The organism is Allokutzneria oryzae (assembly GCF_042429765.1).
Taxonomy (GTDB): Bacteria; Actinomycetota; Actinomycetes; order Mycobacteriales; family Pseudonocardiaceae; genus Allokutzneria; species Allokutzneria oryzae.
In genome coordinates this window covers 1-109,865 of record NZ_JBHLZU010000019.1, presented here as the reverse complement: position 1 = coordinate 109,865, position 109,865 = coordinate 1, and the positions used below count along the sequence as shown (strand labels likewise).

Annotated in this window: 109 protein-coding genes, 1 tRNA gene and 2 pseudogenes (1 of these 112 running past the window's edge); 53 read left to right on the top strand and 59 right to left on the bottom strand. The window is 70.6% G+C overall.

The features are described from left to right. Window positions 1–363 carry the 3' portion of a hypothetical protein gene (locus ACFFQA_RS23870; protein WP_377856299.1) on the top strand. The gene continues 213 nt to the left of window position 1, outside the view, so only the last 363 of its 576 coding nucleotides appear in the window; its start codon lies beyond the left edge, outside the window; it ends in the stop codon at window positions 361–363. Here ACFFQA_RS23870 and ACFFQA_RS23865 read toward each other — a convergent pair. Beyond that, entirely contained in the window at window positions 344–1,534 is a 1,191-nt protein-coding gene (locus tag ACFFQA_RS23865) for a site-specific integrase (RefSeq protein ID WP_377856296.1), read from the bottom strand. The genes ACFFQA_RS23870 and ACFFQA_RS23865 overlap by 20 nt on opposite strands. A 200-nt stretch (window positions 1,535–1,734) precedes the next feature. On the opposite strand from ACFFQA_RS23865, the gene ACFFQA_RS23860 reads away from it, so the two are divergent. After that, a complete protein-coding gene (locus tag ACFFQA_RS23860; protein ID WP_377856293.1) occupies window positions 1,735–1,902 on the top strand; it encodes a hypothetical protein in 168 nt (55 codons plus the stop codon). On the opposite strand, the gene ACFFQA_RS23855 is transcribed toward ACFFQA_RS23860, so the two are convergent. Next, window positions 1,854–2,921, bottom strand: a complete 1,068-nt coding sequence (locus ACFFQA_RS23855; RefSeq protein ID WP_377856290.1) for a DUF4037 domain-containing protein — start codon at window positions 2,919–2,921, stop codon at window positions 1,854–1,856. The two genes, ACFFQA_RS23860 and ACFFQA_RS23855, sit on opposite strands and share 49 nt — an antisense overlap. Before the next feature lie 42 nt (window positions 2,922–2,963). Here ACFFQA_RS23855 and ACFFQA_RS23850 point away from each other — a divergent pair, with 42 nt between their 5' ends. The 3 genes from ACFFQA_RS23850 to ACFFQA_RS23840 are packed head-to-tail and all read left to right on the top strand — an operon-like array spanning window position 2,964 to window position 5,751. Continuing rightward, window positions 2,964–4,415, top strand: a complete 1,452-nt coding sequence (locus ACFFQA_RS23850) for a carboxylesterase/lipase family protein (RefSeq protein ID WP_377856287.1) — start codon at window positions 2,964–2,966, stop codon at window positions 4,413–4,415. A gap of 50 nt (window positions 4,416–4,465) precedes the next feature. Next, a complete protein-coding gene (locus tag ACFFQA_RS23845) occupies window positions 4,466–4,900 on the top strand; it encodes a helix-turn-helix domain-containing protein (RefSeq protein WP_377856285.1) in 435 nt (144 codons plus the stop codon). Beyond that, window positions 4,900–5,751, top strand: coding sequence for an alpha/beta fold hydrolase (locus ACFFQA_RS23840; RefSeq protein WP_377856282.1), 852 nt, complete (start codon window positions 4,900–4,902; stop codon window positions 5,749–5,751). Before ACFFQA_RS23845 ends, ACFFQA_RS23840 begins: the two co-directional genes overlap by 1 nt. Here the strand turns inward: ACFFQA_RS23840 and ACFFQA_RS23835 are convergent. Continuing rightward, a complete protein-coding gene (locus tag ACFFQA_RS23835; RefSeq protein WP_377856279.1) occupies window positions 5,732–6,220 on the bottom strand; it encodes a GNAT family N-acetyltransferase in 489 nt (162 codons plus the stop codon). The genes ACFFQA_RS23840 and ACFFQA_RS23835 overlap by 20 nt on opposite strands. Window positions 6,221–6,334: 114 nt before the next feature. Between ACFFQA_RS23835 and ACFFQA_RS23830 the strand changes: the two genes are divergently transcribed. Together ACFFQA_RS23830 and ACFFQA_RS23825 are read left to right on the top strand one after the other, a co-directional pair. Further along, complete coding sequence (locus ACFFQA_RS23830) at window positions 6,335–7,171, top strand: class I SAM-dependent methyltransferase (RefSeq protein ID WP_377856276.1); 837 nt, start codon at window positions 6,335–6,337, stop codon at window positions 7,169–7,171. A gap of 1 nt (window position 7,172) precedes the next feature. Further along, on the top strand, window positions 7,173–7,760 hold the full coding sequence (locus tag ACFFQA_RS23825) for a TetR/AcrR family transcriptional regulator (protein WP_377856274.1): 588 nt from the start codon (window positions 7,173–7,175) through the stop codon (window positions 7,758–7,760). Here ACFFQA_RS23825 and ACFFQA_RS23820 read toward each other — a convergent pair. Beyond that, window positions 7,760–7,830: transfer RNA gene (locus ACFFQA_RS23820), tRNA-Cys, on the bottom strand. The genes ACFFQA_RS23825 and ACFFQA_RS23820 overlap by 1 nt on opposite strands. A 436-nt stretch (window positions 7,831–8,266) precedes the next feature. Here ACFFQA_RS23820 and ACFFQA_RS23815 point away from each other — a divergent pair. From ACFFQA_RS23815 to ACFFQA_RS23805, 3 genes are all read left to right on the top strand, one after another. Next, window positions 8,267–8,686 carry a MerR family transcriptional regulator gene (locus ACFFQA_RS23815; protein WP_377856271.1) on the top strand — a complete coding sequence of 140 codons (420 nt, stop codon included), beginning with the start codon at window positions 8,267–8,269 and terminating at the stop codon, window positions 8,684–8,686. Between the two features lie 112 nt (window positions 8,687–8,798). After that, window positions 8,799–9,509: a hypothetical protein gene (locus ACFFQA_RS23810; RefSeq protein WP_377856268.1), complete on the top strand. Its 711-nt coding sequence runs from the start codon at window positions 8,799–8,801 to the stop codon at window positions 9,507–9,509. Next, window positions 9,506–10,003, top strand: a complete 498-nt coding sequence (locus tag ACFFQA_RS23805; protein WP_377856265.1) for a peptidylprolyl isomerase — start codon at window positions 9,506–9,508, stop codon at window positions 10,001–10,003. The genes ACFFQA_RS23810 and ACFFQA_RS23805 overlap by 4 nt, the downstream gene beginning before the upstream one ends. Before the next feature lie 4 nt (window positions 10,004–10,007). Here ACFFQA_RS23805 and ACFFQA_RS23800 read toward each other — a convergent pair whose 3' ends face one another. After that, window positions 10,008–10,622, bottom strand: a complete 615-nt coding sequence (locus tag ACFFQA_RS23800; protein ID WP_377856262.1) for an NADPH-dependent F420 reductase — start codon at window positions 10,620–10,622, stop codon at window positions 10,008–10,010. A gap of 83 nt (window positions 10,623–10,705) precedes the next feature. Between ACFFQA_RS23800 and ACFFQA_RS23795 the strand changes: the two genes are divergently transcribed. Further along, window positions 10,706–11,065 carry a winged helix-turn-helix transcriptional regulator gene (locus ACFFQA_RS23795; protein WP_377856259.1) on the top strand — a complete coding sequence of 120 codons (360 nt, stop codon included), beginning with the start codon at window positions 10,706–10,708 and terminating at the stop codon, window positions 11,063–11,065. Here the strand turns inward: ACFFQA_RS23795 and ACFFQA_RS23790 are convergent. Continuing rightward, window positions 10,953–11,309 (bottom strand): hypothetical protein, encoded by a 357-nt coding sequence (locus ACFFQA_RS23790; RefSeq protein WP_377856598.1) that lies wholly within the window; start codon window positions 11,307–11,309, stop codon window positions 10,953–10,955. The two genes, ACFFQA_RS23795 and ACFFQA_RS23790, sit on opposite strands and share 113 nt — an antisense overlap. A 519-nt stretch (window positions 11,310–11,828) precedes the next feature. On the opposite strand from ACFFQA_RS23790, the gene ACFFQA_RS23785 reads away from it, so the two are divergent. Then, on the top strand, window positions 11,829–12,752 hold the full coding sequence (locus ACFFQA_RS23785) for a coiled-coil domain-containing protein (RefSeq protein ID WP_377856256.1): 924 nt from the start codon (window positions 11,829–11,831) through the stop codon (window positions 12,750–12,752). On the opposite strand, the gene ACFFQA_RS23780 is transcribed toward ACFFQA_RS23785, so the two are convergent. Then, complete coding sequence (locus ACFFQA_RS23780) at window positions 12,739–13,536, bottom strand: alpha/beta fold hydrolase (RefSeq protein ID WP_377856253.1); 798 nt, start codon at window positions 13,534–13,536, stop codon at window positions 12,739–12,741. The genes ACFFQA_RS23785 and ACFFQA_RS23780 overlap by 14 nt on opposite strands. 90 nt (window positions 13,537–13,626) lie before the next feature. On the opposite strand from ACFFQA_RS23780, the gene ACFFQA_RS23775 reads away from it, so the two are divergent. After that, window positions 13,627–14,718, top strand: a complete 1,092-nt coding sequence (locus ACFFQA_RS23775; RefSeq protein ID WP_377856595.1) for a winged helix DNA-binding domain-containing protein — start codon at window positions 13,627–13,629, stop codon at window positions 14,716–14,718. 208 nt (window positions 14,719–14,926) lie between these two features. Here the strand turns inward: ACFFQA_RS23775 and ACFFQA_RS23770 are convergent, their stop codons facing one another. Then, the gene (locus ACFFQA_RS23770) at window positions 14,927–15,718 is read right to left on the bottom strand and encodes an alpha/beta hydrolase family protein (protein ID WP_377856250.1); all 792 of its coding nucleotides are present in this window, start codon (window positions 15,716–15,718) and stop codon (window positions 14,927–14,929) included. Between the two features lie 92 nt (window positions 15,719–15,810). Here ACFFQA_RS23770 and ACFFQA_RS23765 point away from each other — a divergent pair, with 92 nt between their 5' ends. After that, the gene (locus ACFFQA_RS23765) at window positions 15,811–16,758 is read left to right on the top strand and encodes a phosphotransferase family protein (RefSeq protein WP_377856247.1); all 948 of its coding nucleotides are present in this window, start codon (window positions 15,811–15,813) and stop codon (window positions 16,756–16,758) included. Here the strand turns inward: ACFFQA_RS23765 and ACFFQA_RS23760 are convergent. Genes ACFFQA_RS23760 through ACFFQA_RS23750 form a run of 3 tightly spaced genes read right to left on the bottom strand, consistent with a single transcriptional unit; the run spans window position 16,704 to window position 18,381 of the window. Continuing rightward, the gene (locus ACFFQA_RS23760; RefSeq protein ID WP_377856245.1) at window positions 16,704–17,000 is read right to left on the bottom strand and encodes a hypothetical protein; all 297 of its coding nucleotides are present in this window, start codon (window positions 16,998–17,000) and stop codon (window positions 16,704–16,706) included. The genes ACFFQA_RS23765 and ACFFQA_RS23760 overlap by 55 nt on opposite strands. A gap of 53 nt (window positions 17,001–17,053) precedes the next feature. Then, window positions 17,054–17,482, bottom strand: coding sequence for an anthrone oxygenase family protein (locus tag ACFFQA_RS23755; protein WP_377856242.1), 429 nt, complete (start codon window positions 17,480–17,482; stop codon window positions 17,054–17,056). Then, window positions 17,479–18,381: an NmrA family NAD(P)-binding protein gene (locus tag ACFFQA_RS23750; protein WP_377856240.1), complete on the bottom strand. Its 903-nt coding sequence runs from the start codon at window positions 18,379–18,381 to the stop codon at window positions 17,479–17,481. The genes ACFFQA_RS23755 and ACFFQA_RS23750 overlap by 4 nt, the downstream gene beginning before the upstream one ends. Before the next feature lie 99 nt (window positions 18,382–18,480). Between ACFFQA_RS23750 and ACFFQA_RS23745 the strand changes: the two genes are divergently transcribed. Further along, entirely contained in the window at window positions 18,481–19,428 is a 948-nt protein-coding gene (locus ACFFQA_RS23745; RefSeq protein WP_377856237.1) for an AraC family transcriptional regulator, read from the top strand. On the opposite strand, the gene ACFFQA_RS23740 is transcribed toward ACFFQA_RS23745, so the two are convergent. Continuing rightward, the gene (locus ACFFQA_RS23740; protein WP_377856234.1) at window positions 19,403–20,041 is read right to left on the bottom strand and encodes a 4a-hydroxytetrahydrobiopterin dehydratase family protein; all 639 of its coding nucleotides are present in this window, start codon (window positions 20,039–20,041) and stop codon (window positions 19,403–19,405) included. The genes ACFFQA_RS23745 and ACFFQA_RS23740 overlap by 26 nt on opposite strands. Window positions 20,042–20,121: 80 nt before the next feature. Between ACFFQA_RS23740 and ACFFQA_RS23735 the strand changes: the two genes are divergently transcribed. Together ACFFQA_RS23735 and ACFFQA_RS23730 are read left to right on the top strand one after the other, a co-directional pair. After that, window positions 20,122–20,565 (top strand): GNAT family N-acetyltransferase, encoded by a 444-nt coding sequence (locus ACFFQA_RS23735; RefSeq protein WP_377856232.1) that lies wholly within the window; start codon window positions 20,122–20,124, stop codon window positions 20,563–20,565. A gap of 9 nt (window positions 20,566–20,574) precedes the next feature. Next, entirely contained in the window at window positions 20,575–21,222 is a 648-nt protein-coding gene (locus ACFFQA_RS23730) for a class I SAM-dependent DNA methyltransferase (RefSeq protein ID WP_377856229.1), read from the top strand. Here the strand turns inward: ACFFQA_RS23730 and ACFFQA_RS23725 are convergent. Beyond that, window positions 21,219–22,025, bottom strand: coding sequence for an alpha/beta fold hydrolase (locus tag ACFFQA_RS23725; protein WP_377856226.1), 807 nt, complete (start codon window positions 22,023–22,025; stop codon window positions 21,219–21,221). The two genes, ACFFQA_RS23730 and ACFFQA_RS23725, sit on opposite strands and share 4 nt — an antisense overlap. 151 nt (window positions 22,026–22,176) lie before the next feature. On the opposite strand from ACFFQA_RS23725, the gene ACFFQA_RS23720 reads away from it, so the two are divergent. After that, window positions 22,177–22,959 carry a hypothetical protein gene (locus tag ACFFQA_RS23720; RefSeq protein ID WP_377856223.1) on the top strand — a complete coding sequence of 261 codons (783 nt, stop codon included), beginning with the start codon at window positions 22,177–22,179 and terminating at the stop codon, window positions 22,957–22,959. Window positions 22,960–22,984: 25 nt separating this feature from the next. Here ACFFQA_RS23720 and ACFFQA_RS23715 read toward each other — a convergent pair whose 3' ends face one another. Further along, window positions 22,985–23,812 (bottom strand): M55 family metallopeptidase, encoded by an 828-nt coding sequence (locus ACFFQA_RS23715; RefSeq protein WP_377856220.1) that lies wholly within the window; start codon window positions 23,810–23,812, stop codon window positions 22,985–22,987. 171 nt (window positions 23,813–23,983) lie between these two features. Between ACFFQA_RS23715 and ACFFQA_RS23710 the strand changes: the two genes are divergently transcribed. From ACFFQA_RS23710 to ACFFQA_RS38050, 5 genes and pseudogenes are all read left to right on the top strand, one after another. Then, window positions 23,984–25,723 carry an ABC transporter substrate-binding protein gene (locus tag ACFFQA_RS23710; RefSeq protein WP_377856217.1) on the top strand — a complete coding sequence of 580 codons (1,740 nt, stop codon included), beginning with the start codon at window positions 23,984–23,986 and terminating at the stop codon, window positions 25,721–25,723. A gap of 3 nt (window positions 25,724–25,726) precedes the next feature. After that, the gene (locus tag ACFFQA_RS23705) at window positions 25,727–26,755 is read left to right on the top strand and encodes an ABC transporter permease (protein WP_377856214.1); all 1,029 of its coding nucleotides are present in this window, start codon (window positions 25,727–25,729) and stop codon (window positions 26,753–26,755) included. Continuing rightward, entirely contained in the window at window positions 26,752–27,669 is a 918-nt protein-coding gene (locus ACFFQA_RS23700; RefSeq protein WP_377856212.1) for an ABC transporter permease, read from the top strand. The genes ACFFQA_RS23705 and ACFFQA_RS23700 overlap by 4 nt, the downstream gene beginning before the upstream one ends. Further along, a complete protein-coding gene (locus ACFFQA_RS38055; protein WP_446681689.1) occupies window positions 27,669–28,661 on the top strand; it encodes an ABC transporter ATP-binding protein in 993 nt (330 codons plus the stop codon). Before ACFFQA_RS23700 ends, ACFFQA_RS38055 begins: the two co-directional genes overlap by 1 nt. A 5-nt stretch (window positions 28,662–28,666) precedes the next feature. Then, window positions 28,667–29,629, top strand: a pseudogene (locus ACFFQA_RS38050) (ABC transporter ATP-binding protein); the annotation flags it as partial. An 18-nt stretch (window positions 29,630–29,647) separates the two neighbouring features. On the opposite strand, the gene ACFFQA_RS23690 reads toward ACFFQA_RS38050, so the two are convergent. The 4 genes from ACFFQA_RS23690 to ACFFQA_RS23675 form a co-directional block, all read right to left on the bottom strand. After that, window positions 29,648–30,079: a hypothetical protein gene (locus ACFFQA_RS23690; RefSeq protein WP_377856210.1), complete on the bottom strand. Its 432-nt coding sequence runs from the start codon at window positions 30,077–30,079 to the stop codon at window positions 29,648–29,650. A gap of 63 nt (window positions 30,080–30,142) precedes the next feature. Further along, window positions 30,143–31,624, bottom strand: a complete 1,482-nt coding sequence (locus ACFFQA_RS23685) for a sensor histidine kinase (RefSeq protein ID WP_377856208.1) — start codon at window positions 31,622–31,624, stop codon at window positions 30,143–30,145. Beyond that, the gene (locus ACFFQA_RS23680; protein WP_377856205.1) at window positions 31,621–32,334 is read right to left on the bottom strand and encodes a response regulator transcription factor; all 714 of its coding nucleotides are present in this window, start codon (window positions 32,332–32,334) and stop codon (window positions 31,621–31,623) included. The genes ACFFQA_RS23685 and ACFFQA_RS23680 overlap by 4 nt, the downstream gene beginning before the upstream one ends. 73 nt (window positions 32,335–32,407) lie before the next feature. Beyond that, window positions 32,408–33,391 (bottom strand): TerC/Alx family metal homeostasis membrane protein, encoded by a 984-nt coding sequence (locus ACFFQA_RS23675; RefSeq protein WP_377856202.1) that lies wholly within the window; start codon window positions 33,389–33,391, stop codon window positions 32,408–32,410. Window positions 33,392–33,659: 268 nt separating this feature from the next. Between ACFFQA_RS23675 and ACFFQA_RS23670 the strand changes: the two genes are divergently transcribed. The 3 genes from ACFFQA_RS23670 to ACFFQA_RS23660 all read left to right on the top strand — a co-directional run bounded on the left by ACFFQA_RS23670 (window position 33,660) and on the right by ACFFQA_RS23660 (window position 37,800). Then, window positions 33,660–36,797, top strand: a complete 3,138-nt coding sequence (locus ACFFQA_RS23670) for an efflux RND transporter permease subunit (protein ID WP_377856199.1) — start codon at window positions 33,660–33,662, stop codon at window positions 36,795–36,797. Between the two features lie 152 nt (window positions 36,798–36,949). Continuing rightward, window positions 36,950–37,315, top strand: a complete 366-nt coding sequence (locus tag ACFFQA_RS23665; RefSeq protein WP_377856197.1) for an ArsR/SmtB family transcription factor — start codon at window positions 36,950–36,952, stop codon at window positions 37,313–37,315. Then, window positions 37,312–37,800, top strand: a complete 489-nt coding sequence (locus ACFFQA_RS23660) for an SRPBCC family protein (protein ID WP_377856194.1) — start codon at window positions 37,312–37,314, stop codon at window positions 37,798–37,800. The genes ACFFQA_RS23665 and ACFFQA_RS23660 overlap by 4 nt, the downstream gene beginning before the upstream one ends. 40 nt (window positions 37,801–37,840) lie before the next feature. On the opposite strand, the gene ACFFQA_RS23655 is transcribed toward ACFFQA_RS23660, so the two are convergent. Both ACFFQA_RS23655 and ACFFQA_RS23650 read right to left on the bottom strand, forming a co-directional pair. After that, window positions 37,841–39,487, bottom strand: a complete 1,647-nt coding sequence (locus ACFFQA_RS23655) for a class I adenylate-forming enzyme family protein (protein ID WP_377856192.1) — start codon at window positions 39,485–39,487, stop codon at window positions 37,841–37,843. A gap of 110 nt (window positions 39,488–39,597) precedes the next feature. Next, window positions 39,598–40,494, bottom strand: a complete 897-nt coding sequence (locus tag ACFFQA_RS23650) for a winged helix-turn-helix transcriptional regulator (RefSeq protein ID WP_377856189.1) — start codon at window positions 40,492–40,494, stop codon at window positions 39,598–39,600. Window positions 40,495–40,574: 80 nt separating this feature from the next. Between ACFFQA_RS23650 and ACFFQA_RS23645 the strand changes: the two genes are divergently transcribed. Both ACFFQA_RS23645 and ACFFQA_RS23640 read left to right on the top strand, forming a co-directional pair. Next, a complete protein-coding gene (locus ACFFQA_RS23645) occupies window positions 40,575–42,038 on the top strand; it encodes a carotenoid oxygenase family protein (protein WP_377856186.1) in 1,464 nt (487 codons plus the stop codon). Next, window positions 42,035–43,213 carry an acetyl-CoA C-acyltransferase gene (locus tag ACFFQA_RS23640; protein WP_377856184.1) on the top strand — a complete coding sequence of 393 codons (1,179 nt, stop codon included), beginning with the start codon at window positions 42,035–42,037 and terminating at the stop codon, window positions 43,211–43,213. The genes ACFFQA_RS23645 and ACFFQA_RS23640 overlap by 4 nt, the downstream gene beginning before the upstream one ends. A gap of 87 nt (window positions 43,214–43,300) precedes the next feature. On the opposite strand, the gene ACFFQA_RS23635 is transcribed toward ACFFQA_RS23640, so the two are convergent. Beyond that, on the bottom strand, window positions 43,301–43,693 hold the full coding sequence (locus ACFFQA_RS23635) for a RidA family protein (protein WP_377856181.1): 393 nt from the start codon (window positions 43,691–43,693) through the stop codon (window positions 43,301–43,303). A 31-nt stretch (window positions 43,694–43,724) separates the two neighbouring features. Further along, window positions 43,725–44,258, bottom strand: a complete 534-nt coding sequence (locus ACFFQA_RS23630) for a DinB family protein (RefSeq protein WP_377856178.1) — start codon at window positions 44,256–44,258, stop codon at window positions 43,725–43,727. A 34-nt stretch (window positions 44,259–44,292) separates the two neighbouring features. Between ACFFQA_RS23630 and ACFFQA_RS23625 the strand changes: the two genes are divergently transcribed. Further along, a complete protein-coding gene (locus ACFFQA_RS23625) occupies window positions 44,293–44,748 on the top strand; it encodes a nuclear transport factor 2 family protein (protein ID WP_377856175.1) in 456 nt (151 codons plus the stop codon). Here the strand turns inward: ACFFQA_RS23625 and ACFFQA_RS23620 are convergent. Further along, on the bottom strand, window positions 44,734–45,294 hold the full coding sequence (locus tag ACFFQA_RS23620; RefSeq protein ID WP_377856172.1) for a TetR/AcrR family transcriptional regulator: 561 nt from the start codon (window positions 45,292–45,294) through the stop codon (window positions 44,734–44,736). The genes ACFFQA_RS23625 and ACFFQA_RS23620 overlap by 15 nt on opposite strands. 83 nt (window positions 45,295–45,377) lie before the next feature. Between ACFFQA_RS23620 and ACFFQA_RS23615 the strand changes: the two genes are divergently transcribed. From ACFFQA_RS23615 to ACFFQA_RS23600, 4 genes are all read left to right on the top strand, one after another. Next, window positions 45,378–45,818: a nuclear transport factor 2 family protein gene (locus tag ACFFQA_RS23615; protein ID WP_377856169.1), complete on the top strand. Its 441-nt coding sequence runs from the start codon at window positions 45,378–45,380 to the stop codon at window positions 45,816–45,818. A gap of 99 nt (window positions 45,819–45,917) precedes the next feature. Beyond that, on the top strand, window positions 45,918–47,114 hold the full coding sequence (locus tag ACFFQA_RS23610) for an acetyl-CoA acetyltransferase (RefSeq protein ID WP_377856166.1): 1,197 nt from the start codon (window positions 45,918–45,920) through the stop codon (window positions 47,112–47,114). A 670-nt stretch (window positions 47,115–47,784) separates the two neighbouring features. Next, window positions 47,785–50,547, top strand: a complete 2,763-nt coding sequence (locus ACFFQA_RS23605) for an ABC transporter substrate-binding protein (RefSeq protein WP_377856163.1) — start codon at window positions 47,785–47,787, stop codon at window positions 50,545–50,547. 105 nt (window positions 50,548–50,652) lie between these two features. Continuing rightward, complete coding sequence (locus tag ACFFQA_RS23600; protein ID WP_377856160.1) at window positions 50,653–51,843, top strand: AAA family ATPase; 1,191 nt, start codon at window positions 50,653–50,655, stop codon at window positions 51,841–51,843. Here ACFFQA_RS23600 and ACFFQA_RS23595 read toward each other — a convergent pair. From ACFFQA_RS23595 to ACFFQA_RS23585, 3 genes are all read right to left on the bottom strand, one after another. Next, entirely contained in the window at window positions 51,840–52,754 is a 915-nt protein-coding gene (locus ACFFQA_RS23595) for an alpha/beta fold hydrolase (RefSeq protein ID WP_377856157.1), read from the bottom strand. The genes ACFFQA_RS23600 and ACFFQA_RS23595 overlap by 4 nt on opposite strands. Before the next feature lie 67 nt (window positions 52,755–52,821). Then, a complete protein-coding gene (locus ACFFQA_RS23590) occupies window positions 52,822–53,616 on the bottom strand; it encodes a putative protein N(5)-glutamine methyltransferase (protein WP_377856154.1) in 795 nt (264 codons plus the stop codon). 151 nt (window positions 53,617–53,767) lie between these two features. Next, the gene (locus tag ACFFQA_RS23585) at window positions 53,768–54,181 is read right to left on the bottom strand and encodes a VOC family protein (RefSeq protein WP_377856150.1); all 414 of its coding nucleotides are present in this window, start codon (window positions 54,179–54,181) and stop codon (window positions 53,768–53,770) included. 92 nt (window positions 54,182–54,273) lie between these two features. Here ACFFQA_RS23585 and ACFFQA_RS23580 point away from each other — a divergent pair, with 92 nt between their 5' ends. Continuing rightward, entirely contained in the window at window positions 54,274–55,221 is a 948-nt protein-coding gene (locus ACFFQA_RS23580; protein WP_377856147.1) for a helix-turn-helix transcriptional regulator, read from the top strand. Window positions 55,222–55,229: 8 nt separating this feature from the next. Here ACFFQA_RS23580 and ACFFQA_RS23575 read toward each other — a convergent pair whose 3' ends face one another. After that, the gene (locus tag ACFFQA_RS23575) at window positions 55,230–55,814 is read right to left on the bottom strand and encodes a TetR/AcrR family transcriptional regulator (protein ID WP_377856144.1); all 585 of its coding nucleotides are present in this window, start codon (window positions 55,812–55,814) and stop codon (window positions 55,230–55,232) included. Window positions 55,815–55,905: 91 nt separating this feature from the next. On the opposite strand from ACFFQA_RS23575, the gene ACFFQA_RS23570 reads away from it, so the two are divergent. The 4 genes from ACFFQA_RS23570 (at window position 55,906) to ACFFQA_RS23555 (ending at window position 60,584) form a co-directional block, all read left to right on the top strand. Next, window positions 55,906–56,325, top strand: a complete 420-nt coding sequence (locus ACFFQA_RS23570) for a VOC family protein (protein WP_377856141.1) — start codon at window positions 55,906–55,908, stop codon at window positions 56,323–56,325. A gap of 16 nt (window positions 56,326–56,341) precedes the next feature. Next, window positions 56,342–57,091, top strand: a complete 750-nt coding sequence (locus ACFFQA_RS23565) for a GNAT family N-acetyltransferase (RefSeq protein WP_377856138.1) — start codon at window positions 56,342–56,344, stop codon at window positions 57,089–57,091. Between the two features lie 13 nt (window positions 57,092–57,104). Continuing rightward, window positions 57,105–59,642: an aminopeptidase N gene (gene pepN, locus ACFFQA_RS23560; RefSeq protein WP_377856135.1), complete on the top strand. Its 2,538-nt coding sequence runs from the start codon at window positions 57,105–57,107 to the stop codon at window positions 59,640–59,642. 87 nt (window positions 59,643–59,729) lie between these two features. Further along, a complete protein-coding gene (locus ACFFQA_RS23555; protein ID WP_377856132.1) occupies window positions 59,730–60,584 on the top strand; it encodes an SDR family oxidoreductase in 855 nt (284 codons plus the stop codon). Window positions 60,585–60,716: 132 nt separating this feature from the next. Here ACFFQA_RS23555 and ACFFQA_RS23550 read toward each other — a convergent pair whose 3' ends face one another. The 3 genes from ACFFQA_RS23550 to ACFFQA_RS23540 are packed head-to-tail and all read right to left on the bottom strand — an operon-like array spanning window position 60,717 to window position 65,330. Further along, window positions 60,717–61,892 carry an SWIM zinc finger family protein gene (locus ACFFQA_RS23550; RefSeq protein WP_377856129.1) on the bottom strand — a complete coding sequence of 392 codons (1,176 nt, stop codon included), beginning with the start codon at window positions 61,890–61,892 and terminating at the stop codon, window positions 60,717–60,719. Further along, window positions 61,889–64,675: an SCO1167/SCO6262 family helicase gene (locus tag ACFFQA_RS23545; protein ID WP_377856126.1), complete on the bottom strand. Its 2,787-nt coding sequence runs from the start codon at window positions 64,673–64,675 to the stop codon at window positions 61,889–61,891. The genes ACFFQA_RS23550 and ACFFQA_RS23545 overlap by 4 nt, the downstream gene beginning before the upstream one ends. Window positions 64,676–64,712: 37 nt before the next feature. Further along, on the bottom strand, window positions 64,713–65,330 hold the full coding sequence (locus tag ACFFQA_RS23540; protein ID WP_377856123.1) for a TetR/AcrR family transcriptional regulator C-terminal domain-containing protein: 618 nt from the start codon (window positions 65,328–65,330) through the stop codon (window positions 64,713–64,715). 91 nt (window positions 65,331–65,421) lie between these two features. Between ACFFQA_RS23540 and ACFFQA_RS23535 the strand changes: the two genes are divergently transcribed. Next, entirely contained in the window at window positions 65,422–66,783 is a 1,362-nt protein-coding gene (locus ACFFQA_RS23535) for an FAD-dependent monooxygenase (protein ID WP_377856120.1), read from the top strand. Between the two features lie 96 nt (window positions 66,784–66,879). On the opposite strand, the gene ACFFQA_RS23530 is transcribed toward ACFFQA_RS23535, so the two are convergent. Genes ACFFQA_RS23530 through ACFFQA_RS23515 form a run of 4 tightly spaced genes read right to left on the bottom strand, consistent with a single transcriptional unit; the run spans window position 66,880 to window position 72,047 of the window. Then, window positions 66,880–68,013, bottom strand: a complete 1,134-nt coding sequence (locus tag ACFFQA_RS23530; RefSeq protein ID WP_377856117.1) for a Glu/Leu/Phe/Val family dehydrogenase — start codon at window positions 68,011–68,013, stop codon at window positions 66,880–66,882. 3 nt (window positions 68,014–68,016) lie between these two features. Next, window positions 68,017–69,348 (bottom strand): hypothetical protein, encoded by a 1,332-nt coding sequence (locus ACFFQA_RS23525; RefSeq protein ID WP_377856114.1) that lies wholly within the window; start codon window positions 69,346–69,348, stop codon window positions 68,017–68,019. Window positions 69,349–69,356: 8 nt separating this feature from the next. Beyond that, on the bottom strand, window positions 69,357–70,499 hold the full coding sequence (locus ACFFQA_RS23520) for an NAD(P)/FAD-dependent oxidoreductase (protein ID WP_377856111.1): 1,143 nt from the start codon (window positions 70,497–70,499) through the stop codon (window positions 69,357–69,359). Then, the gene (locus ACFFQA_RS23515; RefSeq protein ID WP_377856109.1) at window positions 70,500–72,047 is read right to left on the bottom strand and encodes an aldehyde dehydrogenase family protein; all 1,548 of its coding nucleotides are present in this window, start codon (window positions 72,045–72,047) and stop codon (window positions 70,500–70,502) included. It lies immediately after the preceding gene. A 105-nt stretch (window positions 72,048–72,152) separates the two neighbouring features. On the opposite strand from ACFFQA_RS23515, the gene ACFFQA_RS23510 reads away from it, so the two are divergent. After that, window positions 72,153–73,082 (top strand): LysR family transcriptional regulator, encoded by a 930-nt coding sequence (locus tag ACFFQA_RS23510; protein WP_377856106.1) that lies wholly within the window; start codon window positions 72,153–72,155, stop codon window positions 73,080–73,082. A 106-nt stretch (window positions 73,083–73,188) separates the two neighbouring features. Here the strand turns inward: ACFFQA_RS23510 and ACFFQA_RS23505 are convergent, their stop codons facing one another. From ACFFQA_RS23505 to ACFFQA_RS23495, 3 genes are all read right to left on the bottom strand, one after another. Then, on the bottom strand, window positions 73,189–73,320 hold the full coding sequence (locus ACFFQA_RS23505; protein ID WP_377856103.1) for a hypothetical protein: 132 nt from the start codon (window positions 73,318–73,320) through the stop codon (window positions 73,189–73,191). Between the two features lie 311 nt (window positions 73,321–73,631). Beyond that, window positions 73,632–74,090, bottom strand: a complete 459-nt coding sequence (locus tag ACFFQA_RS23500; protein WP_377856100.1) for a DUF5990 family protein — start codon at window positions 74,088–74,090, stop codon at window positions 73,632–73,634. Further along, window positions 74,072–74,554 carry an Lrp/AsnC family transcriptional regulator gene (locus ACFFQA_RS23495; RefSeq protein WP_377856097.1) on the bottom strand — a complete coding sequence of 161 codons (483 nt, stop codon included), beginning with the start codon at window positions 74,552–74,554 and terminating at the stop codon, window positions 74,072–74,074. The genes ACFFQA_RS23500 and ACFFQA_RS23495 overlap by 19 nt, the downstream gene beginning before the upstream one ends. A gap of 66 nt (window positions 74,555–74,620) precedes the next feature. On the opposite strand from ACFFQA_RS23495, the gene ACFFQA_RS23490 reads away from it, so the two are divergent. After that, on the top strand, window positions 74,621–74,764 hold the full coding sequence (locus ACFFQA_RS23490) for a hypothetical protein (protein ID WP_377856612.1): 144 nt from the start codon (window positions 74,621–74,623) through the stop codon (window positions 74,762–74,764). Beyond that, the gene (locus tag ACFFQA_RS23485; RefSeq protein WP_377856592.1) at window positions 74,739–75,365 is read left to right on the top strand and encodes a PLP-dependent lyase/thiolase; all 627 of its coding nucleotides are present in this window, start codon (window positions 74,739–74,741) and stop codon (window positions 75,363–75,365) included. Before ACFFQA_RS23490 ends, ACFFQA_RS23485 begins: the two co-directional genes overlap by 26 nt. Before the next feature lie 203 nt (window positions 75,366–75,568). Here the strand turns inward: ACFFQA_RS23485 and ACFFQA_RS23480 are convergent, their stop codons facing one another. Continuing rightward, window positions 75,569–78,682, bottom strand: a complete 3,114-nt coding sequence (locus ACFFQA_RS23480) for a UvrD-helicase domain-containing protein (RefSeq protein ID WP_377856094.1) — start codon at window positions 78,680–78,682, stop codon at window positions 75,569–75,571. A 200-nt stretch (window positions 78,683–78,882) separates the two neighbouring features. Between ACFFQA_RS23480 and ACFFQA_RS23475 the strand changes: the two genes are divergently transcribed. After that, the gene (locus tag ACFFQA_RS23475; protein WP_377856091.1) at window positions 78,883–79,602 is read left to right on the top strand and encodes a hypothetical protein; all 720 of its coding nucleotides are present in this window, start codon (window positions 78,883–78,885) and stop codon (window positions 79,600–79,602) included. A gap of 240 nt (window positions 79,603–79,842) precedes the next feature. Here the strand turns inward: ACFFQA_RS23475 and ACFFQA_RS23470 are convergent, their stop codons facing one another. After that, complete coding sequence (locus ACFFQA_RS23470; RefSeq protein WP_377856088.1) at window positions 79,843–82,353, bottom strand: PEP/pyruvate-binding domain-containing protein; 2,511 nt, start codon at window positions 82,351–82,353, stop codon at window positions 79,843–79,845. Between the two features lie 20 nt (window positions 82,354–82,373). On the opposite strand from ACFFQA_RS23470, the gene ACFFQA_RS23465 reads away from it, so the two are divergent. Then, window positions 82,374–82,736 carry a hypothetical protein gene (locus tag ACFFQA_RS23465; protein ID WP_377856085.1) on the top strand — a complete coding sequence of 121 codons (363 nt, stop codon included), beginning with the start codon at window positions 82,374–82,376 and terminating at the stop codon, window positions 82,734–82,736. Here ACFFQA_RS23465 and ACFFQA_RS23460 read toward each other — a convergent pair. The 5 genes from ACFFQA_RS23460 to ACFFQA_RS23440 form a co-directional block, all read right to left on the bottom strand. Continuing rightward, window positions 82,705–85,470, bottom strand: coding sequence for an ATP-binding protein (locus ACFFQA_RS23460; RefSeq protein ID WP_377856082.1), 2,766 nt, complete (start codon window positions 85,468–85,470; stop codon window positions 82,705–82,707). The two genes, ACFFQA_RS23465 and ACFFQA_RS23460, sit on opposite strands and share 32 nt — an antisense overlap. Then, window positions 85,467–88,055, bottom strand: a complete 2,589-nt coding sequence (locus ACFFQA_RS23455; protein ID WP_377856079.1) for a helix-turn-helix transcriptional regulator — start codon at window positions 88,053–88,055, stop codon at window positions 85,467–85,469. The genes ACFFQA_RS23460 and ACFFQA_RS23455 overlap by 4 nt, the downstream gene beginning before the upstream one ends. A gap of 64 nt (window positions 88,056–88,119) precedes the next feature. Further along, the gene (locus ACFFQA_RS23450) at window positions 88,120–88,467 is read right to left on the bottom strand and encodes a hypothetical protein (protein WP_377856076.1); all 348 of its coding nucleotides are present in this window, start codon (window positions 88,465–88,467) and stop codon (window positions 88,120–88,122) included. Between the two features lie 99 nt (window positions 88,468–88,566). Beyond that, window positions 88,567–89,079 (bottom strand): DinB family protein, encoded by a 513-nt coding sequence (locus tag ACFFQA_RS23445; protein WP_377856072.1) that lies wholly within the window; start codon window positions 89,077–89,079, stop codon window positions 88,567–88,569. Between the two features lie 161 nt (window positions 89,080–89,240). Next, on the bottom strand, window positions 89,241–89,414 hold the full coding sequence (locus ACFFQA_RS23440; protein WP_377856069.1) for a CsbD family protein: 174 nt from the start codon (window positions 89,412–89,414) through the stop codon (window positions 89,241–89,243). Between the two features lie 148 nt (window positions 89,415–89,562). Between ACFFQA_RS23440 and ACFFQA_RS23435 the strand changes: the two genes are divergently transcribed. After that, on the top strand, window positions 89,563–90,786 hold the full coding sequence (locus ACFFQA_RS23435; RefSeq protein WP_377856066.1) for an exonuclease domain-containing protein: 1,224 nt from the start codon (window positions 89,563–89,565) through the stop codon (window positions 90,784–90,786). Between the two features lie 3 nt (window positions 90,787–90,789). Then, window positions 90,790–91,362, top strand: coding sequence for a DUF6218 family protein (locus ACFFQA_RS23430; RefSeq protein ID WP_377856063.1), 573 nt, complete (start codon window positions 90,790–90,792; stop codon window positions 91,360–91,362). Here ACFFQA_RS23430 and ACFFQA_RS23425 read toward each other — a convergent pair. The 4 genes from ACFFQA_RS23425 to ACFFQA_RS23410 form a co-directional block, all read right to left on the bottom strand. Continuing rightward, on the bottom strand, window positions 91,353–92,744 hold the full coding sequence (locus ACFFQA_RS23425) for an ATP-binding protein (protein ID WP_377856061.1): 1,392 nt from the start codon (window positions 92,742–92,744) through the stop codon (window positions 91,353–91,355). The genes ACFFQA_RS23430 and ACFFQA_RS23425 overlap by 10 nt on opposite strands. A 40-nt stretch (window positions 92,745–92,784) precedes the next feature. Then, the gene (locus ACFFQA_RS23420; RefSeq protein ID WP_377856058.1) at window positions 92,785–93,855 is read right to left on the bottom strand and encodes a winged helix DNA-binding domain-containing protein; all 1,071 of its coding nucleotides are present in this window, start codon (window positions 93,853–93,855) and stop codon (window positions 92,785–92,787) included. Between the two features lie 73 nt (window positions 93,856–93,928). Next, window positions 93,929–94,063 (bottom strand): hypothetical protein, encoded by a 135-nt coding sequence (locus tag ACFFQA_RS23415; RefSeq protein ID WP_377856055.1) that lies wholly within the window; start codon window positions 94,061–94,063, stop codon window positions 93,929–93,931. 86 nt (window positions 94,064–94,149) lie between these two features. Then, complete coding sequence (locus tag ACFFQA_RS23410; RefSeq protein ID WP_377856052.1) at window positions 94,150–95,217, bottom strand: alkene reductase; 1,068 nt, start codon at window positions 95,215–95,217, stop codon at window positions 94,150–94,152. Between the two features lie 160 nt (window positions 95,218–95,377). Between ACFFQA_RS23410 and ACFFQA_RS23405 the strand changes: the two genes are divergently transcribed. From ACFFQA_RS23405 to ACFFQA_RS23395, 3 genes are read left to right on the top strand one after another with little or no spacing between them, the layout of a single operon-like run. Beyond that, window positions 95,378–95,827 carry a MarR family winged helix-turn-helix transcriptional regulator gene (locus ACFFQA_RS23405; protein ID WP_377856049.1) on the top strand — a complete coding sequence of 150 codons (450 nt, stop codon included), beginning with the start codon at window positions 95,378–95,380 and terminating at the stop codon, window positions 95,825–95,827. Between the two features lie 32 nt (window positions 95,828–95,859). Further along, window positions 95,860–96,438: a TetR/AcrR family transcriptional regulator gene (locus ACFFQA_RS23400; RefSeq protein WP_377856046.1), complete on the top strand. Its 579-nt coding sequence runs from the start codon at window positions 95,860–95,862 to the stop codon at window positions 96,436–96,438. Between the two features lie 52 nt (window positions 96,439–96,490). Next, window positions 96,491–97,657 (top strand): MFS transporter, encoded by a 1,167-nt coding sequence (locus ACFFQA_RS23395; protein WP_377856043.1) that lies wholly within the window; start codon window positions 96,491–96,493, stop codon window positions 97,655–97,657. Window positions 97,658–97,738: 81 nt separating this feature from the next. Here ACFFQA_RS23395 and ACFFQA_RS23390 read toward each other — a convergent pair whose 3' ends face one another. The 5 genes from ACFFQA_RS23390 to ACFFQA_RS23370 all read right to left on the bottom strand — a co-directional run bounded on the left by ACFFQA_RS23390 (window position 97,739) and on the right by ACFFQA_RS23370 (window position 102,759). Then, a complete protein-coding gene (locus ACFFQA_RS23390; RefSeq protein ID WP_377856040.1) occupies window positions 97,739–99,064 on the bottom strand; it encodes a carboxyl transferase domain-containing protein in 1,326 nt (441 codons plus the stop codon). 4 nt (window positions 99,065–99,068) lie between these two features. Then, window positions 99,069–100,508, bottom strand: coding sequence for an acyl-CoA synthetase (locus tag ACFFQA_RS23385; RefSeq protein WP_377856037.1), 1,440 nt, complete (start codon window positions 100,506–100,508; stop codon window positions 99,069–99,071). A 13-nt stretch (window positions 100,509–100,521) separates the two neighbouring features. After that, window positions 100,522–101,760 carry an SLC13 family permease gene (locus ACFFQA_RS23380; protein ID WP_377856034.1) on the bottom strand — a complete coding sequence of 413 codons (1,239 nt, stop codon included), beginning with the start codon at window positions 101,758–101,760 and terminating at the stop codon, window positions 100,522–100,524. Window positions 101,761–101,894: 134 nt separating this feature from the next. After that, on the bottom strand, window positions 101,895–102,239 hold the full coding sequence (locus tag ACFFQA_RS23375) for a hypothetical protein (RefSeq protein ID WP_377856030.1): 345 nt from the start codon (window positions 102,237–102,239) through the stop codon (window positions 101,895–101,897). A gap of 181 nt (window positions 102,240–102,420) precedes the next feature. Continuing rightward, entirely contained in the window at window positions 102,421–102,759 is a 339-nt protein-coding gene (locus tag ACFFQA_RS23370; RefSeq protein WP_377856027.1) for a hypothetical protein, read from the bottom strand. A 165-nt stretch (window positions 102,760–102,924) separates the two neighbouring features. On the opposite strand from ACFFQA_RS23370, the gene ACFFQA_RS23365 reads away from it, so the two are divergent. Continuing rightward, window positions 102,925–103,626, top strand: a complete 702-nt coding sequence (locus ACFFQA_RS23365; RefSeq protein ID WP_377856025.1) for a FadR/GntR family transcriptional regulator — start codon at window positions 102,925–102,927, stop codon at window positions 103,624–103,626. On the opposite strand, the gene ACFFQA_RS23360 is transcribed toward ACFFQA_RS23365, so the two are convergent. Then, on the bottom strand, window positions 103,577–104,200 hold the full coding sequence (locus ACFFQA_RS23360; RefSeq protein WP_377856023.1) for a TetR/AcrR family transcriptional regulator: 624 nt from the start codon (window positions 104,198–104,200) through the stop codon (window positions 103,577–103,579). The genes ACFFQA_RS23365 and ACFFQA_RS23360 overlap by 50 nt on opposite strands. Before the next feature lie 79 nt (window positions 104,201–104,279). Here ACFFQA_RS23360 and ACFFQA_RS23355 point away from each other — a divergent pair, with 79 nt between their 5' ends. Further along, complete coding sequence (locus tag ACFFQA_RS23355) at window positions 104,280–105,347, top strand: DUF418 domain-containing protein (RefSeq protein ID WP_377856020.1); 1,068 nt, start codon at window positions 104,280–104,282, stop codon at window positions 105,345–105,347. 178 nt (window positions 105,348–105,525) lie between these two features. Here ACFFQA_RS23355 and ACFFQA_RS23350 read toward each other — a convergent pair whose 3' ends face one another. The 5 genes and pseudogenes from ACFFQA_RS23350 to ACFFQA_RS23330 all read right to left on the bottom strand — a co-directional run bounded on the left by ACFFQA_RS23350 (window position 105,526) and on the right by ACFFQA_RS23330 (window position 108,067). Further along, window positions 105,526–105,816: a hypothetical protein gene (locus ACFFQA_RS23350; protein ID WP_377856017.1), complete on the bottom strand. Its 291-nt coding sequence runs from the start codon at window positions 105,814–105,816 to the stop codon at window positions 105,526–105,528. Between the two features lie 82 nt (window positions 105,817–105,898). After that, window positions 105,899–106,231 carry a hypothetical protein gene (locus ACFFQA_RS23345; RefSeq protein WP_377856014.1) on the bottom strand — a complete coding sequence of 111 codons (333 nt, stop codon included), beginning with the start codon at window positions 106,229–106,231 and terminating at the stop codon, window positions 105,899–105,901. Between the two features lie 250 nt (window positions 106,232–106,481). Then, complete coding sequence (locus tag ACFFQA_RS23340) at window positions 106,482–107,183, bottom strand: bleomycin resistance protein (RefSeq protein ID WP_377856011.1); 702 nt, start codon at window positions 107,181–107,183, stop codon at window positions 106,482–106,484. Window positions 107,184–107,233: 50 nt separating this feature from the next. After that, window positions 107,234–107,686 carry a TIGR03618 family F420-dependent PPOX class oxidoreductase gene (locus tag ACFFQA_RS23335; RefSeq protein WP_377856008.1) on the bottom strand — a complete coding sequence of 151 codons (453 nt, stop codon included), beginning with the start codon at window positions 107,684–107,686 and terminating at the stop codon, window positions 107,234–107,236. Between the two features lie 73 nt (window positions 107,687–107,759). Continuing rightward, window positions 107,760–108,067 (bottom strand): annotated as a pseudogene (locus ACFFQA_RS23330) (VOC family protein). 366 nt (window positions 108,068–108,433) lie between these two features. Between ACFFQA_RS23330 and ACFFQA_RS23325 the strand changes: the two are divergent. Next, window positions 108,434–108,631, top strand: coding sequence for a hypothetical protein (locus ACFFQA_RS23325; RefSeq protein WP_377856005.1), 198 nt, complete (start codon window positions 108,434–108,436; stop codon window positions 108,629–108,631). 675 nt (window positions 108,632–109,306) lie between these two features. Then, window positions 109,307–109,865, top strand: a 559-nt coding sequence (locus tag ACFFQA_RS23320) for a DUF222 domain-containing protein (protein ID WP_377856002.1), incomplete at its 3' end; no start/stop codon positions are given.

Here is a 109,865-nt window from a genome sequence, read left to right as displayed (position 1 = left end):
GCGGAGCTGATCCACCTGACCCTGCGCTACCTGGAATGGGAGGCGCTGCACCCGGCCGAGTGGCACCGCGACTGGGGCATGAAGCAGAAGCTGCTCAGACGGATCGTGCGCTGCCGCGCGGATCTGGACGCGTCGCACCGAGAGCGCCTTGCCGAGTTGGTGGTCATGGCCGTCCGGCGGGAACACCGCTGCAAGGACCAGGGCTACCTGCGGATCGTGCGGCTGCTGGGCGAGGACCTGCGCGAGCGGCTGGCCGCCGAGCCAGGGGATCGCGCCCGTTTCCTGCTGTACTACCTGGACCATCCGGAGCTGCCGGTGAAGACCAGGGCGTGGAACGAGTGGATCACAGGCCGAGCTTCGTGACCGCGTTGTCCTCCAAGGGGTTCGCCACTCGGATGTAGCGGTGCACTGTGCGCGGGTTGGTCCACCGGCCCTGTCGCATGATCTCCCGGTCACTGGCCCCGCCGAGTGCGGCCTGCGTGGCGAACCCGGCGCGCAGCGAGTGCCCGGAGAACAGGTCCGGGTCCAGCCCAGCCTTCGACGCGTACCGCTTGACCAGCTCCGCGACGGCCCGTCCGGACATCGCCGTCGCGGCGATCCGCCCGTGCTTGCTCACCGACGGGAACAGCGGCCGACCGGTGCCGTCGCTGAGCGCCGTGCCCTGGAAGCTGTGGCAGCGGTGGACCGTCGGCTGCTCCCGGTGCTCGCTCGCGTGCGTGCGCATCTCGTCGTGCGTGGCGAACTCCAGCAGCTCCGTCCACCCGACGTGCGCGCAGACCGGGCACGTGTCCGGGCGTTGTCCACGCGGCAGCACGACCTGCTGCTGGTGGGCACCGGTCGGGTCGGTCTTCGTCACGGGCAGCCGGATGACCAGCACGGGTTCGCCGGTGCCCGGATCGGTCTGCACGTCCACGTCGTCCAGCGAGATCGTGGCCAGCTCGCTGCGGCGCAGTGCCCCGGCGAAGCCGACGAGCAGCACCAGCGCGTCGCGCCTGCGGGCGGGCTCCGTCGGCCATCCCGGCTCGGGCAGCTGCGCCAACAGCTCCGTGAGCGTGTGCAACAGCACCGGGCGCTTCCGCTTCGGCTGTGCGCGGCGGCTGCGCCGGATACCGCGCAGTGTCAGGCGAACCACGTCCGCGCGGGTCGGGGACGACAGGCCGTTCGCGGCGTGCACCGCGGCGACGGCGGCGGCCTTGCGCTCCAATGTGGACGGTGCGAAGGCCCACCGGCCCCCGTCCTCGGTCCGCGCCTCGGCCGCGGCGGCGAGGAACACCGCGAGGTCGAGCGGGTCGGCCGGCAGGGCTTGGCGCCCCTCCCGCGCGCACCACGCCGCCCAGCCGATCCAGTCGGAGCGGTACGCCCGCAGCGTGTTGGGGGACTGGGACTCTTCGAGGTACTTGCCCAGCGCCTGGGCCTGCGTGTCGTCGAAGCGCTCGCGCACCCGGGCGAGCGCGGCCGTGTCGATCAGCACGCTACGCGGCCGTTCGCTGAGCGCGACGCGGACCGCCTCCGGCAACGGGACCAGCTCGCTCATGATCAGATCGTACGAGAGGTGTCGCGGTCGTAGCGGGACCTCGCCGCCGCGATCTCGTCCTGGTGCCGCTCGCGGCGCTGGCGTACGCGTTGTTCCCGCCGGTCGGCCCGGTCTGATGTTCCTGCTCGGAGTGGCGTTCGCGCTGGTCTACGGGCTGTTGACGATCGAGGCGACCAGGCGCCGACGAGGCTGAGCACGGGGTGGCCAGCGAGCTGCTGTCGGCGGCCACCGGTTCGGGCTCGATGCTCGACGGCTTCCACACGGTGCTGTGGGTCCCGCTGGTCGGCGCGGTCGTCACGGTGACCGGGACCAGACGACGTCAACCGGTGACGACTCCCGAGGTCGCCGCGTGCGAGCGAGCCGGATGAGCCAGCACGTCGGTGTTGTCGACGAACTGGTCGACGGCACCGACCACCGGCAGGCCGCGCACGACCGGGTCGGTGATCGACTCGACCAGCGCGGCGGTGAACCGTTCGGCGTGCAGCACCTGGAACGGCCGGTCGTGGTAGTTCCGGGTGCTCGGGTCCACCCGTGCGGTCAACCCGAGCTGGTTGTGGTGCGCCCCAACCACTTCATACGCCCGAGCCAGGTGTGCCTCCCGTTCCCGCCACTCCGTCGCGGCCAATGCGGCGGCCAGGTCACCACCGAGATCACCAGGCAGCCGCGCGAACGCGCTGCCGAGCCACTTGTCGTACGGCGGGTACCGCCGCGCCATCAGCAGGCAGAGCCGCATCAGATCGCGCACCAGCCGCGCCGCGACCACAGCCGACCCGAGCTCGTCACCGACCTCGCCGCACCGCCCGACGAACGCCTCTTCCTGCGAGATCCGCTGCCACTGACAGGCCAGGACGTAGCGCCACACGTCGGCCGGGTACCACTCCAGTTTCGCCCGCGCCGCCTCGAAGTCCCCCAGCCCGTCGTGGAACACAGCGCCCGCCGTGGTCTCAAGCAGTCTCTGCGTCGGAGCCGCCAGCCAGTCGGCAACCGTGATCGAGCCGCGTGGATCGAACCCCACCCGCTCGTGGAACCAGGCGTCCAGTGAGGTGACCTCGATGCGGTGCCGCACGGGGCCGTCGGTGAGCCGCATGCGGCCGATCTGATCGCTGTCGAAGTGAGTGGGATAGCCGAGGAACGACTTGGGCAGCTCCGCCGAGAACATCGCGCTGATGTCCAAGGCGAGCCGCGCCGTGTCGGCAGGCTGGAGGAACAGTTGCACGCGCGGTCCCCACTCGTGGTCAGCGGAGCGCGCGGTGTCGAACCCCAGTACCTCGGACCCGCTGCCCACTCGCGCGGCGGTGTGCGGCAGCTCCCCGAAGTGCTTGCGCAGCAACGGCTCCACCACGTCCTGGTAGTAGCGCCGTGACAGGTCGAGACCGGGAACGAACATGCCCGAATCATGGTCCACCTGCTGCGGCCTACGCTCGTGAATATGGTGACTGTGCGCCAGGGCGCGTTGCGCGGGGTTGAGTACGACGATCACGTTGTGTGGCGCGGTATCCCCTATGCGAGCCCGCCCGTCGGTGAGCTGAGGTGGAAGGCGCCACAACCCGCTCCGAGCTGGGACGGGGTTCGCGACGCCACCGAGTTCGCGCCGCAGGCGCTGCAACCGACCACCATGCCCGGTGCGCGCAAGCAGGCGGCGAGCGAGGACTGCCTCTACCTCAACGTGTGCGCACCCGCGACACCCGGAGAAGGCAGGCCGGTGCTGTTCTGGCTGCACGGCGGGGGTTACCAGACCGGCAGCTCCCGGCAGATGGGCGAGGGCGCGGCGTTCGCCAGAGCCGGGATCGTGGTCGTCACGATCAACTACCGGCTCGGCGCGCTCGGGTTCGCCCAGCTGGACGGCGAGCCGGACTCCGGCGTGTGCGGGTTGCTCGACCAGGTCGCCGCGCTGCGCTGGGTGCGGGAGAACATCGCGGCGTTCGGGGGCGATCCCGACCGCGTCACCGTCTACGGCGTGTCCGCGGGGGCGAAGAGCGTCGCCAACCTCATGGCGAGCCCGGCGGCGAAGGGCATGTTCGCCCAGGCCATCTCCAGCAGCGGTGGCGGTGATCACGTCTCCGCGCCGGAGGTCGGTGCCGAGCTGGGCCGCAGGCTGCTCGCCGAGCTCGGCTGCGCCGACGCCGAAGCCGCGCGCGCACTCCCCGGTGAGGAGGTGATCGCCGCGCAGGAACGGATCAAGTCCGGGATGGACGCGCTGTGGCTGTGGCGGCCGACCATCCACCCCGAGGTGCTGCCCGCCGTCCCGATCGAGCTGATCGCCGCCGGCAGCGCCGCGGGTGTCCCGCTGCTCGTCGGGAACAACGGTAACGAGGCGGGCCTGTACGCGGCGATGCTCGGGGCCGAGGAGGTGACCGCGCCCGCGCCGGAGGTGATCGGCGGAATCCTCGGTGTGGACGGGTATGAGGCGCTGCTCAAGGCGTACCGGGTCAGTCGTGGGCTGACCAGCGACGTCGCGGCGATGGTCGCGGCGATGGGGGACGAGCGCTACGGCATCCCGACCCAGCGGCTCGCGGACGCCCAGGCGCAGTCCGCCCTCGTCTACCGGTACCGCGTGGACGTCGCCGCGCCGGGCCTGGTGCGCGAGCTCGACGGCGCGCACGGCACGGAGACTGCGATGGCGTGGGACGTGCCGGAACCGCTGCCGGGGATGCGCGCACCGAGATCGCCGAACCCAGAGCGCGTCCAGCTCGGCAAGCAGATCCACCAGGCGTGGGTGTCGTTCATCCACAACGGCATCACCGGCTGGCGCGCGTACACATCGGACGAGCGGCCGGTGATGGTGTTCGGCGACAGCCCGGAGCTCCAGTTCGACCCGCGCCGCGCGGAACGACTCGCGTGGGGCGACGCGACGTGGCCGTCGAGCACCTGGTTTACCTAAAACTTCCCTATCGCTCCCTATTTTCCTCAACATGAGGTACGTTGGGGAACATGACGGAAGAGATGTACTCGGTAGAGCAGGTCGCGGAGCGGCTCGGCCTGCACGTGCGGACCGTCCGCAACTACGTCCGCGACGGGCGGTTGAAGGCGGTCCGCATCGGCAAGCAGTACCGCATCACCCGCGCTGACCTGGAAGAGCTCACCGGCGGCTCGGTGCCGTCCACGCCGACGGAGTCGGCGCGGCGCACCCGCTACGTCGAGGTGTCGAGCATCGTGCAGGTCGACGCGATCGACCCCGCCTCGGCGAACCGCGTGATGACGGCGGTGATGGCTTCGCTCAACGGCAGCCGCGACGGCGACGGGCCGCTGCGCGTGCAGACCGCCTACGACGAGGAACGCGCCAGCCTCAAGGTCATCGTGATCGGTGCGCCCGACGCGACGGCCGACGTGATCAAACTGGTGGACGCGCTGGTGGGGAGGGACTGATGAGGATCTACCGCACGACCGGTGGCGGCGAGGCCGTCCAGCGCCGGTACGAGGAGCTGCTCGACATGTGGCCGGTTCCCGCGGAGCGGGTGACCGTCCCGACCCGGTTCGGTGAGACGTTCGTCCTGGTCTTCGGCGCCGAGGACGCGCCTCCGCTGCTGGCGCTACAAGGCTCAGGCGGCAACGCCGCGATGTGGCTGCCGAACGCCGAGGAGCTGGCGAAGCGCCACCGCGTCTACGCCGTCGACGTCGTCGGCGAGCCCGGTCTCAGCGCGCCCAACCGGCTGGAGCTGGGGACGGAGGAGCACGCGCTCTGGATGGACGACGTGCTCCAGGGGCTCGGCCTGAAGGAGCCGGTCGCCGTGGTCGGGATCTCGCTCGGCGGCTGGCTGGCGATCGACTACGCCTCCCGGCGACCGGAGCGGGTGTCCCGGCTGGCGCTGCTGGTCCCCGGCGGTGTCGGGAAGTTCCGGAAGGGGCTGGTCGTCAAGCTCCTCGCGTACTCGCTGCTCGGCGAGCTGGGACGCCGCAAGTCGCTGGCCTCGGCCATCGGCGTCGGCGGCCCGGTCAACGAGTGGAGCTCGACGATCGGCGACTTCGTGCTGCTGATCTTCAAGCACTTCAAGCCGCGGACGGGGCTGCCCACCTTCGACGACGACGCGCTGCGGCGGCTGAGCATGCCGGTGTTCGTCATGGTCGGCGCCAAGGACCCGATGATGGACTCGGCCACCACCGCGCGGCGGTTCCGCGAGAGCGTTCCGCACGCGATGGTGCAGGTCCTGCCGGAGGCGGGGCATGACCTGTCCCACCAGATCCCGGAGGTCCTGGGCTTCACAGCTTCCGGTACATGATGTGCAGCCCGACATAGCCGTGCGCGGGGGACCGGAAGCCCTCCGGCACGGTGCCGATGATCTCGAAACCGAGTGAGCGCCACAGCGCCACCGCCCTGGTGTTGCTCTCCACCACGGCGTTGAACTGCACACCCCGGAACCCCGCCGACCTGGCCCACGCGAGCATGTCCTCGCCGAGCGCCCTTCCGACGCCACGCCGGGAGTGCCGGGCGTCCACCATGAAGCTCGCACTGGCGATGTGCGAGGCAGGGCCCATGTGGTTGGCGTACATCCGGGCCGAGCCCAGCACGGTCCCGTCGTCGGCCACGGCGACGACCGTCCGGCTGGTGGCGCTGGGCATCCACATCTCGCGGGCGGTGACCTCGTCGATGTCCCGAGGCCAACTGAAGGTCTCGCCCGCCGAGACGATCTCGTGCAGGAACGGCCAGATGGCCTGCCAGTCGCCGTCGACTGCCTCTCTGATCAACACCCCGCGAGTCTGACTCGGCGCTGCTGCGCCCGCGACCGAATTTGACAGCCGGACCAGTGCGGTGCCACCGTGAACACCTGTTCATGAACAGGTGTTCACGGCGAGGGGTGACGTATGGAGACAGTGGTCAACACCGAGCAGGCCGAGGCGTGGAACGGCTACGAGGGCAATCACTGGGCCGACAACCACGACCGCTACAACGCCGTGAACAGCGGGTTCAACGACCCGCTGCTCACGGCGGCGGCGATCGGCGAACACGACCGCGTGCTCGACATCGGGTGCGGAACGGGTCAGGTCACCAGGCTGGCCGCGCTGCGCGCTCCTGGTGGGCACGCGGTCGGCGTCGACCTCTCCGCGCCGATGCTGCGGCGGGCCGAGGCCATCGCGGCCGCCGAGGGCGTCGCCAACGCGCGCTTCGTCCACGGCGACGCTCAGGTGCACCCGCTCGGCGACGCCGAGTTCGACGTCGCGGTCAGCCGGTTCGGCGTCATGTTCTTCGCCGACCCGGTCGCCGCGTTCACCAACGTGGCCAGGGCACTGCGGCCCGGCGGCAGGGTGGCGCTGCTCGTCATCCGCGAGCTCGCCGGCCTCAGCGGAGTGCTCGCCGCGGTCGAGCGGCACCTCCCGGCTTCGCCGGATCCGGCCAAGTCCGGAACGGGACCGCTGTCACTGTCCGACCCGGACGTCGTCCACGAGGTGTTCACCGCCGCCGGGTTCACCGACATCGCGGCGACCGCCGTTGACGCCCAGCAGGTGTGGGGCCGCGACGCGGTCGACGCGGCGGGCTTCCTCGGCGACTGGGGGCCACTGCGGTTCCAGCTCGACAAGGTCGACCAGCCCACGGCCGCCAAGATCCGCGCGGAGCTCATCGAGCAGCTGCGGCCCTTCGAGGAGCCCGACGCGGTCCGGCTGCGCGGCGCGGCGTGGCTGATCACCGCGGTGCGGTCCTGACGTGGCGCCACGGGAAGACCTCCGCGAGGACCTGGTCGCCGCAGCCGAACGACTGGTGGCGCGGCGTGGTGTCGCCGGACTGACGGTGCGCGAGATCGCCCGCGAGGCGGGAGTCGCCACCGGCCTGCTCTACAAGCACTTCGCCGGCAAGGAGGAACTGGTCGCCCTCGGTCTGTACGCGCACTTCCGCTCCGTCGACGCGAGGCTCGGCGACCGTCCAGGTCCGGCGGGGGCCGGGACGGTCGAGGCCAACCTGCGCGCCTACGTCACGCGGGCGCTCGTGCTGCACGAGGCGGTCATGCCCGCATTCGCGGGACTGCCGTCGGAGCCGGGGGTGCGGGAGCGGTTCGCCGCGCTGCTCGACCCGGCGACCGGCGGCAGTGGGCTGCGCGAGGACATCGCCGACTACCTCGGCGCCGAGCGAGCCCTCGGCCGGATCGCCGAGGGGACGAACGTGGGCACCGTGGCGACGATGATCATCGGTGCCTGTCACGAGCTCGTGCTGCCCAGGCCGCACGGCGCGCCCGCCGAGGTGCCGCCGGAGTTCGCGGACGAGCTCGTCGAGACAATCCTCAACGGGATTCTTTGAGGCCAAGACCGGAATCGAACCGGCGTGGACCGCTTTGCAGGCGGCTCCCTAACCACTCGGGCACTTGGCCGTGACAATCAGCGAAAAAGGGTACGACAAATAAAGAAAGCCGCCTCGTCGAGTGCTCGACCGGCGGCTCCCAGGCGTGACCACACCGAGGTCACGGCGGAGAGCCGGAACAACAACAGGCGAGGTCGTAGCGCGTCATGCCAACCACTATGGGGTAAGTCCGACGCGAAGTCAACAATTCTCGCGAAGACACTTATACATTTTACGGCCGGGCATGCTTGCCCGTTCTTTTCCGGTGCTTAACCGCACTGCGGGAACCTGTCACCGCTCGCTGCCCACAGAGGTCGCACACGCGAACAGGAACCAGCATCAGCGCGCTCGTCGCCTGCCTGGCGCTCAGCGTCGCGGGGGCCACGATCCGGCCGTGGGGTCCCCCGGCACCCACGGCCGGATCATCCAACGCAGTGCGCGAACCCGGGAAGGCCACGATGAACCAGGTGCTGACGATCAGAGAGGTCGTCGCCGCAACGAGGATCCCCACGTCAACGCTGAGGTTCTACGAACGCGAGGGCTTGATCAGCGCCCTCGCGCGGGACGGGGCGGGACGGCGCGTCTACTCCGCCGACATCCTCACCAGACTCGCCGTGGTCGAGCTGGCGAAGCAGGCCGGGTTCACCATCTCCGAGCTGGCGGGCTGCGTGGACACCGGAACCGGGCTGCCCGGCCCGCGATGGCGCGACCTGGCACAGGCGAAGCTGGCGGAGCTCGACGAGCGGATCGCCGACGCCGAGCGCGCCAAGGCGGCCCTCACCCACGCGCTGGAGTGCGACGACCCGACCTTCGCGGAGTGCCCGGTCTTCCGCGGGAGCGTGCGGGAGCAGATCGACGCGATGCGTGGTCGCGCCGGTACGCAGTGACATTCATCCATCCGACCACTGTCCCGACCCTCGCGGCGGACACAGAATGATGCAACGCCACACAGGCTCCTGACCTGGGCGATCGGGCACCGTTCAGCGCAAGGAGCGTGGCATGTCCGACCACAACGTCCCCTTCGGTCCGCCACGCGTCCACCCTGCCGTCGACGCGGTGGGCGACGCGCTCGACGCGTGGACCGACAAGTTCGCCATCGGCGACGAACGGCTGCGTGCCGCCCGCTTCCACCGGCTGGCCGCCAGGGTGCTGCCGGACAGCCCGCGAACGGCGGTCGAGCTGCTCGCGCAGTGGACCGCCTGGCTGGCGTCCCAGCCGATCCCCACCGCCTACGCCGACCTCGCCGCGGTCATCGAGGGCAGCGTGCCCGCTGACGAGGCCGCGCCGACGGTGATCGCGCTGGTCGACCTGTGGCCCCGCACCGCCGTTGGCATGTCGCTGGCCTGGCGTCGCCGCTGCCTCCAGCACGTCCGCGACGGCAGCGGCCTGTTCGCCTACGACGTCGTCGAGGCCGTCTGCCGCACGGAGATCCCCGTCGGCATCGCGCACTCCACGTCGTGGAAGGCGATCTGCGCCGCGGTCGGCGAACTCACCGAATGGTGTGAAGTCGCCGCCCCGACGGGGCAGGTCCAGGACCGCGTCCAGCGGCTTGCCTCCGCCCAGCTGGACCTGCTGCGGCACCTGCACGCCTGCCACCCCGCCATCTACGCCCCGGTCCTGGAGATCGCCGAGACGATCGGCGCGATGCCCGGCGCGTACCTGGCCTGGCTCCAGGAGCTCGATCCGGGGTTGGCAGGATCTCTCCCATGAGCAACGTCAAGCTGCACACCACCCACGGCGAGATCGTCATCGAGCTGGACGCCGAGAAGGCGCCCAAGTCGACCGCCAACTTCCTGGAGTACGTGAACAAGGGCCACTACGACGGCACGATCTTCCACCGCGTGATCAAGGGCTTCATGATCCAGGGCGGCGGCTTCGAGCCGGGCCTGTCGCAGAAGCCGACCGCCGCGCCGGTCGAGAACGAGGCCACCAACGGCCTGAAGAACAACCACTACACGGTGGCCATGGCGCGCACCTCGAACCCGCACTCGGCCACCGCGCAGTTCTTCATCAACACCTCGGACAACGACTTCCTCAACCACAGCTCGCCGACCCCGCAGGGCTGGGGCTACGCGGTGTTCGGCAAGGTGACCGAGGGCCAGTCCACCGTGGACAGCATCGCGGGCGTGCGCACCGGCAACGCCGGCGGCCACCAGGACGTGCCGGTCGAGGACGTCGTCATCACCAAGGCCGAGGTGCTCTGACCGCTCAGCCCACGCGCGGAACCGCGGAGTTGGGGTCGAAGCCGGAGAACGCCAGCCCGATGACGAACCCGGCCGCCTCTTCGAGCTGGCGAGCCCGGTTCAACGGCCCCAACACCGCCGGAGCGCCACCCGCGTCCCGCACGAGCTCGCCGACCACGCGCAGCGCGTCCGCGTCGTCGCCGCACATGGCGACCGTGACGGGATCGGCGTCCTCCTTCCCCCACTGGTCGGCGGCGAACATGTGGAACGCCTTCACCACGTGCGCCCCGGGCGCCAGCTCCGCGATCCGCTCCGCGGCGGAGGTGCTGGTCAGCAGCACGCCGACGCCGTGCTCGACGGCATTCGTCGGGTCGATCAACGGGGTGCCGCTGAGCGATCCCTCGGCGGCACCCGCGCTGCGCAGCACGTCCTCGACGCCGTCCCAGAGCACCGCGAGCAGCACGGCGTCCTTGTCCCGCACGACTTCCCGAGGCGGGGCCGCCCGGACACCCACCTTCTTCGCGAGGGCCTGCGCCTTGGCTGCCGACCGCCCACCGACCTCGACGTCGTGGCCCTTGCGCGACCAGCTCTCCGCCAGCGCCCCAGCGACCGTCCCCGTTCCCAAGATCCCGATTCGCACTGTGTGCCTCCTTCGTGTGGTGGCAACGCTAGGGAGATCGATACGCACCGATCGGTGCGCGACGGACGAGGCATGATGGCCGCATGGGTGACTGCTACGAGCTGGTCGCGGACTGCCGTCTGCGTGCGGCGACCGATCTGTTCGCCCACACCTGGAACCCGGTGGTGCTGGCCGCACTGCGCGAGGGACCGCGGCGACGCCGGGAGCTCCGCGCCGCGATCGGCGGCATCAGCGACAAGGTCCTGACCGAGACGCTGAACCGCCTGCTCGGCAACGGCCTGATCGACCGGCGCTCCTACGCCGAGGCCCCGCCGCGCGTGGAGTACGCCCTCACCGCACTGGGCAAGAGCCTGGTCGACGGTCCCATGCGTGCGCTCGCGGACTGGACGGTCGAGCACGCCGACGAACTCCTGGAAGCTCAGGAACGCGCTTCAGACACGTAGTTCGGACGTGAGTCCCGTGCCGCGGAGCTCCGGTGACAGGTGCCCGACGTCCATGGCGGCGCTTGGAGTGCGTGCCGGACGAACCAGCCGAAGAACGGCAGGTAGGCCGGGGAGTGTCGGCATCCGGCATTGCTGGCACGTAGTCGTCCACCAACTCTGACTGGGTGCACCGGCACGTCCGGAACAGCTGGGCGGTCTCCACGGCGCGGGGGAGTGGCGAGTGGTGCATCGCCGTGAAGGGCACTGCGCGCAACCGCTCACCGAGAAGCGCGGCCTGGCGGCGGCCGATGCCGCTCAGACTCCTCTCTGGCGCCTTCAGCTCCGTTGGGACACGTGTTCGGCCTCCTCGTGAGGGGCTCCAGTTTTCTCCAGTCCGATCTGACCTGTTTCGTTACGTCACCACAAACGCAACGCAAACCAAACGAAAGAACTCACTACGCAGTCGTGACCGCCGATAATGTTCCCTTATCGGCGGTCACGACCTGCGGCGATCCGCAGCGCCCCTTTCGTGTTCTGTTGCGTGTGGTGACGAAACAAAACACGGTATTCCTGCTAGGTTGTGCCGGTGACGACCGCGGAGCCGACTCAGCGCCCCGCCGGGGAGTGCAACTACCCCGGCTGCACCCGTCCGGCGTTCCGAGGAGGCGGCCCTGGTCGCCCCTCGGAGTACTGCGACCTGGCGGAACACACCCGCTGGCGGGCCTGGAAAGAGCGTCAGCGACTGCAACAGCAGGATGCTGAGACCCCGGCGACATCTGTCACGGTGACGAAAAACCAGGGGCCGGTGACCGCCGCGAAGGCCCGCGCCGACGAACTCCTGGTCGAGTTCAGGACGCTGGCCAAGCGCCTGGGCGAGACCTTGAACTCGGCGGTGTCGGAGCTGTCCACGCTGGCCGACCCGAGCGTTGCCGAAGCCCAGGTGCAGGCCGCGCAGGCCGAGGCCGCCCGCCGCATCGCCGAAGCGGAGGCTGCGACCGTCTCCGCGCAGCAACGCGCCCGGCAGGCGGAGAAGGAGAAGCTCCTCGCCGATGAGGCCGCCGAGGACGCGGGCGCCGACGCGGAGCGGTTCGAGCGCGAGGCCATCGAGGCGCTGGCCGCGCGGGACCACGCGGTCACCGAGCTGGAGCGAGTGCGCAGGAAAGCCGAAGAAGACGTCACCGCCGCGCGCAACGAGGCTGGGGTTGCCATCGAAGGCGTCCGTCGCGAAGCCGCCGCGACCGTCGAGCAAGCGCGTGCCGACGCTGTCAACCAAGCAGAACAGGCCCGCAGGCTGGCCTCAAAGGAGGTCGAGCAGATCCGCGCCGTCGCCACGGAGCAGATCAAGGAAGCCCGCGCCGAACAGGAAGAGACCCGTCAGCGAGCCGAACGCGCCGAGCGCATGGCGGAACGCTCCGAACAGTCGGCGACCGACGCCCGCGCCGAACTGGAACGGGCAAGGGCTGAACTCCAGCAGCAGCGCGAGGAGATCGCCGAGGCCCGCCGTCAGGCCGCCGGCGACGTCGCCGCGGAACGGGTGCGGGCGACGGCGGCGATCGAGGACGCGCGCAAGACCGCGACCGAGCGGATCACCGCACTGGACGAAGCGCGTGCCCAGACCCTGGCCCGTGCCGAGCGGGCCGAACAACAGCTCGACGAGCTGATGGCCGAAGTGCGCAGGCTCCGCGAGCAGCAGGTCACCGCGACATGACAGCGCCGTCGAGAAAACCGCGCATGACGGTCAGCCACTCCTCAGGACGCTCGACGAAGGGCAGATGCCCGGTGGCGATCTCGGCGAACTGAGCACCGCGGATACCGTCAGCGAGCTGCCGGTGGTGGTACGGCGTGACCAAGCTGTCGAAGGTGGTCGAGATGACCAGCGTCGGCACCGCGATCTCCGGGAGGTCGGGGCGCACGTCGATCCGATCGACCAGGTCCAGGTGCTCCGCTGTGCCCGGCGGGATACTCGCCGCGGTCGACTTCAGGGCCGCGTCGAGGTCATCCTGGGAGACCTCGTCCAGGGTTGGCGCGCCGACGCCGATCAAGGACACGAAGGCCGCCAGCCGCTCCCCGTCACCAGCCAGGAGGAGCTCCCGCCACAACCGCGTCGCGAGCAGGAAGCGGGGGTTGGGCCGGACGAAGCTCGCCGTCAGCACGAGCGCCGTGACGCGCTCCGGATGACGGGTCGCCGCACGGATGGCTACAGGGCCGCCCAGCGAGTACCCGGCGATGGCGAAGGACCCCAGCCCCTCCTCCACTGCGGTGGCGACCAGCTCGTCGGCCAGGGCGTCGAGGCTCAACGGGGCGCTCGCGCGCGGGGTTCGGCCCGTGCCGGGATAGTCGGGGCCGACCACGGTGTACCGCTCGGCCAGCCCGTCGAGGATCGGACCGTAGTTGGGCTCGATGCCCCCACCGGCACCGTGGGCGAGCAGGAGGCCGGGACCGGTACCGCGGACGACGCGCCCGAGCGAGGAGGCGGGGAGAACAGGTGTCATGCCGTGACGTTAAAGCTTGACATCAATGTCAAGGTCAACCCGTCGTTGAATCGGCCAGATCCTGACCTATATGTCTGCGAATGTCGTCGCGTGACCGTTCTCGACACTCGCGCGCTCAACCGCGCCACGCTCGCCCGCCAGCTGCTGCTCGACCGCGCCGACATGCCGGTGCTCGACGCGGTGGCACACCTCGGTGGCCTGCAAGCACAAGAGCCCCAGGAGCCGTTCATCGGCCTCTGGTCGCGGGTGCGCGCATTCGATCCCACGGTGCTCTCGGGCCTGCTGACAGGGCGGCAGGTGGTGCGAACCCACCTCATGCGCCGCACCGTCCACCTCCTCACCTCCGAGGACGTCCTTGCCTGGCGAGCTCGCCACGACGCGATGCTGCGGCAACGGGTGCTCGGGGTCTACCGGCGCGAACTCGACGGAGTTGATCTCGACGAACTCGCCGCGGTGGGGCGTGCGGTGATGGCGGACGGCGAGCCGCGCTCAATGAGCGAACTCGCGCGGGCAGCGGAAGACCGGTGGCCGGAGCCGGGAAAACGAGCACTGGGCGAGATGCTCGTCGCCGCCCTGATCCCGATGGTGCAGACGCCGCCGCGCGGGCTGTGGCGGACGAAGGGAGGCGTGCGCAACGTCCCGCTCTCCTCCTGGCTGGGGCGCGAGATCGACCCACCGGCCCAGAACGGGACCGATCCGGTCGGCGAAGCGCTGGTTCGTCGCTATCTGGCCGCGTTCGGTCCTGCCGCGACGGCTGACCTGCGCGCGTGGAGCGGCCTCGCCGGACTCCCCGCAGCGGTGGCCGCGATCCGAGAGGAGCTGGTGAGTTTCCGCGACGAGCGCGGCCGGGAACTGCTGGACCTCCCGGACGCGCCGCGCCCCGATCCCGACACGCCCGCGCCCATCCGGTTTCTCCCGGCGTTCGACAACGCGATCCTCGGCTACCACGATCGCGGACGGATCATCGACGACGCGCACCGCAACCTGTCGATCGCGGGCGCGCGCGTTGTCCTGGTCGATGGCCGGGTGTCTGCCACCTGGACTGTCGAGGCCGACACGGTCGTCGTGGCTCCGCTGCGCCGCTTTTCGCGGGCCGAGCGCGCCGCCGTCGCTGAACAAGGCGAGGAGCTGGCGTTGTTCTTGTCCGACAACGACAACAGCAACGTGCGATTCGCTGCCTAGACAGCGGTACCACCACCCCCAGCACCCTCACCCACGCCCCCTCATTTTCGCGTTTTGTAGGCTTAATGCGATTTGGGAGCGCTCTTTTGCGCAATATGCCTACAAAACGCGAAAACCTTGGCCGCGCCAGTCGGGCCGTGCGTGTAGGTGAAGGGGTGCGGGGGCGGCGCGCCAGCACGGGGCACGGGGGCGACGTGCGGGGCGGGCGTTAGGACCCGAGGTGACGTCGGAACCACGCGGTGAGCCCGGCGTCCACCTCGCGGGCCTGCGGCAGCTGTGGTGCTGGCTCGATGCCGGGCTCGTCGGCGAGTGGATGCGCCAAGTCGGGGATCGACAGCAGTTCGGACCGTTCCCCCAAGGCGTCGACGAGGCGGAGCGCGTCGGAGCGCATGCCCGGGTGATCCAGTTCTCCGCTGACGACCAGCAGGGGCGCGTGGGCGGCGATCGCATCGGCCTTGGGGATGAAGTCCAGGCTGTCGACGGCTTTCTCGGACCCGGGGTCGTACGGGTAGTCGCCCGGGAACAGATCGACGACAGACCGCATCCGGATGGCGGCGTTGACGACGGCGCCTGCGAAGATCGGCGTGTCGGTCTCGGCAAGGACTCGCAGCGCGACGGCCCCGCCCAGCGATCCGCCGAGCACGCCGATCGGACCGTCGTCGACCGGCAGCTGCTCACGGATCGACGCCAGCGCGGCCGGGAACTCCTCGAACGCCTGCCGGACGAACGGGTACAGGAAGGCCATCAGGACGTCCTTGCGCACCAGCTCCATGCCCGCGTCCATGCTGCCGTTGACCATGCGCGCCCCGCACATCGGCATCCCGAGGTGCACCCGCCACGCGCGAAGGCCGTTCATCGGCAACGCGGCGGCGAACGCGGCGTCCGACCTCGGCGCGTCCAGCATGTGCCAGGTGACGATCAGCGGCGCGGGGCTGTCGCCGACCGGTGGCAGGGCGGTGAACGGCACGCCAGCGGCCATGCCCGTGATCGGTGAGTCCATGCGGCCACTGTAGGACCACGGTCGCGTGCCAGGGATCGGTTACGCCACCAGCGGAACCAGGGCCTACCTGACAGACCCTAGGCTTCCCGCCCGTGAACACGCACCGATGGGTCGAGCGGAACCTTCCTCCCGGAGACCGCATCCGGTCGACCGAGGCGTTGCGCGGCGGCTGGACCTCACGGATGTGGCGGCTGGACATAGAGGGACGGGGGAGTCCGTATTCGTTGGTGCTCCGGTCTTTCGTGAAGCCCTTCTACGTGCGGCACGCGCTCGGTCTGCTCACGCGCGAAGCCGATGTCCTCCGGCTCCTCGCGGACACGGACGTGCCGGCCGCGCGGCTGCACGGTGTCGACGCCTCGGCCGAGCACTGCGATCACCCCTCGCTGCTGATGTCCCTGCTGCCAGGAAGCATTCGGCTCGACGAGAACGACGTCGACCGCAAGATCACGCTCCTCGCCCGTCAGCTCGTCGCCGTTCACCGGCTGCACGTCGCGGAGTCGGCACGGCCGCGCACCTACCAGGCGTGGACGGATCCGGATCGGGTGCGGATTCCCGAGGACACGACGCGGCCGGTCCTGTGGCGCCGGGCTGTGGAGGTCATCCGACGAGACCCTCCGGCGTACCGGCCGTGTTTCCTGCACCGCGACTTCCATCCCGGCAACGTGCTCTTCACCGGGCACGGCGCAGACCTGGCCATCACCGGGGTCGTGGATTGGGTGGAGACGTCCTGGGGGCCGGCGGACCTGGACGTGGCCCACTGCTCCACCGCGATCGCCCTGCTGCATGGCGTGCCTGCCGGGATGCGGGTCGCCGAGCAGTACCTCGCGGCCGGAGGAGCGCTCAGCGAAGATCCGTCCGATCACCTGTACTGGCGTCTGCTGGACGCGCTGGCCTTCGCGCCGGACGCGGAGAAGGTCGCCGTGCCCTGGCGGGAGGTGGGCCGAACCGACCTGACACCCGCCGTTCTCGCGTGCCGCCTTGAGGATTACCTCGAAGCACTCCTCGACTCGATCCGGTGCTGCTCCACCAGCTCCTCGTAGAAGGAGGGGTCAGCATCGCTGAGCACGACCGGCCGGGCGTCGCCGGCGAATTCGCGCACCCGGTTAGCGATCTCCTCGGCTTTGCGCTGGTCGGCGTAGATGCCGAGCACCACGTCACCGTCGTGGGCTGCCAGGCTCCACGGCACCTCGCACGGGCCGTCGTGCTCCTCGACCGGGCACAGCAGGCGGGCGATCGCCTCGGTGTCGGTGCAGCCGGAGATCCGGATCTCGTGGATCTTCATGTGCGGAGACCATCGATCATGAACCCACGGTAGCGCTCGACGCGTGGCTGGGCTCAGATCACCAGGAGCAAGGTGGCCGCGGCGCAGGCGACGGCGCGGACGGTGTTCCACAGCGTCCATTTCGTCAGGTAGTGGTTCCAGACCTGCTCGTCATCGGCGTCGGCGGCGTCGAGCGCGTTGTTCATCGGCACGTTGACCAGCATCGTCAGGAGCAGGCTCGGCACCACGTGCAGCACCGCCGCGGTGATCACCAGGGGCGACGGCGCGAGGATGGCCAGCGCGATGCCGCCCAGGGGCGCTCCGAAGAACACCAGCATGAACGCCGGGTTGAGGATCGCGGCGTTGGCCGCGCGCATGGCCGCGATCCCCTGCGCCGCGGGCAGCCGCCGCAGTCCGGGCATGACGCTGGTGGAGAACGCGAAGTACACACCCCCGAGCAGGCCGCCGACGACGATGACCAGGGTCTGCACGGTGGTGATCATGATGGCCTCCGGTGAGCCTCGAACAGCTCCGAGGCGAAGTCCTCGAACCTCGTCGGAGTGGTGTTGTCAGGTGTCCTGCCCCGCAGTGGGACGACCCTGTTCTCGTTGAACGCGTGTGTCATCGCCACGTGCTGGCTGGCGACATCCTGCGAGAAGCCCGACTCGACCAGCGCGTGCGTCATCGCGTCGTAACCGAACTGCACGTACGGCAGTGCCGGGCGGCCCATCGCCTCACCGAGGATGGTCGTCGCCTCGCGGTAGCTGAGGTCGCGCTGACCGAGCAGCTCCCGCACGACGATGCCGTGCCAGTCGCGTGTGGCGAGGGCGGTGGCGGCCACCTCGGCGATGTCGCGGGTGGCGATCATCGGGATGCGGACGTCAGGGGCGACCGAGTCGCCGTTGATCCCCTCGGCCTCGATCAGGCCGAGCGCGGCGCGGAAGCTCTCGAAGAACAGGCCCGGCCGCAGCAGCAGGACGTTGACCTCCGGCAGGGTGCTCCACCGCTGCTCCTGGGCGTGCAGACTGGTCAGGAAGCCCGTTCCGGTTGGCAGTTCGGCACCGAGCGAGCTGAGCGCGACGACGTGCCGGACCCCCGCGACGCGGACCGCCTCGACGATCGCCGAGCCGATGGCGCCGACCTCGGCGTGGAAGTCCGCCCAGGTCACGTCGATCGGGAGCAGCGTGTAGACGGCCGAGGAGCCACGAAACGCCTCGGCGAGGAAGGTCGGGTCGGCGGCGTCCCCGGCGGCCGTCTCGGCGCCCGCCGCCGTCAGCTCGGCGAGCTTGTCCTGGGACCGGCCCAGAGCGCGGACGCGGTGCCCGGCGGCGAGCAGCCGCTGGGTGATCTCGTGGCCGGTGTTGCCGGTCGCGCCCATCACGGTGATCAGTTCGTTCTGCATGCCATCCACTCTGCTGGCTTGCTCGTGGACTATCTATGACTTTCTGTCGCTATCTCATGCTCGATCGTCCAGCTTGACTGGACTGTGCACACTGGAGTGGTGAAGGCCGATGTCGCACCCGACCCGCTCGCCGAGGCGCTGCATTTCCTGCGGATGACGGGCACGTTCTACTGCCGCTCGGAGCTGAGCGCGCCATGGGGGATGACCTTGCCCGCGATGGCGGACTGCCTGTGGTTCCACGTCGTGACGGCGGGCCGGTGCGTGCTGGAGGTTGACGGAGCCGAACCGCGCACGCTGCTGCCCGGGGACCTCGCGCTCGTCCCGCACGGCGAAGGCCACAGCCTGCGCGACGCGCCCGACGCGCCGGTGCCCGCGATCGAGGAACTGCCGCACGACTACGTCAGCGACCGCTACGCGGTCCTCCGGCACGGCGGGGGCGGCGCGGAGACGACGCTGGTGTGCGGGGCGGTCCGCTTCGACCACCCGACCGCCCGTTACCTGGTTGACCTGCTCCCGAAGATCATCCACGTCGAACCGGCGGGCTCACCGCAGGCGGAGTGGACGCAGAGCACGCTCCGGCTGATCGCCGCGGAGGCGGGCGCGCTGCGCCCCGGCGGCGAGGCGGTGATCACCAGGCTCTCGGACATCCTGGTGATCCAGGGCATCCGGTCCTGGCTGGAGCACGACCCGTCCGCGCGCACCGGCTGGTTGGGGGCGTTGCGGGACAAGCAGATCGGCCGCGCGCTCACGCTGGTGCACCGTCATCCGGAGCGTGAGTGGACGGTGGCCTCTCTCGCGGCGGAGCTGGCGATGTCGCGTTCGGCGTTCGCCGCCCGGTTCACCGAGCTGGTCGGGGAACCGGCGATGCAGTACGTGACGCGGTGGCGGATGCTCGTGGCGCTGGACGTCCTGCGCACCGAGGGAGCGTCCGTCGCCGAGCTGGCCGGGCGCCTGGGTTATCAGTCGGAGGCGGCGTTCAGCCGTGCGTTCAAGCGCGTGGTCGGTGTGTCTCCGGGGTCGGTCAGTCCCGGCCCTGCCACGTGGTGATGCAGGCTTCGTTGCCCTCCGGGTCGGAGAGCACCCAGAACGCGGGCGCCGCTTCGTCGTCGATCAGCGTTCCGCCCGCTTCGAGGGCCGCCGCGATCCGCTTCTGGGCCTCGTCGTGCGGCACGGCGACGTCGAAGTGGATGCGGTTGCGCTGCGGGCGGGGCTCGGTCATGCGTTGGAACCACACCGAAGGCCCCTGGCCGAGCGGATCGACCACGCCGTCTTCCGGCCCGGCGCCCGACTCGTCGGTGTAGGCCAGGACCGCGCGCCAGAACGGCCGCACGCGGGCGATGTCCATGGCGTCGATGGCGAGCTCCACGACCTGCTCCGACCGGCCGGTGCTGCCCAGCTCGACGAGATCGGCGATGCGCTTGGCCTGTGCCACGTCGGCCGCGGTGACCCAGCCGTCGGACTGGATGGTCAGCGCCACGCGATCGCGGCGCAGGTCCAAGGTGAGGCCCTCGCCGGTGGGCGCCAAGCGCGCCGCGACCTCCGCCGCCTCTGCCAAGGACGTCACCGCGACCGAGGCGCGCAGCGAACCGAGGACGAAGCGCCACTCCGTGTCGACGAGCGCGGTGGAGATGTCGGCTCTGCGCAGTCGGTTCGGCGTCATCACGACAGGCTACGCTGCCTGATCACGGTGGACTGGGTGCGTCTCAAGCTGGATGTCGACGGCTCGACGGGGCGGAGTTCGTGCCCTATCTGGACCGGGCGCGGGCGTCCGGCGTCGACTTCACGACGATGGCGGAGACTGATGATCGCCGCGCGCTGTATGAGCTGAACAAGACGTGCTCGGCCGACATCCCGGAGCGCGGGGAGTTCTTCACCTACGACGAGTACGTGGCTCAGCGGATCGAGGCCCCGGGTGTCACCAAGGACGGCGTCGTTCTCGCGCTGCGCGACGGGCAGTGGATCGGGATGACCATGACCTCGCTGCACCGGGACAAGGACACGGCTTTCACCGAGATGACCGGTGTGCTCGCGGCGGAGCGCGGACGCGGATTGTCGTTGGCGCTCAAGCTGTTGGCGATCCGGTTCGTGCGCGCCTCGGGCTATCGGTGGCTCCGGACGTTCCACCACCCGCGCAACACTTCGGCGATAGCAATGACCTGTCGTTCGGGCTTCGTCGATGACTAGGGTTCTCGCGTGACTGAGCCGGACTTCCTGCGCGACACGCGCAACTCCTACAACGCCATGGCCATCGACTACGCCGAGAACTTCAAGAACGGGATCGACGACAAGCCCGTGGACCGCGCGGTGCTCGCCGTGTTCGCCGAACTGGTGCGCGCCAGCGGAAACACCGACGCCGTGGATGTCGGCTCCGGGCCAGGTCATGTCACGGAGTACCTGAAGTCCTTGGGGCTCAACATTTATGGCATCGACCTGTCCTCGGAGATGGTCGAGCTGGCGCGGCGCAAGCGGCCGGGTATCCGGTTCGAGGAGGGCTCGATGACGGCCCTGGACCTGGCGGAGGGCAGCCTGGGTGGGATCTGCGCCTGGTACTCCACGATCCACGTCCCGCTGGAGCAGCTGTCGGGGGTCTTCGCCGACTTCCGCCGCGCGCTGGTGCCCGGCGGTCATCTCGTGCTGGGTTTCCAGTCCGGTGACGAGTTGAAGCACTACGACGAGGGCTTCGGCCACAAGCTGTCGCTGGACTTCTACCGCAGGAGCCCCGACCTCGTGGCCGGTCTGCTGAACGAGGCGGGCTTCGAGGTGTACGCGCGGGCGGAGCGCGAGCCGGACCCGGAGGAGAAGACGCGGCAGGCGTACCTGATCGCCCGGGCGCTCGGTTAGGCGTTCCTGGGCAGGAAGTCCAGGAGGGCGGCGGCGAGCTCGGCGGGCGCGTCCTCCTGGACCAGGTGGCCCGCCCCGGCGATGGGTTCGAAGCGGGCGCCGGGGATCAGAGAGACCAGCTCGTGGCCCTTGGCGATCGGGATCCAGGTGTCGTCCTCGCCCCAGCAGACCAGGACCGGCATGTCGATCTCGCCGTAGCGGCCCTGGATCTCGTCGGTGAAGCGCTGGTCGGACTGGGCGATCTGCCGGTAGAACGCGCCCTGGCCGGGATCGCCCAGCCACGGTTCGACCAGCTTGTCGAGGACGTCGGGGTGCAGGCCCTTGCTGCTGGCGGAGCTGACGTACTCGCGGACCAGGGCGCGGTGCAGCGCGGGCGGGAGCTGCTCGAAGACCGCCGAGTTCGCGCCGACGAGCCGGAAGAACGGTGAGCCCCACGGCGCCAGCGCCACCGGGTCGACCAGGGCGAGGGCACGGTAGCGGGCGCCGTGCAGCAGGTGCGCGCGCAGGGACACCGCTCCGCCGAAGTCGTGCGCGACGACCAGCGGCTCGGTCAGGCCCCAGTGGTCGAGCAGATCGGCGAAGACCCGGCCCTGCGCGGCGAGGGAGACGTCCTGCCCGTCGAACATCGCCGAGCTGCCGTAGCCCGGCATGTCCCACAGGAACACCTCGTAGTGCCGTGCCAGGACGCGAGCCACGGCGCGCCAGACGTAGGAGGAGAACGGGGTGCCGTGGCACAGCACCACGGGCGGGTTCCCGGGCTCACCAAGCTTCCGCCACCGGACGTCGCCAAAGGTGTGCGTCATGCCGCCGACGTTAGCCCCAGCCGAAGAGCCGCCTAGCGCACGCCCGTTCACGTGGCCCACAGGCACGAACAGACTCCGGTGTCCGCAGAGCGGTCCCACCCAGTAGGGTGGCCAGCCATCTCGATCATGGGGGTGCGGGGGAGTTGTGAGCATGCAGTCAGAGCAACAGAAACCGGTGTCGCAGCGGCTGTGGTTGGTCGGCATCATCGCCGACGTTGCGGCCGTGGTGACGCTGGTCGCCAGTTCAACGGGAGATGTGGCCGTAGTCCTCGGGCTCGTCGCCCTGCTGCTCGGCACGGTCCAGCTGGTGGCGAGCTTCGGCAAGCCCGTTGACCGCTGGGTGGTGCTGGCTGTCGTCGGCATCGTGGCGGGCGCGGTGACGGTGACTGTTGTGGTTACTCGGGGCGTGGTGGACACGAGCACAAAGGCGAGCGGTAGCGCCGCCGTCCCGTCCACCACGGTTCCGGCCACCACAGCAAAGCCCAGTGCGAGCAGCACTACCTCAGAACCGCCCTCATCGACGACTCCACCGCCAGTTCCGGTCACCAGTACCAAGTCACCAGCCGAGAAGCGGGTGAGCAACAGGCCGGTGCTGCTCACCGATGGCTACAGCGTGGACTTGGACTCCGACAGCCTGGACTGGGGTTCGAAGCGTGGCAGCGTCTATTTGTCCGAGGAGGCGGACCTCGGTTACGACCTTGGCTCTCTCACAGCCATCCGCGACATGGCACCTGTCAAGCCGGATGCGACCTTCGATGACTGCGTAACCGCTGGTTACAGGCGGAGTAGCTCGGGGGCGGAGCTTCGGCCTGGCAAGGCTTTCTGCGTGAAGACAACGGAGGGGGCCTTCGCTCGCGTCGTCATCATCCACACGGACACTCGTGACCAGATCGCCATGAACGTCCTGGTGTGGCACCCGTCCGCGCCGAAGTGAACGCGATGCCGTGGACGATGACTGCTCAGCCCCAGCCCGGCTCCGTGGCCCCGGAGGCGATGGCGCAGACGATCTTGAAGCACTTCATCGCTTCGGTCATGTCCGGAGCGTCGAAGCCGACCCGCAGCACGTCCACCTGCTCCACCGTGGGGATCACCGCGGCGGCCATCGCCAGGTGCGCGGCGTCGAACTCCACCTCGATGCGGTGCGGTGCGGGGGCGGTCGCGACACGCCCGGCGCGGGCCATGGACTTCTCGGCTCCGGTCCGGATCAGCTCCCAGGACTTCGCCGGGGGCAGGCAGATCGCGGCGTAGCGGCTGACGCACTCCTTGACCGCGACGCGCTCGGCGTCGGGGATGTAGGACTCGGCGTCCACGCAGCAGCGGTCGTCGCCGGTGATCATCAGAACCGGGACGCCGTGCTCGGCGGCCAGCGCCGCGTTGAGCCTGCCCTCGCTGGCGAGCACGCCGTCGAGGTAGACCCCGGTCACCGTGTTCTCCAGGTAGGTGTGGGCCAGCACGCCGTTCTGCCCGGCCGCCGCGTGGTAGCCGATGAAGACCACGCCGTCCACGCCGGAGTCCACGCCCTGCATCATCGACAGCGGCTTGTGCCTTCCGGTGAGCATCCGCGCCCTGACATCGAGTTCCTCGATCAGCAGGTTGCGCTGCGAGCTGTGCGCCTCGTTCACGACCACCTCTGTCGCACCGCCCGCGTAGAGTCCCTCGACGCAGGCGTTGACGTCACCGGTGAACACCGGGCGGAAGCGCTGCCATCCGGGGCTGCCTGGTAGCACGTCACCGCCGTAGGTGACCCCGGTGACGCCCTCCATGTCCGCTGAGATCAAGATCCGCACGGCGACCACGTTACGTCTTGGCCGCCGTTTTAGGTACTCGTTGACTTCATGGTCGATCAAGTGGTTATTTCTTCGCACCCAGCGAGAAGGGTGAGGTGAACAATGTCGGCAGGTCGCCGGTTGGCAGGTTTTCTCAGCGCCTTGGTGTGTGGCGCTTTACTGGCGGCTCCCGTGGCCGTGCCCGCACAGGCCCAGGAGCAACAGCCCGGGGCGGTGCTGCGGGTCGGGCTGCTGCAGAACATCGACTCGCTCAACCCGTTCCTCGCGGTGCTGCAGTCCTCCACCGAGCTCGGCCGGTTGATGTATGACTTCCTCAACACCAACGCCGCCAAGGACAACGCCCCGGCCGAGGGGCTCGCGGAGAAGTGGGAGTCCTCGCCGGACAAGCTGACCTGGACCTACACCATCAGGAACAACGCGAAGTGGTCGGACGGCGCGCCGATCACCGCCAAGGACGCGGCCTTCACGTTCAACCTGATGATGACCAACGACGCCGCCGCCACCGCCAACGGCAGCTTCACGAGCAACTTCGAGAAGGTCACCGCGCAGGACGAGCGCACGCTGGTGATCAAGACGAAGAAGCCGCAGGCGACCATGCTCGCGCTGGACGTCCCGATCGTCCCGGAGCACGTGTGGTCCAAGGTCACCGACATCGCCAACTTCGCCAACGACCAGTTCCCGGTCGTGGGCTCCGGCCCGTTCGTGCTGACCGAGCACAAGCCGGACCAGTTCATCCGGCTCAAGGCGAACAAGAACTACTGGCGCGGCGCCCCGAAGATCGACGAGCTGCAGTTCCTGTACTTCAAGAACAGCGACGCCGCGGTGCAGGCCCTGCGCAAGGGTGAGGTCGACCTGATCAACCGGCTGACCGCCACCCAGTACCAGGCGCTGGGCAACGACGCGAACATCACGCTGAACAAGGCCCAGGGCCGCCGCTTCAGCGAGCTGCTGATGAACCCCGGCGCCACCAGCCGCGACAACACCGCCATCGGGGACGGCCACCCCGCGCTCAAGGACGTCCGCGTCCGCAAGGCGGTCAGCCAGGGCATCGACACCAAGGTGCTGGTCGACCGCGTGCTCCAGGGCTTCGGCGAGCAGGGCAAGGGCCTGATCCCCCCGGTGTTCGCCGAGTTCCACTGGGAGCCCACCGCCGCCGAGGCCAACAAGTTCGACCCGGCCGCGGCGAACAAGGCGCTCGACGAGGCCGGCTACCCCAGGGGCGCGAACAACGTGCGCGTCGGCCCGGACGGCAAGGAGCTGAAGTTCCGGCTCTACGCCCGCAACGACCGGCCCAACGACCTGGTCTCCGGTGAGTACATCAAGCGCTGGATGTCCGACATCGGGATCGCGGTGGACTTCACCACGATCTCCGGCAACCAGATGAACGAGCAGACCACCAGGGGCAACTACGACCTGGCGTTCTCCGGCTGGGGCACCAACCCCGACCCGGACTACATCCTGTCGCTGCACCTGTGCTCCGCCCGCCCCGGCGCCGACGGCAAGGGCGGCACCTCCGGCGCGAACATGTGCGACAAGACCTACGACGAGATCTACGCCAAGCAGCTCGCCGAGTTCGACCGCGCCAAGCGCGCCGAGCTGGTCAAGCAGGCGCAGGCCCGTTACAACGAGGTCCGGCCCGCGCTGACGCTCTACTACGAGAACGCCATGGAGGCGTACCGCTCGGACAGGTTCTCCAGCTTCACCAAGCAGCCGGAGTCCAACGGCGTGATCCGCGAGCAGAACGGCGTGTGGGGCTACTACGGCGCCGTTCCCGCCGACGCCCAGGGCGGCGGCTCCTCCTCGAACAGCGGCCTGATCATCGGCATCGTGATCGCGGTCGTTGTCGTCGGCGGCATCGCACTCGTCGTGATCTCCAAGCGCCGCAAGGTGTCCTCGGACGACCGGGAGTAAGAGTTGTCTGACCTGCTCACCCCGGGTGAGCAGACGGAGCCGCCGGCCACATCTGGCCGGCGGCCCTCGTCTGGCACCCTGCGCTTCGTCCTCGGCAAGCTCGGCGGCGCGATCGTCAGCGTCGCCTTCGTCGCGGCTCTGGGCTTCCTGCTCTTCCGCGTGCTGCCGGGTGACCCCGTCCTGACCATGACCCGAGGCCGGCCCACCACCCCGGAGGCGATCGCCGAGCTGCGCGTCCGCTTCGGCCTCGACGACCCGCTCTGGAAGCAGTTCCTCACCTACGTCGGCGGGCTGCTCCAAGGCGACCTCGGCACGTCCTACGCCTACAGCCGTCCCGTCGGCGACATGATCCTCGAACGCGTCGGTCCGACCCTGCTGCTCGTGGGCACCGGAACCATCCTCGCGGTGATCCTCGGCATGTGGATCGGCATCCGGGGCGCCTGGCAGCACGGCAGCCGCTTCGACCGCACCACCACCAGCGTCGCGCTGACCCTGTGGTCGGTCCCGACGTTCTGGCTCGGTCTGCTGCTGCTGATGGTGACCGGCAACCTGTTCCCCTCCGGCGGCATGGTCGACCCGAGCACGCCGAAGGAGTTCCTGCCGCAGCTGCTGGACACCGCCCACCACCTGGTGCTGCCGTGCATCACCTTCGTCGCGGTCGTCTACGCGCAGTACCAGCTGGTGATGCGCTCCTCGCTGCTGGAGGAGATGGGCGCGGACTACCTGAACACCGCCCGCGCCAAGGGCATGCGCGAGGACATGGTGCGCCGCAAGCACGCCGTGCCCAACGCGATGCTGCCCGCGATCACCCTGGTGTTCCTGCACCTCGGCCTCGTCGTGCAGGGCGCGATCACGGTGGAGACGGTCTTCTCCTGGCCGGGCCTCGGCCTGCTGCTCTATGAGGCGCTGAGCTACCCCGACCTGCCGCTGCTGCAAGGCGTGTTCACCGTGCTCGCCGGAAGCGTGGTGGCGATGAACGTCGTCGCCGACCTGCTCTACCGGGTGTTCGACCCCAGGGTGCGTGCCGTATGACCCAGTCCAACGCAAGCTCCAAGCAGACCCCGGCCGCGCTCGCGTGGGCGCGCCGCAAGGAAGCCGCCTCGCGGGCGTGGCAGCAGTTCCGCGTCCAGCGCAGCGGCCTCGCCGGGCTGATCGCGCTCGGGCTGATCGCGGCACTGGCGATCCTGGCCCCGGTGCTCTCCGACGAGACCCAGCTCGACGTCACCAAGGTCAACGGCCCCACCCTGGGCGCGCCCAGCGGCGACTACCCGCTCGGCACCGACGAGAACGGCCGCTCGGTGCTGCTGCTGACGTGGTGGGGCGCGCGCGTCTCGCTGACCGTCGGCCTGTCGGCGGCGCTGTTGTCGGTGGTCATCGGCACCGTGATCGGCGTGCTGTCCGCGCACTTCGGCGGGTGGGTCTCGGCGATCCTGATGCGCTTCACCGACTTCTTCCTGGTGCTGCCGTCCCTGGTGCTGGCCATCGCGCTGTCCACGGTGCTCGACCGCGGCCTGTTCACCATCGTCCTGGCGATCGGCCTGACCTCCTGGCCCAGCACCGCGCGCCTGGTCCGGGCGCAGACGCTGTCGGTGGAGGCCCGCCCCTACATCGAGCGGGCCAAGGCGCTCGGCGGCGGGCACGCGCACGTGATCACCAAACACGTGCTGCCCTCGGTGCTGCCACTGGTCTTCGCCAACACCACGCTCGCGGTGGCCAGCGCGATCATCGCCGAGTCCACGCTGTCGTTCCTCGGCCTCGGTGACCCGACCCTGGTCACGTGGGGGTCGATGCTCAAGTCGGCGGCGAGCAACGGCGCGGTGACCACCGGCGCGTGGTGGTACCTGCTGCCGCCCGGCCTGGGCATCGTGGCCGTGGTGCTCGCCTTCACCCTGTGCGGAAGGGCCCTGGAGACCGTGCTCAACCCGAGGCTGCGAGGGGAGCGCTGATGTCGCTGCTCGAACTGCGCGACCTGACCATCGACTACCGCTCGCGGCGCGGCCTGGTGCCCGCGGTGCGCGGGGTCAACCTCACCCTGGACGCCGGGCAGACCCTCGGCATGGCGGGGGAGTCCGGCTGCGGCAAGTCCACCCTGGCCATGTCGGTGCTGCGGCTGCTGCCCAAGACCGCGGTGATCGGCGGCGAGGTGCTGCTGGACGGCGAGGACGTGCGCACGATGTCCTGGGGCCGGCTGCGCGCGGTCCGCTGGGCGGGCGCCTCGGTGGTCTTCCAGGGCGCGATGCACGCGCTCAACCCGGTGCTGCGCATCGGCGACCAGCTGGCCGAGCCGATCACGCTGCACGGCGGGGCGGGCGCGAAGTCGGCCTCACCCGCCGACGTGGCGCGCGCGGTCGGCGAGCTGCTGGAGCGGGTCGGCCTGCCCCGGCGGCACGCCAAGGCCTACCCGCACGAGCTCTCCGGCGGCCAGAAGCAACGCGTGATGATCGCGATGGCGCTGGCGTGCGGGCCGCGGCTGGTGATCGCCGACGAGCCCACCACCGCGCTGGACGTGATGGTCCAGGCCCAGGTGCTGAAGCTGCTCGCGGAGCTGGTCCGCGAGTCCGGCATCGGGCTGATGATGATCAGCCACGACCTGTCGGTGCTGGCCCAGACCTGCCAGCGGCTCGCGGTGATGTACGCGGGCCGGATGGTGGAGCTCGGGCCGAGCGCCGAGGTGATGCACGACCCGGCCCACCCCTACAGCAAGGCGCTGTCGGCGGCGTTCCCCACGGTCGGCGACCCGGCTTCCCGGATGGCCCCGCAGGGCTTGCCCGGCGACCCGCCGGACCCGACCGACCTGCCCGCGGGCTGCCCGTTCCACCCGCGCTGCCCGGTGTCCACCCCGGAGTGCGAGAGCACCGACGTGCTGCTGCGCCAAGCGGGTCCGGAGCACAAGGCGGCGTGCGTGCGGGTGGCGGAGACGGTGGGAGAGGCCCGATGAGCGAGCTGATCAAGGCCGAGCGCCTGTCCGTCCACTTCAAGGCGCGCGGCGGCGACACCGCCCGCGCCGTGGACGGCGTGGACCTGACGGTCAAGAAGGGCGAGATCGTCGCGCTGGTCGGCGAGTCCGGCTGCGGCAAGACCTCGCTGGCCCGCTCCCTGCTGGGCCTGGTCCGGCCGTCGAAGGGGTCGATCCGCTTCGAGGGTGAAGCGCTGCCGACCACGGCGAAGGGCCTGAAGGCCTACCGCAGGCAGGCGCAGCTGGTGCTGCAGGACCCGACGGGGGCGCTCAACCCCCGGCACAGCGTCTACGAGGCGGTGGCGGAGGGCCTGCGCATCCACAAGGTGCCCGGCGACGAACGCGAGCTGGTCGCCGACGCGCTCTCACGCGCGGGACTGCGTCCGCCGGAGCGCTACTTCCTGGCGTTCCCGCACGAGCTCTCCGGCGGTCAGCGGCAGCGGGTGGTGATCGCGGGCGCGCTGGCGCTGCAGCCGAAGCTGCTCATCGCGGACGAGCCGGTGGCCTCGCTGGACGCCTCGGTGCGCGGGGAGATCCTGGCGCTGTTGCTGAAGCTGCGCGAGGAGCTGGACCTGGCGGCACTGGTGGTCACCCACGACCTGGGCCTGGCGTGGAACATCGCCGACCGGGTCGCGGTGATGTACCTGGGCAGGCTGGTGGAGGTCGGCCCGGTCGAGCAGGTCCTGACCGCGCCGAAGCACCCCTACACCCAGGCACTGCTGTCGGTGCTGTCGGAGGAGCGGGAACCGATCGTGCTCTCCGGCGAGCCCCCGGACCCGACCCGGGTACCGGGCGGCTGCCGGTTCCACCCCCGCTGCCCGCTGGTGGCGGCGGGGCTGCCGGAGGAGATGGAGCGGCGCTGCCGGACCCAGGACGTGCCGATCCTCTCCGGCGGGGAGGACGTCGAGGTCGCCTGCCACGTGGCGACCGCCGCAGCTGAGCAGGTCTGATCGGCTGGCCCGCGCTCCTCAGGGGGTGCGGGCCAGCTTTCTGCTGAGCCAGAACAGCCCGGCGGCGACGACGGCGACCAGCGGCAGCCCGATCATGAACACCAGCCCGGCGCCGATGTTCGCGCCGATCACGCCCGCGGTGAGCACCCTGCAGAAGAACCCGAGCACCCCACCGAGCACGAAGGCGCCGACGTAGGGCAGCCGCCACATCCCCTTCGCCCGCGCGACGATCACCACGGCGACGGCGAGCCCGATGACACCGAGGACGAGATCGGTGGTGGGACTGCGAAAAGGCGGCTCGACGAAGTAGTCCAACCGCGTCCCTGGTGGCACCTTCGCGGACAGGTCCCCGAGGGCCCACCAGGCGGTGAGAGCGCCCGCGCCCATCAGCACCAGCTCGGACCACACTGGCGCCTGGGGAACCCTTGTGCCGCTCTTGTGTTCCGTCATGCCCTCCACCTTCCCCCTCTTGATCACCTCCTGCCACCGGCGCGGCGCAGCGTCTTCAGGGAGTCAACTGGGGAGGAGGGGGAGGCGGACGGTGAATGTGGCTCCACCGCCCGGAGTCGGGCTGTGGTGCACGGTGCCGGAGTGGGCGGTGACGATGGCCGCCACGATCGACAGGCCGAGACCGGAGCCGCCCGTGGTGCGGGTGCGGGAGGGATCGCCCCGGTAGAAGCGCTCGAAGGCGTGCTCGACCTGGTCGGCCGTGAGCCCGGGGCCGTGGTCGATCACTTCCAGGACGCCGTGCTCGCCGTCCGGAGCCACACCGGCCCGCACCGTCACCGGGGTGCCGCGCGGGGTGTGGGCGAAGGCGTTGCCCAGCAGGTTCGCCGCCACCTGGTGCAGCCGCTGCTCGTCGCCGAGCACCAGCGGCGGCGGCACGTCCTCCGACGGCGACTCCTCGGGCAGGATCACCAGCGAGACCGGGCGGCCGGGGTCCAGTGCGCGCACCGACTCGATCGCCTCGGCCGCCACCGGGATCAGGTCCACCGGCTCCCGGCTCGCCGGGCGTTCCTCGTCCAGCCGCGCCAGCAGCAGCAGGTCCTCCACGAGCACGCTCATCCGGGTCGACTCCGCCTCCACCCGGCTCAGCAGCCGGGTGACCTCGTCGGGGCTGACCGCGCCCTGCCGGTGCAGCTCGGCGAGCCCGCGGATCCCGGCCAGCGGGGTGCGCAGCTCGTGGGAGGCGTCGGCGACGAAGCGGCGCAGGCGGGACTCGGACTCCGCGCGCTGCTGGAAGGCCCCGTCGATCTGGGTGAGCATCGTGTTCAGCGTCATCGCCAGCCGGCCGATCTCCGTGCCGGGCGCGCTGCGCACCGGGACCCTGCGGGACAGGTCACCGCCCGCGATGATCGACTCCGCGGTGCGCTCGACGTCCTCCAGCGGCCTCAGCCCGACGCGCACCGCCGCCATCCCCAGCAGCGTCAGCACGACCAGCACCACCACGGCCACGCCGAGCTCGATCAGCGCGAGGCTGCCCTCGGTCTCCGCGCGGCTGGTGGTGTCGAAGGCGACCACCGCGACGCCCCGGTCGCCGTCCATCACCCGGACCTGGACCCGGTAGCCCTGGTGCCGCTGGCCGCCGAGCGCCTTGACCTCGAACGGCTGGTCACCTCGGGCGCGGGCGGACTCCAGGTCCAGCGACGGCAGGTCCGGCAGCGTGCGCGGCCGCTCGTCGCTGGCGAAGCGCCGGGACAGCGAGCCGTCGGTCCTGCGGTACTCGATCACGTACTCGTGCGGGATGCCCTGGACCCGCGCCGAGCCCTCCGGCGGGTTGAACGGGTCGTTGTTGCGCTCCAGGTGCGACAACGCGTCGTGCACCACCGACAGCTGCTCGTCGACGCGCGCGGTGAGGTAGGTGCCGAGCAGGCTCGCCGCCGCGGCCGCGGCGATGAGCAGCCCGAACGCCGACACCACGAGCACGCCGATCAGCAGCCGCGCCCGCAGGGACAGCCGCCGCAGCCTGGTCCTCGTCCTGGGGAACAGCCTCATGCCTGGGGCAGCCGGAGGCTGTAGCCGAAGCCGCGCAGCGTGTGGATCAGCGACGGCTCGATGATGTCGACCTTGCGGCGCAGCAGGCTGATGTAGGACTCCACGATGCGGGCGTCACCGGTGAAGTCGTAGCGCCACACGTGGTCGAGGATCTGCGCCTTGCTGACCACCTTGCCCGCGTTGCGCAGCAGGTAGTGCAGCAGCTTGTACTCCGTCGGCGAGAGCTTGACGAAGTGGCCGCCGCGCCGCACGTCGCAGGTCTCCTCGTCCAGCTCCAGGTCGGCGAAGCGCAGCACGGCGCGGTCCCGGCCGTCCGAGGCCGTGGCGTCACCGCCGACCCTGCGCAGCACCACGCGGATGCGGGCGACGACCTCGTCCAGGCTGAACGGTTTGGTGACGTAGTCGTCGCCGCCGATGGTCAACCCGGTGATCTTGTCGTCGGTGGTGTCGCGCGCGGTCAGGAAGATCACCGGCGCCTGCACACCGCGGGCCCGCAGCATCCTGGTCACCTCGAAGCCGTCCAGATCCGGCAGCATCACGTCCAGCACGAGCAGCTCGGGCTGGAAGTCCATGGCGACGGCGAGCGCCTCGGTGCCGGACCCGGCGGTGCGGACGTCGAAGCCGACGAAGCGCAGGCTGGTGCTCAGCAGCGCGGTGATCGTCGGCTCGTCGTCGACCACCAGCAGCCGCGTCTTCTCCTGTGCGCTCACCCGGTCCTCTCCTCGCGCGTGTGTCCGCAGCTTGGCGTAGCCAGCTGCAAGCAGGCTGACCGGAGCCTGAATATCACCTCAAAGCCCGCTCCCGCCGGTTGGCGCGCATGCTGGTCAGCGTCACCACCACCAAGGTCACCACGACGACGCCGAGCGAGAGCACCGTGGGGATCTCCGGCACCGAGGGCCACGTGCGGTGCGCCCACGTCATGCCGAGCTTCACGCCGATGAAGGCCAGGATCAGGGCGAGCCCGTGGTTGAGGTGGCGCAGCCTGCTCAGCGCGTGCTGGAGCACGAAGTACAGCGCCCGCAGCCCCAGCAGCGCGAAGGCGTTGGTGGCGAACACCAGGTACGGGTCGGAGGTGACGCCGTAGGCGGCGGGCACCGAGTCCACCGCGAACACCACGTCGGTCACCAGCACCGCCACCACGACCAGGGCGAACGGGGTGAGCGCGCGGCGCCCCCCGGACAGGACGGTCATGCGCGGCCCGCGGAAGTCCTCTGTCACCGGCATCAGCCGCCGCAGCAGCCGCACCGAGCGCATCTGGTTGATGTCCGGCTGGTGCTGGTCACCCCGCAGGGCATCGCGGAAGATCTTCACCGCCGTGGCCAGCAGCACGAGTCCGAACACCAGGAACGCCCACGCGCCCGCCTGCAGGATCGCCGCGCCGAGCGCGATGAACACCGCGCGCAGCACGAGCGCCCCGACGATGCCGTAGAGCAGGACCCGCTGTCTCAGCTCCTCGGGTACCGCGAACGCGCTGAGCAACAGCATGAAGACGAACAGGTTGTCCACCGACAGGGACTTCTCCAGCACCCAGCCGGTGGCGAACTCCACCGACGGTTGCGTGCCGTGCGCCAGCCACACGTAGAGGCCGAACAGCACGGGGAGCACCAGGTAGAACACCGACCAGCCGACCGCTTCGCGCATGCCCACCTCGTGCGGGCGGCGGGTGATGACGAAGTCCAGTGCCAGCAGCGCCAGCAGTACGACGATCGTGACGAGCCAGAGCACGGGCGAGCCGATGCTGCTCGCCTCGGAGGCAAGGGGGTACACGAGAGGGTGCTCCTCAAACGTGGTCAGCGTCTGAGGTCTCCTTCACCCGGTGCGGGCGGCCGCCCGGGAGACCCATCGGGGGGCTCGTAATGACCGGGACGACGCTTGGGAAGTACTCCCCTCGCCGCGCAGTGTACCTGCCCGGTTGGCGCGGGTGACCAAGGTCGCAGCCGGCTTTCAGCGGAATTCCAGGTTCGTTGGAGCTGTCCTTCGGGCGGAGGTGCTGGGCTGGTAGGCACCACCCCTGCACCGAGGAGACGCACCCGAGATGTCGATACTGGCCCGGCTCAGCCTCGCCAACCGCGGGCTCATCGCGCTGGTCGCGATCGCGATCACCGGCTTCGGCGCGTGGGCGGTGCCCGCGCTCAAGCAGCAGATGCTGCCGGACCTGGCCCTGCCGACGATCTCGGTGGTCGCGCCCTACCCGGGTTCGGCGCCCTCGATCGTGGAGTCCCAGGTGACGATCCCGATCGAACGCGCCGTGCGCACCGTGGCCGGGGTGACCGAGACGACCGCGTTCTCCCGGTCCGGGTCGGCGACGGTGCAGGTGAACTTCGACTACGGCACCTCGGTGTCCTCGATCACCAGCGAGGTCGAGCGCGCGGTCAACCGGATCGCCGCGCAGCTGCCGGAGAACGTCACGCCGAGGGTGGTCGCGGGCAGCACCAGCGACCTTCCCGTGGTGCAGCTGGCTGCCAGTGGCGGCGGGGACGAGCAGCAGCTGGCCAAGGCGCTCAAGCAGACCGTGCTGCCGGAGCTGCAGGGCATCGACGGCGTCCGCGAGGCGGCGCTGACCGGGGCCCGTGACCAGCAGGTCACCATCACCCCGGACACGGCGAAGATGCTGCGGGCGGGCCTGTCCTCGCTGTCGGTGAGCAACGCCTTGAAGGCCAACGGGATCGCCCTGCCCGGTGGCACCCTGACGGAGAACGGCAAGTCCTACTCGGTGTCCGTGGGCGGCGCGTTCTCCTCGCTGGAGGACCTGAAGAACCTGCCGCTGACCCCCGCCGCGGCCGGTGGCCAGCAGAGCACGCGGCCCGGCTCGCCGGTGAAGCTCGGCGACGTCGCGACCGTGGAGCAAGGTCTGGCCGAGTCCACCGCGCTGACCAGGACCAACGGCCGCCCCAGCCTCGGGGTCGGGGTCACCGCCAGCCCGGAGGGCAACGCGGTGGCGATCTCCCACGCGGTCAACGAGAAGCTGCCGCAGCTGCGGACCGCGCTCGGCGCGGGCGCGGCGCTGACGGTGGTCTTCGACCAGGCGCCGTTCGTCGAGCGCTCGATCGAGGGCCTGACCACCGAGGGGCTGCTCGGCCTGGTCTTCGCGGTGCTGGTGATCCTGGTGTTCCTGTTCTCGGTGCGCTCCACCCTGGTCACCGCCGTGTCCATCCCGCTGTCGGTGCTGATCGCGTTGATCGCGCTGTGGATGGGGGAGTACTCGCTGAACATGCTGACCCTCGGCGCGCTGACCATCGCGGTCGGCCGGGTGGTCGACGACTCGATCGTGGTGCTGGAGAACGTCAAACGGCACCTCGGCTACGGCGAGGCCAAGGGCGTCGCGATCATCACGGCCGTCCGCGAGGTCGCGGGCGCGGTCACCTCCTCCACGCTCACCACGGTCGCGGTGTTCGCCCCGATCGCGGTGGTCGGCGGTCTGGTGGGACAGCTGTTCGCGCCGTTCGCCCTGACCGTCACCGTGGCACTGCTGGCCTCGCTGGTGGTGTCGCTGACGATCGTGCCGGTGCTGGCGTACTGGTTCCTCAAGCCCGCCGACGCGGGAGCGGACACCGCCGCGCTGCGCGCCGAGGCCGAGGAGAAGGAGCGCAAGGGCCTGTTGCAGCGCAGCTACGTGCCGGTGCTGCGGTGGTCGATCGCCCACCGCGCCACGACGTTGCTGATCGCGGTCGGCATCTTCGTCGGCACGCTGGCGCTGGTGCCGCAGCTGAAGACGAACTTCATCGGCGGTGACGGCCAGAACACGCTGACCATCCGCCAGGAGCTGCCGGTGGGCACGAGCCTGGCGACCACCGACGCCGCGGCGAAGAAGGTCGAGGGCGTGCTGGGGCAGGTCAAGGGCGTGCAGTCCTACCAGGCCACCATCGGTGGCGGCGGGGGCTTCCCCGGCCTCGGCGGTCCCGGCGGGGGCGCGACCACGGCGACCTTCTCGGTGACCACCGACGTCGAGGCCGACCAGGCTGCGATCGAGAAGAACCTGCGGGACCGGATCGCGGCGCTGGCCGAGGTCGGCAAGGTGTCGGTGCAGGCGGCGGGCGGTGGGTTCGACGGCTCGAAGCTGGAGGTCGTCGTCCAGGCCCCGGACGACGCGGCGCTGGCCTCGGCGGCCGACCAGGTCCGCAAGACCGTCGCGGGCACCCCGGGCACCACGGACGTGGCGAGCAACCTCACCGCCGACGCACCGCTGGTGGACGTCAAGATCGACCGGCAGGCCGCGGCGCGGGCCGGGCTCACCGAGGCCGCGGTCGGCCAGGTCGTCGGCGAGGCGCTGCGCGGGACCACGCTGAGCAAGATCGTCATCAACGGCACTGAGCAGGAGGTCGTCCTGCGCGGCACCGCCACTCCGTCGAGTGTGGACGCCCTGGAGGCGTTGCAGGTCCCCACGCTCGCCGGCCCGGTGCGGCTGGACAGCCTGGCCGAGGTACGCAGCACGACCGGCCCGACGCAGCTGACCCGGATCGACGGGGCGCGCAGCGCCACGGTCACCGCGACCGCGACCGGGTCGGACCTCGGCGCGACCAGTGCGGAGCTGAGCAAGCGGCTGGACGCGCTGAAGCTGCCAGCGGGCGCGACCTACAAGATCGGTGGCGCGACCTCGCAGCAGCAGGACGCCTTCGCCGATCTCGGTGTGGCGCTGGCGGCCGCGGTGGTGCTGGTGTTCCTGGTGATGGTGGGGACCTTCCACAGCCTGGTGCAGCCGCTGATCCTGCTGGTGTCGGTGCCCTTCGCCGCGACCGGCGCGCTGGGGCTGCTGCTGGTCACCGGCACCCCGCTGGGCGTTCCGGCGCTGATCGGGCTGTTGATGCTGGTGGGGATCGTGGTGACCAACGCGATCGTTCTGATCGACCTGATCAACCACTACCGGTCGTCCGGGATGGGCACGACCGAGGCGATCGTGGAGGGCGGGCGGCACCGGCTGCGCCCGATCCTGATGACGGCGCTGGCCACGATCGGCGCGCTGACGCCGATGGCGCTGGGGCTGACCGGCGGCGGGGGGTTCATCTCGCAGCCGCTGGCGGTGGTGGTGATCGGTGGCCTGGTGAGCTCGACGCTGCTGACCCTGGTGGTGGTGCCGGTGCTCTACGCGGTGGTGGACGGGATGACCCGCCGTCGTCCGGAGGAGATCGATCCGGTCACCGAGCCGATGCCCAAGCACCGCGCGCCCTCGTCCTGACCCGCATCCCGCCAACTGCCCCCGCCCATTCCGGGCGGGGGCAGTTGTTTGCGCAGGCCAAGACGCATCCGCAACCATTTGGTTGACAACGCGGGCGGCTGTCCGTACGGTCTATTCAACCAAGTGGTTGTCAAAGATGCGGGAGGTGACCGGTGACCGACGATCGGCTCAACCGGGTCTTCGCGGCCCTGGCGGACCCGACCCGGCGCGACATCGTCGCCCGGCTCTCCGCGGGTGACGCGACCGTCGGCGAGCTGGCCGAGCCCTACGACGTCTCGACGCAGGCCGTCTCCAAGCACCTCAAGGTGCTGGAGGACGCCGGGCTGGTCAGCCGCAGCCGCGAGGCCCAGCGACGGCCGTGCCACCTCAACGCGGAGGTGTTCGACCTGATGACCAAGTGGATCGAGCGCTACCGCCGCCAGGCCGAGGAGCGGTTCCGCCGCCTCGACGCGGTACTGGCGGCGATGGACGACGACAGCGACAACGAAGAGAACCAGCAGCGAGGAGCAGCGTCATGAGCACCAGGACCACCCACGAGACCACCATCGAGGCCGACCCCGCCCTGCCGACGATCCGCATCGTCCGCGAGTTCGACGCGCCCGCCGCCAAGGTCTACCGCGCCTGGGCCGAGCCGGAGCTGGCCGCGAAGTGGCTCGGCCCGAACAGCACCACCACCGAGATCCACTCCTGGGACCTGCGCACCGGCGGCAGCTACCGCTACTCCTCGTCCCGCGACGGCGAGATCATCGCCTCGTTCTACGGGTCCTTCCACGAGGCCCGGCCGGGCGAGCGCCTGGTGCAGACCTTCACCTACGAGGGCTTCCCCGATGGCGTGAGCCTGGAGACGGCCACCTTCGAAGACCTTCCCGACGGCCGCAGCCGCGTGGTCGTGCTGTCGGTCGTGGAGACCATGGAGGCCCGTGACGCCATGATCGCCAGTGGCATGGAGGTCGGCGTGGTCGAGGGCTACGAGAAGCTCGACGCCCTGCTGGCCGACAGTTAGTCCGGTTGTCCGCCGGCGCCTCGGAGCGGTTCGCCGCCGCCTAGAGCCGTTCGCGCAGCTCCCGTTTCAGCAGCTTGCCGATGGGGTTGCGGGGGAGGGCGTCCACGAACTCGAAGCGCTCCGGCAGCTTGTACGAGGCGATCCCCCGCGCGCGCAGGTGCTCGGTCAGCTCCGCCGCGGTGGGCGCCTGTCCGGCGGCGACCACGAACGCGCACGCCCTCTCCCCGAGCACGTCGTCGGGGTAGCCGACCACCGCGACATCGGCGACGCCGGGGTGGGAGACCAGCAGCGCCTCGACCTCGGCGGGCGCGATGTTCATCCCGCCCCGGATGATCAGGTCCTTCGCCCGGTCGACGTAGCGCAGGTACTGGCCGCGGTCCCCGGCGATCTCGAACAGGTCCCCGGTCCGCAGGTAGCCCAGCTCGTCGAACGGGTCGTCCCCGGTGCCCAGCAGGTAGCCGGGGAAGACCGTCGGCCCGGCGATGCGCAGCTCCCCGGCGTGCCCGGGCTCGGTGACCTCCCGCTCGGTGACCGGATCGACCAGCCTGGTCCGCACCCACTCCGCCGCCCGCGTGGACCAGGTCGAGCCTGGGGCGTCGTAGCGCGGGAAGAACCGCGCCCGCACCTCCGGGTCCGGGAAGTCGGCAGGCGCGCTCAGCAGCGCCGTTCCCTCGTTGGAGCCGAAAAAGTTGATGATCGGGATCCCGTGGCGCTCCTGCCAGCCGCGCACCATCGACGGCGCCAGCGGAGCCGACCCCGACCCGATCGCCCGCAGCGACCCCAGCTCCAGCCCCTCCTTGCGCAGCACCAGGGTCAGCACGGCCGGCGGAGCGACCGTGTAGGTGGCGTGCTCCTCGGCGACCTGTCGCAGGAACGTCGGCAGCCTGAAGGGGTGGTGCAGCACGAACCGGCACCCGGTGAGCAGCCACGGCAACAGCGTCCCGGCGATCCCGGCCATGTTGACCAGCGGAAACGGGTTGAGGATCACGTCATCGGCGGTGAGCGTGGGCGCGTCGGCGCACGGCCGGGCGATGGCCAGCCAGTCGTAGTGGGCGCGCGGCACGGCCTTCGGCGTGCTCTCGGTGCCCGAGGTCCAGCAGATCGTGGCGCAGTGGTTCGGATCAGGCGTGTAGGAGCGGACGGGCGCGGTGTTGGGCGCCGCGGCCACGGAGACCACGCGGGCCGGGACGTTCGGGCCGAAGGCGATCACCGTGACGACCTCGCCGCACACCTGCCGGGCGATCTCGGCGTGCGCGCGGGCGCCGATGCGGGTCGCGGTGACGAACGTGCGCGCCCCGGCCAGCGGCAGCAGCGCGCGCAGCTCGTACTCCCGGTACTGCACGGGAAGCGGGCACACCACGCCCCCCAGGCGCAGCACGGCGAGGAAGGTCGCGACCAGCTCGACGCAGTTGGGCAGCTGCACCCCGACGATCTCCCCGGGGCCGACACCGTGGCGTTGCAGCAGCGCGGCGATCCGGTCGACCTCCACGTCCAGCCGCGCCCAGCTCCACCGGTGCGGTTCGATCCCGGTGAGCTCGACCTTGTCGGGGGAGTCCACGATGGCCAGCGCGCCCGGCCGCGCCCGGACCTGGCGCTCGAAGAGCCCGCCGATGGTGTCCGGTCCCCACCAGCCACGGGCGGTGAACTCCAGGACACGGGCGAGGGGATGCAGTGCGGAGGCCGTCACGGTTCCTCCCAGGTCCAGCGGGGTGTGGGGAGGGAACGCTACGTCAGCGCCCGTCCCGATCACACCGCCTCGTCACATTCTGTTACCACAGCGCGACGAGCCCGCGCCGCTCACGTGAAGGCGATGCCCGTGCGGGAGACCGGGGCGTGGCACGCAGCGCACCGCAGGAAGGGGAGCAGGCGACCACCACAGGCGCGGTGGGTGATCACCACCTCCGCCGGGTCCTCCGGGTGCCACCGCTGCGCCCAGTCCACCAGGAACGCGAAGACCGGGAAGAACGCCAGGCCCTTCGCGCTCAGCCGGTACTCGTGCCGCGCGCCCGGCACCTCCACCTGCTCCAACACACCGAGTTCGGTGAACCGACGCAGCCGGTCGCTGAGGATCGACGGGGCGACACCGAGCTCCGACTGGAACTCCGCGAAGCGCCTGACCCGCAGGAACGCCGCCGCCAGCAGCACCGTGCTCCACCGGTCGCCGAGGATTTCCAGCGTCTCCGGGCAGTAGGACACCGCGTCCCGCTCGGTCCCCGCGCGAACGGTCCGCCGGTGCAGCCGTGGTGTCGCGGTGTGCGAGACGGCCTCCGCGCCACGCTCGGTGTCGGTGTCGCGTGCGGTCACCGGCGCCTTCCCGCACTCCGCGCAGCCCAGCTCCACATCGACCCGGTCACCGCACTCGTGGTGCAGCAGCTCAGGCAGCGGGTGCGTCCGCTTCACCCACTGCCGCTCCCAGGACCACACCGACACCAAAAACGGCCACAGCTCCAGCGCCCGTTCAGTGAGCCGGTACTCCTGACGGGTGCGCCCGTGGTCGCGGTAGGGCACCGCCTCCAGCAGCCCTCCTGCGACCAGCTCACGCAGGCGGCCGGCCAGCACCGACTCGGAGATGCCCAGCTCGTCCCGCCAGTCGGCGAAACGCCTGGTGTGCAGCAGGAACGCCCGTTGCAGGATCAACAACGCCCACTGGTCACCCAGCGCCAGCAACGCCCGCCCGATCGCGCTCGGCCGCATCCGCCACCATCCCGTTGACGCCTGACTTCGCTTATCGTAGCTTCGGACCGGGGTCAGCGCCGAGCCCAAGGGGAGCCGAGATGAGCACCGCCGACCAGCCGATCGCCCTCGCCCGCCCGCTCCAGACGGACGAACCCAACCCGTACCTCATGGGCGTGTTCGCCCCGGTCCACGACGAGATCACCGCCGACGACCTCGACGTCATCGGCGAGATCCCCCGCGACCTCAACGGTGTCTACCTCCGCAACGGCCCCAACCGGCAGTTCGACGCGCCGGGCCGCTACCACCTCTTCGACGGCGACGGCATGCTCCACGCCCTGCACATCGAGAACGGCCGCGCCCGCTACCGCAACCGCTACGTCCGCACCAAGGCCTTCCACGCCGAGTCCGACGCGGGCAAGGCCCTGTGGACCGGCGTCATGGAGAACCCCGAGGGCAACCCCTTCGGCAACACCCACGGCCTGGGCATCAAGGACACCGCCAACACCGACGTGCTGTTCTACCGGGGCAAGGTCCTCACCACCTGGTACCTCTGCGGCAGCCCCTACGCGCTGGACCCGCTCTCCCTGGAGACCATCGGCGCCGAGGACTTCCTGGGCACGCTCACCGGCGACATGATGGCCCACCCCAAGCACGACGAGGCCACCGGCGAACTCTGCTGGTTCGACTACGGACCCGAACCCCCGTACATGCGCTACGGCGTCGTCGGGGACCAGGGCCGCGTCACCCACGAGACCACCATCGACCTGCCCGGCCCCCGCCTGCCCCACGACATAGCGATCACCGCCAACCACACCGTGCTGATGGACCTGCCCCTGCTCCAGGACCAGCAGGCCAGGGCGGCCGGCAAGTACCGCATCCACTTCGACCGCGAGCTCCCCGCCCGCTTCGGCGTCCTGCCCCGGCACGGCACCGGCGACCAGATCCGCTGGTACGAGGCCAAACCCTGCTACATCTACCACGTCGTCAACTCCTGGGAGGAAGGCGAGGAGATCGTCCTCGACGTCTGCCGCGTCGCCAACGCCCAGCACCGCGCCATCTCCACCACCCCGCTCGGCCGGATGCTGGCCTACCTCCGCCTGGACGCCCACCTCTACCGGTACCGGCTCAACCTGCGCACCGGTTCCCTCACCGAGGGCAGGCTCGACGACGACAACATCGAGTTCCCCAGCGTCGACTCCCGCGTCGTCGGCCGGGCCCACCGCTACTCCTACAACATGCACCTGGCCAACGAGGACACCCTGCTCTTCGACGGCCTGGTCCGCTTCGACTCCAGCACGGGGGAGAAGCAGCAGCACCTCTTCGGCCCCGGCCGCTGGGGCGCCGAGGCCCCCTTCGCCCCGCGCGACGGCTCCACCGGCGAGACCGACGGCTACCTCCTCTCCTTCGTCACCGACGAACGCGAAGGCCGCTCCGAAGTGATCATCCTCGACGCCGCCGACCTCGAAGCCGGCCCCGTCGCCCGCGTCCTGCTGCCCACTCGCGTGCCCATCGGCTTCCACGCCACCTGGGTCCGCGCCGACCAGCTCAGGGCCTTCGGATGACCGCCTACCTCCTGGACACCCGCCGCACCCCCCGGGGCAAGGCCAAACCCACCGGCGGCCTCGCCTCCAGGACCCCGCTCCAACTGCTGGAGCCCCTGCTCACCACCCTCGGCGGCGACCTGCCCATCGACGACGTGATCCTCGGCTGTGCCACCCAGACCGGAGAACAGGGCGGCAACATCGCCCGCACCGCCGCCGCCCTCGCGGGCTGGACCGGCACCCCCGGCATGACCCTCAACCGCTTCTGCGCCTCCGGCGTCGACGCCATCAGCACCGCCGCCGCCCACATCACCTTCGGCACGGCCAACCTGGTCATCGCCGGGGGAGTCGAGTCGGTCTCGCACGCCCCGATGTTCTCCGACCAAGCCCCGCTCTACCGCGACCCCACGGTCATCAGCCGACTCGGCTCCGTCCACATGGGAATCGCCGCCGACCTCATCGCCACCCTCGAAGACCTCCACCGCGCCGAGCTCGACGCCTACGGACTCCGCACCCAGCACCGCGCCGCGGCGGCCTGGCAGAACGGCCGCCACCACGCCACGCCCATCCACGACGACTACGGCACAGTACTGCTCGACCACGACGAAGCCCTGCGCCCGCACACAACCGCAGACGAGCTCGCCGCGCTCCCACCGGCCTTCACCGAACTGGGCCTCCACGGACAAGACGACCTCGTCCGACGCCACCACCCCGAAGTCACCGAAATCCGCCACCTGCACACCGTCGGCACCTCACCCACACTCGCCGACGCGGCGGCCATCACCCTCATCGGCACCGCCGAGACCGCCGAACGTCACGGCCTGCGCCCCAGAGCGCGCATCGCGGCGGCGGCGACCGCGGCAGTGGACCCGGTCATCATGCTCACCGCAGGCCAACACGCCGTGCAGAAGCTCCTCGCCAGCACCGGCCTGCACCCCGACGACATCGCCGTCTACGAGATCGCCGAAGCCTTCGCCGCCTCCTGCGTGAAGTTCGAACGCGACCTCGCCATCACTGACGACCGCCTCAACCCCAACGGCGGCACCATCGCCATGGGCCACGCCTTCGGCGCCACCGGAGCCATCCTCGCCCAGAGCTGCGTCGACGAGCTCGAACGCCGCAACGCCCGCCACGGCATCATCGCCGTCAGCGGAGCCGCAGGCGTCGGCTCCGCCCTCCTCCTCACCCGCGTGTAACCCCTCCTCGCCATTCGCGGGCTTATGGACGTCTGGGAGGGCGCAAAAGGGTCCATAAGCCCGCGAATGGCCAAAAATGGGGGGTGGCTAGGGGAGGACGGCGACGGCCTCGACCTCGACGAGTTGGTTGTCGTAGCCCAGGGCGGCCACGCCGAGGAGGGTGCTCGGCGCGTCGTGTGAGCCGAACGCCGCGCGCACGACGTCCCACACCGCCACCAAGTCCGACTGCTCCGACGACCTCACGTACACCGTCGTCTTCGCCACGCCGTCCAACGACGTTCCCGCCGCACGCAGCGCGACCTCCAGGTTCGCCATCACCTGACGCGCCTGACCCACGTAGTCGCCGACCGCGACCGTCTGCCCCTTCTCGTCCAACGGGCACGCACCCGCCGTGTACACCATCCCGCGCGCCACCGACGCGTACGCGTACTCCGCCACATCGCTGAGCTCAACACCACGAACCAGTTCAACAGAACCCATGGCCCGATCCTGCACACGCGCTCAACTGGTTTTACTCACCGACCAGACCGTCAGCGAACTCCCGCAGCACGTCCAGATGCCCCACGTGCCGAGCCGTCTCCTGGACCACGTGCGCCAACAGCCACCGCACCGTCCGCTCCGAGCCGCCCACCTCACGCAACGCCAGGTCATCCGCAGACAAACCGTCCAATGCCTCCGCCGAGCGCACCCACTCCTCCTGGTACGCGGCCACCACCGCCTCCGGCGTGTCAGCAGGGGAGAGGCGGAACTCCGCGTTGTGATCCTCCGAGTCCCACAACAACGGCACGTCCAACCCACCGCCGACGTAGGACAACCAGAACCGCTCCACCGCCGTCAGGTGCTTCACCACACCCAACAAGCTCATGCAGGGCGAGGTCGGCCACGGCGTCGCCGACGCCTGCTCCGCACCCAGTCCCAACACCTTGTTCACCGCGGTGGCGCGCAGGAACCCCAGGAACTCCCACTGCAACTGCAGCTCGTCCTCGGCGCGCTGCTCCGGCCACGACCGCATAACGCCGCCGGCACCCCACACCTCATTCGCCATTCCCAACCCCCTCAACCAGCCTAAGGTCCTTGATATGACCGACAATCTGGCCGAACGGCTCGACCGCGTCGAGAGCGAGCTCGCGATCCAGCGCCTCGTCCACGAGTACTGCCACGGCGCCGACAAGCAGGACCTCCGGCGCTTCACCGCGATCTGGCACGAGGACGCCGTGTGGGCGCCGAGCCCCGACCAGCGCTTCAACGGCATCGACGCCATCCGCGCCGGGGTGAAGGCCCAGTGGCAGTCCTTCCAGCAGATGCACCACTGGACCGCAAACCTCGTCGTCGACTTCGACGGCGACCGCGCCAGCGGCGAAGCCGACACCGAACTCTCCGTCCAGCTCATCGACGGGACCTGGATCCGAGGCGGCGGCACCTACCGCGACGTCTACACCCGTCGCAACGGGATCTGGCGCATCATCTACCGCGAGGTCTCGTCGTCCTTCGACATCGACCGCCTACCACCCGGCATCGGCTCACCCGTCACCTGACGGCCGCAACCCCGCGGTGAGCACGGCGAACAGACGCCGCGCCCGATCCGGCGCCACCTCGCCGACCGAGGCGTCGTGAATCCCCGCCAGCACTCCCTTGAGCAACACCACCAGGTCCGACGCCTCGATGTCCGCGCGCACAGCGCCCACCCGCTGCGCACCGCGCAGCAACTCGTCCATCACCGCGTGCAGCTCGTCGCGCACCGAGCTAGGCACGCTGATCGCGTCCGACAGGTCCCGCTTGGCGACAACCTCATCGCCCAGCCTCGCCAGGAAGCCGAAGAACGCGGCACCCGGGTCGTCGCAGGCACCCGCACGAGCCCGGGTGTCTGCGACGAGGTCCTCCACCCGCGCCGTCACCACGGCCTCGAACAGCGCTTCCTTGGTGGGGAAGTGGCGGTAGACGGTGCCGGGACCAACCCCGGCCCGCGCGGCGATCTCATCGAGCGGCACACCGAAACCCGAGGCCGCGAACGCCTCACGGGCGGCGTTGAGCACCAGCTCCCGGTTGCGCCGGGCATCGGCGCGCAGCGGTTTGTCAGCCATGCCTACCAACCGGGGCGCGCGTTCCGTATAGTCGAAGCGGGGTCACCGTTCCGATTTTACGCCCGCCCACCCGAGGAGCACCCATGCCCGCCACCACCCACCAGGTCGTCGACCAGGTCCGCCGCATGGTCGAAGGCAAGGAGGGGATCGCCTTCGCCGACCTCTTCGCCACCGACGGCGTCCTCACCTACCCCTTCGCCCCGCCCGGCATGCCCAGGGAGCTCAACGGCCAGGACGCCATCCGCGCCTACCGCGGAGCGGCCGCACAACGCCGCGAACTCCTCGACATCCAGGGCGTCCACGTGCTCACCCGCGACACCGACGACCCCGAAGTCGTCGTCATCGAGGTCACCCACCACGGCTGGGCCAAAGCCCTCGACGAGCCCTACACCTTCACCGCACTCGGCATCCTCCGCATCCGAGACGGCAAGATCGTCCGCTACGACGACTACATGGACCCCATCGCCATGGCGCGCCTGCTCGGCCGCACCAACGACCTCATCGCCTCGCTCGCCGCGGCCTGACCCCAGCCGCGCCGAACGCAGCGCTGGCCGGAGACGCCATCCGCGGCCAGCGCTGCGGTACCTTCACTTCGGTAGCGAAAGCCAGCGGGGGAGGCGCCCATGCCAGCCAACGACGTCTTCGTGCTCGGCGGCCACCAGACCGACTTCGCCCGCAACTGGACCCGCGAGGGGCACGACTACGCCGACCTCACGAGGGAGACCGTTCGCGAGACCCTCGCCAAAGCCAAGATCGACCCCGCCGACATCGACGTCGTGCACGTCGGCAACGCCTTCGGCCAGCTCTTCACCGGCCAGGGACACCTCGGCGCGATGCCCGCCACCGTCGAGGAAGCCCTCTGGGACGTGCCCGCGACACGCCACGAAGCCGCCTGCGCTTCCGGCGGGGTCGCCCTGCTCGCCGCCATGGTCGACCTGGAGTCAGGTCGCTACGACACCGCGCTCGTCCTCGGCCTCGAACTGGAGAAGACCGTCCCCGGCGACCAGGCCACCACCCACCTCGGCGCGGCCGCATGGATCGGTCACGAGGGACAGCTCGCCCACTTCATGTGGCCCCACATGTTCAGCGAGCTCGCTGACGAGTACGACCGCAGGTACGGCTTGGACGACGCGCACCTGCGTGCGATCTCCGAACTCAACTTCCGCAACGCCCGCGCCAACCCCAACGCCCAGACCAGGAACTGGACCCTGCCGCCGGAGAGCTTCACCGAGAACGACGCGCTGGTGGAGGGCCGGATCCGCAGACACGACTGCAGCCAGATCACCGACGGAGCCGCGGGCGTGGTCCTCATGTCCAGCCGAGTCGCCGGTCGCCGCGAGGCGTCGAAGATCCTCGGTTGGGGACACCGCACCGTCGGGCTGCCGCTCCAGCCCAAGTTCCGCCGCTCCTCCGACGTGCCGTACGTCCTGCCGCACGTCCGCGCCACGTTCCAGGACGCGCTGCGCCGGGCACAGCTCGCCAGCGTTGACGACGTGGACGGCGTGGAAACCCACGACTGCTTCGCCATGTCGGAGTACATGGCGATCGACCACCTCGGCATCACTGAGCCGGGAAAGTGCTGGCAGGCGGTGGAGAACGGTGACCTGGAGCGGGACGGACGCCTGCCGGTGAACCCCGGGGGCGGCCTGATCGGCGGGGGACACCCGGTCGGCGCGACGGGGGTGCGGATGCTGCTCGACGCGCACCTTCAAGTGCGGGGAGAGGCGGGTGAGACGCAGGTCGAGGGCGCCCGCCGGTTCGGCACCCTCAACATCGGCGGCAGCACGGCGACCACGGTCAGCTTCGTCCTCGGAAGTTGATCTTCCGGTGGGGCAGGGCAGCGTAACCACCTTCGGTGTTTTGGTGGATAATTACTGTTATCCACCAAACTCGGACGGGGCTCGGATGGCATCAACCCGCCCAGTGGAGTAGGGGCGATGCCGCCTGCCGTGAAGCGTCCCGACGCACCTCGGCACACACTGTGCGACACGTCGTTCCGGCCACTGTCGATCTGTCAACCCAGCGCGATCGGCAGCCTTGAGCTAGCCATCGGCGACTGCGCTCGACCCCGCCCACGCCAGGGGAACGACCCGGCTTACCCCACCTAAATGCGTCACTGTGACGAAACGAGGTGGTGTGACAGGGGTGCTCCGAGATCGACCTTGAAGGACTCCTGGAGGCTCTCAATACCCTGCCGCGGCAGCCTTCGCGGGAATCTGGCATGCGGAGCAGCGACGCGCGAGAAACGCGCGTAACGAGCGGCGCTGCGAACGGCGGCGCGACGCGTGCCGCATCGTGAGTTGCACGTGTGCGACTCGGTCTCGTTGTGAGCCTCTTCTGGCCCCGTAATCCCAGGTCGAGAAAACGCCGATAATCTACATTATGTCAACTAAGGGAGAGTCGGGACGGGTCCCACCTCCCTCCGCCATGCTCCTTCGACCGTCAGGTCATCACCGATGAGTCCTGGTTCGCGATCGGAGAGGCAACAACGTGGTCACCCCCCTGTTCCGTGGCCTCAACGCGCTGCTGGCCGTGTGCCATCGGCTCCTCGACCGACCGAGGTGGTGGCAGCGCCCCAGCCCGGACGCGATTCGCGGCGACCGGCCGCTCCCGCTGCTCGGCCTGATCAAGGACTCGAAGGATCCTGTCGACCACGACGTGCTGGGCACGCTGGAAAGCAGTCTCGGCCAGGACTCCCCGCGCACGGTTCTCCTCGCCAGGGCCAGCGCCGAGCAGGCACGACAACGGTGCGCGGACCGGTGGGCGAAGGCCACACCACCGCGGACGGAGGACCGACTGCCCCTGCTGCCGTTGCTGGACGAGCTCTCGCACAAGCTGATGGCGGACCGGTTCAGCCTGAGCAAACTGCGGCGGTTCCGGTACTACGGGCTTGGCGACTGGCTCAGCGGTCAGGAGCTCGCTCCAGGGCCCGACCCGCACGACGAGATCTCGCAGCGGCTACAGGACTGGTACACCAAGCCGGGCGGTCCTGACGCGACCCAGTTGCAGGGCGCGCTCGACGCCGCTCTCCCCCAGTCCGACTGGATGAAGAACGTCCTGGCGCTGTTCGTCCTGCTGCGCCGGCCGATGGGGCGCTTCGTCTGGCGGCGGCTCGGCCGGGTGCCGCGATGGTTCATGCGACAGCCCTTCATGGTTCCCGGGCACTCGACGGACTTCGTCGGCTTCGCGGAACGGCTGACGGAGGGCCGCCGGACCGAGGAGAACGTCTACCAGCTCAAGAAGTTGCTGGTCCACGCGTTTCTCCAGGACCTTCGCGTGGCGTACCGGCCACGTCGGCTCCTGCCGGCTCGCTGGCGGCGGACGTCGTACGTGATGGTGCTGCTCGACGAGGTCAGCGAGGACAACGGTGGCTGGGAGCTGCTCAGGCTGATCAACGACGTGCGCAACGAGTCGACCGAGCACGATCCCCTGTTGGTGGTTGCCACCGCGGCGAGCAGGCCGGCCGGGGTCGGCACGGACCGGGTGACGCGGCCGGTCGTCGAGATCGAGGACGAGATCGCCCAGTGGCAACGGGATCTTCCCGCTCGGAGGCAGGCGTTGCGGGCGGACGCGCGGTTCGTGTTCCTCGCACTGCCCGGTTCGGATGGTGGTGACGAGCCGCCCGTGGGTCGTCACGGGCTCTTCGATGCGCGGAGGCCTCCGTTGTTGGCCAGGAGGCGGGTGCTTGCCCTGGTGATGGTGCTGGTGCTGGGGGCCGCTGCGCTTGCTGGCGGCGAGCCGTTGTTCGTGCGGTGGCGGAGTGACTGTCTGCACCCCTTCTCCCCTGGTGTGGGACTTCGTTGGCTGGACGAGGCCATGGAGTGCGTTGGTTACAGCGACAACGCGGCGCGCGTTTTCGGCTCCGACCCGCGGTTGCGCGCGGCGCAGCTGGCGGTGTTCGAGCACAACGGGATCGCCAAGCGGCTGCATGCGGAGAATCCTCGGCGGCCGTTGGTGACGTTGGTGTACTTCTCCGACTTGACGCATACGAATGCTGATCCGGGGATGGACGCGTCCACAGCTGAGGAGTTGGAGGGGTTGTTGCTGCGACAGCGGCAGCAGAACCACAAGGACCAGTCGAAGCCGTTGTTGCGGGTGATCGTGGCCAATGGCGGTCACGCCATGTCGAGTGCGCGGACTGTGGTCGACGAGTTGCTCGCTCCCCTGTTCCGCGACGACGCCTCTGTGTTGGGCGTGGTCGGTATGGGGCTGACTGTTCCCGCGACGGAGAGCGCGATAGCGGCGCTGGGTGATCTGGGGATCGCGGTGGTGTCGATGACGCTGACCGGTGAGTCGTTGCCGGATTTGTCGCCGCTGTACTTCCAGCTGGTGCCGGGCAATCGGGCTCAGGCCGAGTTGGTGGCGGAGTACGCGAGGCAGGGTCGGAGGTCGGTGACGGTCTATCACCCGCCGCTGGATGACGGGTATCTCCGGTCCCTGGTCGAGGAGACGAGGAACGCGGTCGGGGTGGATCGGGTGCGGACGCGGCAGTGGATGTCGCAGGTGGCGGAGCTGAGTATCACCTGCGGTGCTGACCAGCTTGCGTTCTTCGTGGGGCGGGAGGTCGACTTTCCGGGTTTCTTGGACGAGGTGGTGCGCAGGTGTGATGCGAACCAGCCGGTTGTCGTCGGCAGTGACACCGTTTCCCGGTTTGTGGCGCAGAGCGATCAGCGGCTCCGGGACGAGTTCAGCGGTGTGGCGGTGTCGTTCGTGTCGTTGGCTAGTCGCATAGTGCTTGCGGGGCGTTCGTGTCGGGAGGATGGCAGGCCGAGTTCGCTCGGGGGTGCGGCTCCGACTCATTCGCTGAGCACGTTCTGTGCGGGTTATCGGAGTTTCCGCGGGTTGCGTGAGCATGGTCCGGACGAGGTGGCGACGGTGGATTTCGCGCGTGTTCTCTCGCCGGCTGGGGATCATCTTCCGTGGCCGGGTGAGCGGATCGGCTTGGCGTACGACGCGGGTGGGGTGTTCCTGGAGGCGGTGCGGCGGAACCAGGTTCGGTCGCGGGTGAGCGAGCGGGCCGTGGCCGCGCCGCACCGGGCGGCGATCGGTCAGGAGCTGCGGGAGCTGAGGCCCTTCGACGGGGCGACGGGGCCGGTCGACTTCGCCGGGTCGCGTACGGGTGAGTCGCGGCCGATCTCGATTCTGCGGGTGTCGGATCTGCACGAGCTGTCGCAGGTGCCCACGTGCGTCTTCCGGTTCGCGGTGCCGGTGGATCGGCGGGTGTCTCGTCCGTGGGGCTCCCCCGGCTGTTGACCAGGTGGTTCTGGTGATCGACTGGTGCGCGCTCGTACCCCGGACGTGATGTGGTTCGGCGATGGTTGATGTTCGGGCCCCACGATCTGATCGGAGGCGGTCGCCGTGGATGAGGACGAGTACGTGGAGCGGGTCGATGCGATCGGGCGCGCGTTCAGTCCGGCCGCTCCCATCACCGATCGGGATCTGTTCGCCGGCCGCAAGGCGCAGTTGCGGACGTTGGCCTCGGTGGCGGTGCAACGGGGTCAGCACGCGTTGATCTACGGTGAGCGCGGGGTCGGCAAGACGTCGTTGGCGCGGGTGACCCAGAACCTGTTGCCTGACCCGGTTGTCACCTCGTACTACGTCTGCAACTCCGAGGACAGTTTCAAGTCGATCTGGAACGGCGTGTTCGGTGAGATCACGCTGCTGACGCAGGAGCCTCGGCTGGGGTTCGGCAGCTCCCCTCGCAACGTGCTCCAGTCGGCGACGGAGCTGCTGGGTGGCAGGCTCACTCCGCATTCGGTGTCGCGGGCGCTGGCGGCGATCAGCGAGAGCGTTCCGATCGTGGTGCTGGTCGATGAGTTCGACCGGCCGGTGGACGCCAGGGTGCGGACGCTCATCGCGGACACGATCAAGATCCTCGCTGACCGGTCGATCGCGGCGACGGTGGTGTTGGTGGGTGTGGCGGACACGGTGGACGAGCTGGTGAGTGGGCACGCGTCGATCCAGCGGTCGTTGGTCCAGGTGCAGATGCCGAGGATGACCGATGCGGAGCTGCGGGAGATCGTGCGGCGGGGTGTGCGTGCGGTGGCGATGGAGGCGCAGCCGAAGTTCGTCGACGCGGTCGCGGAGTTGTCGCAGGGTCTTCCCCACTACACGCACCTGCTTGGCCAGTACGGCACGATGCGGGCGGTCGAGGCGGGGCGTTCGGTGGTGAAGCGGGCTGACTTCGAGGACGCGCTCACCGATGCGCTGGATGCCGCGTCGCAGAGTGTTCGGGAGCGGTATCACCGGGCGACGCAGAGCAATCGGGAGACGTTGTACAAGGAGGTTCTGCTCGCGTGCGCGGTGGCGGAGAAGGATGATCTGGGGTCGTTCGGTGCTCCGGACGTTCGGGAGAAGCTGCGGCAGATCACGGGTAAGGCGTATGACATCCCCGCTTTCGCGGTGCACTTGAAGAACTTCTCCTCGGAGGGTGCGCGGGGTGGGATCCTGCAGCGGATCGGCACTACGCGGCGTTTTCGCTACAGGTTCCGCGATCCGCTGCTGCCTCCCTACATCGTGATCAAGGGTCGGATCGAGAAGCTGGTCTAGCGCGAGAGCGTGTCGCGGATCGCCTGGACCACGGCGTCCGGCCGGAGCCAGGCGATGCCCGAGTGCCCGGCATCGTCAAGGCGGCGGACCTCAGCTCGGGGAAGTGCTGCGGTCACGTCGGTGTACAGCCGGTGCTTGGCCTGCTGGGACTCGGCGGCCGATGTGCGGGCCTCGGGCGGTACCAGCTCCTCGGCGAACGTGTCGGTCCCCATGGCGGACAGGAGGATCAGCGGCACGTCGGGGTCGGGTCCGGCGTCGCGGACCTCGCCGAACAGGCGCGGCAGGTTCATCGGTTCCCGCAGGGACTGCCGGTAGTTCTCGCTGCTGAACCCTTGGTCCAGTAGCGGTTCGCGGATCTCGGTGGGCCAGTCGGCGAGTGCCCGACCGAACGTGGTCCGGTACGCGGTCCGCATCGCGTCCAGCTGCTCGGGCGGGAACGGGTCGTCGGTGTTCGAGTCCCGCAGCCGCTGTGCCTTCTCCTCCGGCAGGTAGTCGACGATGTCCTCGTGGGTGGGGTCGAGCAGCACCAGTCCGGCAACCTCATCGGGGAATCGTTTCGCGTAGAGCCGTGCGTACAGGCCGCCGAGCGAGTGCCCGACCAGCACGTACGGGCCGGGCACAGCCGCGACGCGCAGAAGCTCGTGCAGGTCATCGGTCACCTGCGTGCCGCTGCGCGGGAGGTCCACCACGTCGCTCCAGCCCAGGCCGAGCCGGTCGTAGATCACGCTCGTGGTGAACTCCGCGACGAGGTTGTGCACGTTCCAGTAGTACAGGCCGAACATCCCGCCGCCGGCCAGGAACACCACGGGCGGTCCCCCGGTGCCGGACCGGTGCAGCAGCATCGCTCCGCCCGAGACCTCGTGGCGCGTCCCCAGCGGGACCTCGGCCACGTTCGCGGTGGTCTCCCCCATGCCCTGGCATTCCTTTCGTCGGCAACTGGGTCAGCGCACCAGAACGTATCGGCCCACGAGGCAGGCGCTAGGCGGGTCGGTTGCCGATGACGACGGTGGCGCCGAGGTCGTCGCAGTGCGTGGTTCGGGTCTGGAACCCGTTGTGGGCGAGGGTTCGCGCGGTGTGCGGGGCTTGGCGTTGGCTGGTTTCGACCAGGAGGTGGCCGCCTGGTGCGAGCCAGTCTCGTGCGTCCGCGCTGACTCGTCGTTGGACGTCGAGTCCGTCGGCGCCGCCGTCCAGTGCGACTCGGGGTTCGTGGTCGCGGGCTTCGGGTGGCATGAGCTTGATGGCGTCGGTGGGTACGTAGGGGGCGTTGGCGACGAGGATGTCGATGCGGCCGCGGAGGTGGTCGGGCAGGGCTGAGTAGAGGTCGCCTTCGTGGACCGCTCCCCCGTGGTCGGCGATGTTGCGGCGGGCGCAGCGGACGGCGGCGGGTTCGATGTCGGTGGCGTGCAGTTCGATGTCGTCGCCGGTGGCGGCGAGTGCGGCGGCGACCGCGCCGGAGCCGCAGCACAGGTCGACGACCACGGCGTGTGGCCGCAGGAGTGCCGCGGCTTGGCGGGCGAGGTACTCGGTGCGGCGGCGGGGGACGAAGACCCCGGGGTCGACGGCGATGCGGAGTCCGCAGAACTCGGCCCAGCCGAGGACGTGTTCGAGTGGGAGGCCCGCGACGCGCTTGTCGACCATGTCGGCGAGCGCGTCGGGTGTGGTCGCCGAGGTGACGAGGAGGTGTGCCTCGTCCTCGGCGAAGACGCAGCCCGCGGCGCGGAGCCGGTCGATCACGGTGGCGGTGGGGGTGCCGAGTGACAGGGGTGTTGCCATGAGGAGTGCCTTTCGCGGATGTCCACGGGCGCTCTCCCGGTCCCCTATGTCGGGTGGACCGCGCAGCCGTTGGAGGAGAGCACCCGGCCTGCACTAGCGGACATGGGTTCCCACCTCCCTTGAGGCTCTTGGCGGTCTGGCGGGCGTCACCTTACCCGAGGCCGTTCTTGGCGAGGATGTCGAGGTAGTGCGTGTTGTGCATGACGCCGAGGACGTTGCCGAAGGGGTCGATGACGGAGGCGGTGACGAAGCCGGGGCCGCGTTCGATGCGGGGTTCGTGCTCCTTGGCTCCCATGGCGGTGAGCTTGTCGATGGCGGCGGTGAGGTCGTCGACGTGCCAGTAGGTGACGGCGCCGCCGGGGGTGGTCCTGGGGTGGGGTGCGAAGCGGCCGTCGATGATGCCGATCTCGTGCTGGTAGTCGCCGATGCGGAACTCGGCGTACGCGGGTGCGCCGTCGACGGGGCGGACGAAGTAGGGCTCGACGCCGAAGAGCTCGGTGTACCAGGTGATGGCGGCGGGCAGGTCGTCGGCGAAGAAGGTGAGGGTGGCGATGCCGCGGAACATGGTCGGGGTCCTCTCGTTCGGTCGGTGTTGGAGCCCAGCTTTCGGCATAAAGTGCTCATCTACTGAGCACTTTTGGGGAGAGGCTGCGTTCCATGCGTGCTGATCGGTTGGTGGCGGCTCTGCTGGTGATGCAGTCGCGTGGCCGGGTGACGGCGGCGGAGCTGGCTGAGGAGCTTGAGGTGTCCGTGGCGACGGCGCGGCGGGATCTGGAGGCGTTGTCGGCGGCGGGTGTTCCGGTGTACCCGCAGCCGGGGCGTGGTGGTGGGTGGTCGCTGGTCGGTGGTGCGCGGACGGATTTGAGCGGGTTGACCTCGACGGAGGCTCAGGCGTTGTTCCTGCTGGCGGGTCCGGCGGCGGCGGTGGCTCCGGAGATCAGGGCGGCGTTGCGGAAGCTGGTGCGGGCGTTGCCGCGCACGTTCCGGGCGGACGCGGAGGCGGCGGCGAGTGCGGTGGTGGTCGATCCGGCGCGGTGGGGTGCGCTGGATCGGGGGCGGCCGGAGCTGGTGGAGCGGTTGCAGGGGGCGGTGGTGCGGCGGCGCAAGGTCAGGTTGACCTACGAGGGCCGGGGGCGTGAGCGGTCGGAGCGGCTGGTCGATCCGCTGGGCTTGGTCGACAAGGACGAGGTCTGGTACCTGCTGGCGGGGACCGAGCGCGGGCAGCGGACGTTCCGGGTGGATCGGATGCTCGCCGCGGAGGTGACGGAGCTGGAGGCGTCGCGGCCGGAGGACTTCGAGCTGTCCGAGGCGTGGGGCCAGGTCGTCGAGGAGGTGGAGCAGCGGCGGTCGCTGGTGTCGGCGACGGTGGCGGTGGCGTCGCGGTACGTGTCGGTGCTGCGCGACCAGTTCGGGCGGCACTGCGTGGTCCTGGGTGAGGACGGGGGCCGGTCGTTGGTGCGGTTGGCGGCTCCGACGCCGTTGATGATCGCTCAGCACCTGGCGGGGTGGGGCGAGACCGTCGAGGTGCTGGAGTCCGCGCCGGTACGGGCGGAGTTGGCCCGTCTGGGCGCGGAGCTGGTTCGCCGTTACGCCTCCCCCGCCTGAGCGCGTGGTCAGCGGAGGGAGTTGAGCATGCGGATGAGGGCGGCCATGGTGGCGTCGCGGTCGGCCTCGGTGTTGTCGGACTGGGCCAGCCAGAGTGCCGCTTCGTTCATGGCGCCGGAGAGCAGGCGGGCGACGGGTTCGACGGGCTGGGGCGGGATGGTTCCGTTGTCGACCAGGGTGCGCAGGGCTTCGGTGAGGTGGCGGGCTGAGGACCGCTCGTCGAGGGCGCGCCATTCGTGCCAGCCGAGGACGGCGGGTCCGTCGATCAGCATGATGCGTTGGGTGTCGGGCTCGGCGCTGGCGGTGAGGAAGGCGCGGCAGCCTTCGACGAGCTGGGTCCAGGGATCGGGGTGGGCTTCGGCGGCGAGGTGGACGCGCTCCCCCACCTCGTGCTGGATGGTGGCCAGGACGGCGCGGAAGAGGGCGGCCTTGCTGGTGAAGTGGTGGTAGAGCGCGCCCTTGGTGACGCCCGCGGCCTGGGCGATGGTGTCGAGGCCGACGTTGTTGTAGCCGTGTTCGGTGAACAGGCGGCGGGCGGTGGTGTGCAGGGCGGCGGTGGTCGCTTCGCGCTGCTGCTGCTTCGTCCTGGCCATGGTGGCGCCCCCGTTGACATGCCGTCGGTCGGTTTCTTAGGGTCCAGAATACATACCGACAGTCGGTATCTTCCAGTGGAGGTGTTCCCCCATGGCGCTGACCAGCTGCTATCCCGTGGTGATGACGGCGAAGCTCACCGAGACCCGGGACTTCTACGTCACGCACTTCGGCTTCGAGGTGACCTTCGAGGCCGACTGGTACGTCAGCCTCACCCTCGACGGACGCGAGCTGGCGATCCTGGACCCGACGCACCCGACCATCCCTGAGGGCTACGGCGCGCCGGTGGCCGGACTGCTGCTGAACTTCGAGGTCGACGACGTGGACGCGGAGTACGAGCGCCTGGTGACCGAGGCGGGCCTGCCGCTGGCGCTGCCGTTGCGCAGCGAGGAGTTCGGGCAGCGGCACTTCATCGTCGTCGACCCCAACGGCGTGCTCGTCGACGTGATCACCCCCATCCCGCCGACCGCCGAGTTCGCGGCCCAGTATTCGGATGACGCCGTGCCGAGGTAGCGGTAGGAACTGCCGAATGACTGTTCTGGACGACCTCGATCGCCAGCGCTGCGCCCTGGGCGTCTCTGACGGCGCGGTGGTGCGGGAGTTCTCCCCCGATGGCACCGAGTGCCGGATCGTCTTCGCGTACTGCGCCGATTCGGAGATCGAGGACGTGATCGGCGCGGAGAAGGCGCGGGCCGACGCGCACGGGTACTCGGTGGAGTGGAAGGTCTACAGCCACGACGCGCTGTCCGGCATGGAGGAACGCCTGCTCGCGGCGGGGTTCGAGGCTGAGCCGGTGGAGCAGGTGCTGGTGCTCCCGTTGACCGAGGACGCGGTGGCGGCCTTCGACTCCCCCGGCGTCGACGTCCGGCGGGTTCGCGACGAGGCGGGCCTGCGGGGTGTCGCCGAGATCTCCCGATCGCTGGGACGTGGTGATGTCGACGCGGAGGTGAGCCGTCTCTCGGACGTCCTCCGGGAATCCCCTGCCGAGATGAGCGTGCACGTGGCGTATCTCGACAGGGTTCCCGTCTCGTGCGGGCGGTTGCACTTCGCTGAGGACAGTCAGCTGGCCGAACTCGCTGGTGGGCGGACGAATCCGGCCTATCAGCGGCGCGGGCTGTTCGTCGCGGTGGTGGGGTCACGGCTGCGTGAGGCGGTGGAGCGGGGACGGACGCACGTGGTCGTCGACGCGCTGCCGACCTCCGAGCCGATCCTGCTCAAGCGCGGGTTCGAGCGCCTGACCTCCACTCAACCGTTTGCCTACACGGCGCCCCACCCGTGAATAGGGTGGGCGGATGGCTGGAAATCTGACGCGGGACGAGGCGCTGGAACGCTCCCGGGTGCTCACCGTCGACTCCTACACCGTCGAACTCGACCTCACCACGGGCGAGGAGCGCTTCTCCTCCACCACGGTCGCGCGCTTCCGCAGCTCCGAAGTCGGGGCCGAGGTGTTCTGCGACCTCGCCGACGCGGTGGTGCGCGAGGTGACGCTCAACGGCTCCCCCATCGACCCCGCGCTCTACGACGCGACCACGGGGCGGATTCCGCTGACGGGGCTGGCCGAGGACAACGAGCTTCGGGTGGTCGCGGACTGCGCGTACTCGCGTTCCGGCCAGGGGCTGCACCACTTCACCGATCCGGCGGACGGGCAGGTCTACCTGCACAGCCAGTTCGCGACGGCGGACGCGCATCGCGTGCTCGCCTGCTTCGACCAGCCGGACCTCAAAGCGGCGTTCGCGTTCACCGTGACCGCGCCCGCCGAATGGGAGGTCATTTCGAACACCGCGGTGTCGGCGTGTGAGGAGGTCGGGGGCGGGCGCCGGTGGACCTTCCCCGCCACCGAGCGGATCTCGACCTATCTCGCCGCGGTGTGCGCGGGGCCCTACCACGTGGTGGCCGACGAGTACTCGGGGCCGGATGGGCAGCGGATCCTGTTGCGGGTGTTGTGCCGGGCGTCGCTGGCCGAGCACCTGGACGCCGAGGCGATCTTCGATGTGACGCGGCGCGGGTTCGACTTCTACCAGCACGCGTTCGAGATGCGGTACCCCTTCGGCAAGTACGACCAGGTGTTCGTTCCGGAGTTCAACTTCGGGGCGATGGAGAACCCGGGCTGCGTGACCTTCCGGGAGCAGTACGTGTTCCGGTCCAAGGTCACCGACGCCGACTACGAGCGGCGGGCGACCACGATCCTGCACGAGATGGCGCACATGTGGTTCGGCGATCTCGTGACGATGCGGTGGTGGGACGACCTGTGGCTCAACGAGTCGTTCGCGACCTACGCGGCGTCGCTGGCGTTGGTGTCGGCGACGCGGTGGAGCGGGGGGTGGGCGAGCTTCGCCGATCGCTACAAGGGGATGGCCTACCAGGCCGACCAGGCGCCGTCGACGCATCCGGTCGTCGCCGACATCGTGGACATCACCTCGATGGAGGTGAACTTCGACGCGATCACCTATCACAAGGGCGCGTCGGTGTTGAAGCAGTTGGTGGCCTCGATCGGGCTTGAGGACTTCCTGGCGGGTCTGCGGTTGTACTTCCAGAGGCACGCCTGGGGCAACACGACGCTGGCGGACCTGCTGCGGGCGTTGGAGGAGAAGTCCGGGCGGGACCTGTCGGAGTGGTCGAGGTTGTGGCTGCGGACCGAGGGGCCCAACACGGTGCGGCCGGAGTTCACTGTGGACGGTGCGGGCCGGTTCACCTCGTTCGCCGTTGTGCAGTCCGCGCCGGTGGACCACCCGACGTTGCGGCCGCACCGGATCGCGATCGGGCTGTACGACAAGGGTGAGCGTCGGCGGCGTGTGGAGCTGGAGATCACGGGTGAGCGCACCGAGGTCGCCGAGCTCGTGGGTGAGGCGCGCCCGGATCTTGTGCTGCTCAACGACGACGACCTCACCTACGCGAAGGTCCGGCTCGACGCGGAGTCGCTGAAGGCGTTGCTGTCGGGGATCGGCGAGTTCACCGATCCCCTGCCTCAGGCGGTGTGCTGGACGATCGCGTGGGACATGACGCGTGATGCGGAGCTGTCCGCGAGGGACTACGTGTCGCTGGTGCTCTCCGGCGTGGAGTCGGTGCGTGCGGCGTCGGTCGTGCGGACGCTGCTGGACCAGGTGCGGGTCGCCGCGCAGCGGTACACCGCCGCGGAGGTGCGCGCGGAGGCGGTGAGCGCGCTGGCTGACGGAGTGCTGGGCCTGGCGCGTGGCGCGGTGGCCGGTGGCGAGGAGCAGCTGGCTTACGTGCAGGCGTTCGCGGCGGTGGCCTGCACTCCGGAGCAGCTGGATGTGGTGGCCGGACTGTTCGACGGTTCGGTGACGCTGCCGGGGTTGGGCGTGGACACCGATCTGCGGTGGTCGTTGCTGTTGCGGCTGGTTGTGCACGGTCGTGCGGGTGATGCCGAGATCGACGCCGAGTTCCAGCGGGATTCCACCGCAGGCGGTGAGCGCAGTGCCGCCGCGTGCCGGGCGGCGGTCGGGACGGCCGAGTCGAAGGCGCGGGCGTGGGAGCGGATCGTCTCCGGGGAGCTGTCCAACGCGCTGTTGCGCGCGACGCTGGACGGGTTCCAGGACGTGGAGCGGGCGGAGTTGCTGGCGCCGTACACGGAGAAGTACTTCGCGGCGCTGGAGTCGGTGTCGGCGGTGTGGCCGACCGAGCTGACGCGGGTGCTCGCGCGGTTCGGGTACCCGTCGTCGGCGGTGTCGGAGGAGACGGTGGCGCGTACGGCCGCCTACCTCCGCGAGGCCGAGCCGCCGTGGTGGCTGCACCGGCTGGTGCTGGAGAGCGGTGACGAGCTGGAGCGGACCTTGCGGGCTCAGCGCGCGGGCGGCGTCGCGGTCTCGTAGTCGCGTTCGACGGCGTCGCCGTGCGGCTGCGAACGGCCCACGGCGACGCTTGACCTCAACTTCGGTTGAGCTTCTAGCGTGGTCGGCATGAGCGAGCACAGCAGGGTCCTGGTGATCGGTTCGACCGGCAAGGTCGGCAGGAACGTGGTGGCGGGGCTGCTGGAGCGAGGTGTTCGGGTGCGCGCCCTGGTCCGCGACCCGGACACCGCGGACCTGCCCGAGCGGGTGGAGACCGTCGCCGGGAACCTCTACGACCTCGCGAGCGTGCGCGAGGCCGTGGCCGGGACGGACGCGGTGTTCCTGATGTGGCCGTTCCTGTCCGCTGAGGGGATCACCGACGTCGTGCGGGTGATCGGGCCGCGCCGTTTGGTCTATCTCTCCTCCTACGGCGTTGACGACTCCCTCGCGCGGCAAGGAGATCCCATCAACCAGCTGCACTTCGACGTGGAGCAGGCGATCCGGTCCTCCGCCGCGGAGTGGACGATGCTGCGCGCCGGTACCTTCGCCGCCAACGCGCTGGGCTGGGCGGCGCAGGTCCGTGCGGGCGACACCGTGCGCGAGGCGTTCGGCGCGGCCGCGCGTGCGGTCGTGCACGAACGAGACCTCGGCGCGGTCGCGGCGAAGGTGCTGTTCGAGGGCGGCCACGCGGGTGAGCTGTACGAGCTGACCGGGCCGGAGCCGGTGACGCAGTCCGAGCAGGTGCGCATCATCGGCGAGGTCCTTGGCCGGGACGTGCGCTTCGAGGAGCTCGCGCCGGAGGTCGCTCGGCAGCAGATGATCGACGACGGCTGGCCGGCGGAGTTCGCCGACGGGCTGCTCGGCGCGTGGGACGGCTTCGAGCGCGACCCGGTGCGGATCTCCCCCGCCGTGGCCGAGCTGACCGGGGCTCCCGCGCGCTCGTTCCGCGAGTGGGTCACCGACCACGCCGGGGCGTTCCGCTAGGGCGCACCCGCCACCGCGCCCACTGTTCGTCAGTCGGACCAAGCCGCCTATACCGGAGACACGCCCCCAGACCACGCGCGCACGGGGGCGGCGCGCCACCTGGGAGCGTCGGGGCGACGTGCGGGACAGGCGCTAGTCAGGACCGCCCAGCAGCTCGGCGAGTGCCGCGGCGGGATCGCGTTCCGGTGCTCCGGCGGGCCACCACTCGCCGGACTCCTGGCGGTAGGGGTACCAGCGGCCGTCGCGGCCGAGCCGGAGCTGGACGCCGCGCCCGGTGAGCGTCCAGTGGTTGCGCGAGACCTCGAACTCGGGTGGCTCGACGGAGTCGTCCCAGGTCGCGGCGAGTGCGGTCCGGGCTCTCGCGAGGTCGAGCCGGGTCGGGTTCCACGTCGACTCCAGGGTCTGCAGTCCCTGTCTGCCGCCGTGCTGCCACGCCCGCGCGGCGCGGGGGCTCGCCAGGTTCAGCTCCGGGTGCAGCGCCGCGAGGCGGACGGTGTCCTGCCACAGCGTCAATGCCGGTGAGGGGTCGGCGTTGACGCTGTCGGCGAGCAGCTCGCGGGCTCGCTGCGCCGCGTCGGTGATCAGGCGGCGCAGTGCCTCCGGTGTGACACCCGGAGGCGGGTCGATCGCCGGGATCGACACCGGCTCCGTTGGCGCGCACGGGACCTCCGGGAGTGGCCCAGGCAGGCGGGAGTACGCCTCGGCGACCGGGGTGCCCGGTGCCGGGCGGGCGCGGGCCAGGACGTTGCGGGTCTGCAGCTCCTCCAGCAGCTCGCGCTCCCCCTTGCCCCGGATGAGCAGCAGCACGAACGGGTCGGCGTCCAGCAGCCACGACGCCTGGAACGCCAGGGCCGCCGCGTGCTTGCACGGCAGCTCCCACTCCGGGCAGTCGCAGTCCGGCTCCAGGTCACCGATGTGGGGCAGCAACGACACCCCGGCGTCCTCGGCGGAGGAGACCAGGTCGTGCGGCATGTCCCGGTCCAGCAGGGCGGCGATGTGCCCGGCGCGGGAGGCGACCTGGTCGAGGAAGCGTTCCCAGTCGCGCTCCGAGAGCGGGGCCAGCCGCACCACGGTGTTGTAGGAGACCTCGTCGCCCGCGTCGTGCACGGGCGCGGCGAGCCGTCCAGGGCTGACCGTGATCGGGCCGACCTTGCCGGTGTAGGCGTAGCGGCGGCCCTCCTTCAACGGGCGCTCGTCCAGGGCGGTGTCTTCGAGCGCCTTGATCCACGCGCGGCCCCACCACGTCTTGGCGAAGTGGCCGCGTCCGCGCCTGCTCGGTCCGAACGCGGGGAACCCGCGCGCGTTCATCTCGGGCTCCGCAGCTCGACGAGACTGGCCAGCTCGCTGTCGGTGAGCTCGGTCAACGCCGCCTCACCCGCGCTGAGCACGGCGTCGGCGAGATCGCGTTTGGCGCGCAGCATCTCGGCGATGCGGTCCTCGATGGTGCCCTCGGTGACGAAGCGGTGGACCTGCACGGGCCGGGTCTGGCCGATCCGGTAGGCGCGGTCGGTGGCCTGTTCCTCCACCGCCGGGTTCCACCAGCGGTCGTAGTGCACGACGTGGTCGGCGCGGGTCAGGTTCAGTCCCGTGCCCGCTGCCTTGAGCGACAACAGGAACACCGGTGCCTTGCCGTCCTGGAAACGCTGGACGAGCTCCTCCCGGCGGGCGACCGGGGTGCCGCCGTGCAGCAGCTGCGTGGGCACGCCGCGCGCGGCGAGGTGGTCCTCCAGCAGCCGGGCCATGGACACGTACTGGGTGAACACCAGCACCGCGCCGTCCTCGGCGGTGATCGTGTCCAGCAGCTCGTCGAGCAGTTCGAGCTTGCCGGAGCGCCGGGCCAGCCGGGGCTCGGGCTCCTTGAGGAACTGCGCGGGGTGGTTGCAGATCTGCTTGAGCGAGGTGAGCAGCTTGATGATCAGCCCGCGCCGCGCCATCCCGCTGACCTCGCCGATCTGGTCCATGGTCTCGCGCACCACCGCCTCGTAGAGCGCGGCCTGCTCCTTGGTCAGCGACACCGGGTGGTCGGTCTCGGTCTTCGGCGGCAGCTCCGGCGCGATGCCCGGGTCGGACTTGCGCCGCCGCAGCAGGAACGGCCGCACCAGCTTGGCGAACCGGTCGGCGGCCTCCGGGTTCTCCTCGATCGGCTTGGCCCACCGGGTGCGGAACGCGGCGAGGCTGCCGAGCAGGCCGGGGGTGGTCCAGTCCAGGATCGCCCACAGCTCGGAGAGGTTGTTCTCCACCGGGGTGCCGGTCAACGCGATGCGCGCGGCGGCCGAGATGGTGCGCAGCGCCTTGGCGGTGCCGGACTTGTGGTTCTTGACGTGCTGCGCCTCGTCGGCGACGAGCAGCGCCCACCGGTGTTCGCGCAGGCTCGCCGCGTCCAGCCGCATCGTGCCGTAGGTGGTGAGCACGAAACCGTCGTCGGCGCCGTCGAGCGTGCGGTTGCCGCCGTGGAAGCGCCGCACGGCGGTGCCGGGCGCGAAGCGGCTGATCTCGCGTTCCCAGTTGCCCAGCAGCGACGCCGGGCAGACCACCAGGGTCGGCCCCGCGGTGGCGTCGTCGGCCTGGCGGTGCAGGTGCAGCGCGATCAGGGTGATCGTCTTGCCAAGGCCCATGTCGTCGGCGAGGCAGCCACCGAGGCCGAGCGAGGTCATCCGCGCCAGCCACCGCAGCCCCTGCACCTGGTAGTCGCGCAGCGTCGCGGCCAGCTCCGGTGGCTGCCGCGACAGTTCGTCGCCGGTCGCGGACTCGGGGTCGGCGAGGCGTTCGCGCAGGGCGTCGAGCCAGCCGCCGGGCGCGACGGGCACGGTCTCGCCGTCGATCTCGGCGGTCCCGGTCAGCGCGGCGCCGAGGGCGTCGATGGCGGTGAGCGGTTTGAGCGCGCGCTCCCTGGCGCGTGCGGCCAGCTCGGGGTCGACGAGCACCCACTGGTCGCGCAGCCGCACCACGGGGCGGTGGGCCTCGGCGAGCCTGTCCATCTCCGCGTCGGTCAGCGGGGCCCCGCCCAGCGCGAGCTGCCAGTTGAAGCGCAGCAGGTGGTCCCGCGAGAAGAACCCGGCGACATCCGACGGCGGGCGTTCGCTGTCACCGACGACGGCGCGTGCGGTCAGCTCGCGCGCGAGCTCCTTGGGCCAGTGCACTTCCACGCCGGTTGCCGACAGCCGCGTGGTGCCCGTGCCGAGCAGGTCGACGACCTCCTCGTCGGAGAGCACGAGCTCGTCCGGCACGGCGGCGTTGAGCAGGCGCTCCAGCGGCGGCCACGCGCGTGCGGCGCGGCGCACGGCGAGCATGGCGTCGATCCGGGCGCGGGCGCCGAAGTGGTGATCGGGATCGGCCCACAGGTCCGCGGCGTCGGCGACCAGGGTCGCGTCGGCGAGGCTGTGCACCTGCACAACCGCACGGAAGGCGCCGTGGTCGAGTTCCCCGCCGGGTACGTCCAGCCGCAGTGACACCCGCACCCCGGAGTCCAGCCCCGCCGAGACCTCCTCGGACCACAGGCGCAGCTGCGGAACGCGCTGGGGTTTCTTCGCGGCGAACGCGGCGGTGCCCGCGGCGAGCGCGGCGGCCGGAGTGCGGGGCATGCCGTCGGCGACGGCGTCGAGGAACGCGCGCAGCAGCGGCTCGGGCGCGGGCAGCTCGTCGTCGGCCGTGGGGGTGGCGCGCGCCTCGGCAGGGGTCGCCTCGGCGAGCTGCTGGAGCCGGGTGAGGTCGTCGCTCTCCAGCGGCCCGATCCGCCAGGCGTCGTGGTCTCCGCTGGTCACGCCGGGAACGAGTCTGCCGCGCGCGACCAGTTGCAGCGCCAGCACGGCCGCGGTTCCCCAGAACCGCGCGGCCGGGTGCGCCAGCGGCAAGGTGCGGGCGCGGGTCAGCACGGGGACGGCGTCGGCGACGCTGAGCCGCACGGCGGGCACGGTGTCGATCTCTCCGGTGGGCAGCGCGACGGTGAGCGTGCCGGGGGTGCCGCTGTCCGGTGGGGTGTCACCGCCGGGGTGCCAGAACGCCATCCGCCCGGAGCGCGGTGGGTCATCGGCCTCGAAGACGACCGCGCACCGGGTGAGCTCCCCGATCTGGGCAGCCGTCAGCTGGGCCATGCACTCGCCTTCCCCCGTTGTTCGCCGAACCCCCAGCTTAGGGGCGCATTCCCCGGACGATGAGCCGAAGGCCGCGTTCGAAGCGGTCGTCGAAGTCGCCGAAGAGCTGGGTGCTCGCCTCGTGCGCCAGTGGCAGGGTCTCGGCGTCGATGCGCTCAGCACGGGCCTGCGGGTCGTAACGCCGGGCGACCTCGCCGGGGCCGGGCTGGGCGGCCTGCTCCTCCACCGCGTGGCCGGTGGCGTAGCAGTGCACGGTGATCAACCCGGAGACGGCGTCGGCCAGGGTGAAGCCGGCGTCGACGAGCATCCGCAGCCCGCGCTCCTGTCCTTTGTAGACATCGGGGTCGGTGAGGTAGGTGCCGCTGAAGACCTTGGCGCCGTCGCGGTGGCTCAGCAGCGCGGCGCGCAACGCGCGGCCGTAGCCGATGAGCAGTGACTCCCAGTCCTCGGCGTGCTCGGCCGAGCTGAGCGCCTCGACCAGGACCGTGGTGGCCATCTCGTCGACGAGCTCCTGCTTGTTCTTGAAGTGCCAGTACAGGGCTGGGGCCTGCACGTTGAGCTCGGTGGCGATGCGCCGCAGCGTCAGGTTCTCGACGCCGACCTCGTCGAGCACGCGCAGCGCGGTGCGCACGACGGTGCCGCGGTCCAGGGCCATCGCGTACCTCACACGGCGTAGGGGGTTGACAGCTTAACAGCATTCAAGTCACCCTTAACGCCGTTAAATTTAACGACGTTAAGGAGCTTTCGTGGACGTTCAGGTGCTCATCGCCGGAGCCGGGCCGACCGGCCTCACACTGGCGATCGACCTGGTCAGACGCGGTGTCACCGTGCGGATCGTGGACAAGGCGGCCACGCACTTCGTCGGCTCCCGGGGAAAGGGGCTGCAACCACGCACTCAAGAGGTCCTCTTCGACCTCGGCGTGCTCGACGACGTCCTCGCCGCGGGCCGCCCCTACCCCCTGCTCCGCGTGCACACCGCCGAGGGCGCCACCGACCGCTCCATGGGCGAGCCCGGCGAGGCCGGCGAGGCCGAGCCGTGGATGCTCGGGCAGGGCGAGCTCGAAGCGATCCTGCGCGCCAAGCTCGCCGAGCACGGCGTGCGGGTCGAGCTCGGCACGGAGCTGACCGACTTCACGCAGGACGCGGGCGGCGTCACCGCGGTCGTCGACGGGGAACGGGTCCGCGCGGCCTACCTCGTCGGGGCCGACGGCGGCCACAGCTTCGTGCGCAAGCACCTCGGCGTCGGCTTCGTCGGCCAGCCCGTCGAGGCGGTGCGCATGATCATCGCCGACGTCACCTCGCGCGGCCTGGACCGCGACCGCTGGCACATCTGGCCGCAGGCCCAGCCCGCCATGATCGGCATGTGCCCGCTGCCCGGCGGCGAGGACCGCTTCCAGCTCATGGCCGGGATCGTCGAGGACGCCCCGGAGCTCACCGAGGCCACCCTGCGCGCGCTGCTGCACGAACGCACCGGCCGCACGGACATCACGCTGACCGACCCGACCTGGACCTCGGTCTACCGGGCCAACATGCGCATGGTCGACAGCTACCAGGTCGGGCGCGTCCTGCTTGCCGGAGACGCCGCGCACGTCCACCCGCCCACCGGCGGTCAGGGCCTCAACACCGGGGTGCAGGACGCCTACAACCTCGGCTGGAAGCTCGCCGCGGTGCTCACGGGGGCGCCGGAGGAGCTGCTGGAGACCTACGAGGAGGAACGCCTGCCCATCGCCGCCGGAGTGCTGAGCCTGAGCAGCGCGCTGCTGACCAAACACGCCCGCGGCGAGGAAGACAGCATGAGGCGCGGCAAGGAAACGCAGCAACTGAACCTGAGCTACCGAGGTCGATCCCTGGCCAAGGGAGAACACGGCGGCGACCGCGTACCCGACCTGCCGACGAGTTCCGGCAGCCTGTTCGAACTCCTCCGCGGCCCGCACTTCACACTGCTGGCACTGGGCAAGACGCACCCCGACCTGCCCGTCCCCACCCACGCGCTCCCGGAACTCCGCGAGCACTACGGCTGCGACTACGTCCTGGTGCGCCCGGACGGCTACGTCGGCGTAAGCACCAACAACCCCCAGGACCTCTCCACCTACCTCTACACCCTCTGACCCCCACACCCCCACCCACTTCCTCGCCATTCGCGGGCTTATGGACGTGCAGAAGCGCTCCCGGGCGTCCATAAGCCCGCGAATGGCCGTTGAGGGTCAGGTGGGGAGGCGGCCGCGGAGGCGCATGGCGGTGCGGACCCGGTCCTGGGCGAGCACGCGGGCCGCGTGGTGCGGGGTGTGGCCGAGGCGGGTCGCCTCGGTGAGGACCTGTTCGGTGTTGGTGCGCAGCTTGGTGGAGATCGTCGTGAAGATGGCGTCGGGCTCCGGGCGGAACGCCGAGTAGCGGGAGTCCATCGCGAAGCCCGCCGCCACCACCCCGCCCGCGTTGGCCACGAAGTCCGGGACCACCGTGACTCCGCGCTCCGCGAGCACCTTCTGCGCCGTCGGCGTGGTCGGCAGGTTCGCGCCCTCCACCACCAGCCGCGCCTTCAGCCGCCCGGCCAGCTCTTCGGTGATCACGTCCTGGACCGCCGCAGGGACAAGGACCTCCGCGTCCACCAGCAGCTCCTCGCCCGGTGCCAACCGGGTACCGCCGTACGCGGCGACCAGGCCGTCGCCGTGGGCGGAGCGCAGCTCCAGCAGCCTCGGCACGTCCAGGCCCGCCGGATCGTGCAGCACTCCGTCCACCGTGGACACCGCGACCACCGTGGCGCCCAGCTCGGCGAAGCGCCGGGCAGCCGCCCAGCCCACCGCGCCGAAGCCCTGGATCGCCACACGCGCCCCCGCCAGCGGCAGGCCGATCACCGAGGCGGCCGCGTCGGCGACCTCGGCGACGCCGTAGCCGGTCACGCCCAGCTCGTCGTAGGGCACTCCGCCCAGCTCGGCCGGGGTTCCCACGGCGGCGCCGCGATCACCCAGCTCGTCCTGCGCGATCGCGGCGTCCCGCTCGGTCAGCCCCATGTCGAGGCCGAGGACGTACTCGCGCGGCACCTCGTTGGACAGCTTGCGGACGAAGGCCCGCAGCACCGCCTCCTTGTCAGGAGAGGACGGGTCGTACCGGATACCCGCCTTCGCGCCGCCGTGGAACAGGTCGACCCCGGCCCACTTCCAGGTCATCACCCGCGCGAGCCTGGCGACCTCGGCCACCGAGACCGTGGGGCTCATCCGCGTGCCGCCCTTGCCGATCCCGCGCGCGGTGTTGTCGATGACCAGCACGCCGCGCATGCCCGTGCGCGAGTCGGAGACGACGACGACCTTCTCCGGGCCCCACTCGTCGATCAGCTCGAACACGGCTCACTCCCCCGCGGTGACGGGCCGGTAGATCCGGGGGTCGGTGGCGCGCATCGTCGTGGAGACGTTGTGCTGGTTGAAGCCCTTGAAGCCGCCGCGCCGCGCCAGGTTCTCCAGGTGCGAGCCCGCGGCCCCGAGGCGGCCGAACTCCTCGGCGGTCTCGGGGCTGATCTGCCCGGCCGCGACCAGCTCGGCGAGGCGCAGCTGCCGGACCGGCCAGCGCTCGGCCTCGGTGAACGCCTGGCGCAGGTGCGGGAAGTCGGAGAACGGCTTCATGTGGCCGATGCCCAGCCCGCCGAGGTCCTCGCGGAGCCGGTCGAAGTCGAACTGGCCCTCCAGGTGGTGCATGCCCGCCGCCAGGACCGACTCGCCGTGCAGCGCGCACCACAGGCCGACCGTGCCGAGCTTGCCGCCCTCCGCCAGCTCGACGGAGGCGAAGTCCAGGTCCACGTCGGAGGGGTCGAGGTCGACATCGGCGAAGATCACGCCACCACAGCCGGGGTGCTCCAGCACCTGGGCGCCCCACCCGGCCTCCGCGCCCGCGTAGAACCGCTCGCGCACGGCGAAGCCCAGCGTCGTGAGCAGCGTGACCAGCAGGTGGAAGCTCGCGCGGCTGGAGCGGAAGGTGTGGTGGTCGTTGTTGCCCCAGCCGAGACCGAGCCGGTCCTGCCGGGAGTGCTGGAGCACCGCCGCGGTGTTGCGGCGCTGCCAGTACTGCCGCTCCAGCTCCAGGAAGTAGCTCGCGGCGAGGTCGTGCCCGACGAGCGTGACCACCTCGCGCATCACGCCGGTGGCGGCGCGGACCTCGTCCGGGCCGCCGAAGCCGCGCGGGCGTTCCGCCAGCAGCTGCCACGCCCGCGCGGCGCGGAGCACCTCGCCGGGGTCGAACTCCTGCGGCTCGACCCCGCGGCCCCAGGACCGCCGCTCCACTCCCGCGATCACCACGGCGTCGCCGCCGGAGACCACCGCCCGCCGGAACCCCGAACGCGGACTGCCCTGCACGCCGTCCACGGAGCTCTGCGCGGTGGCGAACACCGCCGCGTCGTCCACCCGCAGCGCGACCACGCGGCGGTCGCCGGGGACGATCGCGGGCAGCTGGGCGCCGGGGTGCCGCCACAGGTCGGGCGCGACCTCGACGTAGCCGACCTCGGTCAGCTGCTCGTCGGACACCGGGCCACCGATGTGGTCCAGCCAGTCCTGCAACCGGGTGGACGTCCTGGCCGCCAGGCCCCGCACCAACGCGGCGAGCCGGGGGCTGTCCAGCACCGCGGCCTCGACCAGCTCGTCGACCAGGCCCTCGGCTCTGGGTTGCAGCTCCCAGGTGAACTCCGCCATCACCACTCCTACACGCAGTTGAGTTCCGGCCGGTGCGCGTCGGAGCCGAAACGCCGGGCGTCCAGGCTGGAGACGTCGATCACCGGGGGTCGTTGGAGGTAGAGGTCGCGCACCACCTCGCCGACGGCGGGCCCTTGGAGGAACCCGTGGCCGGAGAAGCCGGTGGCGTAGAGGAACCGGCCGAGCTCGGGGTCCTGGCCGATCAGCGCGTTGTGGTCCGGGGTGACCTCGTAGAGCCCCGCCCACCCGGAGGCGACGCCGACGTCGAGCAGGCGGGGCGCGCGACGGCGCATCGCCTCGGTCAGCCGGGGCAGCCACGCGTCGTCGCGGTGCAGGTGGAACCCGGGTTCCTGCTCGGGGTCGGACATGCCCGTCAGCAGGCCACGGCCTTCGCGGTGGAAGTAGAAGGTGCTGGCGAAGTCGATGGTGAACGCCAGCTCCGGCGGCAGGTCCGGGATCGGCTCGGTGACCACGACCTGCCGCCGCACCGGCGTCACCGGCAACTCGACCCCGGCCATCTCGCCGATCCGCCGCGACCACGCCCCCGCCGCGCAGATGACCGTGCCGGTCTCGACGCGTCCCTGGTCGGTGAGCACGGCGCGGACCTCGCCGCCACTGGTCTCGATGCCGGTGACCGTGATGTGGGTGCGCAGCCGCGCGCCCAGCCCGCGCGCGGCCGTTGCGTAGCCGAGCACGACCGACTCCGGGGAGCAGTGCCCGTCCTGCGGGGAGAACGCGGCGGCCAGCAGGCCGTCGGTGTCGATCAGGGGTGAGAGCCGGCGCGCCTCGGCGATGTCGATCATGCGGCTGGGCACGCCGAGTGAGTTCTGCAACGCGACGTTGCGTTCGAAGGCCGCCACGTCCTCCTGCCGCGAGAGCAGGAAGAGGTAGCCGCTGCGGCGCAGGTCGATCTCCTGGCCGGGCCGCTCGGCGAAGCGGGCGAACGCCTCAAGGCTGCGCGCGCCCAGCGCGATGTTGATCTCGTCGGAGAACTGGGCGCGCACCCCGCCCGCGGCCTTGCAGGTCGAGCCGGAGCCCAGCTCGGCGCGCTCCAGCAGCAGCACGTCGGCCACCCCGGCCTCGGCGAGGTGGAATGCGATGCTCGTGCCCATCACCCCGCCGCCGACGATCACCACCTCGGCGCGGTCCACTCAGGACAACCGGAAGTCGAGATCGGCCGAGACCTCAAGGACGTCCATCTGCGCCTTCTGCAGGCGCCCCGAGTAGTCCCAGTTCAGCGACTGCCAGCGGGTGAACTGGTCCAGCACCCACTGCCCGGACTGGCGGGAGCCGTTGCCGGAGCGCCCGTTGCCGCCGAAGGGCAGGTGCGCCTCGGCGCCGGAGGTGGAGTTGTTGACGCTGACCATGCCCGCGCCGATGCCGGTGCGGAAGCGGAACGCCTTGGCCGGGTCGGTGGTGTAGATCGAGCACGACAGGCCGTAGCCGGGCAGGTTGCCCAGCTCGATCGCCTCGTCCAGGTCGCGGTAGGTCGTCACGCCGACCAGCGGCCCGAAGGTCTCCTCGAGGAAGACCCGGTCGTCGCCGCGCACCCCGTCCAGGATCACCGGGTGGTAGAAGAGCCCGGCATCGGGATCGCCGACGAAGTCCTTGCGGGGGTTGGCCGAGGTGATGCGGCCGGTGCCGGTGGAGCCCAGCACCCGGTGGTGCTCGCCGATCCAGCCCAGGTGCCGCTCGTGGCCGGCGGCGAAGCGCTCGTCGAGCAGCGGCCCGAACAGCACGTCCTGCGTGGGGTCGCCGACGCGGGCGGACTCGGTGGCCACGACCAGGCGGTCGACGAACTCCGCGTGCACCGACTCGTGCACGATCGCCGTGCCCAGCGAGGTGCAGCGCTGCCCGGCGGTGCCGAACCCGGAGAACAGCGCGCCCTCCACGGCCAGCTCCAGGTCGGCGTCCTCGGTGACCACCATCGGGTTCTTGCCGCCCAGCTCCAGGCACGGGGTCTGCAGGTGGCGCCCGCACAGCTCGCCGATGCGCGAGCCGACCTCGCTGGAGCCGGTGAACCCGACCTTGTGCACCAGTCCCTTCGCCAACGACCGCTCAAGACCGCTGAACGTCTCCGACCCCTCGGCGAAGACCAGGTTCAGCACGCCCTCCGGCAGGCCACCACGGGTGAACAGGTCGAACACGGCCTGGGCGCTGGCGGAGGCGTACTCGGCGGGCTTCCACACCACGGCGTTGCCGCACAGCAGCGCGGGCACCAGGTACCAGGACGGCACTGCGACCGGGAAGTTCCCCGCGGTGATCACCGCGGCCACGCCGACCGGGGCGCGGAAGGTGAACAGCTGCTTGTCGGGCATCTCCGAGGGCACGGTCTGCCCGTAGAGCCTGCGGCCCTCGCCGAGGAAGAAGTCGCAGGTGTCGACGATCTCCTGGACCTCACCGCGCGCCTCGGCCAGCGGCTTGCCGATCTCGCGGGTCACCAGCCGCGCCAGCGCGTCGGCGTTGGCCGAGACCAGCCGCCCGATGTTGGCGATCACCTGGCCGCGCACCGGAGCCGGGACCCGCGCCCACTCGCGCTGCGCCGCGCGGGCCGCCTCGGCCGCGCGGACGAAGGTCTCCGCGTCGGCGAGCTCGACCTCGGCGACCACGTCGGCGGTGTCGGCCGGGTTGACCGAGCGGTGGACGGTGCTCCCGGGCACGGGGCTGCCTGCGACAACGGAGGCGAGACGACGAGACACGGCTGGTCCTTCCTTGGGCGCGTCCCCTCACCTTGGCGGGCGGAACCGGACGCGGCCAAGAGGGAGCAGACCACGAGCTGATGGACTTGAGCGTAAGTTGTCCTGATGCTCAACCCGTTGCACCTGCGCACACTGGCCGTCGTGGTGCGGACGGGCTCCTTCGCGGAAGCGGCGCGCGAGCTCGGTTACACCCCTTCGGCCGTCTCGCAACAGGTCTCTGCCCTAGAGCGCGCGATCGGCATCCCCCTGTTCGAACGCGCCGCGCACAGCGTCCGCACCGCCGACGCGGCCCGCTTCATCGCCGAACGCGGCGCGGAGCTGCTCGCCGCGCTGGAGGGGCTTGAGGAGGAGATCGCCGCGTTCGCCTCTGGTCGGCTCGGGCGGCTGCGGCTGGGCACCTTCCCGACGGCGAGCGCGCGCGTGGTGCCGCACGCGATCGCGAGCTTGACCCGTGCGCGCCCGGAGGCGGAGATCCTGCTCGACGAGAGCGAACCGGATGACTGCCTGCCCGCCGTGCTGCGCGGCGACCTCGACATCGCGGTGGTCTACGCCTATGACCTCGTGCCGCGAACCTGGCCGGACGAACTGACGGTCACGGCGCTGCTGGAGGAGACGCTGGTGGTGTTGCTGCCGCAGGACCACCCGTCGGCAGGTGGTGAGCGCGTGCGGCTGGAGTCCTTGCGCGATGCGACGTGGATCGCCAGCCGAGACGGCACAGCGGGTTCGACCTGCCTGTTGCGGTTGTGCGCCGCGCACGGCTTCGTGCCGCGAATCGCCTACCGCAGCAACGACTACGACGTGGTACAGGGCTTGGTGTCAGCGGGTGTCGGAGTGGCGCTGGTTCCGGCGTTGGGACACCAGCCGGGCAGCGGTCCACGCGCGCTGCGACCGGCAGGTGAGTCCGTGCGGCGAAACGTGCTCGCCTTGCACCGCACCGCCAACACCAACCCCCTGCTGGCTCCGGCGTTGACGGCGTTGACGGAGGCGTGCGGAGCCGTGGCCGGAGAGTTCCTCACGTTGGCGGGATCTGGTTGAGGTCGCACGCGCGATGCGGAGAACGGCGTCGCAGCGGGCTAGAACAAAGAAAGGGCCGCTGGGGGCCGATCCTCCCCAGCGGCCAACGGTGCGGCGGTCAAGCGCGCTAGGTTGCCTTCCCCCGCACCCACCACCGCTTTACGCCCTTGGCGACGCGGACGCGACGGCCCGCGCGCAGCGCGCTCTCCCGGCGGTAGGCGACCTCGGCCTTGACCTGCTCCTGGTTCCACATGTCCACTTCGGACCCCTCACTCTCGGCGTTGTCACAAGAGTCGCCGTAAGGCATGGGGTGGGACATCGGATGATCACGCGGCATCTGGGCCTTACGGCCCCTTACATACGACCGTTCGGGCCCCCTTACCCGACTTCAAGGGCCCGAACGGTCATGGTGGCGGTCACGATCACGCCCCACCAATGGCGCACGTCACCGGGGCACCCCTGCCGCACCCCGGTGCCGTCATCGTGACAGCCAGGACCGGACGATCCACAGTGGACCTTCCGGGAGTCGTTTTGTTGAATGCGAAACCAGCATGCTCCGGACCGGCGGGGTTACCGAAGCGGAAACACCCGTTCGTTAGCGTTTCGTGGCTGGACGTCCCATGTGACCACCGGCGGCCGCACCCCGGCGCACAGCGGCCCGCCGCGCCCGTCGGTGAGCCCCAGCGCTCCGACCAGCGTCTCCCCCTCGCCAGGCACCGGAACCACCCCGGTGAGGAGGAGCTTGGCGCGGCGGAACACCTCCGGCTCGCCGCCCTCCGGCAGGTGCCGCCACACCAGGTACAGGAACCGTTCTCCCTTGCGCCCGTGGACGAACGGCCCCCGGAAGTCCCCGTCGACCACCCGCACGTCGAACTCGAACAGCGCGCTCTCGGCGTCCCCCGGCACGGCGTCAACGGTCTCGGAGCCGCACTGCACGCCGACCTCGACCCCCTCGTAGCAGTCCCACGACGCGCCGGGCAGCGTGTGCGCCTCGATCCTGACCTGTGCGATCACTGCCTCTCCGGCCACCGCGTCGGCACCTCCAGCCCCCGTTTCACCACGTCGAAGACGGGCATCGTCTCGTACCGGCGAACGTTGTCGTCACTGAGGAACAGCTCCCCGGCGACCGCGCGGCAGTGCGCGATCCCCGACGCCACGACCAGCAGCGCGTAGTCCCATTTCCCGGCCAGCGAGTAGCACTGCTGCACCTCCGGCATGTCCTGCACGCGCTCGTGGAAGCGACGGTGGTGCTCAACGGACTCGCGCTCCAGCGCGACCAGGATCAGCGCGAACATCGTCGAGGTGACCGCCTCCGGGTCGAGCACGGCGACCTGGCGCTGGATCAACCCGGAGCCCCGGTGGCGGGAGAGCCTGCGCTGCACCGCGCTCGGCGAGAGACCCACCTCTTCGCCCAGCTCGTGCAGCGTCCGGCCGGCGTCGTTCTGGACGAGCTCCAACAGGCGGTGGTCAAGATCGTCCAACGGCTCTCTCACGCAAAAATTGTGCGTGGCGGCGGGCAAACCTTCAATCGCGCCCCCGATCACCTCGGTTAGCGTCCGATGCAGCTGGAGACCGCCAACCCGTTGCGCTGCTTCAAAGGCAGGGACGCCGACCACTTCGCGAGCCAGGTCGCGGTGGACGAGGAGCTGGTGTGCGGCTCGGCGGGCGGCACGCGGCATCCCGGTCCGCGTCCACGTCGGTGAGGACATCGACCCGGGCAAGCTCGCCAGAATGCGCGCGTTCGGCGCCAAGGACCTCGCCCGTGCCTACGTCGCCGCAGGGCCGAACCGGATCTTCGTCGAGGAAGGCGCCGAACCCGCCATCGCCGAGGGCAACGGCAGCATCGGGGTGGCGCTGCTCAGGCCCCGCCCACTCGACGCGATCGTGGTCCCGGTCGGCGACGGCGCCCTGATCACCGGCATCGCCACCTGGGTCAAGCACCACGCGCCCGCCACCCGCGTCGTCGGCGTGTGCGCGGCGCCCGGCAGCGGAACGCAGCTGGCGGGCGAGGCGATCTCCACGAACTCCATCGACACGACCGCCGACGGCATCGCGCTGCGTCGGCCGGTGATGGACGCGGTCAACCGCATGCGCGTCCTGGTCGACGACGTGGTCCTGGTCAACGAGTCCGCGTTGCTCGACGCGATGGCCCTGGTCGCGCGCACGGTCGGCGTCCCGCTGGAGCCCGCGAGCGCGGCCAGCCTCGCGGCCCTGAGCGAGCAGGACATCCCAGGCGACCGAGGCGCGGCGGTCCTCACCGGCGCCAACCCCCGCGCCGACCTCGTCCGCCGAGCACTCGCCTGACGCCCCACCCCTCCACCCACCAACGACGCCCCGGCCGTGGGTTGACGTGGTGGAAAGTCCGCGTTTTGTAGGCATAACGCGAGAGAAAACGCTCCCAAATCGCATCATGCCTACAAAACGCGGACAACGCCGGAGGGTGGGGAGGTGTGCGGGTGTGGATTCGGCCAAAGGAGGTGGTTAGAGGAGGTGGCCAGAGGAGGGGGTTAGAGGAGTCGGAGTTGTGTCGGCTTGCGGCGGGGCGGGTTGACCTCGCCGTGCCGCTCCACGATCTCCGGGCTCAGCGCGGACAGGAACGGCGACGGCGGCATGGGCCGTGCGCTGCCCTGACGGACGCGCTGCGCGGCGTGGCTCAGGTAGAGGTGCTGCTGCGCGCGGGTCATACCGACGAAGAACAGCCGCCGTTCCTCGTTCTCCTCCTCCTGGTCCCGTTCAGCGCCTGGCCAGCGCATCGGCAGCAGACCGTCCTCGCAACCGACCATGAAGACGACCGGGAACTCCAGGCCCTTCGCCGCGTGCAAGGTGAGCAGCGCGACCAGGTCGGCCTTCGGGTCCCAGGTGTCGACCTCCGCCCCCAGTGCGAGCTCGGTGCGGAAGCGCTCCAGGTCATCGCCGCAGCGGCGGGCCAGCGGGGTGAGCAGATCGGTGGCGACGTGCAGTTCGTTCTCCAGCTCCGGCCGCGCCGCCGCGGCCTCGGCAGCCTGGCGGACGCGGTCGAGCACGCTGCCGCCGGTGCCCTCGAAGCGCAGCTCGCGGACGATCTCCCGGACGCCGGGCCGGTCCGCGAGCCGGTCGTGGGAGCGCTTCTGGAACGGCACGCCCGCCCTGGTCAGCGCCTCCATGATCGCCTTGGCCTGGGCGTCGGTGCGGTAGAGCACCGCGAAGTCGGCGAAGCCCAGGCCCTGGGTGCCCTCACCGGTGACGCGGCCGCTGTCCAGCGAGTGGAAGGAGGAGCCGCCGAGCAGCTGGTCGATGGTGCGCGCCACGAACGCCGCCTCGCCGTGCTCGTCGGTGGCGTGGTGCAGGCCGATCAGCGCCGGGTCCGGGTGGTGGCCCTCCGGGGTGAGCGCCCGCCCCGGCACGAGCGTGGTCGGGCCGATCGCCTGGAGCGCGCCGGTCACGATGTGCGGGCCGGAGCGGTAGTTGCGGGTCAGCTGCACCGTGCGCGCCCGCGGGTAGTCCTCGCGGAAGCGCAGGAAGAACCCGACGTCGGCGCCGCGGAAGCGGTAGATCGCCTGGTCCGGGTCGCCGATCGCGGTGAGGTTGGCGCTGCCTCCGCCGGGGGCGAGCAGCCGCAGCAGCCGGTACTGGGCCTCGTCGACGTCCTGGTACTCGTCGACGGAGATCCAGCGGAACCGGTCGCGGTAGTGCTCGGCCACCGCCGGCTCGGTCTCCAGCAGGTGCACCGGCAGCGTGATCAGGTCGTCGAAGTCGACCAGATCCCTGGCGCGCAGTGCCTTGGTGTAGCCCTCGACCAGGTCCGGGTCGACGCCGTCGGCGGCTGAGCGCCGCCGCGCCAGCGAGGACAGGGCCGTGCGCGCCGCGCTCTCGTCGCCGAGGACCTCGGTCAGCACGGAGAGCTGCGTCGCCTGGTCGGCGATGCCGAAGCGCGCGGTCAGGCCGACGCGGGCGTGCTGTTCGCGGAGGATGCGCACGCCGAGGGAGTGGAAGGTGGCGATGGTCAGCTCCGCCGCGTGCCCGGGGACCAGGGCGGCGAGGCGCTCGGCCATCTCCTCGGCGGCGCGGCGGGTGAAGGTGATCGCGAGGCACTGCTCTGCCGGGACGCCGTGCGCGGTGACCAGGTGCGCGATCCGGTGGGTGAGGGTGCGGGTCTTGCCGGTGCCGGGCCCGGCGATGATCAGGACCGGCCCGTCGGTGAGCTCCGCCGCCGCTCGCTGGTCCGGGTCGAGGCCGCCCAGCAGGGTGCCGTCACCGGCAGGACGCGGGCCTCGTTCGGGCTCCACCGCCCCGGCCGCCGGTTCGGGTGCCGGGTACGCCTTCGGCTCCGGTGCCGGCACAGGCACCAAGTCCACGTCAAAGAGGCTCAGGGTGTTCCGCGACTTCGCCCTGGACAGCTCGCCGGGCTCGAAGAGCCTGATCACGCCGTACTCGCCGTCGTAGCCGGAGTCGCGGATCACCTCGCCGCGCCGCAGCCGGGTGATCGCCTCGCCGAGCAGCGCGGAGCTCGCGGACAGGTCGTCGATCGGCACGTCGTCCAAGATGGCCAGTTCGGGGCCGTGGGCCGCGGTCAGCTCGGCGACCTCGCTCAGCACCTTCTTGCTCTTCGGGCCGACGCCGAGGATCTCGCTCATGATCTCCGGGAGCGGGATCAGGTTCCGGAACTCGCTCGCGGTCTCCGGGCGCACGCCGAAGGGCCGGTCGGCCAGCTCGGAGATGCGGTTGAGCACGCCCACCGTCAGCGGCTTGCGGCACTCCGGGCAGATCGCGCCGTGCGCGCGGGTCTGCTCGGGTTCCATCCGCACGTCGCACTTGCGGTGCCCGTCGAGGTGGTACTTGCCCTCCTCGGGGAAGAACTCGACTGTGCCGCCGAAGCCCTCGCCGGTCTCCAGCGCCCTGCGGATCGCGAAGTAGTCCATCCCGGTGTCGAAGACCGTGGCCTCCCTGCCGAGCATCGGCGGGGAGTGCGCGTCGGAGTTGCTGACCAGCCGGTAGGCGTCCAGACCGGAGACCTGCCAGTTCATCGCCGGGTCACTGGACAGGCCGGTCTCCACCGCGAAGATGTGGTCGGCCAGGTCGAGGTAGCAGTCGCTGATCGCGTCGAAGCCGGACTTCGAGCCCAGCACCGCGAACCACGGCGTCCAGACGTGCGCGGGAACCAGGTAGCCGCCGGAGCCGCTGGAGAGGGTGATCTCCAGCAGGTCGCGGGAGTCCAGGCCGAGGATCGGGCGGCCGTCGGAGCCGATGTTGCCGATCCGGCCGAGCCGCGCGTTGAACTCCGCGGCCGACTCGAAGTCGGGCATGTAGATCAGGTGGTGGACCTTGCGGGTGCGCTCGCCGCGCTTGTAGATCGTGGAGATCTCCACCGAGAGCATGTAGCGCACCTCGCCGCCGGAGCAGCTGGGCGGCAGGGTCCTGCGGATGTCCCGGTCGAGGTCCTCGCGCATCCGGAACAGCCCGGGCTCGGCGGGCACCAGCGTCTCGCGCAGGTGGGCGAACCAGGCGGGGTGGGTGAAGTCCCCGGTGCCGACCAGGGAGATGCCCTTGCGGCGGGCCCACCACGTCAGGTGCTCCAGGTCGCAGTCCTTGCTGCAGGCCCTGGAGTACTTCGAGTGGATGTGCAGATCGGCGTAGAAGCGCACACGACGATCCTTCCAGGCAGCAGGGGCGGGCCCGTTTGCGGGCCGGTCCTTCTTATCGACTTCACATTGTCGAAAATGGCTCCTTATAGGCCCCTGACCAGCGAGTACGACGAAAACCGCTGGACAACGGCGAAGCCGGGCCATGGCAGTATTCGCGATATTCGCCTTCTCCTCCTCTTCAACGTGACAGGTGTTTCCGCATGACTCACGACTCCGTGACGGCCCCTGGGGAACGGACCACGGTCGGGCCGGTGCTGATCAGCGCCCGGCCGTACGCCAACTACCTGACGCAGTTCGCGCTGACCGACGCCGACCTGCTGGCCGGGCCGGTCCTGGACTGCCCGGGCGGCGCGAGCGACTTCGCGGCCGAGGTGCGCGCCCGGGGCGGCCAGGCGGTCAGCGTCGATCCCTCCTACGGCCTGGAGGCCGCCGAGCTGACGGCGGCCATCGACGCCGGGCGGGAGCGCGTCTCGACCTGGACCAGGACGCAGCCCGACCGGTACTCCTTCGACGAGAACGGTGTCTGGGAGCACGCCCCGGTGTGGGAGGCCACGGCGCGGCGCTTCCTGGACGACCTGGCCCGCGACCGCGCGGAGGGCACCGGGCACTACCGCGACGCGCTGCTGCCGGAGCTGCCGTTCGCCGACGACAGCTTCGCCCTGGCCGTGTCCGGGTTCCTGCTGTTCACCTACGCCGACCAGTTCGACAACGCCTTCCACCTGGCCGCGGTCCGGGAGCTGCTTCGGGTGGCCGCCGAGGTCCGGCTGCACCCGCTCAGCGACTCCTCGGGCGTTCCTTACCCGGACCTGGACACCCTGCTCGGCATCCTCTCCGCCGAGGGCGTGACCGCGCGGGTGCTCGTCGTTCCCGGCACCTCCGACCCTCGGGAGAACCGGACGTTGGTCCTCACCAGGGGATAGCCGGCCGCCTGGTAGGTCGGGTGACCCTGGCCTACCAGGCGCGAAGCACCTCGACCGCGACTGGACTGTTCACGCGCACCACAGCTGTGGTCACTCCATCGGGCGCGTCCCTGGCAGTGTTCATCGGTATATCCGATACGCAGCGTTGATCATTGCGGACCTGATGCCACGGTCGAGCCACCTTCCGTCACAGCTGTGGTGCTGTCCTCGTCGAGCCGGGCTGACGGTGTCCCGCCGCCGCTACTGGGCCGCGGTGACCACGCCCGTCGTGCCGTCGACGGTGACCAGTTGGCCGTCGCGGAGCGCCGACGTGCCGCCGCCGGTGCCGAGCACGGCGGGGATGCGGTACTCCCTCGCGATGATCGCGCCGTGCGCCAGCATGCCGCCGACGTCGGTGACCAGGGCGCCGATGTTCGGGAACACCACCGACCACACCGGGGCGGTGACCGGGCAGACCAGCACGTCGCCGGGCTGGATGCGGCCGAGCTCGCTCTCGTCGCGCACGATCCGGACCGGTCCCGTGTAGCGGCCCGGGGAGCCCGCCACGCCGGAGAGCGGCAGCTCCCCACCCTGCCCTGGACTGCCCTGGGCGGCGCGGTCGGACAACCACATCAGCATCTCGTTGACGTGTCGCGCCGCCGGGGGGAGCACGTCCATCGACGGCGGCGGGCCGGGGTCCTCGCCGTAGGTGTCCGGTCCGGGGTTGGCCAGCATCCACGCGCGCTCACCCTGTCGCCGCCGCACCAGCCCGCCGCGGTCGGCGCCGTCGCGGAGCGCGTCGCCGACCTCCTCCGGGTAGAGGTGGAAGACGTCGTCGCGGGCGGCGATCTGCCCGCGCCCCGCCAGCCGCCGACCGGCTTCGAGCGCGGCGTAGCGCAGGACCGCGATGGGGCAGCTGACCGTCCAGAACTCGTTGTCCTCGCGCACCGGGTAGGCGGCCCGGGCGCGCTCCAGAAGCCGGTGGAACTCCGTCCTGGCGGCCGAGGGCAGGGCCGCGAGCGCCGCCTTCTCCGCCTCGGCCCGCTGGTTGTCCACTTCGGACAGCACGGCCGGGTCGAACCGGCTGGCGACCTGGTCGGCGAGCAGGCGCAGCACCAGCTCCGGCTCCTCGGCCAGCGTGGTCTCGGCGATCTCGTAGCGCAGTGCCCGCCTGCCGAAGCGGTGGCGGTAGTCGGCGACGCGCGCGCTGATCACCGGGTCCTCGGCGGCCAGCGACCGCAAGGGCTCGCGACGCCCGCGCACGAGGTCGGCGATGGCCGCCAGCTCGCGGGCCGGCTCGGTCGAGCGCTCCGACAGGCCGCCGAGCAGGTCGTAGACGCGGGACTCCGGCCAGTCCAGCTCGCGTTCGCAGAACCGGACGAGCTCGAAGAGCGCCATGCCGACCGCTCCGTGCAGGACGAAGTGGGCGTAGGAGCTGTCGTGCATGAGCCGGTCGGCGCGGTCCATGTGGCCGATGAGGTCCACATCGGACAGTTCGGCGAGGTCGGTGTCCAGCAGCGTGCCGCAGCGGGCGGTGAACTCCGGCAGCCATTCCTCCCGCCACCGGGTCACCAGGGTGCCGGGGAGGTCCTCGCGCAGCACCTGTTCGGCCGCCTTCGTCCGGCGCCGCGCGGCCGGGACCACGCGCACCAGCAGCCACATCAGCCACGGTGGCGGCGGAGTGCCCTGACGACCGCCCGCCGGGCTGATCGACATGTAGGACCAGCCTCCGATGTCGGCGAAGGTGAAGTCCAGCAGCAGGCCCAGCTCGCCGACCAGCCGCTCGAACGCGGCGTTGCGGGCGTCGGCGACCGTGCGGTTGAGCGGGGTCGCGGGCAGCGGGACGTGCACCGAGGCACGGGTCCAGAACCCCGGCGGCACCTCGACGGGCACCGGGACCGGCGGCGGGCCCGGCTCCGCGAGCGTCGTGATCGGGCGGACCTGGAGCAGCCACGCCGTCTCCACAGCGTCCTGCGGGCCACCCGCGCCCGGTCCGCCCGTGCGCGCGGTAACGGCATCGCACGCCGGAGCCTCCACAGAGATCGCCCACTCCAGGTCCTGCGGCCCGCCCAGTTCGGCGGCGACCCGGCGGGCCAGGTCGGCGACGAGGCGGACCCGTTGCGGGGAGAGCACCCCTCGCTCCTCTCCCGTCACCGAGCCTCGCTCGCCCCGGACCACCCACTGCTCCGGCTGCTCGACGCCGTCCACCAGGCGGTCGCCGAGGCCGCGCACCGCGTTGACCACGATCTCGTCGCGGTCGCCGGTGACCGGGTTCGCGGTGAAGGCCACGCCCGCCGCGGCCGCGGCGACCTGGCGCTGGACGAGCACCGCGATCGGGGCGAACTCCGGAAGCCCGCGCTCGGCGCGGTAGCGGCGAACCCGCTCGCTCAGCGCGGACGCCCAGCACTCCTTGATCGCCGCCAGCAGCTCCTCGCGGCCGGAAACGCCCAGGACCGTGCGGTACTGGCCCGCGTGGGAGCTCTCGGCACCGTCCTCGTCCACACCGGAGGAACGCACCGCGAGCGGGCCGTCACCGACCACGGCGATGATCTTCTCGGCCAGCTCTCGCGGCAGGTCGAGTGCCATGACATCGTCCGCTGCGGACCCCGCGTGCACTCCCGCCCGCACCGCCAGCTCCGCGGGCAGCACGACGCCGCTGGGAACCGGCAGGCCCGCCGCGCTGAGCACGGCGAGGGTTCCCGCTTTTCCTCCCACTCGTTCGCGGGACAGCTCTGCTCCGTCGTCGAGCGAGGTGAGACCTTCGATGACCATGAGCACAACCATCGCCGGTCGTGGTGCCGCCCGCCCATCGGTCGGAGTACGTAGATCCGAGAACCGCCGGCGGGGGCGCGTCACGTCAGGGCGGGCTCGGCGAGCCGACCGTCTACGGAGCCGTCGAGATGGTGCGCAACGGTTTCGGGCTGGTGGGGATGACGCTGATCAGCGCCGTGTTCGTGGGTGCGTGGCTGCCGGTGGTGGCCTACAGCGCGTACCTCTACCCGCTCGCGCCGGACTGGTCTGGGGCGAGCGCGGTGGACAGGGTGCTCGGGTGGCCGCTCTGGCCGTCCAGCACCGCGCTCAGCGTCGCTGTCGCGGGCGCGTTGTGGCTGGTGGGAGCCGCGCTCACCTCGGGTCGAGCAGACCGTTCTCCATGACGTAGTGCGTCAACGCCGCGCGGGAGGAGACACCCAGCCGCGCGTAGGCGTGCTGGAGATGGGTGGTGACCGTGCGGCGGCTGAGGAACAGGCGCTCGGCGATCTCCGCGTTGGACAGTCCTTCCGCGACGAGCCGGGCCACCTCCAGCTCGCGCTGGGTGAGCGTGCCGCTCTCTCGCTCACGCGGAGCAGCGGTGCGGATTCCCTTGGCGCGCAACAGTTTCTTGGCTCGATCGGCCAGCGGGAGGACGTCCTCCTCTGTGGCAAGCTCCAGCACCGCGCGGATGGTGTCCTCGTCAGGCGCCAGGTCGAGCCGGGTGTGCGCGGCCTCGATCCGCATCCCGGCCTCGTCGAAGCGGGCCGCGGCCTCGGCCAGGTTCCCGCGCAGCCGCGCGGCGTAGGCCGCGAGGAACGGGGAGTCCGGTCCGAGCGCGGTCAGCCGCTCCGCGACCTCCAGCGCGCCGTCCCGGTCTCCCGCGGCGAGCCGGGCCTCACCCAGCAGGACCAGGCCGTACGGCGGGAACGTCGTCGCGTCCGGCACGGCCAGCTCCTCCGCGAGCGCGATCGTGGCCGCGTGGTCGCCTGAGTGGCGCGCGACGAGCGTCCGCACACAGCCGACGAGGTGCCGGACCCGGACGTCGACGCGCTCCCCGGCGGCGTACCCGGCGGCGGCCTCCTTCAGCAGCGCTGCCGCCTCGGCGGGCCGGCCCGCGCCCGCGGCGACCAGTGCGCGGCTGGCGAGCCCGACGGTGATCATCCTGGGCTGGCCGACCCGGTGGCCGAACGCGACCAGCTCGACGGTGGCGGCCCGCGCGCGCCGCCAGTGACCGCCGAAGAAGTCGGCGATGACCAGCGAGAAGCGTGCCGAGTTCTCCAGCGCGGGCACTCCGGAGTCCCTGGCGGCCCGCAGCCCGCGCTCGGCGGACGCGCGGGCGGCGTCGGCACCGGAGACGAGCATGTCGATCAGCACGATGGGCCGCTGCACGAACTCCTGCAGCAACGGGTCGCCGACGTCGGCGGCGTGCCGGATGGAGCTGGTCGCCGCCGCGTGCGCGCCCCGGTAGTCGGCGTCGCCGAGCCGGGCGACGGTGTCGATCAGCGCGGCCAGCGAACGCGCCCGAGGTCCCGGCAGCGCGGTGACCTCGGCGTGAGACTTGATCATCTCGCTGACCATGCCCGCTCGGGACTGCAGTGCGATCCGCGTCTCGTGCAGCAGCAGCCGGTCCTCGGCCGAGGCGTTCTCCGGCAGAGCGGCGGCGGCCCGGTCCAGCGTGGCGAACGCGTCGGCGAAGTCACCGCGGTCCCAGGCCAGCACCGCGACCCGGCGCAGGCAGTGGCTCCGCCGAACGCCGTCCACGGCCGCGCGCGCCGCCGCCCGCCACGCGTCGGCCGCCTCCACCGACCGTCCGGCGAGGTCATAGGCCAAGGCGAGCTGTTCCCGCAGTTCGGGGAGCAGGTCAGCGCGTTCGAGGCGGTTGGCAAGACCGAGCGCGGCCACCAGGTGCTGCACGGCGGCGTCCCCGGCGCGCAGCTCCAACGCGTGCGCACCGGCGGACCGGCTGACCGCCAGCGTGCGGTGTTGGTCGGCCAGCGCGCCCGCGCCCCGGAAGTGCCTGGCGAGCAGCTCGATGTCCGTGCTGCCCTGCTGTTGCAGGGTCTGCGCGACCGCGAAGTGCAGTTGCTGACGGCGCACGGCGGCCAGCTCCTCGTAGGCCACCTCGCCGTACATCGGGTGCGACGGCCGGTACCGGACTTCCCCGGCGAGCACGTCCTCGGAGACCAGGCCCTTGTCCCGGCCAGCGAGGACGGTGGCGACCACGATGTCGTCGTCCAGTCCGGCCACGGCGCGGACCAGGGGGTGAGTGGCCGCCTCACCCGCGACGGAGATGATCTCCAGCAGCGCCCGCTCCCGAGCGTCCAGCGCACCGAGCCGAGCCGCGACCACGTCCCTGACCTGCGGCGGTGTCGCCGGTGTCGCGATCGGCCCCAGCACCCATCCGCCGCCGCTGCGCAGCAGCGAACCGTCCGCGCGGAGCTGGCCGACCAGTTCGACGAGGTAGAGCGGCAGCCCGCCCGCGCGGGCGTGAGCGAGCTCCACCAGCGCAGGTGGCGGGTCGCCCCCGTCGAGCAGGGCGCGCAGCAGCGCCACCGTCTCGGCGGTGTCGAGCGCTGGTACGTCCAGGCCGGGGAACCGCGTGGTCAGCTCGTCCGTGCGGTGCGCGGCGACCAGCAGGACGCGGTGCTCGCCCACACCGCGGGCGAGGTAGTCGAAGAGCTCGACGCTGGTGTCGTCAGCCCATTGGAGGTCGTCGATGAAGATCGCGACCGGTTCGACGGCCGCGAGGATCGTCAGCAGCCGCGACACCGCCTCGAACAGCCGCAGCCGCTCCAACGCCGGATCGGCCAGCGGCTCCGGCGGCGGCAGGTCCAGGCCCGGGAACAGCCTGCCCAGCTCGCGCAGCTCCACCAGCCTGGCGCGCGGTCCCGGCGCCAGCTCGCGCAGGTGGGAGCCGAGCGCCTCCAGCCACGGCGCGTAGGCGAGGCTGCGTCCCAGCGGACGGCCGCTGCCGGTGAACGCGCGGAACCCGGCCGCCTCGGCGACGCGCAGCGCCTCCAGGCCCAGGCGCGTCTTGCCGACGCCCGCCGGGCCGCGCAGCACGAGCACCCCGCCTCCCGCGCGCACCATCCCCTCGATCCTGGCGGCCTCCTCCGAGCGGCCGACGAGCCCGGTCAACGGACACCTTCGACCAGGTCGCGCAGCTGCGAGCGAGCGGTGATGCCGAGCTTGGGGAAGCTGCGGTACAGGTGCGAACCGACGGTCCGGGGCGAGAGGAACAACCGCTCGCCGATCTCCTTGTTGGTCAGCCCGCGCGCCGCGAGCCGGACGATCAGCTGCTGCTGCGGCGAGAGCTCGGTGAGCGCGTCCGGCTCGGCACGGGCGCCCTCGACGCCCGCCGCGCGCAGCTCGCCCCGGGTGCGCTCGATCCACGGCAGTGCGCCGAGCCGCTGAAAGATCTCCATCGCCGCGGTCAGCTTCGGCCGCGCCTCGGCGATCCGGCGGCGACGGCGCAGCCACTCCGCGTAGTCCAGCAGGACCTGCGCGCGCTCGAAGGGCCACTGCTCCCCCGCCGGGTCGCTCAGCGCGGCCTCGAAGTGCTCCTCCGCCTCCTCCGGTCCGGCCAGCAGCGCACGCGCCCGGTTGAGCAGCGCCGCCGTCCTCGGGGAGAGGCCGCCCGCCAGTCGCTTCGCCGCGCGCTCCACGATCTCGGCGGCATCGCGCTGGCGTCCCACGCGCACGGACGCGGCCGCCAGCTCGGCGATCCCGACGGAGGAGCAGTGGTAGTGCACGGGGTCACCCTCGGCGGTGAAGAGCTGCCGGAACTGCTCGTACGCCGTCTCGTAGTCGCCATCGACCACGGCGGCCATGCCCAGCGCCCAGCGCGCACGCACCGTGACCGCACGGTTGGCCTGCGGCTCCACTATGGACAGTGCCTTCATCGCGAGCGCACGTGCTTCGGCGGTGTCACCGTGCAGCGCGCTCGCGACGGCCTCCAGCGTGTACGTGCCCGCGATCAGGTGCGGAACGTCGTTCTCGTTCGCCGTGGACACCGCGCCGGTCGCGGTCTGCCTGGCCTGCGCCCACCGGCCGTTGTCGAGGTATGCCCAGCTCGCCGAGCACCCGAGCCCGTCCGGCAGCTCCCCGGCCGCGCGCCACCGGTGCAGCGCGTCGTCGTAGATCCGCACGGCCAGCGCGGTCTCGTCCAGCATCCACGCCATCGCCCCGAGGGCGTTGAGCACCCTCGGGTTCCCATCGGCCGCGCTGACCAGCGACGGAAGGGCGGCGACGAGGTCGGCCCTGTGCTCGTGGGGGCCGGTGACGGCCGTGATCAACGGGTCTTCGGTGCCCGCGTGCTCGCGCACCTGCTGCCGCCACTCCTCAGTGCCCGCGTAGAAGACGATCGAGGCCGCTGATCGCAGCGCCTGCCGAGCGAGGGCCGGAGCCGAGTCCTCGGCGGTGCGCATCAACAGCTCGTAGGCCGACGGGAACCGGACGGTCATCGTGAGCACCTGGCCCAGTCGCAGCGCCGCCCGCGCCCGCAGGTCCGGATCGTCGGTCAACGCCGCGACCCGCGCGGCCAGCTGTTCGACCCACCTCGGGTTCCCGGTGAGCGCGGCCATGTCGGCAGCGCGCACGAGCCGCCTCGCGCGGTCGGCGGACTCGGGGCTCAGCTCGGCCGCGCGCTCCAAAGCCGTTGCGGCGGCGGCATATCCGCCCCGTTGCCGGGCCCGGCGGGCAGTGCTCTCCAGCGCCGCGGCGACCTCCTCGTCGGCCTCGGTGCTCGCGGCGGCGAGGTGCCAGGCGCGACGGTCGGGCTCGTCGCTGAGCAGCTCGGCGAGCCTCCGGTGCGCGCGGATGCGGTGTTCCATCGGCGCGGCGTGCTGGACGGCCGAGCGCACCAGGGGATGCCGGAACCGCACGTGACCATCGGTGGTCTTGACGAGCCCGGCCAGCTCGGCGGGAGCCAGATCGGCCGCGTAGCGGGCGCCGAGCAGGTCCGCGGTGTCCACAGCGGCCAGCAGCAGGGCGTCGCGAGTGGGCTCGGGCAGCTCGTCGAGGTGCGCGGCGAAGATCCGTTCGAGCCGGTCGGTCAGCGGCAGCACGTCCTGGTCACCCGCACCCGTCCTGGCCAGCTCGACCAGCGCGAGCGGGTTGCCCGCCGCCTGCTCCAGGACGCGTTCCCGCGCTCGCCCGCTCGGCGCGAGCGGTTGCGCGTCGAGCAGCTGGTTCGCGGCGGCCCGCTCCAGCGGCCGCAGCTCCAGCGCGGGAAAACCCGGGAACGCCTCGGCGTCGCGGGTCCCGACGAGCACCGCGACCGGCTCGTCCTCGATCCGCCTCGCCAGGAACGACAGCGCGTCCAGCGAGCCGTCGTCGACCCACTGCGCGTCGTCCACGACGACCAGCAGCGGTTCCCGCTCGGCCAGCCCGGAGAGCAGGCTCAGCACGGCGAGGTTGATCAGCAGCCGGTCCGGGGCCTCCCGCTCGCCGAACCCGAAGGCGCTCAGCAGCGCCGACCGTTGCCGTGGCGGCAACTTCCCGGCCTCGGCCAGCACCGGCCGGACCAGCTGGTGCAGCGCGGCGAAGGGGAGGTTCGTCTCGCTCTCGCTGCCCGACACCCGCAGCACGCGGCCGTCGCGGGCCCGCGCGGCGAGCTCCAGCAGCGTGCTCTTGCCCGCGCCCGGCTCTCCGGTGACGACGAGCGTCCCGCTGGTCAGGCCGAGGGCTTGGGCGATCTCGTTCTCCCGGCCGACGACGCTCACCCCGCGACTGTATCCGCCGTGATCAGTCCCACGCTGGTGGGCTGATCACGGCGGACGGCCCGCGTCAGGCGCGGACGACCTTGAAGCCGGTCCAGTTCTTGACTTCCTTGTTCTTCGCAGGGCAGGCGACCTTCTTGTCGCCGTTGTAGAGCTGGACCTTGTAGCCGTTCGCCGCCCAGCAGGCGGTGACCGACGACGAGCCGGTCTTGCGGTACTGACCGCCGGCGCCCCGGCAGACCCAGAAGGTGCCGCGGACGTCCTTCGCCTGGACCCCGGCGACGGCGTTGGCGACACCGCTGCACGGGCCGGCCGCGGCCGACGCCGCTGCGGCACCGGTGGTGAGGAGCCCGGCGGCGACCACCGAGGCGGCGGCGAACGTCGAGAACTTGCGCATGGTGTGAATGCCCTTCACTCGAAAAGCCTGCGTTCCCAGGCTTTCACGAGGGCACCTGTCCGCCGAGCCACATGGAAGTTCTGCGATCGTGTTTCGACCGACGCCGAAGAAGGGGCCTCAGTAGTAGCCCTTCCCGCCGTCCAGCAGCTCGCGGATCGCGTCGAGGTGACCGGCGTGCCTGGCCGTCTCCTCGATCATGTGCAGCACGATCCAGCGCAGTGACGCCTTGCCGACCGGGAACCTGGTGTTCTTCCCGACGTCGTCGAGCGAGTGCCGCGCCACGATCTCGTTGGACAGCCGCCACTGCTCCTCGTAGTCGGAGAGGAGCTGTCCGAGCGGGACACCGTCGACCTTCATGTCGGCGTCCTCGACCTCCTCGTCGAACTGCGGCCCGTCCGCCGGGGCGTCGAGCAGGATGACCTCGAACCACAGGTTCTCCACCCAGCGAAGGTGCGAGACCACGCCCGCCATGGTCATGTTCGGCGACGCGGGCAGCACCGGCCGGTGCGCGTCGTCGTCGGAGACTCCCTCGCACTTCCACCGCACGATCGAGCGCTGCATGTCCAGCCAGCCCAGCAGCTGGGTCCGCTCGTCGGCGGTGAGCGGGGGGCGCTTCCGTGGCGGGGTCATGATCGCGGACGGTACGTCAGGCCATGACGACGCGCACCGCGGTTCTCGTTCCCGCGCACGAATGGCCACGCGCAGAGGAATGGCCCGGCGCCCCTGCCGCGCCGGGCCATTCCTGTTATCGCGGGATCGGGAGCGAGGGTCATCCCGATCTCACATGTGGCCTATTTCTTGAAGGCGTCCTTGACCTTCTCGCCTGCCTGCTTCAGGTTCGCCTTGGTCTGGTCGACCTTGCCCTCGGCCTGCCACTGCTCGTTGTCGGTGGCGTCGCCGACGGCTTCCTTGGCTTTGCCCTTGACCTCTTCGATCTTGTTGTCGGCCTTGTCCGAGGTGCTCATATCGCCTCCGTGCTGTTGGCGTCGAACATCGGGTTCCCGGCGGGCGCGCGGCCAAACGCAGCAACGCAAACAATCTTGCTCAGGTAGTTGCCTGAAGCACTTCTCGTTGTGACACAAAGGAAAGCTTCCCCCGGTACACACGACAGACATGAGCGGTTACGCCGTTGTCGACGTCGAGACCACCGGTCTGCTCCCCGGTATGCACCACCGCGTGGTCGAGGTCGCCGTCGTGCACCTCGACGTCCGCGGCGCCGTCACCGGCGAGTGGTGCAGCCTGCTCAACCCACAGCGCGACCTCGGCCCCCAGCGCATCCACCGCATCACCGCGGCGGAGGTCCGGGGGGCGCCCACCTTCGACCAGATCGCCGCCGAGCTCGCCGGGCTGCTGGCCGGGCGGGTCGTCGTCGCGCACAACCTCTCCTTCGACCTGGGTTTCCTCTCCGCGGAGTTCGACCGCACCGGCGTGGCCGTGCCGCTCGCCGTCGCCGACGGGCTGTGCACCATGGAGCTGGCCGAGACCTACCTGGACTCGCCGTCCCGGTCGCTGGCCGCGTGCTGCCGGGCCGCCGGGGTGCCGCTGGAGCACGCGCACTCCGCGCTGCACGACGCCCACGCCGCCGCCGGACTGCTCGCCGCGTACCTGGCCCGCTGCGGCAGGCCTGAGCCGTGGTCGGCCCTGCTCAGCGGAGCCGTGACTCGGCGGTGGCCGGTGTTCGGCGGGGGTGGGCGGCCCCCGGTGCGGCGCGGGCGCGCGGTCGCGGGGACAGAGGCCGAGCACTTCCTCGCGCGGCTGGTGGACAACCTGCCCCGCGTGCACCAGCCGACCGGGGCCGAGCCCTACCTCGCCGTGCTGGACAAGGCGATGCTGGACCGCTACCTCTCGCTCAGCGAGCAGGACGAGCTGGTCGCGGTCGCCGCCGCGCTCGGCCTGGACCGCGCGGCGGTGGAGCAGCTGCACCGCGGCTACCTGGAGGCCCTCGCCGTCGCGGCGCGCCGCGACGGGTGGGTCAACGAGTCCGAACGCGCCGAGCTGCGCGACGTCGCCGCGATGCTCGGCCTGCCCGGCGACGCCGTGACGCAGGCGTTCAGCTCGACGACCACCCAGCCACGCAGGGGTTTCCGGCTGCGCCGCGGCGACCGCGTCGTGTTCACCGGCGAGACCATGCTGCCCCGCGAGGAGTGGGAGGAGAAGGCGGTCCGCGCCGGGCTGGTGGTGCGGCCGGACGCGGTCAGCGGCCGGACCCGCCTGGTCGTCGCCGCCGACCCGGACACGTTGTCCGGCAAGGCGAGACAGGCCCGCGAGCGCGGTATCCCGGTGATCACCGAGACCGCGTTCCACCGGTTGCTCGCCACGCTCGACAGGGAGGAGTGAGTGGTGATCGGACATGTCGTGCTCGGGCTCGGCGCCGGGCATGACGGCAACGACAGCGTCGCGGTCTGGCACGTCAGCCCGGCCGGGGTCTACACCGGCGCGTGGCTGCTCTCCCCCGGCTCCGCCTGGCACCTGCCCGGCCTGTGCGCGGGCCGGTCGGTCGCGGCGTGGGACCCGGCGCAGACGGTGGAGCTGCTGCACGAACGGATCGGCTTCGAGCTGCCGGCGTGGGACGCGACGTCGGTGGCGATCCCGTCGGCCCTCACGGAGGTGAGACAGGTCCGCCGGTCCTACGAGTCCCATGTGGACAGTCTCACGTGGACGACAACGATCCCGGAGCCGCTGCCGGAGGACCCGGGGGTCTTCCGGCGCACGGTGGGGCTGGTGCGCAGGGACGACGCGTGCGCGTCGGCGAAGGACGCCCTCGCCACGGCGCGGATGCTGGCGTGGACGATCACCGCGTGGCGGGACACCACGTCGATGTGGGGCGAGCGGGAGTCGCTGCGCCGGGCCTTCCCCGAACCCACGGCGCTCCCACCGGACTGGGAACGCCGCGTCACCAGGGCTCAGGAGTAGGTGGTCCGCCCGTCCTCGGCCCGCTTGCCGAGCTTCCTGGTCAGGTAGAGCAGCTCCAGCGCGAACTCCACCGCGCCCGCGACCCGGCCGACCGGGTCGCTCGGCTCCACCCCGAACCGGTGCGCCACCTCCACCAGCACCGGCAGCTCCGGCAGCGCCTTGAGCACCTCGGTCGCGGGCACCCGCTCCCCGGTGGTCACCGACTGGCCACCGGCGACCGCGTCGGCGAGCGGGCCCAGGTCCACCCCGGCCAGCAACGACCGGCCGGTGTCGGCGACCGCCCTGCGCAGCAGGTGGGTCAGCAGCTCGCGGCTCTGCTCTCCTTCGACGGCCGCCTCGAACTCCAGCTTGCCGCGCAGCACGGGCAGGGCCGCCTCCAGATCGACCGGCCGCGCGACGGCGGGCCACTCCTCGGTCAACGCGGCCCTGCGCAGCGCGGCGGCGGCGACGGTCTCCGCCGCCGCGATCGCGAACCGGGCGGAGACCCCGGAGCGCTGGTCCACCCCGGTGGACTCCCGCAGGTGCCGGACGAACCGCGCGACGACCTCCAGCAGGTGGTCGTCGACCTCGGCGACCAGGTCGGCCTCCTGCCGGACCATGGCGACCTCGTCGGCGATCTCCAGCGGGTAGTGCGTGCGGATCTCGGCGCCGAAGCGGTCCTTGAGCGGGGTGATGATCCGCCCGCGGTTGGTGTAGTCCTCCGGGTTGGCCGTCGCCACCAGCAGCACGTCCAGCGGCAGCCGCACCGTGTAGCCGCGGACCTGGATGTCGCGCTCCTCCATGACGTTGAGCAGGGCGACCTGGATGCGCTCCGCGAGGTCGGGCAGCTCGTTGATGGCGATGATGCCGCGGTGCGCCCTGGGCACGAGTCCGAAGTGGATGGTCTCCGGGTCGCCCAGGCTGCGGCCCTCCGCGACCTTGACCGGGTCGACGTCGCCGACCAGGTCGCCGACGGAGGTGTCCGGGGTGGCCAGCTTCTCCGCGTACCGCTGCGAGCGGTGCAGCCACGCCACGGGCAGCTGGTCACCGAGCTCGGCGGCCCGTCGCCGCGACGCGGGCGTGATCGGGTCGAGCGGGTCCTCCGGCAGCTCGGCGCCCTCGATCACCGGCGTCCACTCGTCCAGCAACGCGACCAGCGACCGCAGCAGCCTGGTCTTGCCCTGCCCCCGCTCGCCGAGCAGGACGGCGTCGTGGCCGGCGAGCAGGGCGCGTTCGAGCTGCGGCAGGACGGTGTGGTCGAACCCGACGATCCCGGACCACACCTCAGTGCCACCGCGCAGCGCGGTGAGCAGGTTGTGCCGGATCTCGGTCTTGACGTCGCGAGACTGGTAGCCGGAGCTCTTCAGCTCGCCGAGGGTGCGCGGAGTGGGCTGGCTCGTCACCCCAGCGACGCTACGCCACCGCCGCGCGCGAAACCCCGCATCACGCGCCAGCCTGGGCGAACCGCACCGTGGGCGTCGCCGTCGGCGCGGCCGCCGCCAGCAGGTCGTGCGCCTCCGCCTCGACAGCGCCGGAGACCTTCTTCGTGAAGCGGACGAACGGTCGGACAGTGATCGCGGCGGTGTCGCGCGCTTGGTCGAACTTCCACGCCCCGCGCACGAAGCCGTCGACCAGGACCGTCCCGCTGACGAGGCCGTTCTGCGTGATCACGATCTTGCGGTGTTCGTCGGAGAGCACGCGCGTCCGGTCGGCGTGGGACAGCAGCAGGTTGTCGAACGGCGCCAGCAGGCGCACCGGGGCCGGCGTGTCCTCTGGTGGGCGAGGCGCGTCCGGCAGGTCGAACAGCTCGCGCCCCTGGTCGTCGCGGAAGGTGCGCAGGTCGAGCTGCGCGAAGACCTCGCGCAGCCCCATCACCCCGGACCACTTCTGCGCGTCCGCGACCGTGGCGGGGCCGAACGCGTTGAGGTAACGGAGCACCATGGCGCGCACCGACGGTGCGCTCGCCAGCGGCCTGCCGAGCCAGTGTTCCGCCGTCGTGGTGCGGGTCTGCCCGCTGGAGCCCCACAGCCCGCGCGGAGGGACCTGGACGAGAGGGAGGCTGTCGCGGATCGCCATGGACAACGACTCCGGTGGGTGGTCGGGCCAGAGCGGGGCCAGGAGCTCACCGATCTCCTTGTTGGTGCGCGGTTTCTCTTCGACCAGGTCCCGTCCGGCCTTCGCCAGGGCGGCCAAGTCGACGTTCGGCAGGTTCACGGCGCGGTCGAACACCACCTGGGTGATCGGGCGCAGCTCCAGGCAGTCGCGCGCGCTGAGCAGGTGGACCGTGCCGCGCATGGCCGCGATGCGGACCACCTTGCGCTCGGTGAGCAGCTGCGAGAGCTCGGCGGCCCGGAAGTCCTTGAGACGGCACCAGAAGCCGAAGTACGGGGCGTGCGGTGCCTGGGCCTGGAGGCCGACGAGGTGCTCGATGAGGGCTTCCGCGCTGAGGTCGGCCCGGCGGAGCAGGTGCTGGCGGGCGAGGGTGGCGCGGTTGAGGGCGCGGAGGCTGAGCATGTGCACAAGCTAGCTGCCGTTGCGGACAGGTGCTGTCCGCAACGAAATTTCGTCAGGAAGCGTCGAAGGCAGGTTAGCGAGGTACGGCGCGGTCGGTGCTGCGCGGGTTGGCCGGAGCCAGGTCCAGCTCGCCGCGCCGCGACCCGGCCGCCGATGCGGCTCCGGTGCTCGCCAGGAGCAGCACCGCGGCGGCCGTCTTCGTTCTCATCGGGATCATGGCTCCACCATCGCGAAACCGGCCACCGCGGGCAGCCGCGCCGCCCCTGCCTCCGTACTGGGGCGAACCCCCGCTTGTCAGGCGGAGAGTGCCGGGTAGTCGGTGTAACCCCTGGTGTCGCCGCCGTAGAAGGAGCTCGGGTCCGGGGTGTTGTACGGGCCGGAGGTGGCGAGTCGGTCCGGCAGGTCCGGGTTGGCCAGGAACAGCGCTCCGAACGCCAGGACGTCGGCGACGCCGCTCTCGACCAGGTGCAGGTCGGAGTGGTCCGTCGGGCGCTGCCCGGTGAACGGGTTCAGCACGAGGGTGCCGCTGAAGCGCTCGCGGATCTTCAGGGTCAGCTCGCGGTCCGGGCCTTCCGCGATGTGCAGGTAGGACAGCCCGAGCGGCTCGATGGCGTCCACCAGTGCCGTGTAGACCTCGCGGTGGGAGTCCTCGGCGATGTCGTTGTAGGTGCCGGCCGGGGAGATGCGCAGAGCGGTGCGGTGCGCGCCGATGGCCTCGGCGACCGCCTTCACGACCTCGACGGCGAAGCGGATGCGGCCCTCCACCGAACCACCCCAGCCGTCCGTGCGGAGGTTGGCGTTGGTGGAGAGGAACTGCTGGATCAGGTAGCCGTTGGCGCCGTGCAGCTCAACGCCGTCGAAGCCTGCGTCGATGGCGTTGCGCGCGGCGGTGGCGAAGTCGGCGATCGTCTGGTGGATCTCCTCCTCCGTCAGCTCCTTGGGCGTGACGAAGTCGTGCATGCCGGTGCCGGTGAAGATCTGGCCCTGTGCCGCGACGGCGGACGGCCCGACCGGGATGAGCTCGCCCGGCAGCAGGCTCGGGTGGCCGATGCGCCCGGCGTGCATGACCTGGGCGTAGATCCGGCCCCCCTCGGCGTGCACGGCGTCGGTGACCCCGCGCCAGCCCTGGACGTGCTCCTCGGCGTGCAGGCCGGGCGTGTTCGGGTAGCCCTGGCCGACCACGGACGGCTGGACTCCCTCGGTGATGATCAGACCGGCCGAGGCGCGCTGGGCGTAGTAGGTCGCCATGGTCTCGGTGGGCACTCCGGCTGCGCTCGCCCGGCTCCGCGTCATGGGGGCCATCGCGATGCGGTTCGCCAGCTTGGTGCCCGCCAGGTCGATCGGATCGAATGCCGTGGTCATGCTCGCTCCCCAACTCGTAGTTACTTGTCCGACCAACTAACTCGGGAGCGCGAGCATTCCGACCGAGAGCCGTGACGTGGAAGACAATGGAAATTCCTGCATGCGGCTTGCCGGTGGCCCTGGGGCGTATATTGTGGCCGACCACTTAAAGGGGCTCATCATGATCAACCAGGTCGGCGGTTCGCTCATCCGCGTCAGCAGGCTGCACCGCACGGTCGCGGGACAGCTGCTGCGAGAGGTCGGCCTGCACCCAGGTCAGGAACTGCTGATGATGCACCTGTGGGAGCACGGCGCGCAGCGACAGGGCGAGCTGTCCAAGGTGCTCGACGTGGACGCTTCCACGCTGACCAGGATGGTGCAGCGCCTTGAGCAGACCGGCTTCGTGCGCAGGTTGCGCTGCGAGCGCGACGGCCGCGCCTGGTACGTCGAGTCCACCGCCGCCGGCCGCGCGCTGCGGGACCGGGTGGTCGCGGCGTGGGAGGAGCTGGAGAAGATCGCCCTCGACGGCCTGACCCAGGACCAGTGCGCCGCACTGGCCGCGGCACTGGAGCGGATGGGCTCCAACCTCTGCGGTTACGCCCGCCACGAGGACACGAGCGCGACTTGTTGACTGCTCTGTACAAAATATCCTAGCCTGAGCGCGTGGGCAGGCCGAGGGAGTTCGACAACACCGCCGCCGTGGACGCCGCGATGGAGGTGTTCTGGCGCAAGGGCTACGAGGCGACGACGACCCAGGACCTGTGCGAGAGCACCGGTCTCGGGCGCGGCAGCCTGTACAACGCCTTCGGCAGCAAGCACCAGCTCTACGAGACCGCGCTGCGCCGCTACTCCGTCGTCGGCCCACAGGGTCAGCTGGAGATCCTCGAACGGCCGGGGTCGGTCAAGGACCGCCTGCGCGCGCTGATGCTGTGGTGCGTGGACGTCGACATGGCCGACCCGGAGCGCAAGGGGTGCCTGGCGATCAACGCGGCCGTGGACTCCGCCGGGCGCACCACGGAGATCGCCGAGCTCGCGCACAAGCAGTTCGTCCGGCTGGAACAGACGATCTGCCACCTGATGGCCGTCGGCCAGAGCACCGGCGAGCTCTCTGCCGAGCGGTCGCCGCTCCAGGCCGCGCGGTTCTTCCAGAGCGCCTACTACGGCCTGCGCGTCCTCGGCAAGGTCACCGACGACCGCGCCGCGCTGCTCGACGTCATCGAGGGCACGTTGTCCGCGCTGTGATCTCTTTTTTGCCCGCGTTTTGTACAGCACAGTCAAGAACTGGGGAACCGCCATGCCGTTGGCCGTCTACGTCCTGGGACTCGGGATCTTCTCGATGACCACGAGCGAGTTCATGGTCTCCGGGCTGATGCCCTCGCTCTCCGCCGAGTTCGGCGTGTCCGTCTCCGCCGTCGGCTACCTGATCTCCGCATACGCCATCGCCATGGTCGTCGGTGGCCCCGTGCTCACAGTCGGACTGCTGCGCATGCCGCGCAAGAACGCGTTGCTCCTGCTCATCGCGGTTTTCTTGGTCGGCCAGTCGCTCGGGGCCGTCGCAACCGGCTACGGCGTGATGCTGGTGGCGCGGGTGATCACCGGGGTCGCCTCGTCGGCGTTCTTCGGGGTCGCGCTCGCCGTGGCGGTCGACCTCGTCGGCCCGGCGCAGCGAGGGCGGGCGTCCTCGATCGTGCTCGGCGGTCTGATGGTCGGCACCGTGCTCGGTCTGCCCGCGGCGACCTTGGTCGACCAGGTCTACGGCTGGCGCGCGAGCTTCTGGGCGGTCGCGGCGGTGACCCTGCTGGCCGGGCTGGTGGTGCTCCGCGTGGTGGCGCCGGGAGCACCACCGGAGTCGGTGAGCCTGCGCGCCGAGCTGGCGGCCTTGCGCAACGGCCGGTTGTGGGCGGCGTACACCACAAGCGGCCTGCTGATCGGGGCGGTCTTCGCCGCGTTCAGCTACTTCTCGCCGATCTTCACCGAGGTGAGCGGCTTCTCCCCTGCCGCGGTGCCGGTGCTTCTGATGGCCTACGGCGCGGCGACCGTGGTGGGCAACGCCGTCGTCGGCAGGTTCGCCGACCGGTACGCCATGCCGATCCTGACCTTCGGCATGGCCTTGCTGGCACTGACGCTGACCGCCTTCGCACTGTTCGCGTCCAGCCAGGTGATCACGGTCGCCGTGGTCATCGTGCTCGGACTCTCCGGGGTGGCGATGAACCCGGCAATGGCGACCAGGGTGATGCGGGAGGCCAACGACCGGCCGCTGGTCAACACCGTGCACACCGCGGTGATCTGCTTCGGCCTGGCGACCGGGTCGTGGGTCGGCGGCCTGGGCATCAGCACGGGCTTCGGCCTGACGTCGCCGTTGTGGGTCGGCGCGGTGCTCGCGGCACTCGGCCTCGGCAGCCTGCTCGCGGCGAGGTCACGGCGCCCGGCTGAGGAGCTGTCGGTGATCTCCTCCCTGTGAGAGATCTGGTTCCGACACCCGACCGCTCGAACCAAGAGGCCTTAAGGACAGGGCGCTTGGTGAGCGCTCTGAACCTCGTACCTACTGCACGTCGTGCGGCGCGTGTGAGGCGATGCCGTGCACGACACCGAGCCCGAGGAGGTCCTGCGGGCGGAGCCGGAGCTGGTCGATGGTCGCGCCGAGCTCGTCGGGTTCGCGCTTGAGAATGGCGTTGGCCGACTCCGGCGCGATCACCGAGAAGTAGGCGTCCGGCGTGATCCACACCGTGGTGTGCGAGGTCAGCGCCAGCGCTCCCCCGGAGCCGCCCTCGCCGACGACCAGCGTCGTGATCGGCACGACGGCGTCGGCGACGGCGGTGAACAGCTCGGCGATGGCCGGGCCGATCGCGTCCCGCTCCGCCTTCGCGTCGTGGGCGGCTCCGGGGGTGTCGACCAGGGTCAGGATCGGCAGCCGCAGCCGGTCCGCCAACCGCACCAGCCGCGCGGCCGCCCGGAAACCCGCCGGGCTGTTGGCCGTCCCGGCCTGCGCGACGTAGGCGATCGAGCGGCCGCCACGCCGCCCGAACCCGCACAACATGCCCGGATCGGCGCCACCGAGCGCGAACCGGTTGTCGAAGTAGTCGGCCAGGTACGCCTCGGCACGGGGCCGTTCAGCGGCACGAGCACGCTGAACGGCCTCCGCGCCGCTCGACGGGAGTTCGGTGTGCCCGAGCGCGCGCGGGACTTCGGGGGCGTCACCGCGAGTGGGGCGAAGCAACGGCAGCAGCTCGCTGAGCGCACCACCGACCTCCTCCAGCTCCACCAACCGGTGAACCTGGCCTTGAGCGAGCTTTCCGTTGCTGGTGAACGCTTCCGCGTCCTCGGAGGCTCCCCGCACGCGTGACCCGGCGAAGCACACCGTGGCGTCCGGAACGGCGAGCAGCACGTCCGCGCTTCCGGCGACCGAGGCCCACGCGCCGCCCGCTACGGGATTGCGCAGCACCGTGACGTGCGGCAACGCCGCCGCGCGCAGTCGCGCCGCGGCACCCGCGATGCGTTGCATCTGGAGCAGCGCCCGCATGCCCTCCTGCATCCGGCTGCCGCCGGAGGCGACGAGCGACACCACCGGCAGCCCGCGCCGCACCGCCTCGTCGAAGGCGTGCACGAGGCGGTTTCCGGTGCGCGATCCCAACGAACCGCCGAAGTACCTGAAGTCGAAGGAGATCAGCACGCAGTCGCTGTCGCCGATCACCGCCTGTCCACAGAGGACGGATTCGCGCAGGCCCGTCTCCGCGCTCAGCTCGTGTTGCCGCTCCGGGTAGCCGGGCCAGCCCAGCGGGTCGGAGACACCCGAGGGCTCGCCGTAGTGGAACTCGGCGAAGGAGCTGGCGACGAGGCCGAGCACGTCACGGGCACCGCGCGGGTCCACGGCGTCAGCTCCCCAACGCCTTCTTCATCACCTTGCCCATGTCGTTGCGGGGCAGGCTCTCCAGGAAGTGCACGGTGCGCGGGCGCTTGTGCGGGGTGAGCAGCCGCGCCACGTGGTCGGCCAGCTCCTGCTCGCCGGGCGCATCGCCCTGCGGCACCACCCAGGCCACGATCCGCTCGCCGAGGTCGTCGTCGGGGGCGCCGGTCACCGCGACCTCCGCGACGCCGGGGTGCTCCAGCAGCGCGTTCTCCACCTCACCAGCACCGACCTTGTACCCGCCGGTCTTGATCAGGTCGATCGCGCGGCGCCCCACGATGCGGATGTAGCCGTCCTTGCCCCGCGTCGCGACGTCCCCGGTGCGGAACCACCCGTCGCGGAAGGCCTCCGCGGTCGCGTCGGGCCGGTTCAGGTACTCCAGGAACAGGTTCGGGCCACGGACCTCGATCTCGCCGACCGTCTCGTCGTCCTCGCCCTCGATGAGCGCGCCCGACTCGTCGACGAGCCGCACCTCCACACCGTCGACAGCCGGTCCGACCGTGCCGGGACGGCGCTCCCCCGAGGCCCGGACCGAACAGTTCATCAGCGTCTCGGACATGCCGTAGCGCTCGACGACGAGCTGTCCGGTCGCGGCGGCGATGCGCTGGTGCACGGTCGCGGGCAACGGCGCGGACCCGGAGACCAGCAACCGCGCCCTGCCGACCGCCTTCGCCAGCTCAGGGTCGGTCTCCGCGTCGGCGACCAGGCGGCTGTACATGGTGGGGACGCCGAACATCATCGTGGCCGCGCCGCCCAGCTCGGCGCCAATCCCGGCGGTGGAGAAGCTGCCGAGGTGGTGCAGTGTCCCACCGAGCCGCAGCGGCCCCAGCACCCCGATGCCGAGCCCGTGCACGTGGAACAGCGGCAGCCCGTGCACGAGCACGTCCTCGGCCGTCCACTCCCACGCGGTCGCGAGGCTGTCCAGGTTGCTGGAGATCGACCTGCGCGGCAGCACGACTCCCTTGGGGGCGCCCGTGGTCCCGGAGGTGTAGATGATCAGCGCGGGCGTTTCGGGACCGGGCTCGGCCGTGATCTCCGGAGTCGTCTCCGGCAGGTCCAGCGTCACCTCGACCCGGTTCACGCCGGCGAGCCCTCCCGGCAGCTCGACACCGGGTGCGCTGAGCACGAGGCCCGGGGCGCTGTCGGTGAGGATGTGCGTCAGCTCGCGCTCGCCGATCTTCGGGTTGATCGGCACCGCGGGCACCCCGGCGAGCAGCGCGGCGACCACGCCGACACAGGTCTCGATGCTCGGCGTGGCCCACACCGCGACCCGGCTCGCCCCGGTCAGCCGCCCGGCGAGGCTCCCGGCGACGGCGGCCAGCTCGCGGTAGCTCAGCGCGCGGTCTCCGAAGCGGATCGCCTCCCGGTCGGTCGGGTCCAGCAACGCCGGGAACAGCGGAGAGTTCACGTCTCTTCCTTTCTCAGCCGATGACCGCGAGCACGGCCCACAACACGACCGGGGACGCCGCGACGACGATCGCCCCGTACCGCAGAAGCTGCTTGAAGAACGCGTCCCGGTCAACATCACGTGCGTTGGCCAACACGATCGCCCCGTTGGTGGAGAACGGGCTGACGTCGACCACTGTGGCCGCGACCGCGAGCGCGGCGACCATGCTCACCGGGTCGATGTGACCGGTCGCGAGCAGCGGGACCGCGAGCGGGATCGTCGCGCCCAGCACGCCGACCGAGGACGCGAGAGCCGAGACGATCGCGCCGATGAACAACAGCAGCAGCACGGCGAGCGTGGGCGACCCCACATCGCGCACGGCGTTGCCGACGTAGGTGACCGCGCCGATCTGCTGGAGCACCGACACGTAGGTCAGCACACCGCAGATGAGCAGCACGGTCGGCCAGGTGATCTGGTTGACCGCCTGCGCGTTCGTGCTGGGCGATGCGACACCGAGCACCACGGCGACGGTGATCGCGACCAGGCCGACGTTGAGGTCGAACACCAGCGTCAGCACCACGAGCGTGACCAGGCCGAGCAGGGTGAGGACCTGGTGGACGGTGATCGGCTGGCGCGGCCGCGCTTCCTCGACCGGTTCGGCCGTGGCCCTGCCGAGCCTGAGTCCGCCGAACACCACGAACACGATCACGGCGATCACCGCGTTGGCGACCAGGCTGGCCAGGAACAGCACGATCTCGTTCTGCGGCAGGTTGTTGCGCTCGACCACGCCGTTGACGATCGCGCCGTAGACGCTGATCGGGGAGAAGCCGCCCGCCTGCGCTCCGTGCACGACGAGCGCGCCCATGAGCAGCTGGTTGATCCCGTAGCGGTTGGCAAGGTTGAGCGCGATCGGCGCGACGATGGCGACGGCCGCCGGGCTCACCGCGCCGATCGCCGTGAGCAGGCCGGTGACGCCGAACATCACCCACGGTATGACCGAGATCCGCCCGCCCACCATCCGCACGGCGAGGTCGACCAACCGGTCGACGGTGCCGTTGGCGCGGGCGATGGCGAAGAGGTAGGTCACGCCGACCAGCACCACGAAGATGTCTCCGGGGAACCCGGCGAGCACCTTCTCCGCGGTGAGGCCGCCGACCGTGGTCCCGACCAGGAACGCGGCGGCGAAGCCGAGCGCGCCCATGTTCACCGACAGCGTGGTGGCCACGACGAAGACCAGGGCCAGTACGAGGATGGAGATCAGCTCGGGTGACATCGGCGGCTCCCGGATTGGCTGATTGGCTCAGCCAATATCGACCTGGGTTGCCCCACTGTCAAGGCCTGGCCGTGGAACGACGACGGGGGCACCGGTCATGTGACCGGTGCCCCCGTCGATCCGCCTGGAAGGCTTCAGTGGCGGTGCGTGACGCAGGTGATCGGAACGTAGACGTCCTTGGTACCCGCGAGGCGCACGACGGTGCGGGTGGCTCCACCGCACTCCAGGACCGAGCCGATCGGATGCGTCGTCGTGCCGCACGCGGAAGCGCGCGACTTGCCGCGAGGAATCTCGTCGACCTTGCGCCCGCTCTTGTCGAGGACAGAAGCGTTGTACCCCTTGTTGGCGACGACCTCACACCTGGCCTTCGCGGCTCCCTGAGCGGAAGGGCCGGCGACCGCAACACCACCGGCGAACGCCGCCGAGGCGACAAGGGCGCCAACAACCAGAGAGACCCGCGTGACCGTACGCTTGCGCATGGTTACCTTTCCTCAATCGTGAAGCTCGCCCCCATGCGCCCATTGTGCACAGATCTCGAATGGATAACACGCATAGTTCGGCGGTGGCCGGAGAGTTACCCGATCGGGGACTCGGAACTGCCCGCGCGATGCCAATTTCGCGAACGCCCGAGCGTTCTCACCTGCTCGGCTCGACGAGGACTCAGACCTCGGCGGTGTGCGAGACGCAGGTCAACGGGACGTAGCGCGCAGCCGTGCCCGAAAGGCGCACCAGCTTGGTGCCGACCTTGCCGCATTCCTTGTACCGGCCGACGTTGACCGAGTTGCACGCGGAACCGTGCGACTTGCCCTTCTTGAGGGTGCCGACGGCGTAGAGGTCGGCGTCGAAGATCGGCGTGTCCTTCTTCGCGGTGACCGAGCAGACTCCCCGGGCCGCACCCTGTCCGGCTTCCGCGGCGGTCGCGGTGCCACCGGCGATCGCCACAGAGGCGACAAGGCCACCGACAACCAGGGAGACCCGCATGAAGGTACGCGTGCGCATAACTACCTCTCTATTGACACGGAGACCACTTCCGGCCCCGTAACGGCATTATGCGCAATTTCAATCGGAATGTCGTTCACCATTCGGCGCAGGCCGGATCGTTTTCCCCGGTTCGGAGACTTGAATTCAGGAAGGCCCTGCCGTAAGGGGTGTTAACCTGGTCTCGTGCCAGAACCGCTGCGCCCGCTCGGCCGCCCACGTCTGTACGAGCAGGTGCTGCGACGGTTGCGCGAGTACGTGGCCGCCGAGGGCCTTGGCTCGGGAGACAAGCTCCCCACCGAACGCGACCTCGCCGAGCGGCTCCAGGTCAGCCGCGCCTCGGTCAAGCAGGCGATCGTGGTCCTGGAAGTCCAGGGACTGGTGGACGTGCGCCAGGGCGGCGGGATCTACCTGCGCGGCGACACCCTCGACGGCGAGCCCGTCGCCGACCTGGTGGAGCGCCGTCGCCGCCTGCCCGATGTGCTGGAGGCCCGCGAGGCGCTGGAGACCAAGCTGGCCGAGCTCGCCGCGGAGCGCCGCACCGACGAGGACATGGAGCGGATCGACGCCGCGCTCGGCCTGATGGCCTCGCTGATCGACGATGGATCCACCGTGGACGAAGGCGACCGCCGGTTCCACGAGGCGATCGCGACGGCGGCGCGCAGCACGCTGCTGTCGGACTTCATGAAGGCCATCGCGGGCCAGGTCGCGGAGAGCCGCCGCGAGTCACTGCGCCAGCCAGGCCGCCCACCCCGGTCCCTCGCCCAGCACCGCGCCATCGCCGACGCGATCCGCGACGGCAACCCGCGCGCCGCGAGCGCAGCGATGCGCCGTCACCTCAAGACGGTCGCCCGGGTCCGGCTGCTCGACTGGTCCCCGGAGGACTGAGCCCCACCGCGGGCAGGACCGCCTGGTCCACAATGGACTCCAGGTACTCCACCGAAGGCTCGGTGCCGGTGTCTGCCAGGTATTTCAACGTCAGCGCCTCGCCGATGTCCGCGACGACCGGGGTGATCACACGGGAGTCGATCTCGCCGAGCGCGGCGTAGTGGTGCAGCACCGTCGCGGTGAACCGCCCGCCCGCCGGGTCGAACACCCTGCTGAACAGGGCGTCGGCCAGCTCGGGGTACCGCCCCCGTTCGAGCAAGATCGCCTGCACCGCCCGCGCGGTCGGGTGCCTGCCCCAGTCGAGCAGCAGCTGGAGTGCTCGCACGAGGTCGCCGCGGAGGTCGTCCCCGCTGGCCGAGACCTCCTCCCGGGGGAAGGCCGCGACGATCGCGTCGAGCAGGATCTCCTCCGGGCTCGTCCAGCGCCGGTAGAGCGAGGTCTTGGCGGTCGCCGCGCGGCGCGCGACGCCCTCCATGCTCAGCTTCGCCAGGCCCACCTCCTCCAGCTCGGCGAGAACCGCCTGGTGAATGGCGGCGATGAGCTCGTCACCGCGCCGCCGGGTCGCCCCACCCATCCACACCCCCCCTTGTTAGCTACGCTTCCGTATCTTACGTTTAGCTACGTTCGCGTATCTTACGCTCCGAGGGGGACTCGTGCCGCACCAGCAGCTCACCGACCGTGAGCTGGCCCCGGACCTGACCAGGGGTCTGATGCTCAGCCTGATCGCACTGGCCCACGCCCAGCTCCTCGCCGACGGAGGCGCGTGGAGCGGCCCCGGCCCGTCCGACGCTCCACTCTCCGACAAGGTGGTGCAGGTATTCCTCACCCTCTTCGTCGACAGCCGCGGCTATCCGCTGTTCGCGGCGCTGTTCGGCTATGGCATGGTGCAGGTGCTGCGCAAGCGCGAACCGAAGTGGCTCAAGCGCCGCAGCTGGTGGCTGATCGTCTTCGGCTTCTTCCACGTACTGCTGCTCTCCCCCGGCGACATCCTTGCCTCGTACGGGGTTCTGGCGTTGTGCTTCATCGGTGCGGTGCACTGGAGCAACCGCCGCCTGTTCATCACCGCCGGCATCGGCGCTGTCGCGGGTGCGTTGACCTACGGCATGGTGCTCGCCGCACCCATGCCCGTGCCCGACGCGGCGAGCATGCCCGTTGATCCGGTCAGCTCGGCCCTGATGCGCATCTCGACGTTCCCGTTCCTCACACCGCTCAACGCGATCATGTCCATCTGCCCGCTGCTGATCGGGATCTGGGCCGCGCGCGAGCGAGTGCTCGAACACCCCGCGCTCCTGCGGCGCGCCGCCAGCCTCGGGATCGGCGCCGGAGTCCTCGGCGGAATCCCGCAAACCCTTGTCACAACCGGTTTTCTGACCCCGAACCTCGCGGCGGGAACCCTGCACACGTTCTCGGGTTACGCGGTCGGAATCGGATACGGCGCACTGATCGCCCTGGCGGCGCGCGGGGCCCGTTCCAGCACCGTCGTCACCGCCCTCGCCGCGTGCGGGCAGCGCTCGCTGACGTGCTACCTCGCGCAGTCCGTCGCCTGGCTGATCCTGGCCGAGCCGTACCTGCTCGGCCTGAGCGGCGACCTCAGTGTCGTCGCCGCCTCCTGCACGGGCCTGGGAGTCTGGGCATTGACGGTCGTCGGCGCAGACTTGCTGAGCAGGAAAGGACGCCCCGGACCGGCTGAGGCGCTCCTGCGGCACCTGGTCTACCGCTGACGGAGTTCGGCGATCCGCCGCTCGTCCCCCGTGGCCTCGACATGATCACGCAACGGCCTAGCTGTTTGATCATGCCGAGGCGGACCACGTCGTCCTGCGATCCGCAGCGAGCACGCCGACCGACGACGCCAGAGCGGAGACGACCGCGCCGGCGTCGAGATCGGGAACGTTGACGCCGTCAGGTCAGTGGAGAAGGGGCGCTGACGTCCGCGGCCAGCACGTACCTGTCACCCTTCGCCAGGAACACCACGGACCTGCCGTGGTAGGTCGACCTGGAGCAGGCGCTGGTCGCCGTGCTCCCGCTCAGCGTGCCGACCGGCTTGTCGGCCTTGTTGTAAATGGTGGCGGTGGTGTGGGCGAAAACGCCGCACACCGTGGCCTTGCTCGCGGCGACCGCCGCGCCACCGGTGGCGAACACCACCGATGCGGCAACGGCGCCGACAACAAGGGAAACGCGCATTGCTCGCATGACTTACCTCTCACGAAGATTGAAATGAACCAGTTTCACCATTCGACGTAGGCCGGAACGCTCGCGCCGAACGGCGAGGTCGCTACTTGTTCGTGACGAGAACGACGCAGGTCGCCTTCACGAAGCGCCGCGAATTGACGAGCCCGATCCACTCGGCGCCCTTCTTGCCGCACCCCGCGTACTCGGGACCAGGAGTCTTCACGCAGTCGGAGGCGGTGCGGGAGCCGCTGCGCAGCACCTCCGAGTCGACCTTCTCGTACGGGTCAGGCGCGGAGAAGAGTTCCACGTCCGCCTTCTGGGACACGAAGACGTGGCAGCTCTTCGCCGCCGCGAGTCCTGTCGCGGGCGCGAGCCCGAGCATCGCGACGGCGATTACGCCACCGAGCAGCAGCGAGGTCCGAGTGGCGGTACGCACAGCGTAAAACTCCTCAAGGCAAAGCAGCATTTCCTTACTCATCGAGAACTGTAGGCGTGATCGCCTCGTGATGGAAACGGCTTCGGCCTGAGCCGGATCATCTTCTCTTATTCGGTATTCCTGACCGCGGCGATTCCGGATGGCGCCTTGCCGACGGCCGCGAGCACCTCGTCCACCCCCGCATCGGCGCGGACTTGCTGCGCGAGAAAGGGCGCCCCGGACCGGCTGAGGCGCTCCTGCGGCGCCTGGTCTACCGCTGGCGGAGTTCGGCGATCCGCCGCCGTTCGTCCGGTAGTTCGATCCCCATGGCCTCGGCACGATCGAGCAGCGGCCCCGCCGCTTGGTCGTCGCCGAGCCGAATCGCCAGGTCGGCGCGCATCACCAGGGCGCGGAACAGCGCCAGGTCCGGTGCGGGTTCATCGGCGGCGAGCGCCGCGTCGAGAATCCGCACCGCAGCCTCGGGGTCCTGGCGCGAGTCGGCCAGCATGATCGAGGTGTGCAGGCCCCGCTCCAGGCGGGACTGTGTGGCGAGTTCCTCCTTCGTGGCCAGTCCGTTGGTCATCTCCCCGATGGCCTGCCCGATGCGGATGTGGTTGCCGCCGGGGTCGATCACGATGAACTGCCGCACGCCGTAGGACATGTCCTTGAGCGGGTTGACTCGCGGCACGCCCCGCGACGGCACCTTCCCGGTCGCGGCCCGAAGTCCGGCGGTGAAGTCCGCGTAGAGCGTGTCGACATCGTCGGTGTGCACGTAGCAGGTGCTGTAGTTGTTCGAGGGTTCGAGCTGCTTGAGCACGAAGAAGTCCAGCAGGATCCCGCCCTCGCGACGGAGGCTGACATAGGCGTTGGGCCGTTTCTGCTGGTAGATCACCTCGAAACCGAGTGCGCGGTAGAAGTCGACGGTGTCGTTGATCGAGCGGCACGGCAGGATCGGCTTCATCTGCTCGGTCATGTGCCCCCTTCCCTGCTCAAGCTTGAGCAGGGCTCACCGTAGTCGCGCACTCAAGCTTGAGCAAGCAAGCTCGTCCCGGCCAGCCGCTCGACCTTGATCCGGATCACCTGCCGCCGCTCCCGCACCTGCTCGGCGAAGAACTCGGCCTCGTCAGCGACGCCGCCCACCATGGCCAGCAGCTCCCGCCCCGCCTCGTCCCCGGGTTCGACGCTCACCGCGGACACCTCGCCGGCACCCTCGACAACGACATAGGTCATGTGATCCGGCGTGCCCACGTGCAACGCGATCCGCGGATGCCGCCGCAGGTGCCCCGGCTTCGCCCGCCCCGCCGTCGTGGAGATCCGGATGACCCGCTCCACCGGGTCCCACCGGTAGAGCATCGTCGCCAGATGCGGCGTGCCATCGCGCTTGACGGTCGCGACAACACCGAACTGGTGCGCGGCGAGCACTTCAGCGATCTCGGAGTCATCGAGAGAACGGGGCTCCGGCTTGTTCTCGGTCATGAGGAGATCCTGCGCGACCGCCGACACCCGGTAAAGAAGGCACTTTCCTGTTCCAGGGGAACAAGGATGTGACTCAGACGTCCTCCCCTCGCCTCAGCACGCAGAACTCGTTGCGCTCGGGATCGGCGAGGAAAGCCCACCCGGTGCCATCGGGGTTCCGCTTGTCGGCCACCAGCGTCGCCCCGATCCCCCGCAGCCGTTCACCTCCGCATCGCGCGGCTGACCGGGCCGCAGGAGCGTCGGGGGCGTGCATACTCCGCGCGGAAGTGGCCGGGTGTGCCGGTGCGAGTGTTCGCAGATAACGACATTTCGGCGTTCGAAGATGACGCGGAGCGCCCGGGGTATGACAGTTTGCGAGAAGCGATCGAGCGGGTGCGCGATGACGTGGCCGGATCAAAGCAGTACTCAGCGCAGGCGAGATTCGCCGGTTGAAGCGGCGGATCAACGACACGTTGGCCGCCCGTTCGGCGAAAACGCACGGAGTGACCGAGGACGGCACCAAGTCTTATGTGCAGGTGCCCGGTGAGGCCGCCGCAATCCGGCAGGCTGCGGAGTGGGTGTTGCCAGGGTGGTCGTTGGCGAACATCGCCGCTGAGTTGCGACGGCAGGGTTTGCGCGGGGCACCGGGTGTGCCCGGGGGGCGGATCGTGGCGAAAGGCAACGGAAAAGCGATCTTGGATGAGCAGGCGTGGCAAGCATGTCGGCCCATCGACCATCGGCCTCATGCACCGATGAGAGGACGGGCCCATGGCCAAGGGGAAACGCCACAAGGTCGCGCGACAGCACATGTACCGGACCGGCTGGGGCGACGACGAGAACGACGGCGGTGTCGGGGTGCGCGAGCCGCGCCGCCCGCTCCCGCCGTCCCCGGTCACCAGTACGGGTGCGCGGGCGCTGCCGGAGTCGATTATCACGGCGAAACTGCCTGACCCGCCGGTGCGGTAGGAAACTTCTTGTCTGTGACGCGCGTTGACTCTGACGCGCTCAAGCACGTCCCTGGGGTGGTTGAACAGGCGCGGCGGGCACGGCAGGCAGCCGCGTCGATGGCACCGGAAGCAGCGGAGTTGCTGCGGCAGAACCGGGTGCGGATCTGCGGAGGACATATCCCTGCGGCGGAAGATCTGCGTAGCGGTCCTGCGTTGCTGCACTCCATCCGCTATCGATCTTGTTCTCTGGGTTGTGGTGTTTGTGGACGCGGAGACGAATGTTCGCGAACCGGCCCCACCGTTGAGGTACCGGGCTGCGCGTCAGCGCCCCTTGACGACCGCGCGCCCATGCAGCTCAGGGGCGCCAGTTGCGTCTTCATTACACCTGCCCTCCCGAACTCGGTCGCGGATGACCGACAACCCGCTCCCAGGACGCGGCCAGCCCATAGGGGTCGGCGCAGTCCAAATCTACGTTGTAGACAGCAGAAGCCCCCCGAGGTCGAGCGGGGCACTTGTCGCGTCCCCGCCGCACCTTTTCCGCCCGCTGACGCTGATTCACCACACCACGTCACGTCACCTGAATGGGGAGTGCTGCGTCTTCGATTTCCCTTTCACCCCAACGGTTTCACCCGCTCGCGCTTTGCTGTCGATCATGTGTTCGAGTTCAATGGAAACCGAAAGGAGGTGATTCCCCTTGGACACCCACGACTACATCACCCACCTCACCGACCACCTCGCCACCGGCCGCTCCCACCAGATGCCCGAAGCCGACATCCTGCCGATGCTGCACGCCCTGGAGAAAGCCTCCCGCCTCATCACCGCCGTCTCCCACGAGCTGGCGACCCAGGCGGAGGAGCGGAGCCTGCACGTGCGGCACGGCTGCCGCGACATCTCCGCGTTGTTGCGCGGGGCGTTGAACCTGACCCCGCACGAGGCCCGCCGACGCGGCCGCCTGGTCCACGAACTCCCCGCCCTCCCCGAAACCCAGCAAGCCCTGCGGGAAGGGGCGATCACCCTCGACCACGCCCTCACGGTCTCCGACGTCCTCCGCGCCCTCCCCGCCACCCTCCCGGTCGAGGTCACCGACGACGCCGAGAAAGTCCTGGCCGAGCAGGCCCGCTTCCTCAACCACAAAGAACTCCAGAAAGCCGGAAAACACCTCCGCGCCGTCCTGGACCAAGACGGGACTCTCGCTGAGGAGAACGAGGGCATCGCCAAACGCTTCCTGCGCGTCTCCCAGGACGCCCGGGGCT

What these genes read in the sequence shown, in the direction of transcription:
- ACFFQA_RS23590 (WP_377856154.1), bottom strand. Translation starts at nt 53,616, where the DNA reads ATGGCAACACCCCTGTCACTCGGCACCCCCACCGCCACCGTGATCGAC.
- ACFFQA_RS23720 (WP_377856223.1), top strand. Translation starts at nt 22,177, where the DNA reads ATGCAGTCAGAGCAACAGAAACCGGTGTCGCAGCGGCTGTGGTTGGTC.
- ACFFQA_RS23580 (WP_377856147.1), top strand. Translation starts at nt 54,274, where the DNA reads ATGCGTGCTGATCGGTTGGTGGCGGCTCTGCTGGTGATGCAGTCGCGT.
- ACFFQA_RS23725 (WP_377856226.1), bottom strand. Translation starts at nt 22,025, where the DNA reads ATGACGCACACCTTTGGCGACGTCCGGTGGCGGAAGCTTGGTGAGCCC.
- ACFFQA_RS23440 (WP_377856069.1), bottom strand. Translation starts at nt 89,414, where the DNA reads ATGAGCACCTCGGACAAGGCCGACAACAAGATCGAAGAGGTCAAGGGC.
- ACFFQA_RS23865 (WP_377856296.1), bottom strand. Translation starts at nt 1,534, where the DNA reads ATGAGCGAGCTGGTCCCGTTGCCGGAGGCGGTCCGCGTCGCGCTCAGC.
- ACFFQA_RS23625 (WP_377856175.1), top strand. Translation starts at nt 44,293, where the DNA reads ATGACCGACAATCTGGCCGAACGGCTCGACCGCGTCGAGAGCGAGCTC.
- ACFFQA_RS23830 (WP_377856276.1), top strand. Translation starts at nt 6,335, where the DNA reads ATGGAGACAGTGGTCAACACCGAGCAGGCCGAGGCGTGGAACGGCTAC.
- ACFFQA_RS23640 (WP_377856184.1), top strand. Translation starts at nt 42,035, where the DNA reads ATGACCGCCTACCTCCTGGACACCCGCCGCACCCCCCGGGGCAAGGCC.
- ACFFQA_RS23690 (WP_377856210.1), bottom strand. Translation starts at nt 30,079, where the DNA reads ATGACGGAACACAAGAGCGGCACAAGGGTTCCCCAGGCGCCAGTGTGG.
- ACFFQA_RS23570 (WP_377856141.1), top strand. Translation starts at nt 55,906, where the DNA reads ATGGCGCTGACCAGCTGCTATCCCGTGGTGATGACGGCGAAGCTCACC.
- ACFFQA_RS23795 (WP_377856259.1), top strand. Translation starts at nt 10,706, where the DNA reads ATGGGTGACTGCTACGAGCTGGTCGCGGACTGCCGTCTGCGTGCGGCG.
- ACFFQA_RS23550 (WP_377856129.1), bottom strand. Translation starts at nt 61,892, where the DNA reads ATGAACGCGCGCGGGTTCCCCGCGTTCGGACCGAGCAGGCGCGGACGC.
- ACFFQA_RS23670 (WP_377856199.1), top strand. Translation starts at nt 33,660, where the DNA reads ATGTCGATACTGGCCCGGCTCAGCCTCGCCAACCGCGGGCTCATCGCG.
- ACFFQA_RS23770 (WP_377856250.1), bottom strand. Translation starts at nt 15,718, where the DNA reads ATGGACTCACCGATCACGGGCATGGCCGCTGGCGTGCCGTTCACCGCC.
- ACFFQA_RS23610 (WP_377856166.1), top strand. Translation starts at nt 45,918, where the DNA reads ATGCCAGCCAACGACGTCTTCGTGCTCGGCGGCCACCAGACCGACTTC.
- ACFFQA_RS23575 (WP_377856144.1), bottom strand. Translation starts at nt 55,814, where the DNA reads ATGGCCAGGACGAAGCAGCAGCAGCGCGAAGCGACCACCGCCGCCCTG.
- pepN (WP_377856135.1), top strand. Translation starts at nt 57,105, where the DNA reads ATGGCTGGAAATCTGACGCGGGACGAGGCGCTGGAACGCTCCCGGGTG.
- ACFFQA_RS23585 (WP_377856150.1), bottom strand. Translation starts at nt 54,181, where the DNA reads ATGTTCCGCGGCATCGCCACCCTCACCTTCTTCGCCGACGACCTGCCC.
- ACFFQA_RS23475 (WP_377856091.1), top strand. Translation starts at nt 78,883, where the DNA reads ATGACTCACGACTCCGTGACGGCCCCTGGGGAACGGACCACGGTCGGG.
- ACFFQA_RS23510 (WP_377856106.1), top strand. Translation starts at nt 72,153, where the DNA reads ATGCTCAACCCGTTGCACCTGCGCACACTGGCCGTCGTGGTGCGGACG.
- ACFFQA_RS23650 (WP_377856189.1), bottom strand. Translation starts at nt 40,494, where the DNA reads ATGCGGCCGAGCGCGATCGGGCGGGCGTTGCTGGCGCTGGGTGACCAG.
- ACFFQA_RS23490 (WP_377856612.1), top strand. Translation starts at nt 74,621, where the DNA reads ATGCAGCTGGAGACCGCCAACCCGTTGCGCTGCTTCAAAGGCAGGGAC.
- ACFFQA_RS23620 (WP_377856172.1), bottom strand. Translation starts at nt 45,294, where the DNA reads ATGGCTGACAAACCGCTGCGCGCCGATGCCCGGCGCAACCGGGAGCTG.
- ACFFQA_RS23635 (WP_377856181.1), bottom strand. Translation starts at nt 43,693, where the DNA reads ATGGGTTCTGTTGAACTGGTTCGTGGTGTTGAGCTCAGCGATGTGGCG.
- ACFFQA_RS23340 (WP_377856011.1), bottom strand. Translation starts at nt 107,183, where the DNA reads ATGACCGAGCAGATGAAGCCGATCCTGCCGTGCCGCTCGATCAACGAC.
- ACFFQA_RS23375 (WP_377856030.1), bottom strand. Translation starts at nt 102,239, where the DNA reads ATGCGCAAGCGTACGGTCACGCGGGTCTCTCTGGTTGTTGGCGCCCTT.
- ACFFQA_RS23540 (WP_377856123.1), bottom strand. Translation starts at nt 65,330, where the DNA reads ATGGCCCTGGACCGCGGCACCGTCGTGCGCACCGCGCTGCGCGTGCTC.
- ACFFQA_RS23660 (WP_377856194.1), top strand. Translation starts at nt 37,312, where the DNA reads ATGAGCACCAGGACCACCCACGAGACCACCATCGAGGCCGACCCCGCC.
- ACFFQA_RS23415 (WP_377856055.1), bottom strand. Translation starts at nt 94,063, where the DNA reads ATGAGAACGAAGACGGCCGCCGCGGTGCTGCTCCTGGCGAGCACCGGA.
- ACFFQA_RS23850 (WP_377856287.1), top strand. Translation starts at nt 2,964, where the DNA reads ATGGTGACTGTGCGCCAGGGCGCGTTGCGCGGGGTTGAGTACGACGAT.
- ACFFQA_RS23780 (WP_377856253.1), bottom strand. Translation starts at nt 13,536, where the DNA reads ATGACACCTGTTCTCCCCGCCTCCTCGCTCGGGCGCGTCGTCCGCGGT.
- ACFFQA_RS23380 (WP_377856034.1), bottom strand. Translation starts at nt 101,760, where the DNA reads ATGTCACCCGAGCTGATCTCCATCCTCGTACTGGCCCTGGTCTTCGTC.
- ACFFQA_RS23360 (WP_377856023.1), bottom strand. Translation starts at nt 104,200, where the DNA reads ATGGGTGGGGCGACCCGGCGGCGCGGTGACGAGCTCATCGCCGCCATT.
- ACFFQA_RS23855 (WP_377856290.1), bottom strand. Translation starts at nt 2,921, where the DNA reads ATGTTCGTTCCCGGTCTCGACCTGTCACGGCGCTACTACCAGGACGTG.
- ACFFQA_RS23420 (WP_377856058.1), bottom strand. Translation starts at nt 93,855, where the DNA reads ATGCTCAGCCTCCGCGCCCTCAACCGCGCCACCCTCGCCCGCCAGCAC.
- ACFFQA_RS23370 (WP_377856027.1), bottom strand. Translation starts at nt 102,759, where the DNA reads ATGCGCACGCGTACCTTCATGCGGGTCTCCCTGGTTGTCGGTGGCCTT.
- ACFFQA_RS38055 (WP_446681689.1), top strand. Translation starts at nt 27,669, where the DNA reads ATGTCGCTGCTCGAACTGCGCGACCTGACCATCGACTACCGCTCGCGG.
- ACFFQA_RS23335 (WP_377856008.1), bottom strand. Translation starts at nt 107,686, where the DNA reads ATGACCGAGAACAAGCCGGAGCCCCGTTCTCTCGATGACTCCGAGATC.
- ACFFQA_RS23325 (WP_377856005.1), top strand. Translation starts at nt 108,434, where the DNA reads ATGGCCAAGGGGAAACGCCACAAGGTCGCGCGACAGCACATGTACCGG.
- ACFFQA_RS23405 (WP_377856049.1), top strand. Translation starts at nt 95,378, where the DNA reads ATGATCAACCAGGTCGGCGGTTCGCTCATCCGCGTCAGCAGGCTGCAC.
- ACFFQA_RS23810 (WP_377856268.1), top strand. Translation starts at nt 8,799, where the DNA reads ATGTCCGACCACAACGTCCCCTTCGGTCCGCCACGCGTCCACCCTGCC.
- ACFFQA_RS23845 (WP_377856285.1), top strand. Translation starts at nt 4,466, where the DNA reads ATGACGGAAGAGATGTACTCGGTAGAGCAGGTCGCGGAGCGGCTCGGC.
- ACFFQA_RS23445 (WP_377856072.1), bottom strand. Translation starts at nt 89,079, where the DNA reads ATGACCCCGCCACGGAAGCGCCCCCCGCTCACCGCCGACGAGCGGACC.
- ACFFQA_RS23435 (WP_377856066.1), top strand. Translation starts at nt 89,563, where the DNA reads ATGAGCGGTTACGCCGTTGTCGACGTCGAGACCACCGGTCTGCTCCCC.
- ACFFQA_RS23645 (WP_377856186.1), top strand. Translation starts at nt 40,575, where the DNA reads ATGAGCACCGCCGACCAGCCGATCGCCCTCGCCCGCCCGCTCCAGACG.
- ACFFQA_RS23760 (WP_377856245.1), bottom strand. Translation starts at nt 17,000, where the DNA reads ATGAAGATCCACGAGATCCGGATCTCCGGCTGCACCGACACCGAGGCG.
- ACFFQA_RS23395 (WP_377856043.1), top strand. Translation starts at nt 96,491, where the DNA reads ATGCCGTTGGCCGTCTACGTCCTGGGACTCGGGATCTTCTCGATGACC.
- ACFFQA_RS23565 (WP_377856138.1), top strand. Translation starts at nt 56,342, where the DNA reads ATGACTGTTCTGGACGACCTCGATCGCCAGCGCTGCGCCCTGGGCGTC.
- ACFFQA_RS23350 (WP_377856017.1), bottom strand. Translation starts at nt 105,816, where the DNA reads ATGCGAGCAATGCGCGTTTCCCTTGTTGTCGGCGCCGTTGCCGCATCG.
- ACFFQA_RS23740 (WP_377856234.1), bottom strand. Translation starts at nt 20,041, where the DNA reads ATGACGCCGAACCGACTGCGCAGAGCCGACATCTCCACCGCGCTCGTC.
- ACFFQA_RS23840 (WP_377856282.1), top strand. Translation starts at nt 4,900, where the DNA reads ATGAGGATCTACCGCACGACCGGTGGCGGCGAGGCCGTCCAGCGCCGG.
- ACFFQA_RS23700 (WP_377856212.1), top strand. Translation starts at nt 26,752, where the DNA reads ATGACCCAGTCCAACGCAAGCTCCAAGCAGACCCCGGCCGCGCTCGCG.
- ACFFQA_RS23595 (WP_377856157.1), bottom strand. Translation starts at nt 52,754, where the DNA reads ATGGGGGAGACCACCGCGAACGTGGCCGAGGTCCCGCTGGGGACGCGC.
- ACFFQA_RS23525 (WP_377856114.1), bottom strand. Translation starts at nt 69,348, where the DNA reads ATGGCGGAGTTCACCTGGGAGCTGCAACCCAGAGCCGAGGGCCTGGTC.
- ACFFQA_RS23615 (WP_377856169.1), top strand. Translation starts at nt 45,378, where the DNA reads ATGCCCGCCACCACCCACCAGGTCGTCGACCAGGTCCGCCGCATGGTC.
- ACFFQA_RS23755 (WP_377856242.1), bottom strand. Translation starts at nt 17,482, where the DNA reads ATGATCACCACCGTGCAGACCCTGGTCATCGTCGTCGGCGGCCTGCTC.
- ACFFQA_RS23805 (WP_377856265.1), top strand. Translation starts at nt 9,506, where the DNA reads ATGAGCAACGTCAAGCTGCACACCACCCACGGCGAGATCGTCATCGAG.
- ACFFQA_RS23410 (WP_377856052.1), bottom strand. Translation starts at nt 95,217, where the DNA reads ATGACCACGGCATTCGATCCGATCGACCTGGCGGGCACCAAGCTGGCG.
- ACFFQA_RS23685 (WP_377856208.1), bottom strand. Translation starts at nt 31,624, where the DNA reads ATGAGGCTGTTCCCCAGGACGAGGACCAGGCTGCGGCGGCTGTCCCTG.
- ACFFQA_RS23750 (WP_377856240.1), bottom strand. Translation starts at nt 18,381, where the DNA reads ATGCAGAACGAACTGATCACCGTGATGGGCGCGACCGGCAACACCGGC.
- ACFFQA_RS23630 (WP_377856178.1), bottom strand. Translation starts at nt 44,258, where the DNA reads ATGGCGAATGAGGTGTGGGGTGCCGGCGGCGTTATGCGGTCGTGGCCG.
- ACFFQA_RS23555 (WP_377856132.1), top strand. Translation starts at nt 59,730, where the DNA reads ATGAGCGAGCACAGCAGGGTCCTGGTGATCGGTTCGACCGGCAAGGTC.
- ACFFQA_RS23545 (WP_377856126.1), bottom strand. Translation starts at nt 64,675, where the DNA reads ATGGCCCAGCTGACGGCTGCCCAGATCGGGGAGCTCACCCGGTGCGCG.
- ACFFQA_RS23470 (WP_377856088.1), bottom strand. Translation starts at nt 82,353, where the DNA reads ATGGTCATCGAAGGTCTCACCTCGCTCGACGACGGAGCAGAGCTGTCC.